The following is a 115,343-nucleotide window of genomic DNA, read 5'->3' as shown; positions in this document are numbered from 1 at the left end:
ACGGCTGATTTGGTTACCTCCCCATTCCGTGAACCAAAGATCTCTGTTTTTCCCGGGTATTATGGCATGAGGGCGAGCGTTCGGCGTCGGTATAACAAATTCTTTGACCTCTCCTTCGAACGTAATTCTACCAATTTTATTGCCCATGATTTGCACAAACCATATTGCTCCATCTGGTCCGCTCGCAATTCCAACTGGCCCGGAGTTGGGTGTTGGGATTGGATATTCTGTCACCTCACCTTTAGTGGTTATTCTGCCAATCCTATTGTTCTGATTCTGTGTAAACCATAATGCCCCGTCTGATCCCAGAGTAATAAAAGAGGGAAATGATTTGGAGTTAGGCAATTCAAACTCGGTGATTTCCCCTGACTTTGTTATTCTTCCAATCCTACCATTATTCATTTCTGTAAACCATATTGCTCCATCTGGGCCTTCCGTTATGCCAAAAGGTGCAGCGTTCTTTGTAGGGAGTACATATTCTTCAAAAAGACCGTTCATCGACATTTTACCGATCTTACTTGAGTTATATTCCGTAAACCATAAGTCACCGGTCTGGTCCGAGATAATTGACATAGCTCCTGCATTTGCTGTCGGAATGGGAAAAGAATTTATTTCACCAGTAGCATTTATTCTACCAATTCGATTCCCTTTCTGTTCCGTAAACCACAATGCTCCGTCTTTTCCTACGGTTATTCCATATGGTCCTGAATCTATTTCATTGACCACATATTCTTGTATCGTGATCCTCATATCATTTCCTCCCATTGAAAATTTTGAGTCTTGTTTTTCGGTATAATTTAGTTTAAAAAAGGACATTCCTGGTATTACAGTGGATGCCCTTTTTGCTAAATTATAAGATATTTTGTTAGAATTCAAAGTCTAGAATCATTTTACTGGTTTGACCTGTAAACTTATAATTATAGGACCCTTTCAGGCTTTCTAATTCACCAGTAGCTTTGATGATTGTTGCAGGGGAATCTAGATTTCCTTTATCAAATATCCCTTGCTCTATAGCTATAAATGTCCCTCGTTTTCCCTTATAAATTCCTTCGAAATGTAAAAATCCAGAAATTTTAGCAGTAGCCAAGTGACCATCATCTATAGTTGATTCTAAATAATATAATAAATATTCAACAAAAGCTTTTCCTTTTAATTCACCGTCAATATCATATTCGACATGGGCAATATTAATAGGGAAATCTTTTCTAGTGTCATTGACTGGCTTTTCATCCCATTTACTTACTGTAAATGTTACTTCCATACGCGTAAACCTCCCTTCATCATTAGATGAGTAATCTACCTCCAGTATATCACCTAAAAAGTACCATCAATAATTATATCTCATAGGAGTGTTTCTAAAGTAACGGATGCTGTTGGTAAGACCCTTATATGGAGTTTTTGTTGTCGTTTGCTTGTTAAGAAAAGCACAGGAACTTGCAAGTATACTTGTAATAACTCTATTGTTAGTTATCAATGGATGGATATAAAGTGGGAGGCGTCTAAATTTGTAATTGTAAATAAAGAGGCTCGAGAAGAGGCCCCTAATTTTTTTGTGGTGTTTTTAATAGTCATAGTAAACGAATCTATATTAGCCAAATCCTAACTTCTACGATTGATTTCCTTATGATAGAAAGCTATCGGAGGGGAATTCATAATTTTCCTTATTCTGTTAAAGGGCCAAATGGTGAAGTGACTCAAGTTCAACCTAAATGTATGATTATGTTAAATTTTATAAGGGATATTATAAAGGGCTGTACGTAAATTAACGCACAGGTTAGATTAAGGTCCTTGCTGTTCAGATCGTAGTTAAAACCTATTTACTCGTTTTTTAACCAGGAACCTGCTAATTTAAAATTTTTAATGAGAAAGCCAATAAAATATCTACAAAAAATAAAAAAATTTAAAAACCTATTATACAAGCTTATACATCAATAAAAAAAACGAATATATTGCCATTGAACAGTTTTAAAAATCTAAAGTGATTTCAAAAGGAGATTAGATAATATGAGCGAACAATGTCCAATTAATGTACCATGTCAGGTAGAAGGACAAACTCAAACACCATTAAGTGATGCAGCTGCAACACCAATTCTTACTCCAGGAACACCGATTGTAAAAATACCAGTTGTATTAGCAGAAAGAACAATTCAAATTGTTGTAGAATCTGATATTTCATTAGATCCTCCAGCAGTTGAAATTAAACGTATCTTAAAAAACGTATTTTTAACACAATGTAAGTTAGTTCCTGTAGCATTTACTCCAGTACCAGGTACAAATTACCGCCGAGTTACAAGAGCAAAATTATTTGTACAAGGATATATTCGTAAAAATATTGAATATGCAAATGATGAGTGTAATGGAGTGCTATATGATCGTATTGCAAATGTTCCATTTTCTGGTTTTGCAGATTTAACAGCAGCAGATTTTCTATCACAAGCTATAGTAGCTTCTTCTTCAGATACTACATCTCACTTTATTAATCCTAAAAATGGTGATTTACCACGTTTAGACAAATACTTCTTCGAAAATACAGTGTTTTATAATGAACAACCATATTGTGAATTAGTAAGCGCTCAATTTTTTGAATTAGACTTTTCACCTTGTCCAACAGACCTAAACGAACCATTTGATACTCTTCGTGAAAAAATTGTACTAGATCTTACTTTAAAAGTTTTACAAGTACAACAAGTACAAGTATAAAACAAAGAAGCACTCATTTTGAGTGCTTCTTTGTTTTATACATTTGTAAGTAAGAAAACTTCTTATTTTTCAAAACCAACCTATTTAAAAAGAACACCAATGCCCGTTTTGGTGTTCTTAAAAGGAAAACTATAAAATGAAATAAGTGAGCGAAACCTATTCCAATACTACAATATATGCTTGTCTAACATTTATAGTGCTAAAAATTAAATATCATCACTAATAATAAACAAAAAGCTCGCTTCTTATCTTTTTTCAAATAAAAAGCAAAATTCTCTTTACCATTAGATTTTAATTTTTTTACCAAACAGACGATTCCAAAACGACTTCTTCTGTTCTGAAGCTGCTATGTCCTTATGATAAAAATTATAGAATTATTACTGCCACATTTAAAATGATGCCTAGATTCTTCGAAAAAAGGAGATCTTTATGCAAAGTACTTAATCCACTCCCTAAGTTTTTAGATGCCTCAAATCCCAATAAGTTTAAGCTATATTTTGTCCTCCCTCTGTTCTAAGCAATTCTTCATTTTCTATATAGTGTTTTCGTTGCAACAGATAATTTGTGTGATGTTAATTTAAAATGAATATCATATATATTTAAAATTTCAAACTTGCCCAAGAGCCTAATTTTGTTTTAACTCCAAATATTTTTAGCCGGTTTCCTACTCAATTCTTATGTTGATGTTCAACATTTATCCAAAGAGTTTTATTTTGAACATATACTTTGAACTACCCCCACTTTTACTTCGTTTAGAAGTGAAAGTGGAGGATTCCTAAGTAAAGAGTTCTATCGAACTCTAATTTATTAGGCTATCTCCGCAGTTCTTGCGGTTAGAAGTCTTATTGCTTCATTCTTTAGATTAATACTTGCGTTAATATCCCTATCATGATGTGTACGACAAGAAGGGCAGTCCCATTTACGTAGGTTTAGATTTTTAACGTCTTTGTTTTGATATCCACAACAGGAACATAATTGGCTTGAAGCAAATGTTTTCGATACGACAATGACTTGTTTGCCGTACCATTTTGCTTTATATTCTAACATGATTCGAAACTGTGACCATGATACCTCACTAATGGCTTTTGCTAACTTATGATTCTTTAACATATTCGATATTTGCAAATCTTCTATACCGATAACATCGTGGTTTTTGATGATTTCAGTTGAGACTTTGTCCAAGTAATCTTTTCTAGCGTTTGTTATGTATTCATGAATTCTAGCAACCTTTACTCGTTGTTTATTCCAGCGAGAAGACCCTTTCGTTCTTCTAGAAAGAACACGCTGTGCTTTCGCCAACTTCTCTTCTAATGATCGAAAAAACTTCGGATTTTTATAGATTGTTCCATCTGACAAAATGGCGAAATCTTTTAGTCCTACATCCATTCCAATGTAAGAATGTGTTTTCGGAAGTTCTTGCACTTCTGTTTCCACTAACAATGACACAAAGTATCTGCCAGAAGGATTCCGTCTAACTGTAGCATTTAAAATACGCCCATTTACTTCACGACTTTTGGCAAATCGAATAAGACCCAGTTTCGGCAATTTCATTTTATTTCCTACAACGGCAATGTTTTCATTTGTTTGCTTTGTGGTGTAAGATTGTACAGTGTTTTTCTTAGATTTAAAACGCGGGGGACTGTTTTGTTTTTTTGAAAAAACGTGTATAAGCATCCGCAAGGTTGCGAACAGACGACTGAATCGCAATACTATCTACTTCTTTTAACCAAACAAACTCTTTCTTCATGGCAGGAAGTTTGGCAGAGCATGTACTATATGTCAAACCTTTACCTGTTTCTTTGTATGCATTATCCCATAGAGCTAGGAAATGATTGAATACAAAACGAGAACAACCAATCGTTTTATTGATTAGAGTTGCTTGTGCTTGATTTGGATAGATACGAAATTTATATGCTTTATTGATCATCATTCATTTCACCTCCATTTTGACATGTGTTTATCATACAACAAACATACATTCGATAGATAGTGAAGTGATCATGACAAATTGTCCAGTAACACTTTACATATGTCGAACCATTTAGATGACTTCATGCCATCCTTTGTTCGAAGCCAATTCATCCCCCACCCACTCACTGGGCTGTGGCCCTTCACGTTCCTTGAGGAAGGAGTTTTCTTGGTTAAAATGATAAGATTCACTCTAGCTACATAACTTAAATTGATAGTTCCTGAGACACTAGTACTTGTTCTATTAAGAATAACACTTCTCTGTCCTGCTACTTTCATTTCTATCTGGCATTCATGAACTATCCAGTTTACAGGTATACCTTGTATATTTGTACTTCCAGAATCAATATAGTTACCTTTTCCACCAGTAACAGCACAATCTTGTGTGCCAGTAGTAGAGCCGTCTCCCGTTCCTGTATTAGAATCCGATAATACTTGCAAACCGCTTAATTCTTCAGGTAAATAACTTAAATCCCCATAATTAACACCTGTTCTGTCACTTATAATATTTTTTAACTCTACTCGATTAGTCTGAGTATCATATGTGCCAACAATAGCTGTAATAGTCCCTAAAAAAGAATTAAAAAAACTCCTTTTGTACTATCAATAATATTGCGTTATGTTAACCCTCTAAGAATAAATATTCATAGAATTTTTTTGTGAATTTAATATAGGTTAGTAAACAAGCATGTTTCCTATTAAAACATAGAATAATATAACCCTTGTTCGATAGGAGGTATAAAAATGAATTGGAATAATGATTGCTGTAAGCATAAACATCATAACCATTGTTGTGAGCATAAGCATCGTAATGATTGCTGTAAGCATCAGCATCATAATCATCGTTGTGAGCATAAACATCATAATCATTGTTGTGAGCATAAGCATCATAATCATCGTTGTGAGCATAAACATCATAACCATTGTTGTGAGCATAAGCATCATAATCATCGTTGTGAACATAAACAACATAATCATTTTTGTAAATGTGTTATTTGTTGTCATCGCAACCATTGGTAAAAAAGTTCATGATTTTTAGTTTTTAAAAAAGTGCAATAGATATTGCACTTTTTTAAAATAAATATACAGGTGATTTATACCTTTTCTTATTTCCTTCAAGTTGAATATCACGTAATGCTTTTGTAAAGATTTGTTGTGTAGTCCTACAAATATCATCCTTTGGTGAATTACATAATATGTTTGAATTAACAAACCAGGTACGAGATGAACAAGTCCTTTAAAAAATAAAGAAAAGAAACTCTAAAGAATGCTTTTCTCCAATTTAATCGGCAGATTACCACACCTAAGGCTTTGAAACACCCCTTGCTTTTGGGAAAGAGTGCTGGCTTGGGGACTAGTCCCCAAGAACTTCGCTTTATAAAAAATTTAGTGTAAAAGAAGATCTCGAACGGATGCACTGGCGGTTCGGATCGTATAATTGCTTGTCCAAGTCGATAACCATTACCTTACTTTTGGTCTGTCGGCTTGGCGATAAAAGTAAACAGAACTTTTAGCCATATATATAAGAATGAAAAAAGCAAAGTGCAGGGGTTTATATGATATAGGGTGTTCTCTTTTGTTGGCATCCCAAAAATGGAAAACTAATAAAAAAAAGGATGTTAATATAAAATGATATCTAAAACAAATAAATTGGTAACATATGCTTTTCATCATCGTCAGCTACAAAACTTTTAAGTGATTTTTTATAGATTTTTTGAGTTGCTTTATCTACTCCATCTTTTGAAGAACAGCACATAATATTTGGATTTACAAACCATGTATGAGTTGTACCAATACGACGATCTTCGGTATTTGTTCTAGTTTCTGCAACTGCTAATCATCCTTTTTTTTATTAAACCGTTCATTAACTTTGAAACTTTTCCCCTAGTTCTATTTAACTTTTTAGCAAGGTAACTAGGCGTTGCACTATCAGAGTCAAATTCATCTTCTTTACTTACTCTTTCAACCAAAATAATTATTTTAAATCCTACATAAGGTATTGAATCCATTTAAAAATGCATTTTCAGCAGATAATAAGTTATGTTAGAAAGAACAGTAATTGCATAGTTAGTCTCTGACATGAGCTAATTTCATATTGGGGTAGCACCACACATCCATCAACTTAAGCATTTTATCGTTTTGGGGTATTTGCTTTTTTTAGCTTGATAGCGATGTGGCGGGACCCCTAACATAACTTATGTAAACTAGATTTTTGGGAAATACACTGTCATATCAACGTTTGTGGTACTTTCGGAAACTTCCGTTTACAATACCTTTTATACATCGTTGATTTTACGCTATTTCCACCTTAAAACCCTCGTTAATTCCTGCATAAACTTCACTTTGTTAACTATCAGTATATTTGTTCAGTTTTCATGTGGAAATCTATCCTCTTCGTTGTATATAGAAGTGTAAGGCAAATAACGAGAGGGCGAAAAATTATGAAACTAAAACTCACAACACCAAACGGATTTAAATCAGAATTTAACATTTCACCGTATTTTATTATTTCTATTGGGATATTAGTTATCCAACTCCACCAAGCAGGGCTCATTTGAGCCTTGTTTATTTTCGTTCGTTGTGTTCTATTCGTAAATGGCCAACCTTTTTTAGTTGTCTCAGTTGCTGGACTCGAAATTGCTAGATTAGAGATTTCTCTTCAAGTAGCATTGACTTTAATAGCGTTAGGGATTCCAATTTGTTCTTAATTAATCGATTTCGATTCCAAAAGAGGGCTTCGGCTCTCTTTTTTTATTTATCCTTATCTTTCCTTAGCAAATAAGACCAGAAAATTCTTGAACAAAAAAAAGAGCGCTTTTCTTCAAAGCACTCTTCCAAAGGGATTTACCAATCCCGACGGTCATCAAAATCGCGGTCACGATCATGGTTACGTCTGCGACGACATTCATCACAATCGCAGTCACGGTCACGGTTACGTCTACAACGACGGTCATCAAAATCTCTATGTCTGCGTCTACCGAACATTAAATCATCCCAAAATCTATCACAATCTCTGAAGTTCTCGAAACGACAATCATCTCTCATGAATATAAGTCCCCCCCTCATTTTAATAGGATTCATCATATTCTATGTTTAAAAGTAGAAAACAGCTTGTTTACTAGTCTATCTTCTCTACTTATTTTCATTAACAACAAATAAGACACTAAACCGATCACGGCAGCGCCTAAAACGCTTAATCCTATATACATGTTATAACCTCATCAGATGTCCATTTTGTTCAAATTTAAAAGAGCACCCTTGCCGTGGATGCTCTTAATGTGATAAGGGGTTTCCTATGAGTATTGAATGAGACACGAAGAACTTGTCCCATAATTCAATATATGCTCGTCCATCTCAAAAGGTGCAAATAAAAAGACACCTAAGTAAGGTGCCTTTTCGGAATACAAGGAGCAACTCAATGTACATATCAACATTTACCTGAACAGTACTATTCTATGCTTGAAATTACCCAATATGCATGAATGTAAAATAAAAAAGAGCTCTATCCCTATTTATAGAGCTCTTTAAGCGAGTAATGGCATATTTATGTTGACCTGATATTGTATGCCGAGAACCTCCTTATGTGCAAACGAAAGAGAGCACTCCCCCAACTTAAGTGCTCTCTCGTAAAACTTATGGGGTAACTAGTTGGTAAACCGTTCTGTATTATTATATGGATCTTAACCCCAATTATACCTAAGACAAAGTTTAAATATGTTTAATATGTAATTTCTATATAACAAAGAAAAAGCGCCCGTTTTGGATGCTCTTTTCTAATCTTCTTCTATCATATTTCTGCAATGGTCACAAAGATTGTCATCTAAAGCGTACAACATCTCTGACCAGGGGATTGGAATAAGACATATCTCGCATTCCTCTACATAATTATCTTTTAACAATCCGTATTTTATAAAAGTATCAATTTGGTCTTTACTTAAATTATTCCCTGCAACTATTGCTTTTGCAATACCAATAACTGCTTTGCCCTCTAATCGTTCGTACTTCAGTAAACTTTCTACAAAGTCCTCAAATTCTGGGTCTTTACTTCGAATTACAAATTCTAGTTTTTCTGTAGTAGATTTCATTCTCATCACCCTTTCCCTTCAATGATACATTAAAAGGAATTTCATTTCTATTTCTACCCCAAAAACAAAAAGCCATCGCCGAAGTGACAGCTCTAAAAGGTGATAGGAGAAACATTCACGAAAGGGGAATTTCGAAATGAATCAATTTAAGGCTGATTACTCTCAACCTTCTCCAAATCACCGCATCATATAATTTTCTAGCTATTCTTAACTACGCGCTTTACGTTCGGTGACTGGGAGAAGAATAAGAATCTTCTCGTTTATCCTCCGTGGAGCCGGCTACTTAATGTCATTTTCACCAATTTCGTTTATACAACGTGTATAAAGGTTTAATCTATAAGACGCATAATTTCTTCCGGCGCCTTATTTGAACCAACAGACAAGGAGGACAGAGGGGAATCTGTCTATATTGGCTCAAACAAAGAGCGGAAGCTCCTTGCCCTCGTTTTGGTCATTAATAAAGATCATGAGTAATTACTAATGAGCAATCGAAGTAATGTAATGATAAAGATCTAATTTATTCTTATTTCTTTTTAGAAACGCGATGTTCATTCAATCATGAACAACCACCCCATTCCCATTTTCGAGAGACGACATTAACAAAGAATAGAAAGGCATTATGTTCACCATCAGCCCAGAGGACGCATTCTGAGCTGAATACTAAACATAATATAGAAACAGTATGACGAATGCGAGTAATTTGCACCCGCCACACTGGAATATGGGGAAGCGATAACGTTTCTGTGATTGATGGGCTAGGGCTAATAAATAGCGTGATTGCTACTATACCAGTTGGGGTTGTTCCATCTGGTATAGGAATCAATCCTTAAATAAAATATAAAACAATAAGATTGATAATTGAGGTTACTTCCGCATTTGAAAACTATGTAAATATTATGAGAAAATACTCTATCCCTTAGGAGAGTCTTTTTTGTTGTTATAAAAATCGTTTAATCAGGTATGACTCGCAACATTAGCTATACAGCTAGATAGCGTGCTTACAATAATCGATTGCATTCTGATTCCATATTTACCTTTGATAGTATAATATTTTCGTTGAGGGGATATTTCAAAATATTAGCTTGATGGTCATGGATTATACCAAAAATTAGGCCAATATCTCATTTAAAAAATTACATTTAGCATTTTTTAAGGAAAACATTAATAAAAATAAACTAAATGAGATGATTTTATGGGAGAGAAAAAGCTACATTTAGGTTGTGGACGGACCATTCTCGAAAACTGGATAAACCTCAATATAGTCAAACAAGATGGAGTAGATGTTGTCGCTAATTTAGATGATTGTAAAAATAAGCGTTTACCCTTTGAAAATGATAGTATTGATGAATTTTTAGCTGAACATTTATTAGAACATATACAATATCCTTTATTTTTAATGGCAGAGTTACATCGTATTGCTAAACCAAATGCAAAAGCAGTTTTTAAAGTGCCTTATGGATCAAGTGATAGTGCATTTGAAGACCCGACGCATGTGAGACAATATTTTTTACATTCCTTTGATTATTTTAGCCAACCTTGTTATTGGCGTGCAGATTATGGATATAGAGGCGATTGGTTAACCGAAAAAATTATAATCATTGTGGATACAAACAAATATCAAGGGAAAACTGGGACAGAGATATTAGATGATGTGAATACGTACCGGAGTATTGTTTTTGAAATGATAGTTGAACTACGAGCTATAAAACCAGTTCGAGAACCACAACGTGAACTACATACAGCCCCACCTATTGAGATTCGTTTAGGTACTACGGTATAGGTAAAAACCTAAATTCAAATAGAACAAAGATATTTATAACAGAGGTGTTCAGATGATTACAATTAGTTTATGTATGATTGTAAAAAATGAAGAAAAAACACTTAATAGATGTTTAGAATCAGTTAAAGGTATCCCCGATGAAATTATTATTGTAGATACAGGCTCAACAGATCAAACGAAACAAATAGCTAGTAAGTGGACTCAACAAATTTTAGATTTCAAATGGGTGAATGATTTCTCGGCAGCTCGAAATTATTCCTTTCATCAAGCTTCAATGGACTACATTTTATGGTTAGATGCGGATGATATACTTTTACCAGAAGAACGTCAAAAGCTACTTGCTTTAAAACAATCACTCACTCAAAATATTGATGCAGTTTCCATGATTTATCATGCAGAAATTGATAAATTTAATAATGTTTTAACCAGCATTCGCCGCAATAGATTAGTTAAAACAAGTAAAAATTTTCAATGGTACGGCGTTGTTCATGAAGAACTGAGTATTTATGATCAATATAATGTGCTCGAAAGCGACATCATAGTCACCCATAAAAAAAATTATACCAATAATGAATCAGATCGAAATCTCAAACTATATGAACAATTTTTGAAAAAGAATAAAGGTAAAATGACAGTTCACGATATATTTCATTATGCCAGAGAATTACATAAACATAAAAAATATAAACAAGCCATTGAATTTTATAACAAGTTCTTAGACTACAAAGAAATCCAATTAGAACACAGGCTTTTTGTTATGCATAAATTAGCTAGTTGTTATTATCTAATCGGAAATTTTAAAAAAGAAAAAGAAATCACATTTCAGTCTTTAGAATACGATGTTCCTCAACCGGAATTCAGCTGTCGCCTAGGCGAATTCTTTCTTAAGAATAACCAGTTTTCTCAAGCTGCCTATTGGTATAAACAAGCTATAGAAGCACCTTTAGCTAATTCCGTTCATTTCATTGAACAACAACCCTTTAAAAGTTGGTTACCGCATAAACAATTAGCGTTTTGTTACTTTCAGCTAAAAGACTATAAACAGACTTATCATCATAATAAAATGGTTCTTAGTTTCTTACCAACTGATGAGGAGACCCTTAATAATATTAAAGTAATCGAGGAGTTAATGATGATTGATTAGCAATCATAGGATGTTTGATCATCTTTGAACTACTCACCACTTAACGCCCTAACGGACTGTTTGAAGTGGGAGATTCCTAAGTACTCATTTTTATGGAAACTTTTACAAAATCTTTCTCTATAAAATTGAAAGCAAAGGGAGATTTGTATATTTGGCATTCCTTTTGGTTTTTAAAATTGGCTTCACGTGCCAAAACATTAGCAAGGATTTTTTCTTCGAGGATGCTAAATTGATACTCCTCTTTAATGTCTTTTGATTCTATAAGGCCTTGAAAGGGAACGTCACCTTGGATTCTATAGTTTGGAATTACCTTGTTATAAGCTAATGCTGTATAAGTAACAGTCTTACGGATAAATCCCGAAATAGTGACTACTTCTGAACACACCTTTTCAATCGTAGTAAATATCTGTCTATCAACTTTAATGGTTCCTTTTTTTGCAGGAGGAACTAACTGGATTTTATGCTCTATAAATTGTCTAAAGCACAATGTTTTTGATTTGGGGGATTTTGGCTGTTTTTTCGGTTTTAGAGTTTCAGGAAAGCATGAAGATATTCTTGTTACTTCAGGAAGGCCTGATAAATTAATATGTGGAAAATAAGGCGTGCTTGTTATAATGAAATTTTTCTTGTAATGTAAATTCATATACGTTTCCTCACCTTTCCAATGGAATATAGTGTAAAATATGTCCTCCTCATCATATATGCTTCTTTTTGACAAGGAATTTTTCAAAATGGGCTCATGTCATATATCGATAGGATTTTTTAGTAATAGGGGTGGCACCCCATCGCCATCAAGCTAAAATTTTAAAGTACCCCCATAATGAAAATTTTTTTCATTATTAACTACTGATAACGAGAAATATGTGAAATATGCCCTTTTTATAATAACTATAAGGTAGGATTTTTATTTTTAGGTATATTATATGGACTGGAGTTGAAAGTCAGTTTTTTGTTTCTCAACCAATTACACAGAATTTTCTTTTACTTCGTTTGTCATTTTCAATGAATCTTGATAAAATATGAATTACATATCGAAACACCCTTGTTGGATACCTGCGCCTCTCTGTGCAGGTATTTTTAATACTGCAGCCATGCAATTTCTACAACAAGTGTTAGCCTAACTTCTTAACAAAAAGTTTTCTTCAACTAAGCTACTCTCTCTCCATACACTTATATTTTCAAGCGTATTCGTATCCTAGATTCAACTGTATTTCAACTTCCTGATGTATTTTCGCCTGTTTATCCAGGTGTAGGTGGATGCAGCTATACAGCGGGGGAAGTTCGGCTTGAGTATGATCCTATTAAGTGGACAATCCCTACATATTCATACAGATTCAGGTAAACAACATGATCCAACTCTATATTAAATCTAGTATCTTTTCTTCCTTCTATTCTTTTTAATGTATTCATAAATTTTATCCATGACAAACACTTCATGTTCTATCCAAATAGCTTCGGCTTCTTCTAATGTAACTACTCTCACTAGTTTTTCAATTGCTGTATCTTTAACTAAAAATGTAGCTACAGCACCTGTAGATTTTGAATAGTTACTGATAACTAAATTTATAATGTTATTAATCTCTAATACTCTATTATTATGAGGCTTATTCTCGATTTGACTACTTTGGTTTATTATTTCTTTATCAGATATTTCTTTTAATCGGGAATTTAGAGTGAATTCTACATAACCTATTGGAGAATCAATATCTGAACGAAATCGTATATCCTCAATTATTTCTAATACAATTTCTTTATGAGATTCCCATTTTTTTAAAACTTTAGGAAACACTTTTTCTTTACAGCGTTCTTCAAATCTTTTAATTTTTTGTTCAAATGTGTTGGGCTGTTGAAATTTATCTAAGTTCTTTTCAAAATGAACTAAATTGTTATCATTCTTTTTTTGGCCACGGATAATAAATTTAATTTTTTGTACTTTCCTGCCTAATTTAATTTCTTCAAATTCAAAAGAAATATCTGTTTTTTGGTCTAATTCTTTTTGAGAAGGTTTTAACACACGTTGCTTAAAATTTGCATAGTTGGGGTATATATCCATTGCGTCTAAGTAATACCTTAAATTTTCGAGACTAATTGTACGTTCCTTTAAATCTTCATATTGTTTAAGTAGTTCATAAATACGTATAGCGTATGTGCTTTTTAATTTCACAACATTAGCTAATCTATAGCTTGTAAACTTGCTGCTTAATTCTAATAGAAATGGCTTTAATAACGGATCGAAACGCATATCAATTGTTCCTTTATTTCTGTTGTAAATTGCTGAAGAAAGCCAAGATACCTGTATCAGCTCTTCACCCGTCCGAATTTCAATTACTTTTGATAATAATTCCTTTGTAATTTTACTTAACTCCGAATATTTAGTAGATCCATTAAGACCAAGTAGATCATGAAAATGTTTGATGGGGAATGTGTAAGTTTTAAAATCCCGATCATTGGGTTCAATATTACTAGCCAAACAAAGTAATATTTTTTGTTCTACTAAATTTAAACGTGAATTTGCTTCAATTAAAGTATTTGATTTTGAAACAATATTATTTTCTTTAATCTGCAAATCTTGATTTTCAGACATATCTACATACGTCCCTTCTTTCTTACCTCTACTGTTCCATTAACTATAACAAATATATTCCCTTTGTTATAGTTAATTTTTTATCGATTCAGAAAATTATATTTTCACGATTAAAGTTGAGAAGTCCTTTGTTTTATATAAAATTATTCCGAAAATCATTTAAGTAGTAAAAATTATTTTGAAAATATTTAGAGTTGTAAAGTATATAAACAAATTTGTTATCTTTAGAATCATTTTTGTTATAGTTAAAGCTAAAATTATTATCTTTAGAACTATTTTTGCTAGAGTTAAGCAACCAAATTTGTTACCTTTAGAACTATTTTTGCTAGAGTTAAGCAACCAAATTTGTTACCTTTAGAACTATTTTTGCTAGAGTTAAGCAACCAAATTTGTTACCTTTAGAACTATTTTTGCTAGAGTTAAGCAACCAAATTTGTTACCTTTAGAACTATTTTTGCTAGAGTTAAGCAACCAAATTTGTTACCTTTAGAACTATTTTTGCTAGAGTTAAGCAACCAAATTTGTTACCTTTAAAACCAAATTTATTATGATTAAAACCAAGTTTGTTACCTTTAGAACTATTTTTGCTAGAGTTAAGCAACCAAATTTGTTACCTTTAAAACCAAATTTATTATGATTAAAACCAAGTTTGTTACCTTTAAAACCATCTTTGTTAGAGTAAAGCAACCAAACTTGTTATCTTTAAAACCATTTTTGTTATAGTTAAAACCAAGTTTGTTATCTTTAGAACCACTTTTGTTATAATTAAGAGTCATAATCCCTTATATATCAAGACATTTCATGCTCTTAAAACATATAAACATGTAAAACATATAAAACAATTAATATATAAAACAAACAAAACATACAGTGTTGAATGCATATACTTATTATCATTTTTCAAATAAAATTCCCACGTCATAAAACCAAATTTGTTATATTTAGTTTAAATGGACATGTAAACGTCAATTAATTGCAAAACTCTTTGGGGATACTTAAGTATAAATTAAGGTATATACCTGGTTAAGAAGTCATACAATAAAAAAAGCCCTAAAAAAGGGCCTTATGAGTTTTGTAAGAAAGGAATGTCTTCGAATATAATATATGTTTGTTTCAATAGAAAGTGAAAAAATACATAAAAGCTTCATTTTGTAGAGAAGAGAGGTAGCTTAATCGGGATGGGGTGTATCGTTGACGGTGTTCGTTGTGTGAAGATGCTGTTTTATGAAGATAAAGACTCAGTATCATGAATTTCTTCGGGAAAGAACTCAACAGCTAAAGAATAATAGCGAGAATAACCTGAATTGAAACTCATATGAAAAAAGTCGCGGGCTCTAATTCTAACGGATTAACAAATGGGGCTCTCGAATGACTGAGCGCTCGAAATCCACTTTTGTTGTAAAAAGATATATATAATAAATGATATTTTCTGCTGATTATGGGTGTGAATGTATATTAGGTTGATGGTAGTGTCGGCAAGATCCCGTTTCTTAATGAAACAATGATCCTGCTCCGTAATGTTATTTAGTTATTTTACTTGTCTGATTGAGATGCCTATGGGTATCTTTTTTTTTGCAATCGGTTAGGTTGAATTCTGTTCTACTACGATAACACGAGGCTTTGAAACATGAAACGACCGCAAGGCTTTTTGAAAAAGCACTTTGCAGCCATATGATTTCTTGTCTTGTTTAAATAAAAGCCGATTGTATTCTCTTCTGACTCAAAGGTACGATATAAATATATTTAATTACCCTTAACTTTTACATATGTTTCATCAAATCTTCAGGAATCGTTTGTTGACCTCAAGTGTATATTGGCTGAATCCTTTTCTACAAATTAATTCTTACCTGTTTTGTTTTGTCCATATATGAGATTAAGAAGCTGCATATATTCATCTTCTTGCCCAATATCAAATCGTTTCCCATCAATCATTTTTCCATATACTTTTTTAGTCATAATTAAAGAATGAATCGCATCTGTTAATTGGTATTCCCCCCCAACACCAGGTTGAATATTTTTTAATAAAGGAAAGATATCAGGTGTGAAAACATATCTACCAATAACTGCAAGATTAGATGGAGGATTTACTTTTGGCTTTTCTATAATATTTGTAATATTCATGTAATTATCCTTTACAATATTCCCTTCAATAATACCATACTTCTCTATGCACTCATCTGGTACCGTATGAATGCCTATTACACTATTTTTCGTCTCTTTATAAATACTAATTAACTGATTTAAAGCAGTTTCTTTATCCGAAATTACAATATCATCTGGCAAGAGTACAGCAAAAGGTTCATTACCAATAAATGTTTCACCTAATTTTATCGCCTCACCAAGTCCTCTCGCATATGGCTGCCTTATATAATGGATTTGAACATTAGGAATAGCAAGCCCTTTTAACAGATGGGCTTTTTTTTCTTTTTCTAAAAAAGCCTCCAATTCTAATGAATAATCAAAGTAATCAACTATTAAATCCTTTCTGCTAGAAAGTACAATTAATATTTGCTCAATACCTGACTTTACAGCCTCTTCCACAATATAATGAATCGCAGGTTTATTACCTATTGGAAACATTTCTTTTGGAATTACCTTTGTAATTGGAAGGCTCCTTGTGCCGTAACCAGCGGCTGGAATGATTGCTTTTTTAATCACTAATCTCTCGCTCCCTCGAGTGTTTACAATATTAATATTCAGTAACCCCCTTACCCGCGCATGACGATTCCAAAAGAGGCTTTTACCTTCTGATTGCTTTCATTGCTTATATGAATAGGCCCTTTCATTTGTCACCAATCCATCTTGTCCATCAATATACTGTAACAACTAGTACAATAGTACTAAGTTTAGAGAGGTGATTATGATATGGATATATGTATTATAGGCTCTGGTTATGTGGGAATCACATCAGCAGCAGTATTAGCAGATTTAGGTCATGATGTTATATGTGTAGATAAGGATCAAGAAAAAATTCAATCTCTCCAAAAGGGGGAATGCCCCATTTATGAACCAGATTTAAAGGAGCTTATTCACAAAAATAGAAACCGATTACAATTCAGTTGTGATATCGATAATGCTATTCGACAATCACCCGTTATTTTTATCGCTGTAGGAACCCCTTCTACATCAAGTGGAAAGACGGATTTAAAATATATCTACTCCGTCATTGATCTATTAGTTCCAGCTATAACATCGTATAAAACTATTATTACGAAAAGTACAGTTCCACCAGGTACAAATCAACAATTATATGAAACACTTATTAAACGTGGGGTTTCATCGGCCTTATTCAATATTGTTTCCAATCCTGAATTTCTTCGCGAAGGCTCTGCTGTTCACGATATGCTCCTTCCAGATAGAACTATTATAGGTATCCAAAAAGGTGACACAAAGTCGTTAAAAATTATGCAAGATATATATAAAGGGATTAGCGCTCCTTTCCTTTGTACAGGTTTAAATGAAGCAGAGATGATTAAATATACATCTAATGTATTTTTGGCTACCAAAATATCTTTTATAAATGAAATTTCTCGAATTTGTGATGCATATAACATTGATATTGTTGAAGTGGCAAAAGGAATTGGCTATGACTTTCGAATTAACCCTCATTTTCTTCAGGCGGGAATGGGGTATGGAGGATCATGCTTCCCAAAAGATTTACATTCACTCATCTATACAGCAAATGATAGGCACGTAGCAGTTCCTATTTTACAAGCTGTACAATCCATTAACTCCACACAGATAGATCTCTATGTTGAAAAAATTAAAAAAGCTATCAAAGAACCCTCTTCAAAAAAAATAACGGTTTTAGGAATTGCCTTTAAGCCAAATACTGATGATATTCGTAGCTCCCTTGCCGTAATACTTCTTGAAAAATTAATCCCTCATGGCTATGATCTACATGCTTATGACCCCAAAGCTTTTCTTCCTTCACATTTAAAAAGACAAGTTACACAGCATGATAACCTAGAATCTTCAATTAAAAATTCTGATTGCATTATTATCGCCACGGAATGGAATGAATTTAAAACACTTAATTGGAAACAAGTCAAACAAGTTATGAAGGGATGCACAATCGTGGATGGACGCAATTGCATTGAAAAAGATGAAATAGAAAAATACGGATTACAATATATTGGAGTGGGTCGGTCATGAAAATACTTGTAACAGGGGCCGCTGGTTTCATTGGCTCACATTTGTGTCAAGCGTTACTTAAAAATAGTGCATATCATGTAGTTGGAATTGATCATTTCATCGGTCCTACTCCAGCCACTTTAAAGACAGATAATATACAATCTCTCGAATTGAATTCACGTTTTCAATTCATACGAGAAGACATTCTAAATACAGATTTATCAAAACTATTACAAGATATAGATGTTGTTTACCATCTAGCTGCTATTCCTGGTGTGAGAACGAGCTGGGGAAAAGATTTTCAGCCTTATGTTACAAATAATATAATGGTTACACAGCAGTTACTTGAAGCCTGTAAACACATAAAATTAGATAAATTTATTCATATATCAACATCTTCTGTTTATGGTGAAAAATCTGGCGCAGTTTCTGAAGATTTATTACCTACCCCTCTATCTCCATACGGTGTTACCAAATTAAGTGGTGAGCACTTATGTCATGTTTATCACAAAAATTTTCACATACCAATTGTTATTTTAAGATATTTCACAGTTTATGGGCCAAGGCAGCGTCCTGATATGGCATTTCATAGATTAATTAAACAACTGCTAGAAGATAAACCTCTCACAATATTTGGTGATGGAACACAAACACGTGATTTTACCTATATTGATGACTGTATACGAGGAACGATGGCCGCTTTAGAGACAAAAAAAAATATAATAGGTGAAGTTATCAATATCGGTGGAAAAGAACAAGCATCCATTTTAGACATCATTTCTATGTTAGAAAAAATATTAGGTAAATCAGCAACCAAAAACTTTCTAAAATCAGTTCCTGGGGAACCGAAGCAAACATGGGCAGATATATCTAAGGCTAGTACATTACTGCAATATTCTCCAATAGTTTCTCTATCCGACGGACTGGAAGCAGAATATCATTATATAAAACAACTATACAAAGGGGATTAGTTTATGAAAATTGCATATATATGTACAGAAAAATTACCATCTCCAGCGATTAAAGGTGGAGCAATTCAAATGATGATTGATGGGGTGTCCCCCTATATAAGTCAAGAGTATGAACTTACTATTTTCTCTATTTCAGATCCAAGTCTTCCAAATCAAAAAACACAAGATAATGTCAATTATGTGTATTTTCCTCAAAAAGAATATGAGCAGCATGTTATAAGAACACTCCAAACCAATACCTTTGATATTATACATGTCTTTAATCGTCCTAAAAATATACCTCTATATAAACAAGCTTCTCCACACAGTAAATTTGTATTAGGTCTTCATAACGATATGTTTGCTGAACATAAACTATCTATTTGTGAAGGCAATCTTATTATTGAAATGGTTACCGCCATTGTGACTGTTAGTAACTATATTAAACAAACTGTGATTGAGAGATTTCCACAAGCTGAAGATAAGATTTCCATTGTCTATTCTGGTGTTAATTTAAAACACTCTCCTTCCATCTGGACACCAACAGGACAAAAGATAAGAAATGAATTTCGTACAAAATATGCTATCCAAGATAAAAAAGTGATTCTATTTGTTGGCCGATTATGCAAAAATAAAGGTCCAGACTTACTCATTCACGCTATGAAGAAAATTATTCAAACACATAAAGATACGGTGCTTGTAATTGTTGGTGGTAAATGGTTTAGTGATAACCGAGTAAATAAATATATTAGAGGATTATATAAAATAGCTAAACCAATTAAAGAACACGTAATTTTCACTAAATTTATTCCTGCAGATCAAATTCATAATATATTTCTAATGGGGGATATATTTATATGTAGCTCACAATGGAACGAACCATTGGCACGTGTTCATTATGAAGCAATGGCTGCTGGAATCCCAATTATTACAACAAACCGTGGGGGAAATGCTGAAGTTATAACAGATGAATATAACGGCTGCCTAGTAGAACAATATAATAACCCAATGGAGTTTGCCAGACTTGTCCATGCTTTGTTATCTCAACGAGAATTTACACAATGGATTGCTGAAAACGGAAGAAAAATTGTAGAAGAAAACTTTACATTTAAGCATACAGCAAAAAAACTAGATCAGGTATATAAACAAGTAGCAGAATCTACTAATCAACCTGCTAGAAATCTAATACGCCCTCTCAAAATTCTAATTGTTTGAACTGCCCAGCATTTAATGTTCTGATGGGCTATTTGAATTGAGGGATTCCTAAGTACAGAAACTTAACGGTTTCTAACTAATTAAGCTATTCCTGTAGTTCCTAAGGATAAGAGGTGGAGCGTTTTGTTGCTAAGATTTTGTCCTATATTAACATCTTGATCGTAATATGTGTGCTAAAAGAAGGCAAATCCTACTCACAAAGATTTGGATTTTTAACGTTTTTATTTTGATCAAAACAATTCGGACATAACTGACTAGAAATAAATATTACTGATACAACTACAATTTGCTTCCCGTTCCATTTTGTTTTTTATTGAGTAAACTCGGCAGAGCAAGAATGATACGTTAATCTTTTCCCCATTTCTTTATAAGTATGATTCCGCATAGCGAGGAAACGATTAAATGCAAAACGGTTATAAACAATGGTTCTCGCAATTCAGACTTTGTTTTTTGATTCGGATAAATGCGAAATTTGTAAACCTTATTGATTAATATGGATTGCACCTCGTCTTTGTGTATGGTTCCTGTATTATACAAAAAAGATAGGCTAATGCCTGCCGATATTCAACTCCTACCTAAATTTGGTGCTTCACATCTTTATATTTTTGAGGAAGGAGCCTTCTATCGAAAAAATAAATACGTGTATTTGATTTTAACTACCCCCACTTAACGACCCTGCGGTCTGTTTGAAGTAGGAGATTCCTGCGAACACCGATGTATTCACCAGTTATCTTAGCAGGCTCTGTCCGCAGTTCCTACGGTGAGAACATAAGTATCTTGCACGTTGACTCACCACGCTTCCTACTTTAGCTTGGTTTTCGCAACTTCGGCAAGCGTGGGGTGATTGAACGTTGAAAATTTAACGGTTGCAACGATTTTTCTGCAACCAACCTCATATCTTCAGTTTTCAAAGAGCAATCTGTACAAGTATATGGTAACAAACATTTTGTCTTACGCCAACCGACATGCATCTCCTACCTATTTGCTGGTGCTATCGCACCTTCACGCAAATTAAGGAAGGAGTCTTCTGTCGGAAAATGATAAAGGCTGCCTAGTATGTATATGTTGAAGAACAAAAAACGCTTGGAGAACCAAGCGTATTTTAGTGCTAATTATTTTACGCGTCTTCTTCTTCACCATCGTCTTCATCGTCTTCGTCTTCATCGTCTTCGTATTCATCTTCATCTTCATCGTCTTCATCTTCATTGTCTTCGTCATCATCGTCTTCATCTTCATCTTCATCGTCTTCATCTTCATCGTCTTCTTCTTCTTCATCTTCATCTTCTTCTTCTTCTTCTTCTTCTTCTTCTTCTTCTTCTTCTTCTTCTTCTTCTTCATCGTCTTCATCTTCATCGTCTTCTTCTTCATCTTCATCGTCTTCATCGTCATCTTCATCTTCATCGTCTTCTTCTTCATTGTCTTCGTCTTCGTCATCATCGTCTTCTTCTTCTTCATCTTCATCGTCTTCATCTTCTTCGTCTTCATCGTCTTCTTCTTCTTCTTCTTCTTCTTCTTCTTCTTCTTCTTCTTCTTCTTCTTCTTCTTCTTCTTCTTCTTCTTCGTCATCATCGTCTTCGTCTTCGTCTTCTTCTTCATCTTCATCTTCTTCGTCTTCATCTTCTTCGTCGTCTTCGTCCTCTTCTTCTTCGTCCTCTTCTTCTTCGTCCTCTTCTTCTTCGTCCTCTTCTTCTTCCTCGTCTGTAAAGATAACTTCTGTTTCATCATCATATTCAATTTCAACCTCTACACCATTATGTGTACCAGATTGAATTATTTCAGCTAGAGCTTTTAGAACTTCCTGTAAATCATCATCTGAATTAACACTAAAGCCATTCTCAACATCTAGTTTTATTTTTGCTCTTTTCACATCAGCCATTTACCTAACTCCTTCAATATAGATTTATATATACTATGTCGAAAGAATATGAAAAGATTAATATATTTGCGGAAATTTCATTATTCATTTTCCTTAGCGTTCTTTACTAATTTTGCTATCCATGGGCTTTTTAATGGATGATCGGGAGTAATAATTTTGACTTTTACTTTCGGCTTTTCTATTTGAGTTGGAACGACCTCATTTTGTTCCGGGTTTTGTTCTTTTAGTTCTATTGCATTTTGAATCTCTTCATCTTTTACTTCATCAATTATTGTAGTTTTTTGTGGGGATTTCTCTTCTAGTTCTATTGTATTTTTCTTCTTCGTCGTCTTCTTTTTCTTCTTCTTCTTCGTCTTCCTCGTCTTCTGAATCTCTTCATCTTTTACTTCATCAATTATTGTAGTTTTTTGTGGGGAGTTCTCTTCTAAATCTAGCAATCCGATTTTGGGTAACTCCTCTAATTCTATTTCCTTAATAATCGCTAAATTCTCTAGCACAGAAGATTCATTTAGTACAATATTTTTTTGCTGCTCATACTCTGACAATTCCCATCCCATTGGCCCTGGTGGAGAAAATACAAATTTCTCTAAATCTAAAATAGGGATTACTATCTCTTCTTGTTCTGAATTCATCTTATTTCCCTCCGCTATTGCTCTTGATTTCGTGGTAAATATCAGAGAAATTTTGTAAAAATTCTTCTTTAGAGTCTTCAAGTGCAATGATATTTTGCAATGCCCAAATATACTTTTCATCAGACCAAGAACGCTTTTGTCCTAAATAGTATTTATGTGCAATTGCACAGAATAAGTGAGGAAACGATAAATCAGTCCAAAGAACACGATATTGTTTTTCTGATAAGGAATTTTCTGAATCATATGCACTCAACATATGAATTGCTAAATTAGTATCCCAAACTGACATTTTTTTCATCACTTTATTTAAAAAGATACGTAGGTCCCTCACGGGTAAATCACTTGTAATAGAATGTAGTTCTTTCATAAACATAGCATCATCTATTTCTGCAAATCTTGCTAAAGTAAAATCTTGCTGACAAAAACTGTTAGATGCAATAACTTCTTTTGTCCATTGGTCAAAATATGGATCATTTATTTCTTGTAATGCTCTCTGACCACGTGCTAACATTTTATCGACGTACTCTAAAAACATAGTTGAAAATACATCATCTGGAAAGGAGAGTGCAATCCTTTTGTTTCCTTCTAATTCTTGTAATTTCCATCTGTATAATTTATGCCATTTTCCTAATCGACCCCGAATTTTACTTTCTTGTATCGGAATATATCCTTCGGATGCTTGATGAAATTTACCTGCATATATTAGTACCTTCTCTAATTGTTCTTTATTATAATAAATAACTTCTTTCCCTTGATGCTTATCATATAGTACATACGCATACTCACCAGATCCAATACAAAATCCCCCTCTTTTTGTGTTATGAATTTTTGTAATTGGCAATCCATTTTGAAGGAGATGTAAATGTGCTCCAGCAATAAAAAGCATCCTTTTGGGGTGCATATGTGCTTGTTTTAATATTTTTAATCCTTCTTCTGTTTCAACTTCCCAAATTGTTCTCCCACTTCTGCTTGACTGTAAAATGATATTACTTACTTCAAATGGATAAAAGCTAAGGACCTTTTTTAAATGTTCACTCTCTAATCCAGTTGTTTCTTCCAACTTTCATCACCCTCCTCTTAAATTTTATAAAACTTCCCCATACACTTTCATTAAATCCATAGCGACTCGGTTCCAATTAAATTCTTTTTCGACCTTCGCACGTCCATATTTCCCTATCTGTTTTCTTTTATTTTCGTTATTTAATAGATTAATTATCTTTTCTGCATATGCATCAGGATTCTCAAAGTCATTGACAATATATCCATTTTTTCCTTCTTCAATAACTTCAGGGTTACCGCCTCGATTACTTGTGATAATTGGTAAACCCGCTGCCATTGCTTCGTAATGCACCCTAGCAAGAGGCTCTTGCCACTGTGAAGAGCAAACAAAAATATCTGACATAGCATAAAGTGTTGAAATATCCTTTGGCTTAACAAATTTAATAAAGACTACATGTTCTGGAAACATTGCACCTAAGGTATATAAATGTTTTACATAATTATTTACATTGTTATCTCCAAACCATTTTGAACCAATAAAAACCATTACAATGTCTGGATTTTTCTCAATTATTTTCGGAAGAGCTTGTAGCAAAATATGAGGACCTTTTACTTTGCTCAAGCGTCCAACAAACAAAACTATTTTTTTATTTTGTAAATTCAACTGTTTTTGCACATGACTTTTAACTTTTGTACCATTCGCGGTCCACGAAGGATAATATTCATTTACATCTACACCAGAATATACTGTTCTTGTCTTTGCTTTTGCAGTTTGAAAGCGCGAGGTAATTGTTTTTCCTATATAATCACTAACTGTTACAATTTTGGAAACAGCTGCAATACATGCTTCGCCCTCTTTATCACTTATCTTTTCATATGCAAACATTTCATTATGCACACTTAATACGAATTTGGTCTGTGGTGCCGCCTCACGTAAAATTGTAATCCAATTGGGACGATTACATAGATGAACCACATCATATTTTTCCTGTTTCAAATGTTTAATAATATAAGGCAGATACTCCTCTTCTGGAAAACGTATATACCTTACACCTTGATTTTTTTCTTCTGATTTTAAATTAGGATCTGTTATAGAAATAACTGTCACATTTTTTCCATTTGAAGCAATAATGGAAGCAACAGAATCTATATAAATTTGAATAGCTCCACCTCGTACAGCTGGTACGGGTAGCTTTTCAGTGGATATTATAGCAATTTTCATTAAATCGCCTCCCTGTTTCATAAAATACAACTTTCTTCATATGTTACGAAGAAACCCTTATGTTTGTGAGTTATCAAGCATTTTTTCATCTTTTATAATTAAATTTGGTAAATAGTACTTTTTCTTCTTAAAGGCAAATGGCTAGAGCAAAAATGGTCATGCACCATACAGTAATAAGAGAGTATAAAAGGATGGTGGTATATGTGGAGAATCATAATGAAGAAGCGGTGTATACATTATCGCCCGAAGAGGAGCAAAAATTAGTAGCATTGGCAGAGACAATGATTCAACATTGGGACATTCAAGCGACTACAATCGAATTAATACAAGGTGGACAACTAGCCTTAGTATGGAAAATTCATACTACAGATGGACCATTTTGCTTAAAGAGAATTCATCGCCCTGAAAAAAAGGCTTTATTTTCCATTCACGCTCAAGATTATCTTGCCAAAAAAGGCATGCGTGTTCCGAGCATAATTCCAAGCAAAGTGAATCAGTTATATACAAAAAACGGTCCATTTTTATTTGTTGTTTATGAGTGGATTGAGGGAAGACCGTTTGAGCTTACAATGCAAGAAGACCTTGAAATGATTATGAAAGGGTTAGCAGATTTTCATGTAGCTTCTATTGGCTACAAACCGCCACCAGGCATACCTATCTTCACAAAACTGGGACGTTGGCCCAATCATTACATTAAAAGATTTCAGCAGATGGAGATTTGGAAAAATTTATCCGCAACTATGCCGGATGACCCATTTTCACAATTGTATTTGGCTGAAATTGATGCTTTCATTTTAGAAGCAAAACATACACACCAAAGACTATTGGAATCTGAATATACAAAATGGACTGATGAATTACAAACATTCCCCAATTTATGTCATCAAGATTATGGAACAGGAAATTCCTTATTAGATCCAAGCAATCAAATTTGGGTAATTGATTTAGATACAGTTTCTTACGATCTCCCTATTCGAGACTTGCGTAAAATGATTATTCCCCTACTAGATACAACTGGTGTTTGGAATGCAGACCAATTTCAAATTATGATTAACGCATATGAGTCAGTTTCCCCTTTAACAGCAGAGCAGAAGAAAATTATGTTTATTGATATGTTATTTCCATACGAATTGTATGATGTGATTCGTGAAAAATACGTCAGAAAATCACCATTACTTGCTAACGAACTTGCTGAAGCTATGGAATATGAAAGGATAAAGTCAAAAGCTTTAAATATATTAATAGAGGAATTTTAATACGCAATACAAACAGTTCTGGTGCAAAGGTTACTGTTATCTTTTTCCGACAGAAGACTCCTTCCCTAAAAATGTGAAGATGTGAAACACCAATTTTAGGTGGAAGATGAATGTCGGTAGGCATAAGTCTACGTTTTTTCGTTTTTACTAGAATCAAGAATAAGAAGCCTTAATTGTGAGAAACATTGGTTGCAGTCGTTTTGTATTTAATCGTTTTCTTGCTATGTGGAATCATACTTATAAAGAAGCGGGGAAAGGATTAACGTATCATTTTTTCTCTGACGAGCTTACTCAATTAAAAAAGAAAATGGTACGGGAAGCAAGATGTAGTTATATCAAAAACGTTTATTTCTAGTCAGCTATGTTCGAATTGCATTTACCAAAATAAAGACGTTAAACATCTTAATCTTCGTGAATGTGATTGCCCTTCTTGCAGTACACATAACGATAGGGATGTTAACGCAGGACTAAATCTTAGAAACGGAGCTATCCCTCTACAGGGATAGCTTAATTGATTAGAACCGTTAGGAGGTTAAGTGGCGATTAGTTCGGCAAAGTTATGTTACGAGGATCATTTAATAGAGGCATAGAACTTACACGGACTGTTCAATTCCAAATTATGATACACTTCCAAACAAAATATGTACAAGCCGACTTTATTTTTGGTAGAGTAGCTATTCCTGATTATGAAATGGTCTTATCCCCGTCAAGTAGACAGCTTTAAAAAAAGACTAAGCAGCCATTGAGATTCGATATTCAATCGGAGCTCGATGATTGAGTCGTTTTTGGAATCGTTTGTAGTTATAATGATAGATGTATGTTTCAATTGCTTGAATCAATTCTTCTTTTGTTTGATAATAATTGAGATAAAACATTTCAGATTTAAAATGAGAAAAGAATGATTCAATACAAGCATTGTCATGGCAGTTTCCTTTGCGAGAGTGGCTGCCGATGGCACCTAGCTGTTGAAGCGTACGATGATAAGCATGAGATCTGTATTGGAATCCTTGATCCGAGTGGATGATGGTTCCATACACATCTCTTTTTTTTGTTGCTAAATCAAGTGTATCGAGAACAAGTTGTAGATCATTGCGATGTGAGAGTTTCCAGGCAACAATTTCATTATTGTAAATGTCTTGGACGACCGATAAATAGAGAAAATTATCTTTGAATGGCAAGTAAGTGATGTCTGTGACAAATACCTCATTTTGTTTGCGATTTTGGAATTGGCGTTCTACTACATTTGGGAAAATCTTTGAGGATTTCCCTTTAAAAAAGCGACGCTTTTTACGGATGATCGATTGAATTTGAAGCTCTTGCATAAGTCTACATACTTTTTTGTGATTCACTAAAAAGCCCTCTTCTCGTAAGGCAATTGTCATACGAGGATAGCCATATTCCTTGTGTTTTATGTGAATCGCTTGAATTTGTTCACGCAGTGTATCATCCTTTGAAAAACGTAATTTTCTTTGCGTACGTGTTGAACGCCATTTATAGATTTAACTGAGCAATGACGACAAGCCAGATTACTTTATATCGAGAACGTAGTTCTTCAATAATCTCGTACTTCGTCGTTTGAGCAAGGACACCTCCTACAGATTTGGATACTGCTTTTTTAAGTACGCCACCTGTGCCTTGTAGTATTCCATACTATCGAATCTCGTACGAGGACGACCTTTCAAGGGGTTTTTGAGGCCCTTATTACCACTACTTTTTCCCCGTGAGTCTGAAATACCGCCTGTTTCTTGATATTTCCTAACCCACTCTATTAATTGCGTTCTACTTTTAAGTCCATATTTCTTCGCTATAGCTGATTGACTACCCTCACCATTTAAAAAACTTTCTACAGCTTGTATCTTTAATTCATTTGAATAAGTTTGAAATGTAGACCCTTTTTTAGCCATAATAAAATCCCCTCCAAGTAGAAGTGTAACATCCATGTTTGTTCATGGTCTTTTTACACTGTCTACCTTAAGGGGATAATATCACTTTTTACTTTGGCATGTCTTTTTCATTTACTCATATTTGAATTATTTGCAACATCAATACTATGAAGTTCATCACCGCGTGAACAATATAAGAAACTAATAATTGATTTGAACGTCTATATACGAAGGCTAATACAACCCCAATACAGAAATACCCAAATATAAATGGGAAATCAAAATGCATTATTGCAAAGAACAATGCACTGATTACGATACTCCCTGTTTCTTTAAACTTCTTCATTAAAATATTCATGGTTGCATATCGAAATACCAGTTCCTCTACTAATGGGGCAAGAATTACAATTGATACAATCGCAATTGGTGATATCACTGCAGCTGCGACTGTACTAGATGTATTTTCTGATTGCGTAGACAACTGGAATAAACTTTTATCTAAAAAGCTACCAATCATCTGTGCAAGAAAAACGAATACGATTCCAGCAAGAATCCACCCCCATGTGGCTTTCGATAATTTGATTGATAGCCTAGGTTCTTTAATCCATTCTTTCTTATATACAAGAAATATGATTCCTAGTGTAAGCAGAAACCCTATTAACTCCCAATGTACAAGGATCTCTTGAATCGCTTGTTGCTGATTCCCCTGAATATCATACCAACCTGTCTTAGCCAGTAATTGTACTCCTATAATTCCTACAAATTGAGTCATAACAAAGTAAATGAAAATGACATAACCCGATTTATGTATATTACTATTATTCATATCATCCTTCACCTTTTTCTCTTAATGCAATCCATAATCCTCTTATACTCAAATAACGCTTTGGTTTAGTTTTCTTCTATAGGTTGCATTGCTTCTAATTGAACTGACATAACTACATAATGTTGCTCATTACATTTTTTGCAAAAACCATGATAATGTTCATCGTTAACGTTCCCTTTCGCACGTACCTCTGTACGGTTAAAAGAATCACAATGTTTGCAATACCATTTCACTATTATTGTTTCAATCATTTCAATCTCTCCTTTTTTAACAAAATTCAAACTTGATGACATTCTACTAAATAACAACTTTGTTCTATTTAACACCTTTACCAAAGCATTTAGTACAAGGTGCTTTCTCTCTAAACTCATATATTTTGAATCCTCGTATTGAACATGTTTTTTCAAATTTCATTCCAGTTCCGTTGCATTTTTTACATTTTCGAGTCTTCAATTTAACCCCTCCTTTTTTTACAAACTTCAAATTGTATATTATTAAAATCTAATCATTATATAAAAATTAAATGATTTATAAATTATAATATTCTTTTCCTACCAATCTCACGCTGCTTGCAGGTGCTTTAAACCTATTTCTAACGCACCCGTTCCACCAAACCCTTGATTAAATAAAAGCGGGACATCATACTTCTTTGCGTATTCCTTTGCTACATCAATAGATACATGGCCACATGCACCTTTCTGCACGACAATGACATCACATTTTTTAATGACACTACGAAAAGTCTTCTTTACGCCACCATGATTCTTTCCGTCATGAAAAATCACCTGACAATCTCTTTTTTTCGCTAGTTTTTCTAACGTTCTACCATTTGACCCACCTAAAACTAAAATTGTACTCATTCCCATTCACTCTCCTCATTTTTCTTTTTTGTGTATGTACTTGGTGTTGTTAACAATACAAGCGTACAAACTACAATATTCATGAATATTAAACCCACTATCAATACAATTGCGAAAATAGGTAACAACAGCATAAAGATAACAGCACTTACTACCAAGCATACAAAGATGAACCCATTGCTCATGTCTTCATAACCGTCTAAACCTCGCACTATATTTAAACTATGCATCCAAACCGTGATAGCATCCCAATTCTCTACTAACAGATATCCTCCACCCAAAAACAAAGTCCATCCAAACAGTGTACCTAATAATCCTGACCCTCTTCCAACAGAATATCCCAAAACAAAGTTCGCTGCGGTTCCAATTAACATTCTCATTTTTTATTTCCTCCATATCTATTTCAAATCAGTTATATATATAGATTTCATTTAGCTATGGTTTTATTATATCGGAAAATTATGAATATTCAATAAATGTTTTTAGGGTACTCTTTATTTTTTTAGAAAGGGTTGTGTTTTTTCTTCCACAACCCTCATTTTCCTCTTAATCCACTGGTACTTCTTCTTGCCCGTGCGGAATTTGTTCAATTGGTGTTACAATTTGTGCATATTGATTTACTTGCAATTTAAATTGACGTGGTTCAAGGAAATTCACTTGTTGAATTTGAACTTCAATGTGGTACGTATCTACTTTTTTTCCGCGTTCTATTTTTGTAATACGAGCATTATAGAATTTATCTCCATGCAGGAAATATCGTTGTACAGCTTCTGTAGCAAGCATGCGCTCATTACTTGTCATATTCATCGGTTCAATACCGAATCCAGCTTTTGAAAACAAATACGGTACATCATAACTACTGGAAGATATTTTTCGTAGTAAGTCTTCTACTGTTTTTGTTTTCGCGATATATTCCTCTTCTTTTGTATCAAATCCCTTTGGCTTATCTCCAAGCATCTCTATTTCATCTTGATTTACTTGTTCTTCCTCTTGTACTTGTGATTTCATCATGTAACGATGAATGGTATTATAGGTAGCTACACCTAGCACTAAAACTATGACCCCCAATACCACCACGTACTTACGAGGTATATTGGACAAAATATTGATTACTTTCTTCATCTTCTCTCATCCCTTATCAGTCTATAACATTACGGATTTGAGTCATATGTTGTCCTCTTGCCGTATAGTTTAGACCTGTAATTTGTACACCCTTATCATCACCAATATGAATCATTTTCTGGTTCCCCATATAAATTGCAACGTGTCCTGGGTTTTCATAGAAGATGAGGTCTCCTGGTTGTGCATGATTGATGTCTGGTACTTGTTTTCCTTGTCCAACTTGAGCACCTGTCCAATCTCCAAGTTGCACACCTACACTTGTTCGAAAGACATACTGCGTAAATCCTGAGCAATCTGAAGTGCCACCCGGTGGATTACGATTCCCTAATACATATCTCACTTTTCCTTGACCAAGCCATTTTTTTGCTTCTGCTAATACTTTTTGTCGTTTGTCATTCATCATAATAGGTGAACCACCAGATGATAGTCCTGGATCATCATTTTTCTTAAAGAATTTCATTGGATCCGTTGGTTGGTCGTTAATACGAATTTGGAAATCTAAATGAACAGCATAGCCCGCCATATTCAGGAAACCAGTATTTTTGTCATAGTTAGAGCCACCCATCTCTCCAATGATTTGTCCTTTCGTCACCAAGGTTCCTGGTGCAACTGATATTTTACTCAAATGTAAGTAACGGGATACAATACCGTTTCCATGGTCTACATAGACACCTAGACCACCACCATTTACATTTCCTGTTTGGGCCGTTACAATACCTGCTTCCATTGACCATACGGGGTCTCCCGCTTTTCCAGCAGTCATGGCCCCAATATCAACAGCATTATGTTGCTTTCCACCACGAACCGCATCAAATGTATCTGTAATACGACCTGATTTCGTTGGCCATTTCCAACCTTTATCAGACACCCATTCTCCATCTCCAGACGCTACACATCCTAAATCTTTGTAAAATTTCAAAACTTTAGTAACGTACGTGTAGAGTAAGCACCCAGCGCCTTTCCACGTTTCTGTGATAGGTTTCCAAATGCTCCTCTCCGAACCGGACTTACATGTCTCCATGTATCCGGCTCTCCATCTGTCATCTGCATTTTATATCTCGCCTTTGTGTCTTTTTAAATGACACTCTTTACAAAGAGCGATTGTTTTACGATTTCTCGCTATCATTTGTTGTTCGAGATATGATTTATTCGACTTTTCCCGAAGGTTTTTCAACCTTTTAACGTGATGCATGTGTATGGTTGTATTGCTTCGTCCACATGATTCGCACGTTTCCGCTTTTATTCGGTCTGAGAGCCTTGTTGTACTCATTGTGTATCTAGTATTTTGCACAACATCTGTTAGCTCTTTAGAAATTCCGTTTATTCTCGGAAAATTGCGCTCGATAAAGTGGATTTGTTTTATTCCTCTTTTTGTTTCATATTCCACTGTAAAGCGTCCATTTTTCATATACTTTTTCCGAATATGTTTGGTACGCTTTTTATATTTCGTAGCGAATGTTTTCAACATCGAATAAAACATGAAGTAAGCGAACCTATGCATATGATTACTCACGTTCTCGGCTAGTCGATAATAGTTATACAATCCACGTATTTCACTGTTATACTGGGAAACAATCTCTAAGTCTTCATTTCGTTGAAAGTAATTTCTTGGTTTAGGCTTCCAAGTGCCGTTGGCACTCATTTGGATGGCTTGGTATTTTTGCAACTTATTTACCCATGCTTTATGTGGCATTTTTAATTGGACTTTGCCATTTAACACTCTTATTTTTCTACCTAATTTATCCGTACGAATTGCTTGGCTTTTGAATATCTTGATTTCATATCCAAGAAACTGGGCTTGTTTATTTGATGCATTTGTTATTAACGTTTTTTCCATGGACAGTTCCAATTTCAACTTATCTTTTAGAAATTTTGCTATTTCTTCTTTTACGTATTGGGCATCCTCTTTTGAACCGATGATTCCTATCAAGAAGTCATCTGCATATCTTACATAAGTAAGTCTTCTATATTCATTGTCCATTTGATCGCTGTAAGGCATTTGTGTTAGTTTTTTCTTCAGTACCTTCACTTCTTGCTTCCAGTTTTCGATACTATCAGAGTCTTCTTGTTCATTGGTATTATCAATTTTCTTCTCAAGCCTACGCATTTTACTTCGTACGTTTTCATATTCAGGATTTTTCTTTCGTCTCTTTCCTTGATTGAAGCTATTCTTAAAAGATTCCATATATACGTCCAATTCATTAAGGTAAATATTTGAGAGTATCGGGCTTATAATACCACCTTGTGGAGCTCCACTATATGTGTTGTGAAACTTCCACTCGTCTAAATACCCCGCACGTAAGAACTTCCAAATGAGTTCTATGAAATTTTCATCGGAAATTTTTCTTCGCAGAATCCCCATTAAAGTATGATGTTCAATGTTATCAAAGAAACCCCGAATGTCTCCTTCTATGAACCATTTACTTCCTGTAAAAGTACGCTTTATTTCTAATAGAGCGCTATGACAACTTTTATTTTTCCGGTACGCGTGTGAGGAATTAGAAAAATTCGGTTCATAGATTGCTTCTAAAATCATGCGAATAACTTCTTGCACTAATTTGTCACAGAAGCTGGGTATTCCTAGAGGTCTTTTCTTACCATTTTTCTTCGGTATATAGACTCTTTTGGACGGGTAGGGTTGATAACTCTTGTTTTTCAACACTTCAATAAGCTGTTCTACTTCTTCCATAGAAAATCCATCAATAGACCTTTGGTCTACTCCCATAGTTAATGCACCATCGTTTTTACTTAAATTATTGTATGCCAGTAAAAAGAAATCTGGATTGTAAAGATTTCGATAGAGTCTTGTATATTGATACTTTTTATCGAGACTCTTCTTTCGCAGATTGCTTAATACTACTTTTGGACATTGCATAGTGCCTTTCGCACCTCCCCAATTTGGTAATAAGCTAACAGACTGCCTTCCTTCGCCTTGTACTAGGCTTTCCCTAGCTCTGACTACTATGAAGGCTCCGTTGCCATATCAGATATTCATAAGCCATACTTCTTGACTGTTGGGTCTTGAAGTTATCCTTAATAGCCATTTTGGCATTCTGACGTAGGCAATCCCCATTTAGTAGACAAGGAACTTGCACGTACGATTTCGGATACGACGTTCACACGTTTCTTCTATATAGAAGTGGGCAACAGATGACCTTATTCATGTAGGATGACATACACTATCCTCATGACATCTGTTAAATCTCGTTCGTAAGCATCTTCCGAGATTAGTTACGGTGGCCTCCCTTGTGCTATCGTTCAAGCAGTCTAGCTTTTATCCTTATTCGTACTTTATATCTTGCCGTTCAGTCGTGGCTTGATGCTTAGCCAACTTACGGCTTTCTTGGCATGCTGTTGTCCCCCTTCAGTTTCCCTCCAAGGTAAACCAAGTAATACTAGGTCATTTAAGGTTAACCTAACGGTTTGCAATCACCGTTTTTCCTTGCCCCCTTATGGGCGCACAAAATCCCCGTAACACGCTCCCACTTTGGTTCGGAAGTTATTAGGATCAGAGCAACCACCCGGATTTAAATGTGCCTTACTTCTTGAGAATTCAATGGCTGTTTCCTCTGAATAACCACCTTTTGCTAATGCATAGCTAATAAAACCACTCCCAAAATTATATGACTGTAAGGCGAGAGCGACGTCACCATTCGCTTGCCCTAGCACATCTTTAAATTCCAGTACTCCTGCTTCAATAGAAATATTCGGATCTGTAATACACCCCATTCGAGCATTTCCTTTTACACCTATACAAGATGGACTCAAGTCTCCATAATGTCCCTCTGATGATTGCATCGGGTCCTTACCTGCTCCAGCTGATTCCTGCATCATTTGAGCTGCCAGAATACCAACATATTCAGCGACACCATGTTTTTCTGCCATCTCTTTAATTTTGGGAAGATAACCTGTTACTTTTTCATTGATATTAACAGGCTCTCCACCAGGACTAACAGAACCTACGCACATGCCCCCGATAAATCCACCAGTTGGGGCTAGATGTCCATACATTCCCTCTAACATCCCTGCAGCTAATATCTCACGCGCACGATCTTTTTGACTCTCACTAAATTTTGCAAGTTCCATCGCTTTCTCTAGCCCATGAGAAGAGGTTGTCACCTTTTTACTACCACTAGCATTAATCTCATCTATTTTTTTCTTAAAATCTGTATCTCCTAAAATCTTTTTTACATCTGGTCCGGAGTAACTCTCAGATTTTGTTTTTTGCATCTCCTTTTTCTTTTTTTCACAAGGACCGTTAGGTCCTGCCTCGCATACCTCTTTTTCCGTATATTCTTCATATTGGATATCCAAAAAATAAGAAATCGCATCATGTGGATCTTTATCGGTGAGGTCATTATCATAACGCGCCATGTCAAAAGCGACAACCTCTTTCCAATCCACATTTAAAGCCATCGCTACTTCCATATACTTTTTCACTTGTTCTTCTGTTTTACTTTCATCTTTTGTAAATGGTACAAATGATGCTAAAATGACACACACCACAATAATCAGCGACATAATGATAGCTGCAGGTAATCCAACCGCGGCTAATATTGACCCTACAATTTTAAGTGTTGCCTTTTTTAGCAGTTTGGCAGCAGCTTTCGCTGCCGCCCTTCCTGCTTTTCCTGCCAATTTTGCCATTTTCCCGCGAGCTTGCATCCCTTTTTTCTTGATAAAGTGAGACGCTACATCTTTTAAGGGATTGCTTTTTTTCTGTTCATTTGGATCGTTTGGGTTCTGACTCATAGACTTGTCACACCATACTTTCCATGCTCATGATTTCGTCTTTTTCGTTGTGCTAAACGTGGGTTTGGCGCAAATGGAATCAGATTTTGCGGATCATATTCTGATAAATTCAGGTGTGTCTCTGCACGTACGGCTTCGTCTTGTGTGTGTGTAACCAAAATTTCTTCTCTTGGTTTAATGCTACTATCTTTTACTTCACAATTTCTTTCAATTCTTTGGTTTGTTTGTAAACGTGTATCTCCTTTTCCGAATGGTGAGATACGTGAAACCGTACCATCTGTTGTAGTGGCTACCATATAACTACGGTCTCTTTCTACGACCATTTGTACATTCTTATATCCACCCTGGTCTAAATCGGACATGTAGAAATTCCCATTGTCTACTTTATGATTCACAGTGATTGGCGGTTCGCTCATTACTGATTTTTGTTGTATTGGTCTTGGATTTTGATTTCCTACCAATTGATTTGGATTAGTATTAATCGAGCGATTTATACTAATTTTCCCACCACTTGAATCTTGTATATATGCTGGAGAAGCTTTCATACCATTTCGGTACTGTGTCAACTGCCCGTCTGCAATATTTAAATCTTGATATACCATTTGTCCGGAACGAATGCTACTATCTCCACTACCATAACGAGATACAACTTGTGTCTGCCCACTGGAATCTTTTGCTTCAATCCATGACTTGTTATTCGTCGTAACTAAACGTACAGCCCCTTTGGCAACAGATTGCGTTCCTGTATGGTCTGTTGTTGTTGGAACCATACTCTGAATCTCTTGAATTTCTTTTGCTTCTGTTTGAACAGCTTTGTTATAGGGATTGTGTTTACTTACCATCCTTGAAGTAGCTTGATAAGCGCCTGCACCACCGATTACACCTGCTGCATAGCTTAATCCTTTTGTAACATTGTAATGGCGTTCTGCTGCATTACTTCCCAATGAGGTATGAACAGCTGCAGCAGTACCACTTATCGCTTTTTGTACAGCATTCCCTCCTGCCTGCTGAACAGCACTTGACGCATTAAAGTATGCTTTTGAAACATTCTCTAGTGCATTTGTAGGCATAAAATGTTTGACACCTTCCATCACACTCATGCCAATCTTCGTACTTTGCTGTGTCATACGTCCCACAGCTGAAGTTGGGATAGACATTTTGCCAGCACTTTGTGCAATACTTGCTACACCTGCAGACGCATCTGCATACGAACGTTGAATTTCAGAAACGGAAAGATTTCCTGCACTCGCCATAATCGCTTGCGTTTGTGTAGCTGCATACACAGCTTTATTGATTGCACCACCTGCAGCAACACCGTGTGATCTAACTCCTTGAATAGAACTTGTAATCCCAGAGCTTACTTGTTGGCTCACTGTCCCAAGGGTTGCATGACTCTGTAAACCTTTCGTTAATTGCGAAGCAAAAGCATCCTTATTGATATACGACTGGGCATGTAGACTCTTACCACTCGCATCTTTTGCTTGCACTGGCATCGCTCCAGTTTGTACTGCTGCTTGCTGGGCTACTGCTTTAAATTCACTTCCTTTTTGGTTTAGATGTGTCTGCCAAACTTGCTCTTTTTGCGGTTGAGCCATGGTTGGAGACAAGTTTTTCATAAAGTTTGCCCTGTTCTCCCCTGCATACCCTTGTTTAAAGGATTCCGTAGAAGCTTGTACCAGGTTCCCAACATTACTTACTTGTTTTGCATTCTGGCTTCCATATCCACTTGTCAAACCATGTGTTTTCACGCCATTGACTGCCTTTTGAATGCCCGCAGTACTGGATACACCCATTGCATTTAAGTTTGGATTATTTTGTAACTGTTGTGATAACTGAGAAGCGAATGCTTCCTTATTCGCAAATTTTGTTCCATCTTTTTGCTGAACAATACCTGCTTGCTCCGAAGCTTTTTGGGCATGATTTTCGAACCCTTGTACTTTGTGGCCTAAATGCTTGTTCCATGCCGCTTCTTTTTCTTGTTGTGGTACATCTGCAGGAAATTGCTTCATGAATCCAGCCTTATGATCTGCACTATACGCCTTTTTAAATGCAGCAGTAGAAGCACCGACAAGAGCACCAACTTGTCCCATATTTTGATGGCCACTTTCTAACGTTTCTCCTTTTACTCCTTCAACTGCTTTTCCGACTTTTCCTAATGCAAGTTGAGAAGCAAAAGCATCTTTATTCACATAGGACTTATCAAACAAGTTATTTCCTTGCTTATTTGGATTGCTTTGTAATTGTTGTGATAACTGAGAAGCAAAAGCTTCCTTATTGGCATAGCTAGTCCCATCTTTTTGTTGTACAATCCCTGCTTGTTCGGCAGCTTTCTGTGCATGATTTTTAAATCCTTGGACTTCCTGACTCAAATGCTTGTTCCATGCCGCCTCTTTTTCTTGTTGTGGTACACCTGCAGAAAATTGCTTCATAAATCCAGCCTTATGATCTGCATCATACGCCTTTTTAAATGCAGCAGTGGACGCCCCAACAAGAGAGTCTACTTGTCCCATGTTTTGATGACCACCCTCTAGTGTTTCTCCCTTTACCCCTTCAACTGCTTTTCCAAGTGCAAATTGAGAAGCCAATGTATCAACAGGCATAGCCCCCGCTTTTATTGCCGCTTGTTCTGCATGATTTCTAAACCCTTGTACTTTTGAATTAAGATGGCCGTTCCATTTTTTCTCTTTTTCTTCCGCCGACATATTTTCTGGCAGTTGACTCATAAACGCGTCTTTATGATCAGCCTCATATCCCTTTTGGAATGCGTTAGTCGCAGCATTGACTAAATCTCTAGCATTTCCATATGGTGTAGCGTTTTTCTTCATATTTTGCAAATCTTGTTTACGTTGATTTTTGAAATGAGACATTTGATCGCTATTTGTTTTCGCTACTTTTTTAGCAATCTCTGCATCAGAAGCACCAGGGAATGCTTGTTTTAATCGACTAGCAACTGCAGAATCCGAATTATCTGCCTTCCAAGATTCAAAATCTTTTGTAGCTAAATCCTGTGCAATATCTTCATCCGTTAGTTCTGGATAAGATTCACTATTTAACCCATTATAAGTATCTGTACCCTTCTTCACACTTGAACCAATATGTTTTCCTAAGGCTACAGCTCCTTCGCCTACTGTAGCAGCAGATCTTCCAGTAACCGCACCAGTAAATCCGCCCGCTTTACTGCCAGCCAATGTCCCTATTGCCATTCCTTCTGGTCCAAGCCCAGCTCCTGTTGCCATACCTGCAAGTCCACCAGCCGCTTTACCAATTGAACTTCCAATTTGCCCTGCTTTTAACATGCGAGCTGCACGAGATGTTGTACCTACATCTGTCCCTAAATTCGCACCTAATACATTTTTGGGATTATCTGCATCCTCTTTTGTCTCTTCTTTATTCCCTTTATCATTAGGTTTCGCTTTCGAATTACGGTGGTCATCACGAACACCTTTAACCAGCCCAGCCACACTTGCTAAAGCACCCATTCCTAGCATTGTACCCGCTCTATTAATACCAGCGGAGGCATTTGTGCTAAGGCCAATAAAACTCTTCACAATTTCACCAACTGGGATAAACATGGCAAGCAATATTAATTTTATAATAGGATTTTTTGCATCCCCAATAAGTGTAATAACGAGCCATAGGGTAATTGCGTGAATCGCTTGAATTAATACTGCCCCCATAAATTCTCGAATCCAGTATAACGTCTGTTGTTTCTTTTGTGGAAATAACCACATTCCTACCATTACAGGACCCATTAACATTAATACGTACAGTGTCACAGCGCGCATTAAATAATAAAAATTTGCCCAAACCATTAATCCAGCTTCAATAAACAAACCAAATATAATAAACATATAATCGTTTTTATGGCCTTCCATTGAAAGCTCTGTAATAGTCTTATTGTCAGACATTCCCGACTTTAATAAAGGTACTTGTTCATCCGGCTTAAAATTACCATTATTCACTCCATTTATCGCCTCTTTAAACTCCAATGTAATCCAAGTATTTAGATCGAATATAAAATTATAAAAGAAGTCTAAATGCCAGAGGCAAATCGAGATAATCATTAAATCTTTCGCATACTCAATTAATGCTGTCCGATTATTCGGATTGATAGCTGTCGCTGAATATTTTGCTGCCGTAATCACTACACTGACGAGGACACAAAAAGCAACAAATTTAAACATGACGGGCATACCGGTATCTAGCACGTTAGTAACCGCATTCTTTGAAAATAAAAAACTTAAATTTGAATCGGCATCACTAAAAACTAGGACAGGGATAGTATCCATAAATCCGTAAATCGGACCAAGAAAAGTTTTGACTAAATTAATAATGAGTCCCCCGACCCAATCTATTATTTTCTCAAGCATAATTTCACCTTCCTTTTCAAAGGTACGCTATTACCCTGCGTATCCTTGTACTTTCTTCATATTATTTAAAAGCTCTTGTAGTACTGCTTCATTCGATTCAATGAACATCATTTCTTTATCTGATGGATCTGTTTGAATCCAAACCGAACTATCTCCTACACGGAAGATTCCTTCTCCTTTTCCTGGGTTGTTGAGAATAATATCAAGCTCCCCAGCAGTTAAGTTAAAGTTCTCTTGGATCTTTTTCTTATCGATCTTATTTTGTTCTAAGAAGAAATAAGAGAAAGTGGATTGCAAGATACCACGTGCTTTTACATTTTCTAAAATACGAACAAAGTCCTGACTTGCCCAACACATACCTGCATTTCTCTTACGAGAGCGGCGTGCTACTTTTTCTAAGAAGTTAACTGTTTGTTCATAGTCGATAAACTGCCACATCTCATCCACATATAAAACTTTTCGTTTGATAGCGTGTTCTGGACTCTTAATCCAATGCTCCCAAATATAGTTCAAAATAACGTGGAAGGCGATTGGTTTTAAAAACCCTTCCTCTAAATGACTAATGTTGAAGTTAACAACACGTGACTCATTTAACTGCGTTTCCACACCACGTCCAAAATGACTTTGCCCATCAAATAATGGTTTTGAACCATCACGTAGGAATGGACGAATTGCCGCAATTAACTCTTCTGCTTTCACATCTTCTCCATGATGTTCTACTAATACATCGTAGATTTCTTTTAACTCTGGCTCTGGCTTTCTCACTTGAGATTGAATTAATTGTCCATCCACCTTTTTCACTTCATCTGTATATAAAGATGAAGGGTGAGAAATAATACCATGTTTATCAAACACTTCGCGAATCGCATCTTCCAGCATCGTACGTTGGAATACATTTAATCCTGGTTGATCAAAATCTTGTCCGCGAATAATAATGTCAAAGAATCCTAGTATTTCATTAATTTTCTCTAAAATTGGTACGAATCTTACATACTTCACTCCATCACGTTCTATGAGTTCTTTCTTATCATATTGTTCAAGTGCTTCTAATTCTTCATCTTTATCTGTAATCTGAAGTTCTGTTACCGCGATTGCACAAGGGTTAATAATGATATTACTTTCTGGTGAAATATTTAAGTTAATACCGCCTAGACGTTTTGTAATTTTTACGAATTGTAGTGATAGGTAAGGTTTTGATACAATCTCCACCTTTTCCCCCACTTCACACCGTACGTGAGATTTTCACCTCATACGGCGTTCCATCATTTCCAACTGACTTATTAATTTATCGGTTCATTACCAGAAGCTACTCTAAGAAAGTTTAATTTCTCTATTTGCTTTTTGTTCAAATTAAAATACCGAAGGTATTTAGCAATTTTATCTTTATTTGTTATATGAGTAAGCCTGTGAATGAAAATATCTAATATCACTAGATTAGAATACTTATCTGTCCCACCATGAGATATTGGCTTCACATGATGACAGTGAACGCGGTCAATTCCAATCGGCTCATTCGTGATATAACATTTACCGTATTGCGCTATATATTTTGAGATACGGTTATCATTGTACTCAATACTCCTATGTTTAGAGTAGTTATTCATCACTTGTGTAAGAACATCCTTAGGTATAGCTTTGAGACTGCTATGTACTTTATTTCGGCCTGCAATAGTATAGTTGCAGATGCTTTGACTAAAGTTCCATGGATTCTTATGATGTACTCCTCTAATCGGTAATAGGGGTGTATCCTGTATTGAATATATTTTGCTATTAGGTCTTATACCTTTTGTCTTTTTCTTGAACAAAGCACTAGTTTGATTAAACTTTATTATCGTCGCATTCATTTTGAGTCTGGTTTTAATAGACTTTAAGAGAATGTAGTTTATATTATCTAAATCGATGTATATTGTGGTGGCATATCTATAATAATTTTGAATTCCTATAAGGGTAGTATTAAATCTTTGTACTGCTTTGGATGTTGTCTCTTGTTGTATCTCTTTAATCCTTTGTTTGAGTATTCTTGTAGTTTTTGAGATAGCTTTATCGCTCATTGATGTTTTTGCAATATAACCCCATTTAGCTTTATTTTGCTTAACAGCTTTGAGCTTGAAACCTAAGAAGTTCGAAGAAGTCTTTTTAAGATTAACCACACTTGATTTTTCTTCGTTTATCTCTAATCCTAGTCGAGATTTAAGAAAATCAGCTGTCGCATGATAAAACCGTTTTGCTTCTTGATAGGTGCGACACATGATTTTGAAATCATCTGCATATCCAACGATATACCCAGTTTTTAGTTTGGTATATTTCCTTGCGTATTGTCTGAACCCTATAGAAGTTGCCCTATGAGGCTTATAGGTTTCCCATTGACTACTTATCCACCAATCCAGTTCATTTAACACTATGTTGGATAAAAGTGGTGAGATAATACCACCTTGCGGTGTTCCTTTGTTTGGGATACCTTCACCTATAATTTCAGATTTCAATATCTTAGAAATGATACTTAGAAGAGATTTGTCTCTAATCCCGAGAGCCCACATTTGTTTTAACAATTTCCCATGTACAACGTTATCAAAGAAACCTTTGATATCAATATCAACACAGTAATGCTGTCTTCCAACATTCATTAAGCTTACCATCCTGCTAAACGCATGATGAGTGCTCCTATTTGGACGAAATCCATAACTATGAGGATGAAATTTTGCTTCACAAATTGGTTCTAGAACTTGAAGAATAGACTGTTGTACAAGTCGATCCCATATTGTCGGGATACCTAAGGGTCTTTTCTTATCAGAACCTTCTTTAGGGATAAATACTCTTCTTACTGGTTGTGGTTTATAATTCTTCAATCTTCTCCTTACTTCAAGAACTACTTGGTCATCGTTTAAATGCCATATATCTTGGATTGTAAGACCGTCAGTACCAGCTGTTTTACTTCCCTTATTGGTTTTAATGTTACGATATGCCAATCGTATATTTCTTTTAGAACCGATAATTTCAATTAATTTGTAAAAGTTGTTACCGTTAAGACTGTTTGAATACAATTCGTCATATATCTTTTGCATGTCGTAATATTCGTTGTGTCTTAACTTGGTTTTCTTCAACATGGGCTGTAACCTCCTAGCTTATGGAGAATTACATCTCTTAGTCTTACTCGAAACCATGTATAAACCGTTAGTAACAGTCAGTCTTCGATTGACTAGTGGCTATCCCTCGGCGTTCATTACACGCTTCATCGGTACTGTGCCACCACCTTCACTGTCATAAATCTAGGTTATACTAACAGATAATCTCTCTGTAGATTTCCCTAGAAACGTGTCATAGGGATGCAAGCCCTCGGCGTTGACAGCTTACCATGTTCCGCTATTCCTATCTGTACATACACCCTTAGGTTTCTCCTATAAGCCTGCTACCTTGATATCGCCTGTAACGATATATGGATTTTCATAAAGGCGATTTTTACTAATCCACAGTAGCGACACTAGATTGTGTCTGAGAGCCTTTCGACATCCCTCCCGTTATAGACCCGTACCATCGGAGATTCGTCTGCACTAATCAAAGTTCCCTGTTGATTAAGTTGTGCATTCTAACCATAGGTGATTTATAGACTTCCGGCCTATAGGTTACATCATTCATCTCTGAACGACTTTCGAACTCCGTTAGGAGTTTACGGTAACTCTCAGCCGACTTCACCGAACTTCATACATTTGAGTTCTTGCTAACTCGCTTGCATGTCGGAGTATCAAAGGAAGCCCTTCAGGGCGTTACCCCATCATTTGACTTCTCGAAATAGCAGTTCATTGTTGAGCTATTATGTTCAACAATGCTTAAGCTTTTCACTTAAGAACATGTCGTACCTCCCTCTGGGTCGATAATCATTGCATGTGTATCTGCAAGTGACGTTTCACGAGCTAACTTCATCTTTAAAAGTAAACTTTTCCCGGAACCTGAGATCCCCGTCACACCAATGTTATAATTTGGTGGGCGATAATCTGCATTCCCGAACGAATTTAAAAATTCTATTTGCCCAGTAATTTTGTTCTTTCCTATTGGTATACCACCATTAAATCTTCCGGATCCTGACACAAACGGTGCAAATGTACATAAGGCTCGTCTATCGATATTTCGATATGTATCTTGCAAAGTGTTTGGTGCACCTAGTGGCATAACCGCTTTCAAACCACTTTTCACACGATTCCAAGTACTTGCTATCTTAAAGTGTGATGCTTGCATTTCATCCTCAAGGTACTCACATAAAACGTCTAATTCTTTCTTTGATTCTGCATACGCAACAGCCATCGTACTCACCATATAGGAGTCATTCTCATTAAATTGAATTTCATCCATTAAATTGTTTGTATCTTGAATTTTTGCATCTAAGTCTTTTTCTTGGTCAATGTTTCCTCGTGTGCGTTGGAAAGAAAGGTTTGAACGTAACATCGTTAGCTGCATATCTAACGATCGCATCGCTTTCGCTTTTGGCTCTTTATGAATATCAATCATGACATCGACTTCCCCAGCTGAAGTTAACATGTTCAACCAATTGGTTTGCATCATACGAGGGTATCCATCACGTGGAATATAAAACGGACGGAAGAAGGTATTACTTCCTAAAGACTGCTTAATCACCCCATAGTCTTCTGCATCAATTTTCATGCCTTCTGGGGCAATGACATCAAACACGGTTGTTTGATTATCTAATTGAGTGGGTACCTCTTCTTGCTCCTGCTCTTCCTCCTCTAGCTCTAATTCATCTGTTTTTTCTGCTTCTAATTTCTTTTTTTCTTTTTTCTTCTTTCCAAACAACTTCATATTTACGCCACCTCATTATTTGATTTTTCAGCTTTTTCTTCTGCTAGAACTTTCTTTATTAACTCTAGTTTTCTCTCATTTGTTTCACCTGTTGAATACAGAGAGAAGTTTTCATTTTCAATTAAATCTTGGAAACGTGCTTTCACAGCTTTACGACGATTAAACGCTACGTATAAGAGTTCTATCAATTTATCTTTCGTTAACATTTCTACATTAATTTTTGCTTTTGATAATAAATTTCGCGAAGCATTATAACGACGATATAATTCGTTAAACGCTTTATCTACAATCTTTTCTTCCAATTCTTCCTCTGTATCAGCTGTAATCGTACTAATATCCACCTTGTATGGGTAAATTAAATAACGCTTTTGCTCATATCGAGGCTGCGAACGTTGCCAGTACTCTAAGTTATCGATAACTTCTTGACCATATAGTACTGTCTCTGGTGTAAGGTCCTTCGCACCTTTCATCGTTTCTGTCATTTTTCGTACAGGATCTGTTAAATCTACAAATTTACTTTGGATATATACTTTTGTATTAAACTCTAATGTTGTTAACCATGATTCAATTTTGATATCAATTGCTTCTTGTTCCATGTTGGAAAGTAAGTAATAGTTTACTGGATGCGCTTCCGCGATTAGGACAAATGTGTCATCATGATACCGAATCATATGATTGTCAATTTCCTTAATGTCTTCTACAAAAGCGCTAAAGAAATCAACATTATCCTCATCAACTTCTGATTCAGGAGGCATATTCTTTTTATTTTTCTTTCCGCCTTTTTCAGCAATGTGTTTCTCTATCCCGCCCTGGTTTTTCCCCTTTTTTTTAGACCCAAACAGCGGTTTCCCGTTCATTTTCCGATAAAAGAAAAATCCTACAATGGCTATCGCCGCAAAATATATCATTTCTAACATTTATAAATTCTCCTTTGCCCATGTAGTTGTCTCGTATCCTTTTCTCCATTTCCCTTTTTCGGAACGGCTACGCATTTTAATAAGTAAAAACTTATCTAGATACATGTGTTGTTTTTCTTTATAAATAAACGCAAACGCTATTACACCTACTACCGTTGGTATTGCTAAAATTAAGCAAATAAAAAATGCTACCACCGCATCAATAGGTGCAAATAGCTGCCAAAAGAATGGTACATATAAATAAAGAGATGCCCCGCCACCTAATAGATAAATCAATTGGCGTTTGCTCAGCACACCTAACAGTGTTTTTTGTTCCGAAGTCATATCAACAGGAACAGTTACTTTTCTCATTCTGTTTCCTCCTTTGTATAAGAGAAGCTCTCCCCAAATAGAGGAGAGCTTGTACAAACTCTTATGTTAGATTGTTGTAACCCAAGAAGCGATGTCGTACGCTTTGATCATGATAAAGCCTCCAATTGCCGCACAAGCCAAACCAAGCATAGCTTGTGTACGGTTTTCCGGGTTTTTCCCTTGTGCACCTGATAGTTTAATACTTGCGAATACAACACAAGCAACTACCCAAATACCACCAAAACCAATCAATGTTTTTACAAGGGTATTCATGCTATTTTGAACGGTTTGGGCATTCGCACCACTACCTTTTCCAATACCACTCGTAAAACTACTTTTTGCCAGTAAGAAATCTCCTACTGATGTTGTCATAAGTTTTGCAGACAACCAATTCAACATAATTCCTGCACCTCCGGGTGTTTTGCTCGCAAAACGCAAAAAGACCCCAATACACGCACACGTCCCCTAAGGACATGGCGCATATTGAGGTCTTCTCTTATATGCGAACTGATTAATTTTTTATTTTATTGTTAAATCGTATTACATTTATATTATAGCGATACAATTTTAAAAAGACAAGACTTTCTTTACATATTTAGAAAAAATAAAAGCAAGATAGACGTTTCTTCTGCCATCTTACTTTTATTTTTTCTTATTGCCTTTGTTCGGATCGTATAATACCATTTGAATTTGGAAAATATCACTGTCCGTAATACCTAAAACATTCTTCTCTTGTTTAAATGAACGCCATGGCTCTATTTTAATGGACTTCGTAGTTTTGTCCTTTAGCGTATACACATGTATATAATATTCTTCTTCTTTCTTTTTCATAATAACTCCTATTTTACTGTTAAATTAATTAATCAAATAAGTATATAAAAATTACATAATTATTAAGTGCATTATGAAGTAATATGTGTTGATTAGGTGGAGCATAAATTTACTTTATTCCTTCTCTTTACACTCTTTAATTATAGATTCTAATGAAACGAATTCACCACTGTTTATTCGCTGCCTTGCTTCACTTACCTCTAACTTTTCAGAATCAGTTATATATTCATCTCCATCTAAAACAGATTGAAGCAAATCATATATTCTATGTAAATTACAATCACTTACCTGATCGAGCATTTGATGTAGCATTTCCCTTGTTACTTTCATATTTGTTCCTTTCTCCTTCAAAAGCATTCATTTATTTTAAATTATAGCTTACTCTAACATTTAACCAAAAATCGCACTACATAATTACCATGAAGGGGGAATTTTTATATTCAAAAAACTAGTAGTTGGAGGCATTAGCAACTGGTATTGTATTAACAGGATGGATTTGGGCAGCATCGCATGGCCATCAACCTAAGGTTTTAATATACCCTCTAAATAAAAATTTTCTTTCTCTACAGTTAGTTGCCCTGAGAAGTCAGCTCATTTGGAGCCTTTTACTTTCCTTAAGTTGATGGGTATGTGGCGGTACCCCATCACCATCAAGCTAAGAAAAGCAAATACCCCAAAACGAAAAAATTGTCATCTCCAGGAGAAAATGTACATTTTTTTGTTTTGGGGCATAATAAAATTCTTAAGTTGATGGCTGTGTGGCACTACCCCTTCTATAAAGATAACCAAGATTTAGAAATCATATTTTTAGTAGAAAATAGCTATTCTAAATAGTGAATTCATAATTATAAGGAGGAATTTAATTATGACAGTAATTACTAAGCTTAAGCAAACTATTTCTGGATTAAAAAGTGCTCAAGCATGTTTAGAAGGATTTGTTCTTGATACTGACAATCAGCAAGCAAAACAACTGTATCAAAATGCAGCTCAGCAAGCGCAGACAATTATTGATTCTTTAGAACCACGTGTTCAGGAGGTTCAACAAGATGAGCCTCAGTATAATCAATAAAACGCAGTAATCTTCAGATTTTTTGCAGAGGTCTTATCATAGTTAGATTTATATATCTGGGGTTCTGTCGTATGCCCATCAAGTTAAGAAATTGGTTGTTCCTCAAAACGAAAAAATCGAGCTAAATTCTCATAAATAACTGTAAAATAATAAAATTTTCGTTTTGGGGACACTTCAAAATACTAGCTTGATGGATATGGGTCACCATATCAAAAAAAGAAAATTGTACGTTTAGACACAATTTGGACACATTTTTGGATAATCCCCTGTACGTTAAGTGGTGGCAACCGAGATATGGTAAAATGGTTAATCAAAAAGTAGAGGATTTAAAATATGAGAAGTGTGCCATTAAAGGAAAGTGTATACGATGAATAGCGCCAATATAAAATTGAACCCTCAACTGATGAGAAAATGATAGTTCTAACCTTCAACCCTTGCCAATTTCCTCTTTCCACTTTTTAATTTCTTATTAAATAATTTGATAATAACTCCATAAACTAAACCTACTTGTATCTCATAGGAGTGTATTATTCGTGAAAAAAAATTGGATAGTCCACATTCTTTTAATCGTTTCTTTTTGTTACACACAAATACCCATATATGCTTTTACAGATAGTCGTAAGGAGTATGAAAAAACAGGGAAGGTAATTTGGGAAGTAAATACAAAGGAAAAAATAGTTGCAATAACATTTGATGATGGGCCTCATCTTGTTTTTACCCCTCAAATACTTGATATTCTAGCTAAATACAATGCGAAAGCAACCTTTTTCGTAGCAGGTAATAAAGTTAAAAGATTTCCTGCAATTTTAAAAAGGCAAGTAAAAGAAGGACACGAAATTGCTAATCATACTTATAATCATATTTATGATAAAAATATTACCGCTGCTAAATTAACTGCAGAATTAGATCAAACGGATGAAATTATCAAGCAAATTACTGGCTATAAACCAACTCTCTATCGTCCAGTCGGAGGCCTTCACAATGATTTAATTATTAATACAGCTATAAAAAATGGGAAGCTTATTATTCTATGGTCATGGCATCAGGATCCTCAAGATTGGAGAAATCCAGCAGCTAGCAAAATTTCTAAATATATAACCAAAGGTGTTAAACCTGGTAATATCATTTTACTCCATGATTGGAATGGTAGTGAATTTTCTCAGACATCTCAGACAGTTAAGGCATTAGAAAGTATCATGAGGTATTTAAACAACAATGATTATAAATGTGTAACGGTATCTGAAATGCTCTATCGTTCCATAAAAATAATTCCCTCCCCTTTTGATCCTTTTTATCAGTGAATCTAGGCTTATTTACTATCTATTTTTTAAAAATCTATCTTATTTACGGAAATTTATGAAAATTGTCTAGAGGATAATATTTTTAGTAACGCTACATACTAAAGATCATAATGAAAAAAGAGCTTGCTCTTATAGATAAAAACTGAATGAAGAATTGAAAAGTAATTTATTCCTTAATAAATTACAATTTTAAAAAAGGAGAGACGATGTGTCTCTCCTTTTTATCCATGCATATTTAAAGTTAGCGATTAATGTTCATTTTAAAAAATGCTTTAGACTAAATATCGTTGGTCTAATTAGATTTCTCAATTCTTATTTTTCTAATTTAATTAAATAAAGATGTAGACTGCTTGCTAAAGTTCATTTCTTAAAGAGAGTTTTTATTAAAATAAAGTATTAGACTAAATAGTTGCTATTTCACAATTACGACCGATAATGAAATATACGGCATAAATTCAGTTCCTACTAGAAGGACTAATATTCATCATAAGCATTCACAAACATTAAAATTCATCACATGATATAGAGATAGGTGTTCTAAACGAAACCTATTCGAAGCGCTAAGTTTTTTAGGGAAAATAGCGAATTATTGCTATAATTAAATTTATAATATATTTTAGGGAGGAACTCAATTTGAAGAAAACATTAATTGTTGGAGCATTATGCTTATCACTCGCTTCTTTAGCTGCATGTGATAATAACAATGAGGGATCATCGACTGTAGCGAACAAAAATGAGATTGTTATACACATACCTAAAGAAAAGTCTAGAAACCTAGAACGATTTGAAACATTTTCTCAAAATGTTAAAGATAGGAAAAATGACGAAATAAAAATTAAAAATTATTTATATGACGATGAAGCAAAAGTACCAGCGCTAAACACTGTAACTTATAAAGACGAAAAATTCACTTTTACTCATAAATACAATTCTAACTACAGCAAAGATGTATGCAATAAGCTGGTTACTCCTCAAGAAACACATGGTCTGGTATATATGCTAAGAGATTGCTCCCAGTCAGAAGATGGTATTATACTTCATAAAACAGCGAAGGATGGTGAAGGAGTGAACTCCATAGAAAATAAATCTGTTGAATTTATTGAAGTTGAGGGGGATAAGACCTACATATTCGTAAAGCAATTTGATGTTGGAGCATTCGTACACGCTATTGAAACTACAAACTTTGATACACCTTCAAATGCATCTAGTACACAAAAGCCAAATTTCAAAGTAAATGTTCACTTTTTAAGTGGAACAACTCAAACATACTATTTGTGGATTGACAAAGAGAAATCACAAGGAATGATTGTGGATTCAGAACAAACAAACCAAGGACATGAAATCGATAAAATATTTGTAGATGACATCATAAAAGCGTTAAATTAAAACGACATATTTTAATGCGCCTCGTTAAGATGCACTTTTTAGATGATTACATGAACTCCATTACTACGTTAAAAATTGACCGCCATCACAGGTGGTTTTCTTATACTCTGCTATCCTTCCAACTCCGCCAATCATCTCGTCCAACACATTCTCCTTCAGGTACAGAAAGCATATTTTCAGTCTACAACTATTTTTTAATAGTCTAATACTTTTTTCTATAGTCTAAAACATTTTTTTAATCAAACAATTAACTCCACCGCCAAGTTGTTGTTCAGCCATTACTACTAGAAGTTTTGTGATTTCATCACCAACAGAACCGTTTGCACGAGCTGTTGCATCTGCACCAAGCTGTACACCAAATTCTTGGGCGATTTCATATTTCATTTGATCAAGAGCTTGTTCAGCGCCATGTACTAATACTTGCATGAATGTTGGTACTTACGACCTGTTGGTTAATCTATATATCAAGCAACTAATCCTTGTGCGTGATATTTACTTCTTCCTCTTTAGGAATAGATTAAAAACCTACGTTGATAGCTATGTCGCTATACCTATATTTTAAGCTAATATTAATAAAAGAGGCATATTCTAAACATGAAAACAGGACAAGCTATATTGCTTGTCCCATAAGGAGCAATTCATGAGGATTTTTAAAATGTACAAATGACTCATATTGGTAAAATGAATCATTGATAGTTTGTGTAAAATCAATGTAATTATACAAAAAAAAGCAAGTAATTTCATTAATTCCCTGCTATTACAGCACTTGTATACTGAAGGGGAATTCCATTACTGTTAACCTATAAAGGATATGTACAAAACTTTCATTCATTATATAAAAAGTTAATGATTTGGCAGACAATACTTTAGATTGTCTGCCTGTGGGTTTCATGAGCTTGATTGGAAAACTAATTGTTTTCCAAGAGTGAAGCCGCTGGTTCAACCGGCTTAGAAATAGTTTGTGTAAAAATTATAAAAATATGTAAAAAAAGAAAAATTATCATTCACAAATAAAGCAGAGCACTATATAAAAGTGCCCTGCTTTAAATAAGCGCTGTAAGTATAAACATTCTATAAGATAATATGTTTGATTGATTGTAATGTGAAAACATAAGACAAAATCTTTTTAATGTTAATAATAACTAACAAAAAGAAATTGGAGTTTGCTTATTGTTATATAAGATACGTAAAATTGGTTGTTTTTTGGCTTGTTTGAAATGCTTTTAATGAAATTGTTGTCCCTGTTGACCATCTATTTGTTGCCCTTGTTGGCCACCCATTTGTTGCCCTTGTTGGTTACCCATTTGTTGTCCTTGTTGGTTACCCATTTGTTGTCCTTGTTGGTTACCCATTTGTTGTCCTTGTTGGTTACCCATTTGTTGTCCTTGTTGGTTACCCATTTGTTTAATTTGTTGCTGAGCTTGAGATATAGCTTGATTGATTTGATTTAATGTTTGATTTGATTGAAGGTGCTGTAAGCCTTGATTTAAAGTTTGGATGGCTTGTTGAATAGTTTGTTGTAATTGCTGATCAGCTTGTTGCATTTGTTGTTGAGACTGTTGACTAAATTGTTGCAGTTGTTGCATCAATTGATTGGCCTGTTGAAGACCTTGCTGATTTTGCTGTCCTTGTTGTTGCTGTCCTTGTTGTTGCTGTCCTTGTGAAGAAGATTGGGACACCTGAGATAAAGCTTGTTGTAAATGTTGCACTTGGTGTTGAATTGCACTTAATTCTTGAGAAATTTCTGTATCCGCTGCCTTACGTGCTACAGCTTCAATTTTCTTTTCTGTTTTTTTGTCCATTTAAAAATCCTCCTTTTGTACCCACATTGTAAGTAGGAACATTTTTATCATGTACAAATTTTTTTTTTCAATACCTAAAAGTGTAATATTAATATAGAGTATTTTCTACTCAGATTTGACTGCCAATACCATTGATCTACTTCTATCGAAATTCCCAATGACTGTTGTTTTAACAAAGGGGAATACCAGCTTTCTGATAACCAATGAAAAATTAATATTCTCTATAAATGAGAGGCTAATTTGCTTCTGTATATTCTTTCATTACTTTATAAAACGTATTTTTCTTTAGTTCTAACATTTCCATAAACATAACAGCAGTTATTTCTCCACTTTTCCATTTTGAATGAGTTTCTTCTATTTGAAACGCTTATTTAGTCCTTCTGGACTCATAAGAGTTCCTGTAACAGCATGAAGTTGACTACACAGTCGAACTAAGGAATCACTCGCGACACGTTGACTAATCCAAACACAGATAATAGCTAAATCATGACCTGAAAATTTACGCTTTCGTTGTACAAAAGTTAGTTCTCTAGCAAGATTCTCTAAAAATGAGGGAGTAAGATGTTGATGTAACTCTTCAGCAAATAATTGTAGTTCACCTTGAATCGAAAGATTCATAACAAACGCCATCCTTTCTGTATATTTCTACAAAAAGAATAGCGTTTTTGAGGTCGAATTAATATGAGGTTATATTGGTTTAATAATATCCTATAAATAAATTCTCTTGTAGAGTTTAATTTTTGGGAACGGTATTATAATTTATAAGGATTATTTTTTGTTGAATTTTCCAATTCATTTTCGAGGGAAAGCTTAAGACTTTTCTTTTTCTTTTCAATGGATGTGATCTTATGAAAAGTTAACAAAGATAACATAGAGAATAATTTATAATATATCTCTGTAGATCCGTTCTTATTGTTTGAAATAATTTGCTCCATAGTATAGAATCTCCTTTTTTAATACAGTCCTGTTTCTAATTTCAATAATTGGTTATTATTGTACCAATTTTAATTGAAAGCTTCTACATTACTAATTATTAATTCTTGAAAATTTACATTCTAATTCTATATTTACCTTTGACAGTACATTTTTTTTCATTTTGGGGATACTTCAAAATGTTAAGTTGATGGGCATGTATGGTGACCCCTAATATCCTCAAAATTAGGAAGCAAAGTATACATTTAAAATATGATAAAGTGAAACTTTAATCAGTGGGGATTTTATTCATCCCCCACTGATTATTAGCCTTCACCAATCGGGCTTTTACGGGCAGTTTACCTCCCACCTAACTCCTTTGTTTTTACAAATAATACTCAAACATTTTTGCAACCTTTTCTTTCATTTTTTCTTTTATAGATAATTGATTGACGTCAGAGGATGTTACTCGCTTTGAATTTTGTAAGTCTACATTAATGACTGGCTTTATTTTAGAAATATAGACAGGGTCATGGATATAACAGTTCATTTCTTCATTTAAATGAAACGAGCGCGAATCAAAATTCACGGTCCCAACCATCAATACGTTTTCATCAATCAAGAATGCTTTACCGTGTAACACTCCCTCTTTATAACCATATACTTCCATTCCTTGTTTTAATGCTTTTCGGATATATGGGTACGCTGCTTCTTTAACTAACAGTGCATCCGAATGAGGTGAGAACAGAATTTTGACACGAACTCCCCTCTTTCTTGCATCTACTAATGCGTTCCAAATAGTTTTGTCTTTTGGTATAAAATAAGGTGTTACTATAATGATGGACTCTTTTGCTTGTTGAAACAGCCTTGCATAATCTTGCCCAAGTTTTTCTCCGCTGTAATATGCAGTAAATCGATGCGAGGTTGTTCCCTTTTCCTTTGTCGCACTGTGTATCGGAATCGGTTTCTCTGAGTTTTTTTTCCAGTCTAAAACAAATTGTTGTTCTAGATCTTGAACTCCTTCTCCTCGTATTTGAAGGTGATAATCTCTCCAGTGACCGAGTTTTGCTTTTTCTCCTAAATACTTCTTGCCAATATTAAATCCGCCAATGTACCCAATCCTTCCATCAATAACTGAAATACGACGATGATTTCGATGATCCAAAGAAGCAGAAAGATAAGGAAAAGCAGGCTTATTGTAATACGTAAAATGCACTCCTTTTTTAACTAATAATTCTCTTTCCTTTTTCTTTAGTAAAATTCCTCCTAGCCTATCCACTGCATAGTATACTTCTACACCTTCCTGACTTTTTTGCCTCAACAAATCTAGAAACTGATGACTTACTTTATCATCAGCAATAGAGAAGAAGCTAATATGCACGTAATGTTTTGCTTTCTTTATATCTGAGAATAATTGATTGTTTAACTGTTTCCCATCTGTATACATAGTAATATCACTTTGACGAATAGGGTATTGGCTAGGCTGTTGGGCAAATCTCCCACTTTTTTCAGCTACTGTTCTGTCAATTTCATCCCAAACAAACAAAACAAAACATACGCCGATAAATACAAAGAGGAGCAATCGGAAAATTTTACCTATCTTTTTCAGCATATCTAATCTCCTTTATATATCATTGTTTTTTTCTGTTAGTTTTTGTTATCGGGACAAAATTATTCCACAGCCATCCATGAAGCTAGTCTTTACCATAGAACATGTAAGTAAATTACGTTCTTACATGGTAGATTTTCTTATGAATTTTCTATTCAAGTCAAGTTAACATAACCCCACTTATCGGTAGTATCCGAAAAAGCCAACTTCTTATCTTTTTCGGATAAGGGATCCCGCCACATGCCCATCAACCTAAGGCCTTGAAGTACCCCCTAAACGAAATATTTACTTTTCTACAATAAACTAACAAACCAAAGTTTATATACGTAAAAAGAATCGCTGTTGTTAAATAAGCGACCTGAGTACTTCTCATCATCATTCTTATGAGAAGTACAAAAAAGTTAGTATTTTACTAGCTTTTTTGTGTATACATTGTTCGTGAATAATAAAGTTGTTCAAAAATATTGATTATGTAATGGAATTTCATTCCACATCTTTTGTATTATTGTTATTCGATTAGATATACTTATAAATTTTGATAATTAATAACTAATTTATTTATAGCAAAAAGAAGTCTATGCTTTATTTATAAATTCGTTTGAATGGAGTGAACCTATGAAAGTATTTGACACACATTTACATATTATCGATCCAGAATTTCCATTGTACGAAAATCAAGGGTATATGCCAGATCCATTTACGTCTGAAGATTATTTACGCACTGTCAGCAATTTAAATGTAATTGGTGGTGCAATTGTCTCTGGTTCCTTTCAAAAGTTTGATCAAACTTACTTAGTAAATGCATTACAAACATTAGGGAAGAACTTTGTTGGTGTCACGCAGTTACCCTATGATACATCAGATGATGAAATTATTAAATTGAATGAGAAAGGTGTTAAGGCACTTCGTTTTAACGTAAATCGAGGTGGTTCAGAGGATATATCACGTTTAGACTATTTTGCTAGAAGAGTATTTGAATTAGTAAATTGGCATACGGAGCTTTATATTAATTCAAATGCCTTACCAGAGATAACAAATATATTAGAAAAACTGCCAAAAGTATCAATTGATCATTTAGGTTTATCAAAAGAAGGTCTCCCTAATTTATTAGCTTTAGTCGAAAAAGGAGTTCGAATAAAAGCTACTGGATTTGGAAGAATTGACTTTGATGCTGCTGAAGCAATGAAAGCAATTTATTCGATTAACCCTGATGCGTTAATGTTTGGAACTGATCTGCCTTCAACAAGGGCAAAGATACCATTCCGATATTCAGATATAGAGTTAATTAAAAATGAATTTGAAGAAGAAGCCATAAAAAAAATTCTTTATAAAAACGCCTTTGACTGGTATCTAAAATAAGGGTTCGACCGCATCGTCATTGAGCTAACAAAACAAAATATCCCCTAAAATGAAAAAATACGCTATTCTTTCTGTAGAATCATAGGAAAGGATGGCGTTTTTTATGTCTGTTTCTGTGTCTGATGAATTACAACTATTTGCTCAAGAGATTCAAAGTTTTTTATCTCCAAATACCTTACGGAATCTTGCTAGAGATGTTGGTTTTGTACAACGAACCAGTAAGTACCAAGCAAAAGATTTAATAGCTTTATGTGTATGGGTGAGCCAAAATGTAGCTATGACTTCTTTAACTCAATTATCTAGCTGTTTAGAAGCATCAACAGCAGTACTTATCAGTCCTGAGGGACTGAATCAACGATTTAATAAGGCGGCCGTCCAACTTTTACAACACCTACTAGCCGAACTATTAAGCAAAAAATTGGCCGCATCTATGCCGATTTCTTCTCCATACACTTCTGTTTTCAAGCGTATTCGTATTTTAGATTCAACTGCATTTCAACTCCCGGATGTATTTTCATCGGTTTATCCAGGTGCAGGAGGATGCAGCCATACAGCTGGGATAAAAATTCAACTTGAGTATGATTTGTTAAGTGGACAGTTCCTACATATTCATACAGGTCCAGGTAAACAACATGATCGCACTTACGGCTCTCTGTGTGCCCCAACTGTGACGGCGAATGATTTATGTATCCGAGATTTAGGTTATTTTCATTTAAAAGACCTTCAATATATACAAGATAAAGAGGCCTACTATATCTCTCGTATCAAGTCGAATACACGTATTTATCAAAAAAATCCTAACCCTGATTATTTTCAAGATGGAAGAATTAAGAAAGGTACAGAGTATATACAGATAGATATGGAGACGGTAATGAACTCTCTTCAACCAGGACAAACATGTGAAATAGCTGATGCTTATGTAGGTATGATTGATAAAGTGCCAGCTCGTGTAATTTTTCATCGATTAACAAAACAACAGCAACAAAAACGATTACAAGATCAAGCTGTACGAGAAAAAAAGAAAGGAATGAAGTATTCTCCTCGTAGTAAACGACTCAGTGGTATCAATGTATATATGACAAACACCCCTACAGATATTGTCCCGATGGGACAGGTACATGACAGGTATTCTTTGCGTTGGCAAATCGAAATTTTATTTAAAACGTGGAAGTCATTCTTTCAAATTCATCATTGTAAAAAGATAAAACCAGAACGATTGGAGTGCCATTTATATGGTCAGTTGATTGCCATTCTACTCTGTTCTTCTATCATGTTTCAGATGCGCCAATTGCTCCTCATGAAGAAAAAACGAGAGCTTAGTGAGTATAAAGCCATATATATGATTAAAGACTATTTTCTTCTTCTATTCCAAACTATACAAAACATACTAAGATTAGTAGTGCAGACCAAGGCATTGGTTCGCACTACTATTTTTTATATAGTAGAAGTGAAGAGGAGGTCGTGGGTGTTTTGGGATCCTGAATCCGTATACAAAACTGACCTTCTTCACTTACCTTATTTGAATCAGTTTTTAGTATGTTGGTCTTCGAGATCGTGTATAAGAAATGAGAATCGATAAGTGTAAGTTGAAGACTTCAATTCCACCTGAGGAGGCGCTATATGAAACACGTTATTGCATTTGATGTCAGTATGGGTAAAAGTTATATGGTAATTTATAATGCACAAAAACAATGCGTATTCGAAAGTGAAATCAAGCATTCTAAGCCTGATTTTAAAAAGCTACAAGAAAAGATACATAAGCTTACAGATGAAACCGGTGAATCACCTGAAATTGTGTTCGAAGCAACAGGGATCTATTCCAGACAGCTAGAACGATTTATGCAAAATAACCAGTATACATATTGTTTATTAAACCCATTAGAAGCCAAAATACAATGTGATTCCTTGCGGATTCATAAGACAGACCGAAGCGACGCACACCGATTAGCTCTCACTCATTTTACAGTTACCCGAAGGGTATCTACCGGAACTGATAATTTATTCTATCAGTTAAAATCTCTTTCTAGATTATATAGTGAACTGGATGATGAATTATCAATAATTCGCGGCCGTATGCATAAAGTAATCCAATTAACATTTCCAGAATTGGAAAGAATATTTACTAGTAAATCTGATTTGTTTTTAAATTTTGTTCAACTATTTCCCCACCCAGATTGTGTTTTAGGTCTTTCTAAAACCATTATAAAAAATCGTATTCGTGCCAATACCAATAAAAAAATATCAAATATTACGGCGGAGAAAAAAGCGATTCAGATACTTGAAATAGCGAAAATTTGCTATCCTGCTGTTTCTCAGAACGATGTTCTGTGTGACCAGCTCAAATTATACGCAAGGCGCTATCAAGAGCTTCTTCACCAAAAAGAAAGCTGTATTAGCAAGATGGTGTATGTAGCTGAGCAACGCGCAGAATACGATATCATTCGCAGTCTCCCTGGGATTGGACCGAATACTGCCGTACGCTTGATGGCTGAAATAGGAGATATTACTCGTTTTAACAATAACAAGCAACTCAATGCATTTGCTGGTATTGATATACGCCGTTTTCAATCAGGTAAAACCTTTTTTAAAGATAAAATCAATAAACGTGGAAATAAACATTTGCGGAAGCTCCTTTTCCTCATCATCCAGAACATGATTAAACAACGACGTTACGGACAAAATCATATTGTTGAGTATTACGATAAATTAAAAACGCAACCTTATAACAAGTGTCATAAAGTTGCGTCCATTGCATGTGTAAATAAATTATTGAAGCTTCTCTTCTATCTCATTACACATAATATGCACTATGATTATCGGTTAGCCGCCTAAAACCATAGTTTCATCCATCGTACCATATCTTCCCCCTAGTAAAAAATGGACACATATTAGGGGTATTTGGCTTGCATTCTAATTGGCTTAAAATCTCTGGCATTTAATCAATTATAACTCTAAAAAACATTTGACTAATCGTAAGAAAGAACACCCAAGAGCTATCAAAGGTGTTACTTCGTCTGTTCAATCTCCTACAGCAAAACGGGCGGAAATCTCATCGATATGAGAAAAAAACGGTCTTTGATATATTAGGTGTCGTTTACAATTGTACCCTGTCTGATAATCAAGCCGCTTAATTCAAAAAAGTGAAACCCGTTAGGGTTTATTTCGTATGCAAATCTTTCAATCACCTACACTTGCCCTTTAGGAAAAAGAAACAATCTCGTCTAAAATTGACTTTGCATAATCTTAGCTTGATAGCGATGTGGCGGTACCCCAATAAGAAAAACCACAGCAATCGCTGTGGTTTTGACCAAAACTATATTGTAAATGCTCATAGCATTGTATGTTGGATTTCAATTGTAAGTTCCAATGTAAACTTTTTAATATTAGTTTACATTGGAACTTACAATTGATTTTATTGGATTTATCGCGATTCATCTATCCCCTCAAAAACGACTATAAAAGTATACATTCAAAATACTATAAATAAAGAGAACAGAAAACCTATAAACAAAAAAAGCTAGATCCATGCTAGCTTTTTTACATAATTTCTATTAGCTGAAGTTATAGCTACAATATTTTTGAAAAAAATCACTTACAGTATTTTATGCTATTTGTCAGGATTGGCCGTCCTAATTTCTCTGTCTTTGAATTGGAAGGACGCACTTGAATTTGAACACCTTTCATTTCAGCTGTAATAATGTCAATTCTTCCTGCCCATGTAGGACCGCCCTCTTCAACAGAGGGATACATTTTAAAACGCCAACTAATTTCATCTGGAATAAAAGCAAATCCCTCATACATGTCATAATTGCCCAAAGTACTTGGATCAGGTAAGTGAAGAGCATGGATACTTATACTTGTTCGTGGGAAACTTAGTGTCAGCTTCACCTTATACACCAATGCTACTCCTTTTGCATTCTTATCCTCTTTATTGATGGGTTCTAATATTAAACTACATGGTAAAGCCGGTGAAGAATCTGCTTGAATTTGATTTGGACTTACAACAATTATTATAGCCAGCACTAATACCCAAATAAATTTCCGCATTGTTTCTTTCCTCCTAAATGCTTATTTGGGTTAGGTTTCCTCTCCTATTACATTCTTATTAAGTTGGATTTTTGTTGTATAACATATTCATATGAGGTTTACATAATCCCACTTATCGGTATTCAATGTATTTTAAAAAAACCCTTCAGTTTGTTTGCTGAAGGATTTTCGTATTTACATAATTATCGTTATCGGCAATCAAAAACATTCGAATTCTATTATGTTGCCTTCAAAATTTAGCTAATGACTTGTAACTTTCTTAAATAGAGGTAATACCAGTACACCCACATATAAGGGATGATATAGGAGAAAAATGTCCAAACAATATTCCAGCCGTTACCATATACGACTTTCCCACTTAAAACTAATGTCATTTCAAGAAGAGTAGTAAATAGCGATATGAAAAAGACCATCAAGTAAGGTCTTTTGGTTTTCTTTATAAAGAATATCAAGTAACTTGCCAAAATCGGATAAAGTCCTATATTGAAAGGTAAGCCAGACAAAGTTTTTTGATTAAGGAAAGGAGCAATTCTCCAAAAACCACAATAAAAGCCGAATTCATTTACAACAAAAGCAACAACACAAAAAAATGAGCCAATCAGAGGTATAATCCCTCTCTCTTTTTTGTAAAGATGAAAAATTCCAACAGCCCAAGGTAACACAAATGCAATTAGAATATTAAATAGCATTTTGACTCTACCTTCCTTTCCTTATAACCATCTTCACCTTACTCCTTATAATTTAAACTAAAAAAGTTTTCCAAACCAACGCAATATGATAATTACAATCAACTGAGTTATGATTAAATTATAAGACTGCTTAATTCTTATTTTGTTTTCAAAAATATATCCCATATACAAATCTCATTTACATAACCAATCATTATCGGTATCCAATATATTTAGGAATCTAAAAGAATCCCTTCAGAAAACCCTTAGATGTTTCACAGTTCCAAAAGGTTTTACTTATGGTTTTTTTTTATTTTCATACATCTAAAGATAAAAAGAATCCTTGATACGTCCGTAAAGTGTTTCAAAAGGTATACCTTTTGAAGTGGGGTGATTTCTATAAAAAACAATGTGTCAAAAAGTTCGAGATAACATTTTAAAGTACTTCAAAATTATATAGACCTTTTGAATCATTTGTGATTTTTTTAAAAACGATTTCTTTCAAGTTGATTTAATTCTCATAATTCACTTTAAATCAATATCTATATATGAATAAATTAGTAAAAATAATGGTAAAGGTAAATAAAGAAGAATATGTAGAGAAATAAAATTTCGTTTTGGGAATACTTCAAAATCTTAGATTGATAGGCATGATATGGTGAACCCATAAAAGAAAATAAAAAAACAGGTAATTGCATGTATGACGCAATTACCTGTTTTTATCACTTTTATCTACTATTTATTTTTTAAAATCTTACTAACCTCTTCAACACTTAATTCAGCAGCCTCTGCAACCTTCTCTATAGGTACACCTACTTTAATCATGTTTTGAATTAGTTGTATTTTGGTTTCTTTTGCAGCTTTTTCTTCTGCCGTTTCTATTTCAGATATTCTATCTTTTATTTCCTTTTCTCTTGCCTCATATATGCGTAAAAAATCCTTATCGCTACTTAGGCGCTCCCAATCCTCTATTGCCTTTTTCAAAACTGGATCTTTTTCCATTGCGATTCCCTCCAGGATTGTTGTTAATTTCTCATCTTCATGCGCAGGAAATAATAGTAACCAACGCGCTAAAGAATCTTCCCATGGATTCATTCGTTCCCCTTGCCATTCTTGAATTACTTTCGGAATTTCAAGAAAATGCAATTGCATATTTTCAGTAATAACACGCTTTGATTTTTTGTTCATAACTGCGCTAATATTATGAAAATCTTCTTCTTCAGGAAACAGAATAAAATCCACTATATTAATACAAATTGTTGGTCTTAATTCAGTATACTTCATTCCCTGATTCATTTGGGAATAATACATGCCCGCCCAATAATATAAAGACCGTTCTGTCATGTCTTTCTTATCGCGAACCTGTATCTCTATATTTATTTTTATACCATTATTGAGGGTAGCTCGCAAATCTAAAATAGACAATTTATCATCTTTTTGTTCTCTAGGAAGATGCGGATCATCTAAGTGCAACGAAGTTATTTCCTCACCAATAGATGATTGAAGTACTGCATTAAGAAACCCTATTAATATATCTTCGTTTCCTTCTACACCAAATAAACGTTTAAAAGCATAGTCAACTCGCAAATTCACTAGATTTTTTTTCGTATATGTATTCATATTCTCCTCTACCTTCCTGTTAGTTAATTTAAATCCTCTGTAAATATAGGCATAAGAAAAAAATAGAACTTACCATTCTATTTTTTGTACCCTACCTATTTGTAAATATATCAACTTAATTTATGAACCTTATAGGCTCTTAAATACAGGTTTAAAGCCCGCTTGCATAGCATCATCAAGCCCTTTTCCTTGCGCTGGATTCCATGCAGCAATTATCACATTATAGCCCTCTTTCTTTAATTCTGTTGCAAAAGCAATTAAAGCTGCCCTTACTTTCTCGTTCTCTACTAAATCTGCATCAAATGCTAAATATACATTCTCTACGCCCATATTCTTTAATACAGGCATAGCAATTCTCCAAGCATTTACACCAGGAATCGCAAGAACCGTTGTTCCTACCTCAGACAATTCTTCATTATTAAATCTTTCAGGGATTAAGTCAGCAATCAGATCCGCCTTCATCGGTCCCTCTGTAATCATCACTGATTTTGTTTGATGCAGCGTACCAGGATTCCAATGTTTCAAATGTGAACTTGGTACCGCTACATGTACGGGAAGTGGATTTTCACTACCTCCTGCACCAGTCCCTTGATTTTTGTTTGCTGAAGAGATCCACAAGTATTTTTGACCTTTATGTACCTTTACAACAACTTTTTCCCCGTTGATTAATAACTCTTTATTTTTTCCTATCTCTAGTTTTCCTTCATAGATACAATCACCATTCTTAGTTATCTTTACAACATTAGGTTGTCCGATTAATTCCGCTTGAACTCCAGTAGGTCCAGATTTCACATGAACTGAATTTTTCACTTCATCCACACGAACCTGCCATCCAACAATTTGATTATACTGGTTTCGAAAAGGAATCAATATGCCAGGGGAGCCTGCCATTAAACGAAGAGAAAGTTGCCCTTTCTTCATTTCATAAAAGCCTGGAACACCCTGCCAGCAATTTTTCTTCCCAATCTGTTTAAATAACTGCTCCCAAACGGTTGTATACGTATTATCATCTTCTAACACAATTTGTTGCTTTAAGAAAGAACGATATTGACGTACCTGTACTTGTTCTTCAGTCATTTTTCTATCTTGAAGTAAATGTGTATGATGTTTCTCCTCTAATGGTAAACATTCGATTAAATTACGATTAAATACATCTAATTCTTCGTTACTGCGCTTACTATGCCCCTTTACCACATCTACATCTGGTAATTGATATTGTTCCTTACCATTTAGATAATGGATATAGCTTGGATTACTTGAATTTTTACCGTATACCCATTTACTTTCTACACGGGTACATGCTACTTTCTCCTGCGAAACATGCAGCATACAGTTTCCAATCCCATTGCAAATCGGGCATGGAACACGATAAAATTCCCACCAACTACCTCTTGGATGTGCAGTCGTCAAACGAAACTGTCCTTTTTGTATGTTATAATTCATTATTTCCCACTCCTCGTATACTGTTTATTATATATGGAACTGCCACTTCCATTAAACTCTTTATACTTCTATTTAGATATTCTCTTTGCTCACCTAATGGATATACAAAAGAATGTGTATCACAAACTAAATAATCGCTTCTATGTTCTTGATCTAGCAAAGCCGATTCTACATATGCTTCAAATGCTCTAGCAAACATCTCATGATTTGTAGACCAATACTTTTTTGTTCGCTTCTTATCTAACTTAATTGCTGTATCAAAGTATACAGACCCTTTCGCTTGATAAGATATTTCATCAAATTTTTCCCCTGTTTTTTTATAATGGAAAGCAGCTAGCATTTGTGCAGTTCGCTCAAATTCCTTTTCAGTTTTACGTTCCATACGCGTTTTTGCTGCTCCAGACAAAGTATCAAGTTTCCTGTACAAACTTGCATGATGTGATTCTAAAATATTTGAAACATTGCCTTTAAATACATCATAACTATCGATAATACCACCATAGAAATACCAATTTCTACTGTAGGCATTTTCCACATTTATTACAGAATTTACGATACGGGAAAGCCCACACAGGACTTTAGTCCGTCTTTAAACGTGGGATGAAAGCATCGTTTTTGCATAGCAAAACATGGTATACTTTATTCATAGTCATGCAAAAGACTCTAAAACGACTGTTCTCTGAAAACAGAATACATATGAGGTTGGGGTAGCAAATTCTTCTACTCCGTAAAATGTATTAAGTCGTCATGCAAAAGACGTAAAAACATTTGAGAACCAACAATCTGTACGGTATGGTCACAGTACCGTAGCCCACGAACCTATATGGTCTGTTGTGGGAGTGGTGATGGCACACCGCAATCTTGCACGTCAGCGATACCAGAAATGGACTTCGCTTTTGGTAGCAAGAATCCCACTGACGTTAGTCAGCTGGCCCCTTTAGGGTGGGAATGTCAATCTGGCCACTTTTCCTTGTTTACAAGAATCTAGCACAGCTTGCATCCTTTCCTTGATAATAGCAGGCAAGATATTCCCGACACTCTTCCCACTTGATAGGAAAGCAAGGCTACCGTTTTGAAAATCATGACTACAATCATACAAGAAATGATCCAATGCATGGCCCCATTCATGACACAATGCTCCAACTCCATTATCACGAGTTAAATTAATTACTTTGGTAGAAGGTTCATAATGTGCTAATGCATTACCACTTCCTCTCGCACCAATCGCAAGTCCTAAGCGTCCCCCTAGCCCTATATATTCAGGTGGAATCCCCAATATACGAGCTAAATCATGCAACGCTTCAGACACATGCCCAATGTGCTCTTTTGCATACTGCTCGGTGCAATAGTGCCCAAATTGCATTCCCTTTAACCCAAACATAGAAACTACATCTTCAGGTTTGGCTGCAATTTCTACTTCTGGTCCTTTTCTTTGCAATGTATCAGGAAGTTTTCTAGACCAAGCAGTTGTCGATTTCTTACGAGTTGTAACCTTTTTCGCAAGCAAATCATCCCATGTTAATTCTCGTGATACACGAAGATACGTAGAATTGATACTTTTAGAATTTGTACAAAGTGATATGAATTTCTTTCCCAATATTAATAACTCCATACCATCTGCCTCAACAAACTCATCAAAATATTCTTCTACCATTCTTTTAAAAGTGTATGTAACACTTTTATCCTTTTTAAATGCAGACCAAGCATTACTCATTTCCATTCCATAAGAAACAGCGAGATCTATCCACTGTTGTGAAGTATGTACCGACTGTATATCACTCCAGATTCTTCTACATGCTTGAACATACAGTTTCCTTGCAGTCGGTGTATCTACAATTGGCTTCTTATTTATCCTGCCCACTAGTAGTTGCTTTAACTTTGCAACATGTGGCGGGATATCATTTGCTTTTTCTTGTTCAAAATCAAATGGAATCAGTGTATTTCGATCTAATGCATTTAGCGCCTCTGTCGCAGATTCTTTTTCAATTTCTGCTAAAATTTCTAAGGAAAAAGATACTAAAAATGATTCTTTTAAGGCTCGTAACTCTTTCTTAGCCCCCACTAATTTCTCACCGACATCATAACTGTATCGATTGCGAACTTGTTTATCTGTTCTCACATCTTGTACCATTACGTTTTCTCCTACCTCTAAATCAAACATTTCAAATAAATTCATACTCTAATCCTCCTCAATAAAATAAAAAGACAGAAATTCATAGTAATTTTTCACTACGGATTTCTGTCATTCCCTCTGTCTGTATACTTCCATTTGGTTCTGTGAATCACTCATTACGAAACACTCACACCTGTAAGGGAGAATAAATCCTCTTTTGTAGGATTCAGTGCTTGTAACCAACTATCTACCTGTAGGAAGTTTACTTTTTTTAATTGTTCACCTTTCTCCGCACGCTTTGTCACTTCCAAGCCTCCATGATGATGAACAAGAATTGTAAGATCATCTTTCTTGAAAATACAATCTACATCTGAAGGCTTTACATGATGGCCACGTAGAATCGGCTTCCACTTCTTAAGTGAATACCCTTCTACATCTAAAAAACCACGGATTGCAGTGAAGCGAAAACTCGTCCCTCTAAAACATCTTTCCAATAAAAAAAGGAAATCTCGTATACATCCATTAAAATGAACATGATACAAATAGATTTCCCCTGCTTGTTTTGCCTCTTGTTGCGACAAATTTGATGGTTTAATAGAAAGCTGATAACAATCTCGTTCCCAAAACGCCCCTTCTTTTGTAACTCTCATTCGTAATGCACGCAAACTCGGTATAAAGTCATCTGGATGTGCAGAACAAAATAATGATACTTCATAACTCATTTTCATAATGAAATCCCCCTAAATAATAATTTTTGCCCAATGTGATAATGGGGTTTACCAATCAAACAGACTTGAAAACAACACAAAAAGGGCTTCTTCAAGTCGATTAATAATGTGCATAGCAAAATAAGCTATATATACACTAATCGGCTCAAAGAAGCCCTTTCACAATTGAAACAAGACACAACTTGCTTCTACAACTCAACCACAACACATAAGGTGTGGGAATAAACGGAATCAATTAAACAATAACTATATTTTCATATTAATGAATTCATAGCAAAATTTCAACAATTTTATGTTTCATTAAGGTATTTCGCTCATTTCTTTTGAATTTTTTTCAAATACTGTATAATAAAAGTATCCTACACGAGATATTGAGTCGTATCTCATTCGTCATTCAAAAAAGGCCTGTATATAAAAATTGATATTATCCCCTTTAGGTAGACAGTGTTAAAAAGACCATGTATAAACATGGATGTTACACTATTACTTGGAGGGGATTTTTCATGGCAAAAAAAGGTACAACATTTAATACATACTCGGAAGAAGTAAAGTTATCAGCTGTTCAAAGTTATTTAAACGGAGAAGGAAGCTACGATATGATAACGGAGAAATATCAGATTAAAAGCTCTACACAACTTAAAAATTGGGTAAAAAAATATAAAGAATGTGGTGAAATTACAGATGCTCGTGGGAAAAATAGTGGAATGAAAGGGATACCAAACCCTTTAAAAGGCAAACGTGTTCATTTCAACACCATTGAAGAGGAACGTGACTACTATAAGGCTCAGGTTGAATATTTAAAAAAGCAGTATCCAAATCTGTAAATGGGGGCGTACCAAAATATAAAGAGAGATATCGTATCATTGAATCATTAAAGAGAAAATATCCAGTTCTATGGCTTACTAAATTTGCGGGTGTACATCGTTCAAGTTACTATAAGTGGATTCATACAAAAAGCATAAAAAACATGCGACTAGAGTCCGATCAACGATTAAAAAAGGTAATACAATCTATTCACGTAAAGCACAAGGAATATGGTTATCCACGTATGAAAATCGCTTTACAAGAAAAAGGTTATTTTATAAATCACAAAAAGGTATATCGCTTAATGAGTGAGCTCAACATTCAGTCTATTATTCGGAAGAAGCGTCGCTTCTTTAAAGGGAACTATTCCAATGTTTTTCCGAATGTTTTAAACCGTGAATTTAAAAATCGTCAACAAAATGAAGCACTTGTTACAGATATTACGTACCTACGATTCCAAGAGGGATTTCGGTATCTTTCTGTTGTCCAAGATATTTATAATAACGAAGTTGTTTCTTGGAAAATATCCAAGCGCAATGATAATGAACTTGTATTAGATACAATTGAAATGTTGGCACAAAAAAGAGATGTGCGTGGAACCATTCTCCATTCAGATCAGGGATTCCAGTACACATCTCATGCCTACAACAAACGACTTTTAGATTTAGGTATCATTGGCAGCCACTCTCGCAAAGGAAACTGCCATGATAATGCCTGTATCGAGTCATTTTTCTCCCATTTTAAATCGGAGATGTTGTATTTGAATCATTTTAAAACAGAAGAAGATTTAATACAAGCAATTGAAGAATATATTTACTTTTATAACTATAAACGGTTCCAAAAACGACTCAACCATCGAGCTCCGATAGAATATCGAATCTCGATGGCTGCTTAGTCTTTTTAATACTGTCTACTTGACAGGGATAAGACCAAAATAAGGCCTTTTTTATTTATGTAAAAAATATAAATAAAAAGAGCTCGATGTAGCTTTGAAATAAAGTCTTTCCGCAGTCAACGAAAGTACGGTCTAGATGCAGAGTACTGATAAAAAGTGAAGTAAACAACAAATTTCTAACAGAATTTGTTGTAATTTAACTTGAGTTTCATTTATGTTAAACTTTCATATTTTTTATAAATTAATTAGGATATAGTTCACTTAACATAGCATGTGGGTTCTTATTCCAAAATCTATCTAATGGGGTTCTTAACCCTTGATTAATTACCCACCTTCTACTAAATATCCTTATTAGTTCTTCATTAGTTAATTTTTCTTTTTCCTCTATCGTCCATTTCAATGCTTCTAATGCCTTCTCCCTTGTCCAAAATCCACGAGGGGCCCTATTTAATTCCCATTCTTTAAACTTCCCTGGGTACAACTCGTGTAGCATGGCATATGGACTATTTTTCCAAAATCTATCTAATGGGGTTCTTAACCCTTGATTAATTATCCATCTTCTACTATAGACCTTTATAAGCTCTTCATTTGTTAACTTTTCTTTTTCCTCTATCGTCCATTTTAATGCCCCCAGTGCCTTTTTCTTTGTCCAGTAGTTTTTAGGTGTCTTCTGGAATTCCCACTCTTTGAAACATCCAGGATATAACTCATTTATCATACTAAATGGACTATCATTCCAATATCTCGCCAATGGGGTCCTTAAGCCTATTTCTGAAAACCAAATTACACTAATTTTTTTTCTTATCTCCTCATTATTCATTTGTTTTCTTTCCTCTATCGTCCATTTCAATGCTTCCAACGCTTTTTTTCTTGTCCATAAACGACTAGGAGTTTTTTTAAAATCCCATTCCTTAAAATGGTCTGGATATAATTCATTTATCATTATGTAAGGACTATTTCCCCAAAAAATTTGGCAAGGCGAACTCAAATTATGATTAAATAACCACTGAATATTATAAACCTCCAATAATTTATTATCTGTTAACCTTTCTTTTTCTTCTATCGTCCATTTTAATGCTTCCAATGCCTTTTCCTTTGTCCAATAGTTTCTAGGTGTCATTTGAAATTCCCATTCTTTAAAACAATTCGGATAAACATCATTTATCATTGCATATGGGCTATCATGATATTTAACGCTAAGTACACCACCTAATTTATATTTAATAATTAATTGGGATTTCCAACTCTTAAGAATTGTTTTTTTATCCCTCTTTAAAACTTTTTCTATAAAATACTTAATTACACGTTTTGCTAGATTATTATCATGATCATCACTCCATGTACTTTTTGGAAATTGCTTTCTTTTACCTTCTAAAATTTCTTGATATATTTGTTCAATGCTATACATATTATTTACTCCTTTTGTTTTGCAAACAAAAAATCCATAAAATCACATACATTGTTATTAGATTCTTTAATCAGTTTCTATGATGATTTCCAAAAAGCACAAATAGAGCCTATCATCCTTATTCCTGAGGAAGAAATTTATATTATGGCGGATTCATCAGCTGTTCAACTTAATATAATGAGTCCTGCTAAACCATTAAAAGAAGAAGAGCTTCCTTTTCTATTTGATCGCTTCTATAAAGTGGATCAAACAAGGAGAAAAAAGGTACAGGTTTAGGTCTGTTTATTGCGAAAAGTCTAATCACAAAGATGGATGGTAATTTATCAGCAGAATTAATTGGTGATCAATTAAAGATGAAGTGTGAATGGAAAAAAGGAACAATAATTACCAAAAATACATTTATATAGATGTGTTTTCTCCTGGTTCTTTTTTTGTAAATTCATATAAGGCAAATGTACCTAAAATAACAAGTATGCCTTCAGGAGCATCTATTAGTATAGTTTTCCATGTGCCTGAGATTACTAGTTCATTACCTGTATAAGATGTAAAATATGCCTTAATATAACCTATAGTAAATTGCACAACACATAAACAAACATATAACCATAAGCCAAATCGAATCATTTTCTTATTTTTAAACATAAAACACCCCTTCTAATTAGATAAAAATATAAACCTTATTATCTTCATTCGAATTAAAAACCTTATATCACTATATTCGATTTTATTGTAATAAGATTCTAAGTAAAGGGAATATGCAAAAATGCATATTCCCTTTACTTAGATTATACCTTTGCTTATCTACATTATTTTAATGCAATCCATTCATAGCTTTCAAATTCTTTAGGCTTCTTATCATACTTCAAACGTCCAGTTGTGCAAAATGAAGCCATTATCCATTGAATGGGATTCATCTTTGCGTAAGGATCGATACAATCCTCTATTTTTTTCAATTGATAGCCTGTACTATTTTTCTGCCAAATTGTATATAAACGAAAATGTGTTGTCGTAACAAGCCTAGCTTTTGTTGTAACTTGCCATTTTGCAATTTTTGTTAAATCTTCTTTTACTTTTCTTTCATAATCTTGTTTTACTACTTTATAACTCTTCTCTTTATTGATTAATCCATTAGAGAATTCAAAAGGCATTTGATGAACCTCATAAACTATTCCTTCTTCCTCCCCTAAAATATTCGATTCCACTAGAAATATATTTTTTAGTTTTAACTGTTCCGTTAATTCTTTTCCGCTTCGATAAAATGGCTTTTTCATCTTCTGCAACAAGATTACCTGAACAATTAATCCAATTAGTAATGGATAAGCTAGTACAAACACCATGTTAATAAACATGTTTACAAGAAGTACTCCAACTAGTGCAAATATCGTAAAATAAATATACGTTTCTCTTTGATGAATGATTCTACTGTTCAAGCCAAGATACCTCCGTTTTGATAGATATTGAGTGCAATATAAACCATTGCCCCTAATAAGATAGAACAAGCCCCTGGAAAGCTCTGAATGAGCTGTATTTCTTTCTTAGGTAGTTTTGCACCAAATATAGAAGCGGCATGCTCTAATTGGTCTTTAATAGCTCCTTTAAACCCTAAAATATTAATTAATCGATACACACTGGCAATCCAAAAGAATAGTAAATGGAAAGCTGTTAATGTAATAGCCGTAAGCATAGCCGATTCTTCTACTAAATTGCTAACATATAAAGCTACCACCACAAGCATTTTCGTATCACCGGGTGAAGAAAATTTAAACGTCTCTAACAATAAACCACATACTAAGGCCATGACTAGTACAATCATAATCTCCTTCCCTGTTCGTATTCCAGTAAAATAGGTGATTCCTATACCCATAATTAAGAATAGTAGATGCCACATATTTTTCGTTTTTCTATATTTCAAATCAGTAAATACATTCAGGATCATATATCCTATCAGTATTCCCATTACATATATGCCCATATTTTTCTCTCCTTATTTCATTTATCATTTTAGCCAAGAAGACTCCTTCCTCAAGGAGCGTGAAGGGTCACAGCCCCAGTGAGTAGGTGGGAGATGAATTGGCTTCGAACAAGGGATGGCAGGAAGCCATCTAACATACATAAAGTGTTACTTCACTAGTTATCGAATGTACGTTTGGTGTATAATAGTCATATACCGAAATGGAGGTGAATCAAATGATGATTAATAAAGCCTTTAAGTTTCGTATCTATCCAAATCAAGCACAAGCAATTCTAATCAACAAAACGATTGGTTGTTCTCGCTTTGTATTCAATCATTTCCTTTCTCTATGGGATCACGCATACAAAGAGACAGGAAAAGGCTTGACCTATGGTACATGCTCTGCCAAACTTCCTGCCATGAAGAAAGAGTTTGTTTGGCTAAAAGAAGTGGATAGTATTGCGATTCAGTCGTCTGTTCGCAACCTTGCGGATGCTTATACACGCTTTTTCCAAAAACAAAACAGCGCCCCGCGCTTTAAATCTAAGAAGAACAACGTACAATCTTATACCACAAAACAAACAAATGAAAACATTGCTGTTGTAGGAAACAAGATAAAGTTGCCGAAACTAGGCCTTGTTCGATTTGCCAAAAGTCGCGAAGTAAAGGGACGTATTGTAAATGCTACAGTTAGACGGAACCCTTCTGGCAGATACTTTGTGTCATTGTTAGTTGAAACAGAAGTACAAGAACTTCCGAAAACACATTCTTACATCGGAATGGATGTGGGACTAAAAGATTTCGCCATTTTGTCAGATGGAACAACCTATCAAAATCCGAAGTTTTTTCGGTCATTAGAAGAGAAATTGGCGAAAGCACAGCGTGTTCTTTCTAGAAGAACGAAAGGATCTTGTCGCTGGAATAAACAGCGAGTAAAGGTAGCTAGAATTCATGAATACATGGCAAATGCTAGAAAAGATTACTTGGACAAAATCTCAACTGAAATCATTAAAAACCACGATGTTATCGGTATAGAGGATTTGCAAGTATCAAAAATGTTAAAGAATCATAAGTTAGCAAAAGCAATTAGTGAAGTATCATGGTCGCAATTTCGATCCATGTTAGAATACAAAGCAAAATGGTACGGCAAACAAGTCATTGTTGTATCGAAAACATTTGCTTCTAGCCAACTATGTTCCTGTTGTGGATACCAAAACAAAGACGTTAAAAATCTGAATCTACGTAAATGGGACTGCCCTTCTTGTCGTACACACCATGATAGGGATATTAACGCAAGTATCAATCTAAAGAATGAAGCGATAAGGCTTCTAACCGCAAGGACTGCGGGGATAGCCTAATAAATTAGAGTTCGATAGAACTCTTTACTTAGGAATCCCTCACTTCTAAACGAAGTGAAAGTGGGGGTAGTTCAAAGAAGGAGCCACATGATACGTGACTCCCCTTATATACAACTTTAAAGCTTATTTTTTATTCCATGAATCTACATCTGCATTGCTTGATGCTTTTGTGAATCGAGCTAGAATTGTGTCATATCCACCTTGGATTGCTTTCCATACAAACGGTCCAATGACTAGTACAATAATTACCGCTAACGCGATTAACATACCGTTTTCTGATGATAGCTGTGAATCCTCATTTTTTAACCAACTTTTCATTTTCGTTAACATTTCATTTTGCTCCTTTATATATCAATTTTAGGAATCTACTAAGATAAAAATTTACCTAATTTAAATTTTATTTCTTGTTCCAAGAATCTACATCTGCATTGCTTGATGCTTTTGTGAATCGTGCCAGAATCGTATCATAACCACCTTGGATTGCTTTCCATACAAATGGTCCAATGACTAGTACAATAATTACCGCTAACGCGATTAACATACCGTTTTCTGATGACAACTGTGAATCTTCGTTTTTTAACCAATTTTTCGTTTTTACTAACATTTTATTTTTGCCCCTTTATATATCGATTTTAGGAAACTACTAGGATAAGAGTTTACCTAATTAAAATTTTATTACTTGTTCCAAGAATCCACATTTGCATTGCTTGATGCTTTTGTGAATCGAGATAGAATTGTTTCATAACCACCTTGGATTGCTTTCCATACAAACGGTCCAATGACTAGTACAATAATTACCGCTAAAGCGATTAGCATACCGTTTTCTGATGATAATTGTGAGTCTTCATTTTTTAACCAATTCTTCATTTTCGCTAACATGTGTTTTGCTCCTTTACCTATTCCATTTGGGATAATGTCTTTTTATAAACTTGCAAATCCTTGTGATAAGGATTGAATAACAATGACCATCGGATAAATAACGATACAGCCAATGACTGCAACGTTAAATTTATTCATTTCCATTGGTTTATTTTGAATCAAACGGTTGTAGTTCTCATGTTTTAACTCACGCATCATTTTAATTTGTGCGTCCATAATCCGAAGACTTTGTACCTTGTCCGTTTTTTGCGCCTGTTGCAGTGCGATGGTAAAGGTATTTACTTCTGGACTATTTAAAGATGCGGCAAAGTTTCTAAACGGTTGATCTGAGCCCGCGTACATTTCTAATTCCGCTGTAAGAGTAGATACATAGGAACGAAGGTGCCTTCCTGCATATATCTCTGCTTTTTTAACTGCTTCTAGTGTTGTATGTGTTTTTAACAACTGTAGTAATGGAATTAGGTACTCTGGTAATTCAAACTTCCTTGCTTCTATTGCCTGTTTAATCTTTCTTTTTAATAGGTAATCCGGATAGAAATAAAGCAGTGGTGAAATCAGAACACCTACTTTAAATAAGTAGTAATCATGGAACACGGTACAAATTAAGAAAACAGATGTGAAAATGACAGGATACGCAACCTTCATTTTCAAATATTCTTCTGGTTTCGTATCCAAGCCAGCTTCCTCTAATTTTTTCTGAATCTGCTCTTTCTTTTCTTCTGTCAGATACTTATGTGATAACGATTGAAAAGGAGCAAGCATCATTTGATTCAAATTCTTCTTTTCAATACGCTTCGCATTTTCTACATAATGAGTAAGTACACTCTCACTGTCTTTTTTACTTTGTAGAAAGGTGGAGAATACCCAGTACATGACAACAAATATGACTAAACCTAAAAACGCAGCCATCTTATTCCCCCCTTTCTGTCGGGTTATAATTTGCAATTTTTTCTACACGTGTTGCTAGGAAAAATACAATAAACATATTTACTGTTAATGCAATTTTCCCCATCATAGAACCTGCCAAAAATCCATATGCCTCTTTTGACATCAACATAATGACAATCGGCATTGCGATGACTATTAAGCAGTTCTGAACAAAAGCACGTTGCGCTTGGGACAAACTAGAACGCAATCTTGCCAGATATAGCTTTTGTTTTTCGAAATCTTCTGCAATATCTAGCAACACTTGCACAGAATTTGCTCCACCTTCTCGGCTACATACTTCCAACATTTCGTGGAAGAATACCAATTCTCTGAAATTAAAGGTTTCATTAAACCCTTTAAATGCACGGTGCATCGTTGTTCCCCCTTCTAATAAAAGAGAAACTTTTTCTATTTCTTCTTGAATACTGTCATGCATCATCGGTTTCACCTGAAGTAACACTCGTTTTGCGTTATTACTAATTTGAAGCGCATTCGCTGTAGCCTTCATATAGATAGATAGACGGTCTATGACAACCAAGTAGTAACGTTTTTTTCTTCGATAGAGAAGAAATCTCGGAACTAAAAACCCACATAAAGCGGAAATCAGTGTAAAAGAATCTCTTCCAAAGGAAAAGTAGAATACTGCCGCAATACTCATCCCTGAAAGTACCGTATATACCCAATACATACTTTTCGTCAGTTTCCACTCGTACTTTTGGGCTTCTAGGATAACGGATTGTGGAAGATACATTCGTATTCCTTTGATATTCCGTAATTCTAAGCGTCTTTCTTCTTTCTCATTTTCTTGTACAAATTGGGAAAGGGCAGAACCCTTAGATTTTGTAAATAGTAAAACTAACAATAGTACACTCATGAATATGAGGAATATACATCCATAAGCTAACAAACTATGCATATTGCACCTCCTTATGTGTAAGGAATGGTGCATAAAGAGCTGGATTTACAGTAGAAGAACGGAATTTCTTCTCCATTTCAGCTGACATTTTTGCTGTAATGATATGATCTCCATGAATCTTTCCTACTTTCTCATTCATTTCATCATATTCCTCACCTGTCGGAATAAATTGAGAAAGCTGATTGAACTGTATATCATCTTTATAATCCAATAATTCAATCATCTCTGTAATATAGCGATTCCCATCATCTTTCTTTTCTAAAAAGACAATCACATCAAACGTCTGTGAAATTAATTCATATAAATACTTAGCGTCAATGTTCGCACCACTTTGCAGGCACATGAGCATTAAACGTCTTACTGCTTCTCTCGCACTCCTTGCATGGACTGAAGTAAAGCCAGGGTGTCCTGTTTGGAAGAAATTTAGCATTTTTAATGCTTCTTTCCCCCTTGATTCCCCTACAATTAATCTCTTTGGCCCTTGACGTAATGCATTCGTTAACAATCTATCAAAATCAATTGCATTCTCTTCTACTTCCGATGCCCTACACTGCATCGGAACAAAATGATGTTCTGGAAAGATACGATGCAAATATAATTCAGGATTATCTTCTACTACGAGAGTACGTTCTTTCTTCTTCCCTTTCGGAATATGAGAAGCAAGATATTTCATAAACTCTGACTTCCCTGTGCCTGTTGCTCCCGCCACTAAAATATTCATTTTTGCTTTCACGGCTGCGGCCAAAAAGTCCAACATCTCTCTCGATGCTTGATTTGTAGATAACATCCGCTCTTCAGAGGCTCGAAGGTAATCCGCATTCTTACGAATTGTTATCGTTGTACCCAGTCCACCAAGCTCATCTAACGCAATATTGATACGTATATACGGAAATACACAATCTACATATGGCTTTGCTGTATTTAATGATTCTGAAGTACTGTTTACCATCTTGTAGGCTAAGGCTTTCACTTCTTCTTCCGTTTCAAATCGGTAAGGAAATGTACATTCTCCCTCCCCAATTCTTTCGTAAATAATCTCTTTTGTACCATTTATATAAATATCGGTTACATCTGGATCTTTTTTCAAAGGCTCTATAATACCAAATCCAACAATATCGTCACACACCATATTCAGTAATTGTTCAGAAGGTACATCTGAAATGACGACTTGATTACTTAATAAAAAGCTTTTGATGATTTGCTCTACAGCTGCTCTCTTCTCTTTATTCATAAAAGATTCGCTTAAGATATCACGATGTTCTTTTACTAAAAATGCACGAATTTCATCGGTTATATCTTTAATTTGTTGAGCTGTAGTTGTTCCTAACCTTTTAGCCGATTTGGAACGAATCATATAACCGAAGTGATATAAATCAACTCGATTTCGCTTTAAGGCGACTTGTTTTCCCTGTAAATAGCCCCACATACTACTTGCCTCCCCTTTTAACTTCGTAAACCAAAGAAACCCTTTTTCATAGAGGATGTATGCTGGAATGGAATATCAAATCCAGCTGCTTCCATAATGTGATGGACCTTTTCATTAATTTGTGGAGAACCAAATTGCATCCCCCATTCATAACTCGTACGATCTCTATCATACGAAATTGCCACCGCAATTTTTTGAGAAGAAAGCTTTTCAATATCCTCTACATAATTCTCATCCGCCATATTTAATACATGAATCATGCGAGGTAATGTTAGCTTAGCTTCTTCTATCAGCTTTAATTCCTGCTTGATTGCTAACGCACCACGAGGGTTTCCATTTAGCACATGAACAACAAGATCTGATTGGTATAAGATTGGGTAACTCAGCACCTCGGATAATTCAGTTGGTACCGATAGAATGATGTAATCGTATTCTGTCTCTACAAGTGATTCGATAAATGTTGTTACAAACAATTCTTTGTTTTGAATCTCAGGGAATTGAGCTGGGTTATAACCTGATGGAAATACTAGAAAATCCATCTTATCGTGCAATTTTTGTATCAGCTTTGGATTCAATTTTTTCTCTAGTAAATCTTGCTTTGTGCAAATGTACTGCAAGAGATTGTATTCATTTTCTTTCCTTACAAGCTCTAATATATTTTTGCTGTCATGGCTAAGACCTGTTCCAACTGCAAAACTCGGCCTTACTTGGTCTGCTTCTACATACAGCACCTTTTTCCCTAAATGAGCTAACTCATTTGCCATCGCAATACTTAACGTGCTTTTCCCTACATTTTCGTTTGTCGCATAAAAAGCAACCATTCTGACTTGCCGCTCCATCTTAATACCCCCTTTCTTATTTGGATTCGTTCAGATACTGTGCAACATATTCTTTTACATTTTTAGAAATTGGATTGGTTGAATGTTTCTCTACATAGTCTAAAATGTTCTTCTGATCAGATATTTGCGAGAACCCTTCCGCTGGTTGTAATTCCTTCCCTGTTTGTTCTACCTTTTGTCCGACTGCAACAGGAATCACATCTCCAAGCATTTTCGCACGATTTAAGTATTGGAGTTGTTCTGGTGAAACAGCTAATGTATATAAACGAGTTACCTTCGGTTTTTGTTTCCCCTCTTGTTCCTCTTTTGATTCTTTCTTTTCTAACACGAATGCATCTTCCGTATTACTATCTTTTGCAGCCGTAACACGTACGCGTTGGAAAAGACCACCGAATACAACCTTCTCATTGTCTCCTTCTTTCACAACCTGTTTGAAATACAAGTCCACGTATGTGTTAGGAATAATACTATTCCCGGAACTTGTTTCAAGATCAACGAGTAATGGGAAGGCAACTTCTCCATTTTTTAAGTTTAATATTGCAGAGTCTGGTAACTCTTCTTTCTTTACTACTTTATTTTTGAAGAGATAGCTATTTTCTGTGATGGGTTGTCCATCATTTGTCCATTTTCCTACGACCTCTTTCTTACTCACGCGTAATGCATTGGGTGGAATGGAATCACCAGGTAATGTGCGTTCAACTAGCATATCCTCTTTAATCTCTGTATGAGCGGGTATATCCTTTGCGGCTACGACAATCTTTGTTGGTTTTACTGCATTCTCCACTGCAAAATGATTGTATCCATAGATACCAGCGACTGTTGCAGCGGCAAGACCAACCGCAGCAATCTGCTTCTTTTGAAACTTAGATGGCTTCAATGTTTGTGTTCCTCCTTATGTAGCCTTTAAACGCAAAAAAAGGACACACCTATGGCATAAAGCGCCTTAGGTGTGTCCTTTTAGCTAATCTAAAGTCTATATGAAAATGTTGGATTTGTTTTCTTTAATATTACAATTTCAATATTATGATATATACGGTTTTATGTCAATCATTTCTAAAAAATATCTGTTTTTTCTATTTCAAAGTACATTTTCTACAAAATAAAAAACCTTTAAAACGTTGTCATATCAACGTTTTAAAGCTCCCTCCCTAAAACATGAAATAAAAGTTCCTTCAGAAGATTTGAAGGAACTTTTGTTTAAATAAATTTATCAATGATTATCAATAGTTATCTCGTTGTAATAGACCTCACTAACCGAATAATGAAAAAATGATTAAACCCGCAGGACCACTTAAATTTCCTGCATTAAACTCTCCGATACGTACTGGAGCTATCGGATTCAAAATATTATAAATTTCTACCGTGTCATCTCCATTATTTGCCACATAAAGAGTGGTTCCTGTAATAGCTAAACCAGCAGGATTATCTAAATTCCCACCATTAAACTCTCCAACACGTACTGGAGCTATCGGATTCAAAACATCATAAATTTCTACCGTATTATCATCAAAATTTGTTACATAAAGAGTGGTTCCTGTAATTTCTAATCCAGCAGGACCACTTAAATTCCCTGCATTAAACTCTCCGATACGTACTGGAATTATCGGATTAGAAATATTATAAATTTCTACCGTGTTATCTCCATTATTTGCTACATAAAGAGTGGTTCCCGTAATAGCTAATTCAACAGGTGCACTTAAATTGCCACCATTAAACTCCCCTACACGCACTGGAACTGTCGGATTCAAAATATTATAAATTTATACTGTGTTATCTCCATTATTTGCTACATAAAGAGTGGTTCCTGTAATAACCACTCCTATAGGTTCACTTAAATCGCCACCATTAAACTCTCCAATACGTATTGGAGCTGTCGGATTGGAAAGATTATAAATTTCTACCGTGTCATCTCCATTATTTGTTACATAAAGAGTGGTTCCTGTAATAGCTAATCCAGCAGGATTATCTAAATTCCCACCATTAAATTCTCCAATACGTACTGGAAATATCGGATTGAAAATATCATAAATTTCTACCGTATTATCATTGAAATTTGCTACATAAAGAAATTTAAGACTCACAGTTGGTCCTGGTCCAGTTGGGCCTGTTATTCCCGTTGGACCGGTTGGGCCTGTTATTCCCGTTGCTCCCGTTGGACCGGTTGGGCCTGTTATTCCCGTTGCTCCCGTTGGGCCGGTTGGGCCTGTTATTCCCGTTACTCCCGTTGGACCGGTTGGGCCTGTTATTCCCGTTACTCCCGTTGGACCGGTTGGGCCTGTTATTCCCGTTACTCCCGTTACTCCCGTTGGACCGGTTGGGCCTGTTATTCCCGTTACTCCCGTTGGACCGGTTGGGCCCGTTACTCCCGTTGGACCGGTTGGGCCCGTTACTCCCGTTGGACCGGTTGGGCCTGTTATTCCCGTTACTCCCGTTGGGCCGGTTGGTACAGTAATTGGTGGAATCGGTGGCAATGTAGGACCTACCAAGTTAGGATCAAATAAACTTGCAGATAGATTTACATTAGATTTTAATCCGTGCCATTTATTTTTCCTCTCCATATATTTCCCCCCCTAAACATACACATCCCCCACGTAATGCAAATTTTAGACAAAGTATTATTTTCTCTACAAAGTTATGATATATAGAAGATGTACTATTCCCTTCAAAGATTTTTCACTCAAATGAATGTATATCTGATGATTTACCTGCCAAGTTAATTATTAGGAAGGCTCAATACATATTGAGTTATGAGAAGACCTTCAATGAATTCCATGTACATTTCAGCTAGTCGATATCTATCAATTAGCTCTACATTTAATTCTTTCGCATACCGTTTGGCGTTTTTCGAAAAACCACCGATTGAAACGATATATCCATATTTTTTAATATTACTTTGTACAAGCGCAATTGCTTTGTAAGACATATCACTGCACATATACTTCACTTAGCCAAGGTATAAATCACCATTTAATCGATGTTCAAAATCCACACCATAATCTCCAGATGCTGTCGTTACAACAGTTGTACCGCCGTGCTATTGTTCAATCACATCTGCAACAAATTCTTCAAATTCTAATGGTGTTTGGCGAATAAAAACAGACGGAAATGTACCCATAGATACCCGCTACCGTTATTGCTGCTAGACCTACCGCAGCAATCTGCTTCTTTTGAAACTTAGATGGCTTCAATGTTTGTGTTCCTCCTTATGTAGCCTTTAAACGCAAAAAAAGGACACACCTATGGCATAATGCGCCTTAGGTGTGTCCTTTTAGCTAATCTAAAGTCTATATGAAAATGTTGTATTTGTTTTCTTTAATATTAAAATTTCAACATTATGATATATACGGTTTTATGTCCATCATTTCTAAAAAAAAATCTATTTTTTCTATTCCAACGTACGAATCCCAAAAAACAAATAACCTTTAAAAACGTTGTCATATCAAGGTTTTCAAGCTATTAACTACCCATTAAATATGATATAATAGATGTAACGTAACTGAATATTTCAGGGTGGTCGGTTGCTATCCTTTCTCTATCTTTTTAAAGAGAAAGGAGGTGACTATATGGATATCCTTTTCGCTATAGCAATTGAAATTGTAAAAGTTATTGCTAGAGAAGTCGCTGTATTTTTTGCAAAACGAGTAGGTAAATTCCTATCTAAGTCTTGGAAACAAATACTAAAAAAGCGACGAAAAACGAAAAGAACCACCCACAATGCCTGCAAGCGTGTGAAGGGCGGTTCTAAGAAAAAATAAACTTTTTTAGCAACCAGCCACCTTGCGGTAGCAGTTACATAAGGCGAGATGTTGAAGCATCTCGTCTTTATTAGTTTATGCAAAAACTATCTTTGTAATACTTCTACACATATTATAACATCAACTATGGTCCATGTCATGTCTCTTCATCCACTATAGTGGACGAAATAAATAAAATTACTTTTAAAACGAAATCAATTTTGTTCCTGTTTCAAAATACTTTGCAGGAGCATAGCTTTTCCCATTCCGATTCTGAAATTCACTTCCAATGCACAGAGATACAATCATTGCGACAACCCCGATGAAAATTGCACGTCTCACACGTTTTTTTTTCTTTTTATCCACTTTAAATTCCCCTTTCTATGAAAAAAGGCACATCCCAATTAAGGGATGTGCCTTTGGTTAGTCCATTCAGCTACTAGTTTAAGATGGATTTCTTTTGTCGATTCATCTAATTATACTATATTTTATTTTTATTTCCCATTTTTCATGTAATACCAATCCGTCAGTTTATGAAGTAATTCTTCTTTACCTACCCAATTCCAACCTACTCCACTACCACCTGGGAATGGATCATCTGGGAAAACTCTTCTTTTAATAAAATCATCATACGCAACACCTTTAATTTCTACTTGCTCTGTTAGACATAGACTCATTTCATTAATACCTGCTGGAGCTGTTTCTACATTGAAAGTATATACCTCATCTTTCGTCTTCATTGGTGTATACCATTTTTTTTCCCCATCAATGATCTTTTCTTGTCCATCCCAATATAAAGACTTAGTTGGTCTTTTACTATCAAATACATGTCCAGTTTTCTCCGATAGATACATATTCTTTGGAGAAAAACTTGATGTAGAACCTGTATTTGTCTTAGGTTCTAAATCTTGTTTAGATTTTAATCCTTCATCTGCGAACGGATATTGTGCTGTTGCTGCTGTAAATACACCAGGGTAATTTGCATTCCATTGATTTTTATATGTTCCATTTATTTGGTATGAAAATCCATAGCCACTATGGAGCTTAGAAGGTGATAGATTATCAATACTTCCACTTAATGTTTCATAGAACATTTCTCCGACTGTATCCTCTTTTGACACACGTTCACTTACTGTTTCTACCACACCTTTTACACTAGTTACACCGCACATCCCTTTCTCATGAGATGGTGCATAGATAGCTGTTTTAATAGGATTATTTTTGTATGTGGTTTCTTCTATATCTATACGATTACCAGCAGGGTTAATTTCCGCTTGAATTGTTCCTTTCCCCTTATGTTGCCAGTCTAGGGTCAATGTTTTCTTTTCTCCCTCTGTTAATTTCACTCTTTGTGATACTACTTGTTGTCCATTATGTTTTAATACAACTACCGTTTCAGGGTTGGCATATTTCTCTTCTAATGTATCTAACTTTTTAATTTTATTCTTCTCTTTTTCTAGTTTCTGTCTTGCTTTATCTAACCTACCCGCAGCGTTGTCCAGTCTATTTTCTTCCCAAGAGCAATCCCTATCATAATAGTGATCATTACCTTCCGCATCTACTTCATGGATAGGATTACGACGGCAATAACTTAGACTAGATTGAGCGCTATCTCTATCAGATTCAGAGCTATTTACTTCCTGCTTAGATTTATTAATATTGTTGTTTACCTTCCCTCTATATTGATCACGTTCCGGCTTAAAATTATCACGTGATACATCTACTCTGGTTTTAATATTCTTTCCTTCGCTTGCTGTTTCTCCTTCAATTCGGTCAGCCGAAAAATCAATTTTATATTTATAATCTTCTTCATCACCCGGATCTGGGTTAGGTGTAACCTCTGTACCACAGTTACCATCCACATTAAAGTTTACGGTCTTCTCATTTGAATCCCTTTGAACAGCATCAGTAATCTTTAGCTTTGCAGTATAACGACCACACATTTGCGGCTGCCAGCTTACATCTTCTTTAGTAAATCGTCCTGCATCGCCTTCATTTGGTTTCTGGTTATCTTTCTGCGGATTCGAACGTAAGTAATTCTCCTGATGATGCACTGTTTCTCCATCTTTTGTAATGTCTAGCACCCATTTCACACGATTTCGTTCACCAGCAGCTGCTTGATAAGGATTTACTGTTGTCCCATTCGGATCTCTATCGTTGTATCCTTTTCCTTTACTTACATATTCGAAACCGTTAAATGTAAATTTAACAGGTACATCTTTTTTACTACTAGACGCTTTAAAATCTTTTATTTCAGGCTTACTGGTACGGACATACCACAAGTTATACTTATTCACACCTTCTACACCACCAGATCCCGCATAACCACCCGAAAGATATGCTATATCACGAATCCAATAAAAATCTCCATAAGATTCATCTGAAGATCTATTTTTAATCCTATGTGGAATAATATTTTTTAAAACAAATTCAGAGTTACCCCAATATTTAGTTGCTATTATACCGTTTGTAACTCTCTCCATTTCGGTTACCATACGATCTCCCACTGGAACTGAACTATTAATATAGCCATCATTTGAAATACGAACATAAGGTTCTGACTGTTCTTCATTTTGAATCAGGTTGTCCCTTGGATTTCCCCAATTAAAAGAACCATTATACACAGCTGGAAAATGTAAATCAGCTCTGTATAATAAATCTACTGATTTATATCCACTTCCAGGCCTAAGTAGTTTCCCACTCAATTGTAATTCGGGTGATTTTAAAGACGTAGTTTCATTCCCATCATAAAATGGTATGTCACTATTTCCTGCACTTACTACTGATGGAAACGCCAGCATCAAAGAAGTACAAGTTAACAATATTCTTTTTCTCAGTTTCATAAAACCCCTCCTTTAAACATAAAAAAGGACACACCTGTACCTTGGTAGGTACGTAAGGTGTGTCCTTTACGTAAATAAATCATCGATATTGATTAATTATTATATTGTATATTTAAATATATCAAATATAAATTTAAATTACAATAAATTTATACACGTACTTGAATGTACATCATATGGTCAGCTGTAGAATGCCCTACACGGATTTTATATTTTCCTTGTTCATAGTTATTGATTGCTTGAGCATCTACTGTTTCTTGAATTTCTTTATCTAGGACTAAATCAGAATTTAACAACGTAGTCCATTTTTTAACTAATTCAATAGTTGCTTCGTTATTATCTAGGAAGATAATTTTAAAATCATTCTCATTAATTGCATCAATGTAGATTTGTGCACCTATTGTACCTGCTGGTAGGTACATATTTTTATCAATTAGTCTAATCGTTCCATCTAAATCTGCATATTTAAGGTTAGTACCATATTTACTATTCACACTCTTAATAAGATTTTGCGCTTCTTTAGAAATAGATTTTTGAGCAATTAGGTTATTCATAGCGATTGGATTATAATTAACATCTTCTGTAGTTAAACTTTTGTCTAAATTCGTTGGTAAATTAGTTTCTGGTTTCGTTTCTGGTTTTGGATCTGGTTTTGTATCTGGCTTCACTTCTGGTTTTTCTTCTGGTTTTGTCTCAGGTTTTGGGTCTGGTTTTTCTTCTGGTTTTGTTTCAGGTTTCGGGTCTGGCTTCACTTCTGGTTTTTCTTCTGGTTTTGTTTCAGGTTTCGGGTCTGGCTTCACTTCTGGTTTTTCTTCTGGTTTTGTCTCAGGTTTTGGGTCTGGCTTCACTTCTGGTTTTTCTTCTGGTTTCGTTTCAGGTTTCGGGTCTGGCTTCACTTCTGGTTTTTCTTCTGGTTTCGTTTCAGGTTTTGTTTCTTTTTCGATTACATTAATAGAGTTATATAGGAACTGACTGTATTGTTCACGAGTTACGTGCATTTGTGGAGAATACTTATTACTTCCTGTACCAGCTGTAACACCATTTTCCTCTATTGCATTAATTGCATTATATGCCCAAGAGTTTTTATCAACGTCTGTGAATGATGTTTTTGTAGTTGCTTTAAACTTAAATGCATTTGTAAGTACCTGTGCCATTTGTTCACGAGTTAAAATATCATCCGGACCATATTTCCCTTCACCATAACCACTTACAAGACCTGCTTTAGCAAGTGCTAAGATTTCTTTTTCGAACATGTGTCCTTTAATATCAGTAAATGGATTTTTGAAACTAGCATCTGCATCCGCTGGTTTTACATATGCATAAATCATACGAGCAACTTGTCCACGAGTTACATTGTCACCAAAACCAAACTGTCCATTTCCGTATCCTGCTACTACTTTACGGTTTGCTAAATCATAGATTGCTTTCGTAGACCAGTGATTAGCTGGAACATCATTGAATTTTAATGAATCTGTATTATCAGCAGCTTTAGCAGTAAATGCTCCCGTCCCTAAAAGTGATGTTCCCATAATTGTTAGTGCTGTTGCTGTTTTTAAAAATTTGTTAGCCATTGTTTGTTCCTCCAAATATATTAGTTTTTTTATAGATTCTTTTATTGTACCTAATTTGAACATAAAATCCAGATAATTTAACATATAAATTATATGATATCGTTTTTTTATAACCGCTGTTCTATGTGGGAAATATTACCATATACAAATAGGCTTGTAAAGTATTTTTATATACTTATTTTTAAATATATTTTTCTAGCAAAAAAACTATACTTTTCAGCATAGTCTTTTATAGTAAGAATCTTATAGATTTCAATTTCATTATTTAAAATATACTTGTCCCATTCCATCCTTACTTGCCCATATCGGAGCCTTTACACCTTCTACTCCAATTAGCTTAAATATGAAGAAATGGTGTTCTGCATTCACCTTGAAAGAGAGTGGATGACCATGCTCTATGCGACCTTTCGTATACTCATACTTCCAGCCATCCATCTTTTCTTCTTTCATTCTTTTCTCTATTCCAGGGATTAAATCAACCCTTTTCCCATTGTTATCATATTGAAATCCACCCTTATTCTCTGCACTTTCTACCATATCAGAAGCAAAGTTATGTGCTTTCACCAACTGAATCCCATACAATACACCTTCAGGTAGAAGACTAATTAATAATAAAGAAAGTGTAAGGAATAGAGCTGTAGTTACTGTATTTTGCATTCTTTATACACCTACTCTTTTTCTATTATTTTACATTCCCACCAATTTGTTTTTCTTTTGCATTCGCATCATAGACGATAATACTTCTTGCTTTACTCTTTATCGTTTCTTTTTTTTCATCAAATTGCTTAAAATAACTAGCAGCTTCTGCATCACCTTCAACAGCGATCATTGCTGGTTTTTCCTGTACAACATGAACAGAAAAGTCACGTTTTGAAGCAGGATCTTTAAAATCTGCATTACTGTTATATGCTTTTTCAAATTCTTTTTCTGCTACTTCTCGGTCAACTGCTATCTCTTCCTCTGCACGGAGAGTACCTACTTTTACAGCCTTAGATAGAGCTATCTCGCCCCCTCTTTCTAAAGACGATTTATTATCAGTATGCGTTGTATCCCCAATCACCATATCCGTAACAAAGAAAAGGCATCCAACAAATAATAGCAACGTACTTGCAGCTACAATAAATTTTTGCATTTTTTATCATCCCTTCTTAATTTTCGGTCTTTCGGAAACGAAATCCACTTAATATAGATCTTTTCTTCTGGTTCAGCAATTCGTTTGGTAGTAATAACTCTGCTATCTTCTTCATTATTCCTTCTAACTCTCTATAATAGTTACGACTTGATAGTAACGTACTACTATTCAACTGTGCTTCAAATATATCCTCAATCCCATAAGGTGGTATAGCTGCTAATAACTTCTGTCCTAAACATTCTTTCACTACCTCGTGTTTTAACAATGATGATGAAAATTTATTCCCAATTACTTTTGTTTTCTCTAATGCTAAGTAGGAAACTAACTTTCTTTCTTTTTGCGTAAGAGGGTGTGCTATCTTTAACATTTGATGAAGATCTGGCTCCGCTACAAAGAATATGTAATCAGCCATTTCGCATATCTCATGGTATAAATCTTTGTCCCAATCATTCCCTGCATCAATAATAGAAATAGGTGCTTCTTGGTTCCCCAATAAGACCTTAATAAAATGGTCAAAGTCCTGCTCTGTTTCATTTTTTAATTCTTGGTCTACAATAGGATTCTTTACGATAAAGTTTATTTTTCCTTGCTTCCACTTTGGAATCGATAATATATCGGATTCCTTCTGTAACATCTCTTTATAGCGCTGTAACATGAACTCGCTGCGATAATTTTCTGGTGCTTCTGTGTAGCCCTTTAATAGTGGATACGTATATCCCTCATCGTATAGATTCTCTATATAGTTCACATCAATCTGTAGTTCATTCAAATAGGCAGCTAGGAGATGTGAAACAAAAGTAGCTCCACTTCTCCTATTCATACTGGCCACAACAATTGTTTTCCTTGGAATTGCTATACCAATCTGCTTCTCATATACAGGTTCAAACGATAATTTATATTGCTTTTTAATTATTGGTGCTTTTACAGTTTCCTCTTGTACAGACTTACGTTTTTGTTTGTTTTTAAATATTTTTGACTTAGAGGAAGGTTCATCATTGCTTCCTTCCTCTAAGTCACTTGGCACTTCCTCTTCTTCCTCAGCAGGAATGTCCGGTAATTTCGTTTGTTGCGGTGCCTGACTTGCTCCAACAATCTCGGCTACATTCTTAATATCCGACTCCTGTAGCAACTGCGGGATGACTTTATTATCAATATCAATTCTACGAGAGTTGAAAATGTCATAGATACCTAGATAAATCAGTTTCGCCAAAAACTCATCATCATTTTCACGTTCTGTAAAAACTACAATACGAATATCTCGATTAAAACGTATATCCCTTAACTTCTGTAAGATAATCAATTCACGTTTATCTTCCTGTCCCGCATCAATATTTAATCGCTTATCATTAATACATAGAATATTGGGTTGTTCAGTATCTAGAATTTCATCTAGATATTTTATGTGCATCACATCACTATCAGCCACTTCAAATCCCGCGCCAACAAAATCTTCTCGTAAATATGCCGTATATACAGTATCACTGATGGCTAATACAATTTTTTTGACCATGGTAGACCTCCTTCAACTTTTAGCGTTGGATTAAAATCATGTTTTCAATTGGAATTTGCGCCTGTTGATGAATCTTCCCAAAAATCTCATTCAGAATATACTCCACTTCAACTTGTTCCAATGGTCGTGGTGCCTCAAAATCAGAATTAAGTTTTATTCGTATTTCCAGTCGATCCTGAATTTCATTTAATGGTGTATCGAGATAAAGAATTCTGTAGTATAAAACACCATCTTCAATGCTTTTTTGAATCATATCTCTTGTTTGATGAATAAATGTTACCTCTGCAAGCTCAACGAAAGGATTGTCTATCGTTACTCCGCTATTCCAAGTTAGATTCCAAATCTCACAATGTTCTTCCGCATGCACAACAACTCCATTTACTGAAGGCGTAATTGCAAAAAGACGATCTACAGGAACTTTTGTTAAAGTAGTGGTATCCCCATTTACTAGTTCAAATCCTTTTTCCAATCGTTCGTGTTCAAACGCACATTCAGCGCCAGCAAATGCAATTTCGCAAAATACTTGTTCTAGTAATGGACGAATCCCCTCAAATGTTCGTATTGCAAATACACTAAATTCCTGTGTTTCATCTGTTCGAATGATTTCATATAATTCAAACTCAGATGCATTTACTAAAGCAAAAGGAATATCTTTAATAAGATTCGAATCAGTATATAGCTCCTCTGGAATGTGGGTTTCAGGATGATGTACAAACTCAAGGCATAGTTGATATCCTTTTAAAAATGCATTCTTGGCTGCTGCTGGGAATAGAGTTTCAAAGCGCTTTACATTGTTCTTAAATTTCTTTTCTTCAACTTCGCTATTAAACTCCCTTTCTTGTAGGATATTAGCTTTGTTACCTAACAATAAAAAGTAATGATTAATGATACGACTAATACTTTCTTCAAACGTTGAATTATCCTCACAATACTTTGCAAATCTCTCTTTACTCATGCTTACAATTTCATTCATAGTTCTGATTTCTCCCTTTCAAATGTTATTAATACATAAAAAAAGACACACCGATGGCAGGTTATGTGCCTTCGGTGTGTCCGTTTAGCTAAAGAATGAATCTATTAATTTGTATATTTCTCTTAGTAAATTGTTGTTCATGTATAAGAATACATCTGTGAATTTTAAAAGTCAACAGTTTCAGAAAATCCTAATGATAATATATTCACTTATATTTTTCTGATTTTTTATGTATCTAATCTAAAGAAAACAATATTTCAAATAAAAATATATACAAGTATTTTATATAAATAATACAAGGATCATATATAACTAAACTCAATTATTAAATATAAAGAGAAAATACAAGTGCTTATGAATCCTTATATACCATACGTTCTTTTATAATAAACCTAATTACATATCGTAATATCCCCATTACATACAAGTAATGAATCATAAAAAACACAAATTAAGAAGCTAAATATCATATTACTAAGAATTCACAGGTTTTAATATATAGTATTAAGATAATCACAAGTATTGAATCGAATTATAAACAAAATGAATCGTATCCAAAAGCAGCATAAACTGTTTATATATTTACGTAAAAGCGCCGATAAAGACATTTCCTTAACAAAAAAACATGTCCTCAAATTAAAGAACATGCCAAATAACCCTTGCTTTTATGTGATTTTTTAACAAGGGCTGCTGCTTACTATATTTTTTAAGATTTTATGAAGTCTGGATAGGCACCATTTTGATTATAATAATTCATCATTACATCGTGTCTTTCTTCTACAGACAAGCTTTTTTTCGTAAAATCAGTCCAGGATTCTCTAAATTGTACTCGCATAAATGCAGGAATAGAGAATATTTCTTGCTCTTTCGTATAATTTTCAACCTGATCTAATGCATAAGTCATTGCGGTAATCAGTAATACGTTTTGTTTTTCCTTTGTTGGCATGTATGCAGCAATGTCCACAATTTCCTGTTTAAATGCAATCATCATATTTTCACGATCTTTCTTTCGTAATGATTGTCCCATATATTTTAAACGAGATACTGCTTCCTTTCTGCATTTCGCTACTGGCCTATGTAAATCTTTTTTATCATTCTCAATTACGCAGTTTGAAGAAAACACCACATTGAACTTTTCAATGATGACTTGTTTCACCTGTTTTCTAACACGCGCTATGCGAGAGTCGCTAGACTTCTTTTCCTTAGAATCAATTGCTGTAAATTGCACAATTGGTTTTAAAATTTCTATGTATTGTCGTACCTTCTTTGCATTACGATTCAATTTATCCTTTAAAAAACCCATTTTTCTTGTAATCTCGAACTCTTGAATCTGGTGCTTATAATGCTCCATACCAATTTTTCTCGAAAAAGTATTTATTAATTCTAATAGGAACATAATCCCTCTGTTATCACGAGCCTTTACAAGACTACTAAGTATAGTTGTTTGAATAAGATGAAATGGAATTCGGAAATATGATAGTGATATATCTGTAGTTTTTGTAGTTTCTGCAGCAGTATGGTTATACAAGGCATAATCTACAACCTCATATACAGTACGATTTCCAACAGGTGTCTCTTTTACGAGCTTACGCTCCAAGCAAACTTGAAACCCCGTATAAATTGTTGTGTAGGGAATCCCACTGTTCTTAGCAAGATCCATGATTTGAAATTCACGTGGTAGCATTCCTATATCATTACATTCAAAGTGAAGCAAGATATAAGTAGCTAAAGCTGAAGATGGTAATTCTTTTCGTTCATTTTCTAGTTTTACGATGTTCAATAATCCATCGAAAAACTTAACCCCATGTACTTTAAAGTTCTGTTGGGAAAAAGTCATTTGCGTATTCATAGTTTTCTTTTACTCCCCTCCCAAAAAACACAAAAAAGACACACCACTGGCAGGTAATGCGCCTTCGGTGTGTCCGTTTAGCAAATTTTTTATTTATCTATTTGTATATAATTCTTAAACAATTGATATTCATGTATAAGATTATCTTTATAAAATTAAAATGTCAATACATTTTCTCATTTAAGTTTTATAAGAAATAAAACCTATAATTGGTTTAATTAGAAGTTGTACCGTAGATATCTTCTTACTGTTAATAATATGCGTTTGACTTCCTATCATTTCCATTTGAACAGACTTTCCCCATAACAACCACACTTTTTTTAGCGTAACACTATCAGTATATCCAAGTTTAGGAGATTACTTGCAAAAACCTTGCAACCTTTATATACAGCCGGATTTTCAAAACTACTTAGTACATAATTAACTCACATATTAATGTTATGTAAACAATTAAAGCTCATTCCAGAGAACGCATTCACATTAACATATCAACTGACATTAACATGTAATCAAATTCCCACTGTTAAATGTTGATTTCATATCAACATTTAACAGTGGGACAAGTATACACACACATTCATTTGACAGCATTAGCAACCTTATAAGAAACCCTTCTAAATGACTAGAATTATAAATACCTATAGAACCTGCCCAGGCTTGCACCAGAGTTAAAAGCTAACAAAATATAATAAAACTTATAAACCAATACATACTTCAGTGTATTAATAACCTCTATAACAAATCTCAATTATTTTTTTGATATATTTCACCTAAATAAACACTACTTCGATGGAGCTTCAAAATTCACTCTTAACTCTGTGAAACTAAACCCTTTACAAGTAGTCCTTTTAGTTGATACAAAATTAACAATAAGTATAGCATCGTATTCAAATATCAATCTCTTGTTAATAGCATTATAGTTTCCTGTTAATGATAATGATATAGATATTCTTAAAAGTATCACTCAATAACCGGTCAACATGTTAATTTCATTCTCTTTATTCACTTTGTTATTTGCACACATAATTAATCAATTAACACCGAAAAGGTATTGATCGACTTATTTAGATGATCAAAAGGAAACATTAGTATATTTAACCTTCATATCAAAGCGTTCTATAAAATCCATCACTATATATTTATTTTATTTTCATATTAATCAAAGCGATTATTGAACATTCTATGTTGAAAGTGTCCCTTTATGGAAGACCACCATAGATACAGCAGGTGCCTATGGTTATTTTAGTTGATAAGACATTAACATTGATGGGAGGCTATTCTTATGTAACTTATTTCATATCAATGTCACATTCTATGTTAATGTCAATAGAAACCCAAGATTCGCCCCTGGATCGAATGATTTTCACCTTTATTAATAAACAAGATGTTTTATGTTAGATAAATAACGTCTTTAAGCTGTTTAAAAGCTACTAGTATTAAATTAACTATGCAAATCCAACCAAGTATCCTATACCATATTAAAATACTCGTACATTTCACATTAATGGCAGCGTAGAGTGGGAATTAACTCTTACAGTTTATTTATCTTGATTCTGATCCTATATCGCTAAGTACATTTAAATTCACCAAATAATACTAATGTAGTAGTATTATTACCTTTTTTCTAGTTTTTATACATTATAATTTAAATTCCTTAGTTTAGTATGCTTGTTTTTCCATAGTATACTTTAATTATATCCTTATAACTTATTTACAAAACACCTATATTTCCTTATCATTAATATTAAGTGACACGATTTGTTAATCTCATGGCAACTATCATTAATCTTACTAACATAAAAGATAGGTATTTCCATCGATAGAACATTACCATTTAGACACTTAGAGTTAACAGTAATATCAACAAATTAAGCGTATTCCGTGTTAACAGTTAATGTTTTGTTAACACACATTCGGTTACATGTTAATTTTATATTTCATGTCAATTACTGAATAGGTAGGGATTTGCATGATTATTATCGAAATAATGCCTAACATGTCAATTTCAGTTCACATGTTAATTACAAATCGGGTGTTTATGAGTGATTTTTAAGGAGGTAGTTACAGTGATTGACCAAAAAAACGAATCACAAGACCATCAAACTAATGATGATGACATATTAAATGATACTGTTTTTGAAAAAGCATGGCGAATAACTGAATTTTCTAAACTGGTCGGACGTCATCATAATACTGTTTATAATTGGTTCAACATTCTAGAGGAAAAAGGGCTTCACGAAACTTTAAGAACCCAAAACACAAACGAAAAACTCTATAATACATTAGATCTTGAAATTGCTCTATTTATAAAACAAAAAAGAGATGAAAAATGGTCTTTAGATGCCATTATTGACCTTTTACCACACCAGTTTGATTTAAGACCAGTTTCACCAGAGAATCAAACAAATGAAGTATCTACCGAATTAAACCTTCAAGCCGCTGCAGAAATTATCGAAAAAATGGTAACTAAGCAGTTAGAAGAAAAAATAAAACATATTGAATCTCATTATGAAGAAAGGGTTAAAAATATACTAAAACAGTTACCACAACCAGAAGATGTAGAAACCATAAAATTACGCCAACGCCAAGATAGACTGGATAATTTCATTATTGAGCATAGAGCACGTCAGGAATTAAGAAAACAAGCAGAAAGCCTGTGGAATAGTAAACCTGAAGAAGAGCGTACTAGAAAAGTAGGATGGTTTAAAAAAGAGGAAGATTTGGGTAGAAAACAACTCTTCATTGAGCAGTACATACAGGATAATATTATTGATTATATAAAATCTCTTATGAATACTGTGGAATAACAAAAAAGTCTGGATCTTTATCCAGACTTTTTTGTTATTTTGTAGTACCGAACATCTTATCTGGATCTAGAAAATCCGCTAATTCATCATCTTCATTTGCTCCAGTATCTTTATTTTCTTCATCACTACCCATATCAATAAAATCTCCAAATGCAAAGCCTAAGTCGTCATCATCATCTACATTCTCTATTGTACTAATTTGAGACTTTGTGTAATGAATTTGGCTTTGTCTTTCTTTAAACTCATTAAATTCTTCAACTAAACCTTTAGATAACCTTGATGGTAATGCATCAGTTTTATAGAACGTATATACACTTCCTAAGAAATCATTCTTACTTACTAAATACCCGTTAAAAACGGTACCATTTATAGGTAGATTATTTGAAACTTCTACCTTAGCATCATCCATAAAGGAATCATCAATGTTTTTTTGCTCATCTAAGATAGCCAGCATGCCAAAATGATGTACTCTTGACGCTTCAACAGAACCATCGTTATTTTTCTTCATCAACTCAATTGGAGGATGGAATGAGCTTCCTCTTAATGACTCTTGGAACATCTCTATAATTGCATGGCTATTTTCTATCTGGTTCATATTGCGTGAAACCTTATTAATAACTAAACAGCCCGTTTTCTCAAGTAAAATACGTTTAAAGTCTTGAGAATCAAGTATTACAGATGTACCAGATCCATTGGCAGCAGTATTTAACTCATGAATAATCTCACTAATGCGTTGATTTGCATAGTCTCGTGAATTGGCAATACCTTTTTTCTCATTTTCATTTAATTCCTTAAATTCATCATAAAAGTGCTGGTTATCAGCAAATACTACAAATGCTACACCTTTTGATTTATCATTTGCTAATTTCCAAATCTCCTGTGAAAATTTATTTACTTGTCGTAATACATCTGGCCCATCTGCTCGGACAGGAAGTGTTACAACAATCCCCATTTTTATAAAGTCTTTGCGCTCAATAGCATTTTCAAAGGCGATTCTCGTAAACTTCGCTTGATTTGCTTTTATTTCAGCCATTGGGTATTGCTGTGCAACTTTTTGTAATTCTTGTCTAATTACTGGCTTATTATGAAAAGCCGAAAACTCTTCAATGGCCTTAATGATTGTAGAAGTTCCTGTTCCTCCACCAAGTCCTGCAAAAAACAAAACAAGTTCATCAGATGGTCTTACACGTTCAGTTATAAATTCTTTTAATTTTTCTTTTGCGTCATCATTTGAATCAAGAACCTTTACCGCACGCTCAGGGTTTTTACCTAAACCACCTAATTTAAGTGAAACTTGATTGCTTTTTGGTACATTTTTTAGTTCGGCTAGATCCCCATCATTACTATTTAGCGCTAAGCAGTTATATACTGCTGTTCCGTCTGTATGTTTATATTCCGCAAATTTATCTACCATTCTAGTACCAGCTTGACCAAAACCAATCATCGTCATTTTAACTGCTACTTCATTCTTCAAGAAGTTTTTTGCCATTATTTTATCTCTCCTTATTCACTTTTTTTTCTTTTCCCTAATTCAATAAGTACTTGTTGTCCTCTATAAGTTGAGATTAAAAATTTATATGGGTGCATAGTCTTTTCATAAATTAAAGACATTGATGATAATGTACTCACACTTATTTCAGCTGAACGCCTTGATATATTTGTACGTTCAACTTCTAATGAATAAGATTTTCCTTTTGTTTTCTTTACTCTCCTGTCAATAACTACATTTTCCACTATTTCATTAATGGATATGCCCCTCATATATTTGGTCTCTTGAAATTGTTTGTTTACTACGTTTCCTATGTATAGAAATACACTGTATAGTATCTCGTCTTGTTCAAGAATATCAGCAAACATGTTTACTACTTCATCTGCAAACTTGATTGTTTGATATTTTTCACTTAAAACCTCGTTCAAGTTGTCCCCCCCTTAAAGCATTGGTTAATTATTCCTAGAAACATAGTACATCATTATACGTCGTATATCAAGTCATTCTATATAAAACTTATATATAGAACTTATAAGTCTTGTAATAGAAGCAATCCGTATTTTACATAGGTTCTTATATACGATGTATATATAAAGCGTATATATGATATATCAATCTTACACTTCATGTAATTCACATTTTAACAAGGATTGATTTACTATCATGACTACATGAAATGAACATATCAAAAAATAGCTCTATTTTATTAACATAAAACTTATAAATTATCAATCCAAAACCTTGTGCATTTTATATATACACTTTGTATATACAGCGTACATTAAACACTATATATATCAATAAATTTCATTCTTATATATATCAATTTCACATCAACACTACATAGTAAGCGGTACATGTAAGTTGTATGTATAAGACTTATATGTACCACTTATATAATAATGAGGGAAAAGTTCTGTATTTTAATAATTAACATTGCACTCATCTATTTATATTGATTAAAAGATTCCATTAAGTTTCTATAAAAATTCATACTTCATTTTTCCTTCATTAACACTTTGCTTTTACAAGATTCATCTCTTGTTAGAAAAGGGATTGTTAATGCATTTCTTCACTTAACTCTGTTATTAATTCGCATAACTGTGTATGCAGTAAAAACAAGGGTGCTGCATGTGAATCCAATTTCTTATCAATTTCTTATCAATTTCAGTCATTCCTAAAAATCTATTAGGGAAGATTGTTAATTTCATATCCACAAAATTACTTGATTATTTCGTTAAACACTTTGTAGTTTAAAATGATTGAGAAGTTTACTTCGATCGTTCTGACATTTTCACTCCATTATTTTCATATGAACAAAAGACGGTATCTCAAAATTTATTATGTAGTTTTATGGTTTAGTGAATGGGGAGTCTATGAAATCTATATTAAAGTAAAGAGCCCATGGACGTATTTATACTGTGCCGTTGATTCAGAAAGAAATAACATTAATTTTCATCTAAGTAAATTGATGATTCAACACAAAAGGAAAAGCCTAAAAAAAGTTGAATCTCGCACTGAACCAGTAGTAGAAGTAGACACTCAATCACAAAAAAGAAATTAATAATCTAATAACGAGGAAAGAAAATCACTCTTTGTTATCAAAATCCTTTTTATAATTCTTGAATAATTTCAATCCATCAAAATCTTAATATTCCTATCTACGTCTTGTTAGGGCGGCATAACATCACTTTATTAGTGATTTTTCTTTTGAATGCTTGTTAGGTATCTAGCAGTACCCCGTCCTAACAAGCAGAACAATCTCGTAAATCCCATTAAATCAATAATTTTCTACAGATTTATAAAGCAAGTTATCATCCCAACTTTGGAGTACAAGAGTAGGTATCTCTAGAAGGCAAATCCTCTCATTCATTTTTTCTTGTTTTACAACCAATATTTAGATGTACTAGTATATATAAAATGATACTTATTTAGTTTTAGTTTAATTTAAGATACGAGGTGTATATAGTGTTTAAAAAAGTGTATAAATATAAACGGCCAGGTACCCAAAAATATTTTCATCTAAAAGAAGCAGACATATTTGTTTTTACAGTTTTATATTACAAAAGAGCCCTTACAACACGTCAAATCACTACGTTATATAGTGCATTTGAGGGGAGGGAATGTTCAGAAGCAAGCGTATTTACAAAACTCGACCGATACTCCCAATATGGTGCTATCCTAACTAAAAAAATAGATAAAAGGGATGACAGTATAACAAAACGCGCTTTATTTTCCTTGAAAGAGAAAATAATTGAATTCTTAAAAGAGATAGGGAAGCTCCCACCTGGCGCTTCAAAAAAAAGATATTCACGTATAAATTCACTTCACACTTTATGTTCACGTGAGGTTCTTGTTCGTACTCTACTAGCTACTACAGAGAAGACACAAAACAATGAGATATTATATAAATTAGATATCCGCTCTTATTACCTGAAGAAAAATATGAAAATTGAGGATGGCCAGTTACCGGTGATACCTGATGAACACATTTCATATCAAGATAAAAATATCTATATTGAAATGGATATGTGTAAAGAAACCAATTCTACCTTAGTTGAAAAAGTAGGGAAGTATGTAGAATATGCTCAAAAAACGAAGGACAATGTTTCAGTTATTTTTGTCATGTACGACAAATCAATGTTCCTTGCAGAAGAAGCAGAACCACCATACGTACGTATGAAGAATCTATTATTTTCTATGAGGGAGTATCACGAACTTTTAATGACAATACCTAATCTAAATATGTACGTCTGCTCACTTAAAGATGCTGGAGACCTTATTTCAGATATCATTCTTGGAAAAGATGACAACCAAAATTTCGAACAAGATATTCTTGTGCCTTTATCTCAACGTACAGTAGGAGATGCTAAGTGGCGTTATGCATTTGTTGAGAACGTACAAACATTTAAGGAACCAATAGATGGCGGTCTACGTCGAACTTATAGGAGAGACAAAGACGTTATACAAGATTTCTTCTTTATTTTTGGGAACGAAAATGATTACCGAATGATCGCTAGATTAGATGACGTCGTGTTTTCAAGAAGAGAAGGGGATGACGGTGTTCCACTTGTAGTTATCTATCCTAAACGTGAAAAGCCCAGAGATATTCTTCTGATGGACACTTATGAAAATGTACGACTGCTATCAATCCAAAATGAAAGTATCCATATAGACATGGATGAACAGATAATGGTACGTACTGCAAATAACGTTCATCCGAAAAGACGTAAACTTGTTGAGTTATATTAATCTATTATTTTTTATATAACACTATATAATTTTATTGATTTTCATTATTTAAGGTGGTAGAATAACGTTTGAACATATAATTAAAACTACAATCAAATCAGAACATATGAATTAAGGCAAGCGACACACGCTGTTTTTACAGTGGGTGTCGCTTGCCTTTTTTTATTTGGAGAAAGGTGGAAAATGAAAATGAATTTGCAATTTACAACTGCATCAACAGCCAATGGGGGAGTGCTTTCTGTGAGAGAGGCATTAGCAAATCCAGAACTAGTACTTGAACATATTACGGAAGAAGGTGCGGAGTTCAGCGTTTCACTACAAGATATTCAAATACCTGGTAAGCCTAATTATTATTGGTACGACGTATTGATTGAAACTGCAGCTGCTAAGAAAATAGAAGTGAATATTGCTGTACTTTCTCAAGAAGAATATGACAAGCTTTGTGAAAAAGCTAGTATCGACCTGTATTTAAAACAGACTGAAGATGCAGCGAAGTTCTTTCTAGAAAAATCAAAAGAGCGATTTAATCCAGAGTTACAAGATCGTTTTACATTCCGCCATAAAGCTCAGCTGTTTCTGTAAGGAATAGGTGAGCCTTTATGGATATGTTTAAGCAAAGGTTACCTTTATTTACAACTATTACACTAATTAGCGCATTTATTATTTCTTTTGGAGTCGGTTTAATAAACTATATAAAGTTACTATACTATGCATTTGAACCACCGTCTTATCCTATAGAAATTACATATGTACCACTTATCTTAATGTTCTTCTCTTTATTTCTAGGAGAATTTAGTTTTCGTTTCTACAGCCGTATTCCAGCTTTACATGTGAAAAATGGGAAGCTTTTCATTCTAATTGCTTCACACATCGCAGTTGATATCCAATTCTTATGGTTTGCAACTGCTCCTATTCACGCAAAAGTTATCCCTTATCTCATGGATAAAGCAACGCATGTTAATTTTGGTGAATATCAGGCAGTAGGACATGTATTAACGGGGAATTTCCACACATTAACCATGATATTTGTGTTTTTACCGACTGTATTTATGATCTTGTTTACTCTTTGGTATAGCGGGCATATTGTTCGTTACCGAGAAGAAATTTTAAAATGGGTACAAAAATATGAATACAAAAACCACAAGTTACAAAAATGGTTTAATAGTCAAGAACAACAAATATATCCTGATGTAGAAATTGGTCCTCATATTGAGCATAAAGAAATGGTTCGTATTAAAGGGAAAGATCGAACACTAAACGGAATCATTATTGGTCCGATTGGCTCTGGTAAAACATCTAGTTTAATCATTCCAATGATTAATCAAGATTTACACTGGATGGTACGTTTCATTAATAAGTTCGAAAATGCTTATAAAAAAAATGATTATGATACGGAAGAAGTAAAAGGGACCTTTTTAAATGGCGTTACTGTAATTGAACCTAGTAATGATTTATGTCAGAAAGTATACAAATTAGTTCAAGCACACAAAATTCCAGAAAGCTCTGTTTACTATATTGATCCAACTAATCCAGATACAAAAAACATAAACATTCTGCGTGGGCCAGTTGATAAGGTAGCAGAAGTGTTCGCGATGGTTATTCAAGGTTTATCTGAATCAAACAATGCATTCTTTGAGCAAGCACAGCGTAACCACCTTAAGCAACATATCTATTTATTAAAGCTGCACAACCCGCAAAAAGATGTAACCTTCGATGACTTGATAGAGATGTATGATGATGTAGAACGTGTCCATCGTATGCATAAACTGTTAAAAGTACAGGTGGAAAAGTTATACGATTTTGTTCAAACTGGCGCTGCTTCCCGGGATCAGAACAACGAATATAAAATTATAAAAGGGATAGACGAGTGGTTTGATAATACCATTCGAGAAAAGACAGATTCTCAAGGTGAACCAGCGGTTTATAAAAAAGGAAAATACCGCGGACACCCCATGCATTATGATAGAGAAGAAGAATATGTAAAAGGATTACGTAACATCTTAAAAGACCTTGCTTCAAACGTACTGATACGACGTGTTTTATTTGGAAAATCCGATTTTGATTTCGATGTCCACCTAGAACAAGGTGGTATTTTACTAGTGAACACGGCAAAAGGGGAATTAGCCGACCTTTCTAACGTATTAGGAAAATTTGTCTTACTTAGTATGCAGAATGCTGTATTCCGTAGAGAACCAAACTTATCACCGTACCATCATATTATTGTCGATGAATTTCCAGATTACGTTGTGCGCCCGTTTAAAGAATTCCCTGCACAATCTCGTAAATATAAAGTAATCCTGACAATTGCAAGTCAAACTCTATCTCAATTAGCTCTAGATTTCACAGAGCAGTACATGTTTACCTTGCTGGGTTCATTCCGTAACAAAATGATATTTGGGGATGTAACACCATATGATGCAAAGATTTTTTCTGACATGTTTGGCGAAAAAGAGGAATTTAAAGAATCTGAATCCGAACAAGGTATTTCTCCTATGCAAGAGAATCCCGTTAGTCGTTTAGGATCAACCTATCAAAAAACAAAAGAAGTGGTTATGTCGCCAGGGGATATTATGGCACAAGGTGCATTTATTTGCGCTGCTCGTATCGTACAAGATAATCATGTGCAGCCTGTACAACAAATCACAAGTAACTTTGTACCTAAAGAAGAGTTTGCTAGAGCGATTATTCAAGTAGACGAAAGACTAGGGCAATATTGGGAAAATGAGCGTCTCCTTCTAATCAAGGAGTCTATTAATAAAGCAAATCCAATGAAGCACGTAGATGCAAAGAATATGGAGAAAATAGAACCACTACCACCTATACAGAATGATACGATGGAGCAGAACAATTCCCTAGAAACAGACAGTGAGCAACAACATATTGTATCATTGGATGATTATAAGGATCATAAATCTGAACATGAAACAAAATTAGTCGAAGATATAGCTGTATCAAATACATTCATTGCTAGTGAACAACAGAAAAACCACAATGAGGAAGCTGAAAATGAAGCTGCTCTATATGAAGAGATTAAAAACTTCGTAATTGAAGCACAGCAAGTCTCGCCATCCCTTCTGCAAAGAAAATTTAGGATTGGCTATATGAAGACAGCACGATTAATTGAAAAGTTAGAACAAAATCTAGTTGTAAGTTCCTATACAGGAAAAGAACCTCGTAAAGTTCTAATTTCAAAAGATAGTCGTGTTCCATTACCGATTGAGAAGTCTGATATAAACTCTCCCGTTTTATTCGAAACAAATACCGGTGAGAGTATTCAGCAAGAATCAGCCATGCCAAGCGAAGACAAGGAAGCCGCGCAAGAGGAAACAAGCTTCTTTAAAGATGTCCTGTATGATGATGTGGTAGCTTTTGTGAAGGAATCCAGGACTGCCTCCATATTTGCACTGCAAGATAAATTTAATATAGGTTATACACGTGCAGCACGCTTACTAGATGCTTTACAACGTAATGGAGTCTTGCAGGATATAGAGACAGAACAAAAGTTGGAATTTGTGACACCTGCAATACAAGATACAGTAACAGAAGAAACAATTGAGGAAGTAATTAAAATGAATTCTGCCGATATAGAAGATCATCATGAAATACATATGGATGTATCAGAGCTTAACAAGGATTTATCCATTTCTATATTGGAACAAGATTGGAACTCAGATGCTTCAATTGAGACGGAGCTTTCAGTTAGAACCGAACCATTCCAAGAAGAGTCACAAGAAGAAGTAACTACAATTGAAATAGAGAAGGAATCAGAAATAAATATAGAGGAAGATCCAACACCAGTAATAGAAACAGCAGCCCTTACTGAAGAAAATAAACTTGAAGCAGATGTAGCAAAAGTTTATGAATCAATTAGTACTACTGTCTATAAAAACTTAGAAAAAAATAGGCTAGGGAATCCTAAAAATAATGAAGAGCAACGAGAGTATAGCCCTATGACCTATAAAGAACGTCAAGAACTTCTAAAAACTCAACAGAAAAATAAGTATAGTGATACGCAGCCACTGCCATATAGAAATGAACAACCTAAGAAGAATACATCTAACGTGATGAGCAAGGATTTAAACGATATATTTGATTAATATTTCCTTTCAATTAGAACGATACTTTGAAATTAATTAGAGATTTGCCAGAAAACATTTGAAGTTGAACCAAATAACACTTGCATAAATTTCCGAATACCATTATATTTTAATTAATAACTATATAAATAAACTATAACTTACGTGAAGGACACACCTTACGTACCATTCCAACGGTACAGGTGTGTCCTTTTTTACGTTCTAGGAGGAAAAATAGGATGACAGTAGAGAAAGAAACAACACACATTGTAGAAGAACTAGGAATGGCTTTTGAACAAGAACTCACGGCAGGAGACACACCAGTAGAAACAAACTTCAATCAATTTGAACGAGTACGTGAGCATGAATTAGAAGAGTTAGCTCGTATGAAACGCGAACGTATTATAGGTAAAGGCTTAATTACAGTCGTCTCTGAAAAGTTGTTCCCAACTAAAAATGGTAAATCAGAACGCATACCCGTACTTACGATGCAAATTGGTACCCATACAACTGCATACTGCCCAATTACAGAGGCAGGGATAACAATTCCTAAAAATCCTCAATGGCTAGTTGGTAGAACTAAACCTGTTATCATTGAGCATTTCCAAAAGACAGAGGAAGGGAATTTTGCCGTTGTATCAATCACAGCAGGAGAGCTCGCATTACAAAAAAGATTATATGATGAAGTAACCTCACAAGGTGGGAATAAAGTATACACAGGAACAGTTTCAGGTCATATTCCAACTGCACAAACCGTCCTGGTTGAAGTCCATGGTGTAACTATAGGCGTAAGGTACTCACATTGGTCATATTCATTTGTTCGTCCGGAGGATATTATTATAGGTGATGTTGTAGAGCTTATTATCGATAAAGTAGTAGAAAAGAACGGTCGATATGAATTTAGAGGGAATAAAAAGAAACTAGAAACAGATCCAATTGAAAAACTACTAGAGCTAAAAAAACGACGTGACCGTTTCGTAGGTAAAATTGTAGGTGTTGATGCGATTGCTGGTATCTTTGTAGAAGTTGCACCAGGTATTCAATTCAAAGGATTAAAAAGCCGCAATCTTGCCAATCCAACTGAACACGATGCAACTAACCAAACCATTGTTACATGCGAGCTGCTTAATATTGATCCGAAAAATAGAAAAGGAACTGTACGTATCTTGAATTATCCGCAGGGACAAAGTAAAAAATCTAATTCGCCAATTTACCAATTTTAATGAATGACGATGCGTACAATAGAGAATCAAATGTCTTCATATTTCCCTTCAATTCCACATTTTACAAGTGAGGATGCACAGGGACTTCAGGTATATCGAATACATAGTCTGGATAAAACCTATGTATTCCATTCCTATGACGAATTAGTTACGTTTAAGCAGCGTTTAACAGAAGAACAGCAGGTAATACTAACTTTTATTGGTATTCATACATCTGTTCGTTTTAATCATTTATTATATCTATTCAAGGATAAGTTTTCGCGTAAGAGAATTAATGATGCACTTCAAGTACTACTTTACTATCGTCTCATTGAAAAATGGCAAGTAGAGATTTTTGATATGGAAATTCTTGAGGAGGCATATACGTTATCCGATAATGGGTTTAAAATCTTAAAGTACTGGCAAGGAAATATGTTTTACTTTGCTCCAGAGCGCCTTGATAATCACGGCAAATACGTTCACCTACGTTATTGGCATGATATAGACTTACTTTGCCATTTACGCTATGCTCCGTCCTTTGTGGGGCATATTATGCATCCATCTATAAGTAAAGGGGTTTTTACCCCTCCTTTAAGTTTTGTAGTAAGCGGTGGAGAAGATCGTAAGTTTAATTTTGTTGTATACTCCACCTTATTATCAGATACAAAGGATCGATTAAAACGGATTATTGCTAGATGGAAGACTTTTGTAGAGTCAGGGAAAGATGTTATTATGCAAGACCTGGGGAATAACCCTACAATCTTAGTTATTTATGTTTCTACTGAAAAACAGGCAAAACAAATTAATAATGATTTACTACTTGATTTAATTCCTGGTAAAGTATTGCTATGTATAGGAGAAACCTTACATTCTCAAGGATTAAAACACGCTTTTTATCAGCCTCTTGCAGAAGGGGAGATGAAGCAATTAAATACAAAGTTATTCAAAACAAATTAAGCCACCCTTGCAAGCTATTGCTTTCTTTTAAAGGGTGGCTTGTTTACTTTTACAAATAGAGATGATTTGCGTGTTTTATCATTTGAAATCATCAAAAACCACGATGTTATCGGTATCGAAGATTTGCAAGTATCGAATATGCTAAAGAATCATAAGTTAGCAAAAGCAATTAGTGAGGTATCATGGTCACAGTTTCGAACCATGTTGGAATATAAAGCAAAATGGTACGGCAAACAAGTCATTATCGTATCGAAAACATTTGTTTCAAGCCAATTATGTTCTTGTTGTGGATATCAAAACAAAGACGTTAAAAATCTAAACCTACGTAAATGGGACTGCCCTTCTTGTAGTACACATCATGATAGAGATATTAACGCAAGTATCAATCTAAAGAATGAAGCAATAAAGCTTCTAACCGCAAGGACTGCGGGGATAGCCTAATTAGAGTTCGATAGAACTCTTTACTTAGGAATCCTCCATTTCTAAACGAAGTGAAAGTGGGGGTAGTTCAATGCTTTGTATTCGCTGCTTAAACTCTTTCGGTAAACAGTTATTTTCTTTTTTAAACAACTTATAAAACTGTGACATGTTTGCAATTCCAACTTCGCATCCGACATCTGTAATACTAAGGTCACTTGTTATTAATAAACTTTCAGCTTGTTTGATGCGCTTATAATTCACATAATCTAAAAAGGAAATACCCATAATTCTTTTAAAGTATTTGATGAAATAATGATAGCTTAAATTTATTAATGCACATGCTTTGGTTACGGTTATCTTTTCTCCTAAATGATCTTCTACATAATCAAGTACTGGTTTTAAACGAGCAATGTCGTCTTGTTCACTATAATTTAATATGTTATGTGTGTCGTTTCTTACTAGTAATAAAAGTAATTTCTTAATGGCAGCACTAATTGCGATTTCATATCCGTTCATTTTCATTTTTGATTCTGTAAAGATTTCGGTAATAAGAACATAAGCCTCATGTTTCACCACTTCATTTTGTTCAAAAATATAGTTTAACTCATTTAAGGATTTTGTTTGTTCTGAAAAGCAATGTAAATATTGTATAATGCTTCGGTCAAAGTGTTGTTTTAAATTTACTTGAAACACAACGTAGTGTAACGAACCTGCAGAAGGTTTATGTGACCGATGCAACTCAGATTTCCCAAAAATAAAAACATCTCCAGGGCCAAGAACAATATACTTATCTTTATTTTGTATACCTAAATATCCTTCTATAATTACTAGAAACTCAATCTCTTCATGATAATGCCAAGGGGCACTCTCAATTTGATTATTATAAGAGGTTTCCATAACAATGTCCCATACCTTTAAAAATAGTAATGGATTTTGATAAATAACCTTTTCTTCAATTGCTTCAGCAAGCTTATTACAAATTCCTTCTGACATAGACGTTTACACCTCCTTATTAGCAATATAACACCTTTATCAAAATGCGATAAGTAAGTTGCCTTATTTCTTATAGAAAAAGGCAACTTTTGATAAAAACATAACGATATATAGCATATTTTTTCAGTGAAAAAATTTCTATAATAATTTCAAATCAAGCAAAAGGAGGATATGATAGTGAATATTTTAAAAGTAGGTGTTATTGGCTGCGGAAGCATCGCGCAGTATCGTCATTTACCAGAATACGAAGCAAACCCATATGTACAGATTGTGGCTGTTTGTGACAGTAATAAAAAGCGCGCAAAAGAAGTTGCCAATAAGTATGGTGTAAATATGTACACTGACTATAACGAGCTTATCAATTGTGAAGAGTTAGATGCAGTGAGTGTATGTACACCAAATGATCTACATGCATCAATTTCTATCGTTGCTTTACAATCAGGTATCCATGTACTATGTGAAAAGCCAATGGCGACGTCAAAAAAAGATGCGAAAATGATGATTGAAGCTGCTGAAAAAAGCGGTAAAAAGTTAATGATTGGTCATAACCAGCGATTTGTTACTTCTCACCAAAAGGCAAAACAATTGATTGAAAATGGAGAAATCGGAAAAATATATAGCTTCCGTACAGCATTTGGTCATAGTGGTCCTGAAAATTGGAGTGTAGATGGAAAAGAGAGCTGGTTCTTTAAAAAAGATGAAGCGTTTCTTGGTGCAATGGGTGATTTAGGTGTACATAAAGCGGATTTAATTCGGTATATTCTTAATGAAGAAATTACAGAAGTTGGTGCCTTTGTTGAGAAGAGCGCAAAAACATTTTCGAATGTAGATGATTGTGCTGTATGTATGTTGAAAAGCGAAAGTGGCATTATCGGAACACTTGCAGCAAGTTGGTCTTACGTTAGCAAAGAAGATAATTCAACAATTATTTATGGTGAAAAGGCCACTCTTCGACTAGAAGATGATCCGACTTACTCACTCATTCTTCAATATAAAAATGGTGAAGTTGTAAAATATGAGCTTGATAAAATTCAATCGAATGCTGCAGTTTGTCAAAGTAATTCACATGTAATTGAGCAGTTTGTAGAGTCTATCCTTTCTGATAAAGAGCCGTTAATTAATGGTGTAGAAGGAATGAAATCGTTAGAAGTCATTTTAGCAGCCATACAATCAAGTGAAACAAAACAAATTGTTACAATTCCATTATGAGAAAAGGTGAAGACATGAAGAAACTACGCATTGGAATAATAGGGGCCGGAGGAATTGCACAAGGTCGTCATATCCCTGCATTTGTAAAGTTACATGAATATTGTACGATTACGGCTATACATGATAGAAACATAGAACACGCAAAACAAATCGCTGAAACATATAACATTCCTTATGTATTTGAAACGTATGAAGAAGTTTTTAAAGAAGTTGATGCTGTTTGTATTTGTACACCTAATAAGTTTCATGCTGAGATTTCTATCGCAGCATTACAAGCAAGGAAACATGTATTATGCGAAAAACCGATGGCTTTAACAGCGGCAGAATGCGAAAAAATGATAGAATCTGCAAAAAACAACGGTAAAAAACTTGCTATCGCTTATCATTATCGTTACATGAAAGAGTCGCAAGTTGCAAAACAAATGATGATAGGTGAGATTGGCACACCTCTTGTTGTTCGTGTAAAAGCACTCCGTCGCCGAAAAGTACCAGGCTGGGGCGTTTTCACAAATAAAGAATTACAAGGCGGAGGAAGTTTAATAGATTACGGTTGTCATCTTCTTGATTTAGCACTTTGGTTAATTGGAAATCCAAAACAAACAGAAGTCATTGGTAGTGTCTATAATGCCGTTAGTAAGCAACCAAATCAAGTAAATATGTGGGGAGAATATGATTATAAAACGTTTCAAGTTGATGATCATGTTACCGCATATATAAAGTTTGAAAATGGGGCATCATTGTTATTTGAAACTTCTTGGGCAGCAAATATTAAAAATGATGAAGAACATGTGAGTATTTCCGGAGTAAACGGTGGAATAAATGTTTTTCCAATTGAATTATATACAATAAAACATAATATGATATTAAATAGTGAACCAGTTTGGATAGCAAATAACGGCGATCCTGGAATTTTGCAAGCAGAAAACTTTGTAAAAGCTTGCTTATACGATGAAGAATTAATTGTAAAGCCTGAGGAATCGCTGCAAGTATCGCAAATTATTGATGCAATTTACGAAAGTAGTAACACACATGAAGAAGGGACGGGAAGATAAATGAAATTAGGAGTATTTACAACACTTTTCTCTCACATGGAATTTGAAGAAATGCTAGATTATGTACAAGCAGCCGGTTTGCATGCAGTAGAAATTGGTACAGGTTGTTATCCTGGAGGTTCGCACTGTAACTTAGATGTATTATTAGAAAGTGAACAAGCCAGAAGCGTATATATAGAACATGTACAAAAAAGAGACTTAATCATTAGCGCTTTTAGTTGTCACGGAAATCCATTATCCCCAGATACTGCTTTTGCAACAGAATCTCATGAAACATTGTTAAAAACCATTCAACTAGCTTCACTACTAGACGTACCTGTTGTGAATTGTTTTTCAGGCGTAGCAGGTGACCATGAAGGCGCAAAATACCCGAATTGGCCTGTTGCACCATGGCCAAATGAATACAATGATATTTTAAAATGGCAATGGGAAGAAAAGCTCATTCCTTATTGGAAACAAGTTGGTGAATTTGCAAAAGAACATGGTGTAAAAATTGGTTTAGAACTTCACGGTGGTTTCTTAGTACATACGCCATATACATTACTAAAACTACGTGAAGAAACATGTAACGCGATAGGTGCTAACTTAGACCCTAGTCATTTATGGTGGCAAGGAATTGACCCTGTCGCCGCTATTAAGTTATTAATGAAAGAAAATGCAATTTATCACTTTCATGCAAAAGACACTTACATCGATCAAGATAATGTAAATATGTATGGTTTAACAGACATGCAGCCCTACGGTAAAGTGAAAACAAGAGCTTGGACGTTCCGTTCTGTTGGTTGTGGCCATAGCTTAGAAGAATGGTCGCAAATGATGAGTGCACTTCGTACATATGGATATGATTATGTTGTAAGTATTGAACACGAAGATCCACTCATGTCTATTCAAGAAGGATTTAAACGTGCCACAAAAAATCTTCAATCTATTTTAATTGAGGAAAATCCTTCACAGATGTGGTGGGTGTAACTTTGTTTAAAAAGAAAGGAGTAACATTTTTTCAGAGAAGCCATTCGTAAAAGAATATGAGCTTCTCTTTTTTTAAAGAAATGTTTAAAAAAGGACGTAATATTCCAAAAAAACTTAAGAAAACTAATTATCCTGTATCTACCTCTATACAAAGTGCGGATTTTACGAAATAATATTCTTTGACACCTTCTCTAAAAATAACAATATATATAAATATAGTTATTTTATTGAAGGAATACATAAGAAAGGAGCACTACATTGCTACGTATACAAAGAGGGTTCATGTACGATCCAGATGATAATAAGGTAATTGTTAATGAAATTTTCTATGATGCTACATCTGAACAAAAGCTAGGAAGCAAAATGGGTGTGTTCGATGCAGTTAAACTACCTACTGCTATTTTTCAAAAAGTTCAAGAAAATGAAAGTATGTCCTACATGGAAAGTATAGAAGTAGAAGAGGGAAACCTAAAAGAAATACTTTGTTATTTAGAGAAGAATCAAAAGCCAGACAAACTCTATTTTGAACTGCAGTACATGAAGTAACACAAAGAACTGAAAATAAGAGGGGATTTATAGCAGGGGAAACAGGGGCATTATTAAACAATACATATAACAGCTGCATATAAAATTCCTTCTTAGCTTCATTCAATTAAAAACAATTGAATATAATATAAAAATAGCTTAATATAAACGTATATTTATTGTTTATTTGATTCCGTTTATTCCCACACCTTACGTGTTGTGGTTGAGTTGTAGAAACAAGTTGTGTTCTTGTTTCAATTGTGAAAGGGCTTCTTTGAGCCGATTAGTGTATATATAGCTTATTTTGCTATGCACATTTTAATCGACTTAAAGAAGCCCTTTTTGTGTTGTCTTCGAGTTCGGAATCACTTATACATAGACCCTCAGGGCTAAAAATTTGCTAAATGATAAAGCACATATTTTGTGCTTTTTTTGTTTAATTTAGAGGAGAGATAATATGGAATTTTACAGAGTATGGCATAAGAAAAAAAATATGAGAGTGATTTATGCTCGTAGTTCTTATGAAGCCACAGGGTTTTATTTATTAGAAACGTATCATGATTGCGATTGTGTAGAGGATCTAAACGTTCAAAAGTTAAGCACTTCAGAAAAACTTAAAGTCATGCATAACGGATTTGAAACGTTTAGAACACTACAAGAAATATGTAGTGAGAGAAAATTTGCAAGCGCCCCTTGTACTGTAGTAGAGATACTACAATAAAAGAGGATGAAAAAGTCAGGTATTTAGGTATTACAACTAAAAAATAATGTAAAGAAATAGCACATGATTTGTGCTTTTTTCATTTGGAAAAGGGGATATTAAGGATAATAGAAAAAATTCTTGCACACTTAGGTGTACAATTTGCTTATAAAGTAGAATCGCAGGAATTCTATTTCTATTATGGAGAAAAACACTTACCAGGTCTTTATCGCCTCTTATTATTGTTAAAGATTTTTGAATTTGACGGTAAAGAAAGATATTAAGTGCTAATTTATAGTAAAGTAGAGAAAGAATGGAATTTAAAAGATAAGCACTAGGGAATTTATATATATGAAAGGTACTTGTTGCAATGCTAAAAGCACGAGAAATTAGAATGTAAAACTTGAGAGGAGTTATATAAAATGATTACAGTTAACCGAGGATACATGTATGATCCGGAAGATAATGAAGTCTTAATTACTGAGATTTATTATGAAGCTGCTACAGATACTAAATTAGGAAGTAAAATGGATAGTTTATCCTATACAGTCGTTCCTAATGAAATTAAAGAAAAAATTGAAGCTGCTGCTTCATTATCCTATATGGAGAGCATTGAGATGTCACAGCAATTAGCTACTGTATATCAAAATGAAATTAACATGTATGGAAAACCGGAAAAATTGTACTTTGAGTACACAAACCTGTAAGAGTAGAGAAGACATTGAACGATTTGGTTCAATGTCTTTTTTTTTGAATAAAACCGCAGAGGAGCATAAATGATAAATTATGTAAATGAAATAGAAACGAGTCTTTGGACAATTTGTGTAGGGGATATTTTTAGTAATGGTCGTATGCCGTATCACTTAAAAGTTGTGAAAATTGAAGTTGAAGATATGGCTAAGCCAGATGATGCAAGGATATATAGCGTACCCGTTCATCCTAAGAATCATAGAAGACGTATAAAGGTAATGGATGTATCAGAGGATATTTCTTATAGAGCATGGTATTACAATGATTTTTGGAGTAAGTAATATACTTGCTATGAAAGAGTGCTACTGTGAATTTGGAATAGAGTACTATGTTTTAAAAAGATGCGATACTATATCCTGATGTTAATTTTTATAGTAAAAAGTACGTGACCTCACTTATCAAGTCACGTACTTTAATTATATACTCTCTTTTGTTATTTTGATAAACTGCATTAAAATTGCAGTACCTGTGAAATTCAGTACAATACTTGTTCCAAGTGAAACTCCCCATAGTACACTTGGTAACGATACTGTTAATGATAACAGTAAGAATACAATACCTACTGAAACAAAAGTAAATCCCAAAAACATTTTGTTCAATCTAAACACCTCCATTGTAATTATAGTTTAGCAGTATTTACCTTACAGTTTCAAATAACATTTTAATATACAAACATTCAAACACAAGGCCTCATTACGAGAAAATGCGAGTTGTTCGTAAACTCTTGCTTGCATCAAAAATAAATATAGTATAATATACAGATATATTTATTGTTTAATTGATTCCGTTTATTCCCACACCTTATGCGTTGTGGTTGAGTTGTAGAAGCAAGTTGCGTCTTGTTTCATTTTTGAAAGGGCTTCTTTGAGCCGATTAGTGTATTTAGCTTATTTTGCTATACACATTTTTAATCGACTTGAAGAAGCCCTTTTTGTGTTGTCTTCAAGTTTGGAGTTATTGTATAGCCCACACTTTAGGCGATTATTTTATTACTTAGGGGGGAACATCATGAATACAATCATGGAAAAATCACAAAATAATGCTCATTTACATAGCATCATTGAAGAAATTAAAGAACTAGCCAATCCATTATGGATCAGTTCTGTAGCAATGCTGCAAGCGCACAATCAAAACTTCAATACGAAAGCTACGACATTTAAGGATATTACTGTTTCTGATTTAAGGGATTTGAAAGTAAGCTTAAGTCTCATTTATGCAGCAAGGAATATCAGTCGTGCAAGTAAAGAAGAGTTGCATCAGCGCTTATCCATTCTATCAGGAAAAAATATTACTTCCTATGAAGAGTGGCTGCTTCATGAAAACAGAGGAATTATATGTGAAATGATTGATGAATTTCGAAAGAAAGAGTGGATACACCGAGATTCGAAATAACAATTAATACAGGAGGATTATTATGACGAATATAATGGAAAGTTTACAAGCCGAATTTCCATTCGAACAATTAGGATGGAAAATTACACATGCATTCGAAAGCCAAGGGCGTTTTTTCGCGTATGTAGCTCCATTTGTCGACGCTCGCGCCATTCAGGACCGATTTGATGAAGTCTTTGGTATCGATAAATGGCAAGTGTCTTATGAAAAATGGGGTGAGAACGCAACGAAGTGTACCATCTCAGTGTTTTTGAATGAACGCTGGATATCAAAAGAGGATGGAAGTGAAGAGTCTGACTACAGTTCTGTAAAAGGCGGCTTTTCGAATAGTTTAAAAAGAGCTGCTGTACTTTGGGGCGTAGGAAGATATATCTACAATATAAAACCTTGTAAAGTAGAACTTACTACACGTAGTAATGGTCCAAATAGTATCTATGTTTCTTATCAAAAGAAAGGATATTATTTCACACCGCCTACTATGCTACAACTAAAGAATAAACAAGGAAGTTCACAGAAGGAACAATCAAACAGCCAAGCAAACCTAGAATTTTTAATTCAAGAAATGCAAAAGCTAGCCAAACCATTAGGAATCACATCTAAGGATATTCTGCGTGCTTATAATTATAATCATAATGCACAAGCAAAAACATTCGAGGATACAACGACTGGTGGATTAGAGGACATTATAACTCGTTTACGGTTGGTTCATGAGGCGATAGATATTAGTCATGGGAATGAGGAACAGCTTAATCGCTGGTTATCTACCTATATACCTGGCGATATCACGTCTTTTAGAGAATGGTTACTTCATAATCATGCAGAAGCCATTCATCAACTTATAGAACAGTTAAAAAAACAACAAAGCGCGTAAAGCTTTGTTTTATAGCAGGGAAACCAATGAACAGGATATGAGGTCTGTTCTTTTTTTATTACATTTTTGGAGGGAAACATTATGAAGTGCGAGACGTTCTCATGTAAGTAATGCATTAGCATAAGCGACAATGAGAACTGCTTCTTAATTGTAGCAACAACTAATACAACTAAGAGCAGGATAACTGTTCAGACGAGTGGTAGGAATGATGGAGTAACGCCCTGAAACTACCCCAGTAAGATTCCCAACTGCATACACTCGGCAGAGTGTGATGTTGGAAGCAGGGTAAAACATGCAATCACTATCCGTAGTACCCGATTGGGCAACCGAAATCCATTCGG

The 115,343-nt window shown here is 34.5% G+C and carries 98 protein-coding genes and 16 pseudogenes (1 of these 114 running past the window's edge); 39 read left to right on the top strand and 75 right to left on the bottom strand.

The window, feature by feature from the left end:
- Positions 1-750, bottom strand: partial view of a Vgb family protein gene (locus MKX77_RS28400; protein WP_341308473.1) — the 5' portion only. The gene continues 141 nt to the left of window position 1, outside the view; 750 of the gene's 891 nt are visible here — the first part of the coding sequence; it begins with the start codon at positions 748-750; the stop codon falls past the left edge of the window.
- A gap of 115 nt (positions 751-865) precedes the next feature.
- Positions 866-1,261: a DUF3224 domain-containing protein gene (locus MKX77_RS28395; protein WP_002141295.1), complete on the bottom strand. Its 396-nt coding sequence runs from the start codon at positions 1,259-1,261 to the stop codon at positions 866-868.
- A gap of 743 nt (positions 1,262-2,004) precedes the next feature.
- Here MKX77_RS28395 and MKX77_RS28390 point away from each other — a divergent pair.
- The gene (locus MKX77_RS28390) at positions 2,005-2,700 is read left to right on the top strand and encodes a CsxC family protein (protein WP_098498436.1); all 696 of its coding nucleotides are present in this window, start codon (positions 2,005-2,007) and stop codon (positions 2,698-2,700) included.
- 807 nt (positions 2,701-3,507) lie between these two features.
- Here the strand turns inward: MKX77_RS28390 and tnpB (MKX77_RS28385) are convergent.
- The 4 genes and pseudogenes from tnpB (MKX77_RS28385) to MKX77_RS28370 form a co-directional block, all read right to left on the bottom strand.
- Positions 3,508-4,630: pseudogene (gene tnpB / locus MKX77_RS28385) on the bottom strand (IS200/IS605 family element RNA-guided endonuclease TnpB).
- A gap of 68 nt (positions 4,631-4,698) precedes the next feature.
- Entirely contained in the window at positions 4,699-5,109 is a 411-nt protein-coding gene (locus tag MKX77_RS28380; RefSeq protein WP_341308472.1) for a hypothetical protein, read from the bottom strand.
- A gap of 234 nt (positions 5,110-5,343) precedes the next feature.
- Entirely contained in the window at positions 5,344-5,682 is a 339-nt protein-coding gene (locus MKX77_RS28375) for a hypothetical protein (protein WP_098541491.1), read from the bottom strand.
- A gap of 58 nt (positions 5,683-5,740) precedes the next feature.
- Positions 5,741-5,905: pseudogene (locus MKX77_RS28370) on the bottom strand (MarR family transcriptional regulator); the annotation flags it as partial.
- A gap of 1,330 nt (positions 5,906-7,235) precedes the next feature.
- Here MKX77_RS28370 and MKX77_RS28365 point away from each other — a divergent pair.
- Positions 7,236-7,376, top strand: coding sequence for a DUF3956 family protein (locus MKX77_RS28365; protein ID WP_341308565.1), 141 nt, complete (start codon positions 7,236-7,238; stop codon positions 7,374-7,376).
- Positions 7,377-7,512: 136 nt separating this feature from the next.
- On the opposite strand, the gene MKX77_RS28360 is transcribed toward MKX77_RS28365, so the two are convergent.
- Positions 7,513-7,713, bottom strand: a complete 201-nt coding sequence (locus MKX77_RS28360) for a hypothetical protein (RefSeq protein WP_341308471.1) — start codon at positions 7,711-7,713, stop codon at positions 7,513-7,515.
- 728 nt (positions 7,714-8,441) lie between these two features.
- Entirely contained in the window at positions 8,442-8,753 is a 312-nt protein-coding gene (locus MKX77_RS28355) for a hypothetical protein (RefSeq protein WP_341308470.1), read from the bottom strand.
- 1,192 nt (positions 8,754-9,945) lie between these two features.
- Between MKX77_RS28355 and MKX77_RS28350 the strand changes: the two genes are divergently transcribed.
- A complete protein-coding gene (locus MKX77_RS28350; protein ID WP_341308469.1) occupies positions 9,946-10,533 on the top strand; it encodes a class I SAM-dependent methyltransferase in 588 nt (195 codons plus the stop codon).
- Positions 10,534-10,585: 52 nt separating this feature from the next.
- On the top strand, positions 10,586-11,677 hold the full coding sequence (locus tag MKX77_RS28345; RefSeq protein WP_341308468.1) for a tetratricopeptide repeat-containing glycosyltransferase family 2 protein: 1,092 nt from the start codon (positions 10,586-10,588) through the stop codon (positions 11,675-11,677).
- 76 nt (positions 11,678-11,753) lie between these two features.
- Here MKX77_RS28345 and MKX77_RS28340 read toward each other — a convergent pair whose 3' ends face one another.
- Positions 11,754-12,320 carry a hypothetical protein gene (locus tag MKX77_RS28340; protein WP_341308467.1) on the bottom strand — a complete coding sequence of 189 codons (567 nt, stop codon included), beginning with the start codon at positions 12,318-12,320 and terminating at the stop codon, positions 11,754-11,756.
- Between the two features lie 433 nt (positions 12,321-12,753).
- Here MKX77_RS28340 and MKX77_RS28335 point away from each other — a divergent pair.
- Positions 12,754-13,035 (top strand): annotated as a pseudogene (locus tag MKX77_RS28335) (IS4 family transposase); the annotation flags it as partial.
- An 11-nt stretch (positions 13,036-13,046) separates the two neighbouring features.
- On the opposite strand, the gene MKX77_RS28330 reads toward MKX77_RS28335, so the two are convergent.
- The 3 genes and pseudogenes from MKX77_RS28330 to MKX77_RS28320 all read right to left on the bottom strand — a co-directional run bounded on the left by MKX77_RS28330 (position 13,047) and on the right by MKX77_RS28320 (position 16,919).
- Positions 13,047-14,261: a replication initiation protein gene (locus MKX77_RS28330; RefSeq protein WP_341308466.1), complete on the bottom strand. Its 1,215-nt coding sequence runs from the start codon at positions 14,259-14,261 to the stop codon at positions 13,047-13,049.
- A gap of 1,531 nt (positions 14,262-15,792) precedes the next feature.
- Positions 15,793-16,070, bottom strand: a pseudogene (locus MKX77_RS28325) (DDE-type integrase/transposase/recombinase); the annotation flags it as partial.
- Positions 16,071-16,097: 27 nt separating this feature from the next.
- Positions 16,098-16,919 (bottom strand): UTP--glucose-1-phosphate uridylyltransferase, encoded by an 822-nt coding sequence (locus MKX77_RS28320; RefSeq protein ID WP_341308465.1) that lies wholly within the window; start codon positions 16,917-16,919, stop codon positions 16,098-16,100.
- Positions 16,920-17,126: 207 nt separating this feature from the next.
- On the opposite strand from MKX77_RS28320, the gene MKX77_RS28315 reads away from it, so the two are divergent.
- From MKX77_RS28315 to MKX77_RS28305, 3 genes are read left to right on the top strand one after another with little or no spacing between them, the layout of a single operon-like run.
- A complete protein-coding gene (locus tag MKX77_RS28315) occupies positions 17,127-18,416 on the top strand; it encodes a UDP-glucose dehydrogenase family protein (RefSeq protein ID WP_341308464.1) in 1,290 nt (429 codons plus the stop codon).
- Positions 18,413-19,366 carry an NAD-dependent epimerase/dehydratase family protein gene (locus MKX77_RS28310; RefSeq protein WP_341308463.1) on the top strand — a complete coding sequence of 318 codons (954 nt, stop codon included), beginning with the start codon at positions 18,413-18,415 and terminating at the stop codon, positions 19,364-19,366. Before MKX77_RS28315 ends, MKX77_RS28310 begins: the two co-directional genes overlap by 4 nt.
- Before the next feature lie 3 nt (positions 19,367-19,369).
- Positions 19,370-20,560, top strand: a complete 1,191-nt coding sequence (locus MKX77_RS28305) for a glycosyltransferase family 4 protein (RefSeq protein WP_012260008.1) — start codon at positions 19,370-19,372, stop codon at positions 20,558-20,560.
- Positions 20,561-20,870: 310 nt separating this feature from the next.
- On the opposite strand, the gene MKX77_RS28300 is transcribed toward MKX77_RS28305, so the two are convergent.
- The 5 genes from MKX77_RS28300 to MKX77_RS28280 form a co-directional block, all read right to left on the bottom strand.
- Positions 20,871-20,984, bottom strand: coding sequence for a helix-turn-helix domain-containing protein (locus tag MKX77_RS28300; RefSeq protein ID WP_229183388.1), 114 nt, complete (start codon positions 20,982-20,984; stop codon positions 20,871-20,873).
- A 693-nt stretch (positions 20,985-21,677) separates the two neighbouring features.
- Entirely contained in the window at positions 21,678-22,436 is a 759-nt protein-coding gene (locus tag MKX77_RS28295; RefSeq protein WP_341308462.1) for an AAA family ATPase, read from the bottom strand.
- A gap of 80 nt (positions 22,437-22,516) precedes the next feature.
- Positions 22,517-23,068: a hypothetical protein gene (locus MKX77_RS28290; protein ID WP_341308461.1), complete on the bottom strand. Its 552-nt coding sequence runs from the start codon at positions 23,066-23,068 to the stop codon at positions 22,517-22,519.
- A 1-nt stretch (position 23,069) separates the two neighbouring features.
- Positions 23,070-24,128 carry a spore coat putative kinase CotS gene (gene cotS / locus MKX77_RS28285; RefSeq protein ID WP_012260011.1) on the bottom strand — a complete coding sequence of 353 codons (1,059 nt, stop codon included), beginning with the start codon at positions 24,126-24,128 and terminating at the stop codon, positions 23,070-23,072.
- A gap of 24 nt (positions 24,129-24,152) precedes the next feature.
- The gene (locus tag MKX77_RS28280; protein WP_341308460.1) at positions 24,153-25,289 is read right to left on the bottom strand and encodes a glycosyltransferase family 4 protein; all 1,137 of its coding nucleotides are present in this window, start codon (positions 25,287-25,289) and stop codon (positions 24,153-24,155) included.
- A 152-nt stretch (positions 25,290-25,441) separates the two neighbouring features.
- Between MKX77_RS28280 and MKX77_RS28275 the strand changes: the two genes are divergently transcribed.
- The 3 genes and pseudogenes from MKX77_RS28275 to MKX77_RS28265 form a co-directional block, all read left to right on the top strand.
- Positions 25,442-26,545: a CotS family spore coat protein gene (locus MKX77_RS28275; RefSeq protein ID WP_341308564.1), complete on the top strand. Its 1,104-nt coding sequence runs from the start codon at positions 25,442-25,444 to the stop codon at positions 26,543-26,545.
- 175 nt (positions 26,546-26,720) lie between these two features.
- Entirely contained in the window at positions 26,721-26,900 is a 180-nt protein-coding gene (locus tag MKX77_RS30785) for a helix-turn-helix domain-containing protein (protein WP_445819129.1), read from the top strand.
- Positions 26,845-27,051, top strand: a pseudogene (locus MKX77_RS28265) (zinc ribbon domain-containing protein); the annotation flags it as partial. The gene MKX77_RS30785 and the pseudogene MKX77_RS28265, both read left to right, overlap by 56 nt.
- A gap of 225 nt (positions 27,052-27,276) precedes the next feature.
- Here MKX77_RS28265 and MKX77_RS28260 read toward each other — a convergent pair.
- From MKX77_RS28260 to MKX77_RS28175, 18 genes and pseudogenes are all read right to left on the bottom strand, one after another.
- Positions 27,277-28,449: pseudogene (locus MKX77_RS28260) on the bottom strand (IS3 family transposase).
- Positions 28,450-28,564: 115 nt separating this feature from the next.
- Positions 28,565-29,254, bottom strand: coding sequence for a CPBP family intramembrane glutamic endopeptidase (locus MKX77_RS28255; RefSeq protein ID WP_341308459.1), 690 nt, complete (start codon positions 29,252-29,254; stop codon positions 28,565-28,567).
- A gap of 65 nt (positions 29,255-29,319) precedes the next feature.
- Positions 29,320-29,505 (bottom strand): hypothetical protein, encoded by a 186-nt coding sequence (locus tag MKX77_RS28250; RefSeq protein WP_098900610.1) that lies wholly within the window; start codon positions 29,503-29,505, stop codon positions 29,320-29,322.
- 309 nt (positions 29,506-29,814) lie between these two features.
- Positions 29,815-30,120 carry a DUF2325 domain-containing protein gene (locus MKX77_RS28245; RefSeq protein WP_001996254.1) on the bottom strand — a complete coding sequence of 102 codons (306 nt, stop codon included), beginning with the start codon at positions 30,118-30,120 and terminating at the stop codon, positions 29,815-29,817.
- Positions 30,111-30,494, bottom strand: coding sequence for a hypothetical protein (locus MKX77_RS28240; protein WP_341308458.1), 384 nt, complete (start codon positions 30,492-30,494; stop codon positions 30,111-30,113). Before MKX77_RS28240 ends, MKX77_RS28245 begins: the two co-directional genes overlap by 10 nt.
- Before the next feature lie 166 nt (positions 30,495-30,660).
- The gene (locus MKX77_RS28235; RefSeq protein WP_341308457.1) at positions 30,661-31,236 is read right to left on the bottom strand and encodes a hypothetical protein; all 576 of its coding nucleotides are present in this window, start codon (positions 31,234-31,236) and stop codon (positions 30,661-30,663) included.
- Between the two features lie 16 nt (positions 31,237-31,252).
- A pseudogene (locus MKX77_RS28230) lies at positions 31,253-32,176 on the bottom strand (NlpC/P60 family protein); the annotation flags it as partial.
- A gap of 111 nt (positions 32,177-32,287) precedes the next feature.
- A complete protein-coding gene (locus MKX77_RS28225) occupies positions 32,288-34,111 on the bottom strand; it encodes a reverse transcriptase domain-containing protein (protein ID WP_341306235.1) in 1,824 nt (607 codons plus the stop codon).
- A 587-nt stretch (positions 34,112-34,698) separates the two neighbouring features.
- Positions 34,699-35,988 (bottom strand): annotated as a pseudogene (locus MKX77_RS28220) (lysozyme family protein); the annotation flags it as partial.
- Positions 35,985-40,358, bottom strand: coding sequence for a type IV secretion system protein (locus MKX77_RS28215; RefSeq protein ID WP_341308456.1), 4,374 nt, complete (start codon positions 40,356-40,358; stop codon positions 35,985-35,987). The gene MKX77_RS28215 and the pseudogene MKX77_RS28220, both read right to left, overlap by 4 nt.
- Positions 40,359-40,388: 30 nt before the next feature.
- Positions 40,389-41,534, bottom strand: a pseudogene (locus MKX77_RS28210) (VirB4 family type IV secretion system protein); the annotation flags it as partial.
- Between the two features lie 104 nt (positions 41,535-41,638).
- Positions 41,639-43,462 carry a group II intron reverse transcriptase/maturase gene (gene ltrA, locus MKX77_RS28205; RefSeq protein ID WP_341308455.1) on the bottom strand — a complete coding sequence of 608 codons (1,824 nt, stop codon included), beginning with the start codon at positions 43,460-43,462 and terminating at the stop codon, positions 41,639-41,641.
- Between the two features lie 751 nt (positions 43,463-44,213).
- Positions 44,214-45,167: pseudogene (locus tag MKX77_RS28200) on the bottom strand (VirB4 family type IV secretion system protein); the annotation flags it as partial.
- Positions 45,168-45,169: 2 nt separating this feature from the next.
- Positions 45,170-46,084, bottom strand: a complete 915-nt coding sequence (locus MKX77_RS28195; RefSeq protein WP_341308454.1) for a hypothetical protein — start codon at positions 46,082-46,084, stop codon at positions 45,170-45,172.
- Complete coding sequence (locus tag MKX77_RS28190) at positions 46,085-46,435, bottom strand: PrgI family protein (protein ID WP_341308453.1); 351 nt, start codon at positions 46,433-46,435, stop codon at positions 46,085-46,087.
- 66 nt (positions 46,436-46,501) lie between these two features.
- Positions 46,502-46,917 (bottom strand): annotated as a pseudogene (locus MKX77_RS28185) (hypothetical protein).
- Between the two features lie 160 nt (positions 46,918-47,077).
- A complete protein-coding gene (locus MKX77_RS28180; RefSeq protein WP_341308452.1) occupies positions 47,078-47,266 on the bottom strand; it encodes a hypothetical protein in 189 nt (62 codons plus the stop codon).
- A 114-nt stretch (positions 47,267-47,380) separates the two neighbouring features.
- On the bottom strand, positions 47,381-47,596 hold the full coding sequence (locus tag MKX77_RS28175) for a hypothetical protein (RefSeq protein ID WP_341308451.1): 216 nt from the start codon (positions 47,594-47,596) through the stop codon (positions 47,381-47,383).
- A 535-nt stretch (positions 47,597-48,131) separates the two neighbouring features.
- On the opposite strand from MKX77_RS28175, the gene MKX77_RS28170 reads away from it, so the two are divergent.
- The 3 genes from MKX77_RS28170 to MKX77_RS28160 all read left to right on the top strand — a co-directional run bounded on the left by MKX77_RS28170 (position 48,132) and on the right by MKX77_RS28160 (position 51,022).
- Positions 48,132-48,335, top strand: a complete 204-nt coding sequence (locus MKX77_RS28170; RefSeq protein WP_341308450.1) for a DUF1657 domain-containing protein — start codon at positions 48,132-48,134, stop codon at positions 48,333-48,335.
- A gap of 533 nt (positions 48,336-48,868) precedes the next feature.
- A complete protein-coding gene (locus tag MKX77_RS28165) occupies positions 48,869-49,636 on the top strand; it encodes a polysaccharide deacetylase family protein (RefSeq protein WP_341308449.1) in 768 nt (255 codons plus the stop codon).
- Positions 49,637-50,269: 633 nt separating this feature from the next.
- The gene (locus MKX77_RS28160) at positions 50,270-51,022 is read left to right on the top strand and encodes a DUF4362 domain-containing protein (protein WP_341308448.1); all 753 of its coding nucleotides are present in this window, start codon (positions 50,270-50,272) and stop codon (positions 51,020-51,022) included.
- A gap of 222 nt (positions 51,023-51,244) precedes the next feature.
- Here MKX77_RS28160 and MKX77_RS28155 read toward each other — a convergent pair whose 3' ends face one another.
- From MKX77_RS28155 to MKX77_RS28130, 6 genes and pseudogenes are all read right to left on the bottom strand, one after another.
- A complete protein-coding gene (locus tag MKX77_RS28155) occupies positions 51,245-51,448 on the bottom strand; it encodes an alpha/beta-type small acid-soluble spore protein (protein ID WP_341308447.1) in 204 nt (67 codons plus the stop codon).
- 797 nt (positions 51,449-52,245) lie between these two features.
- The gene (locus MKX77_RS28150; RefSeq protein ID WP_341308446.1) at positions 52,246-52,824 is read right to left on the bottom strand and encodes a hypothetical protein; all 579 of its coding nucleotides are present in this window, start codon (positions 52,822-52,824) and stop codon (positions 52,246-52,248) included.
- 235 nt (positions 52,825-53,059) lie between these two features.
- A pseudogene (locus tag MKX77_RS28145) lies at positions 53,060-53,182 on the bottom strand (recombinase family protein); the annotation flags it as partial.
- 2 nt (positions 53,183-53,184) lie between these two features.
- Positions 53,185-53,442, bottom strand: a pseudogene (locus MKX77_RS28140) (IS4 family transposase); the annotation flags it as partial.
- Positions 53,443-53,576: 134 nt separating this feature from the next.
- Positions 53,577-53,759 (bottom strand): hypothetical protein, encoded by a 183-nt coding sequence (locus MKX77_RS28135; RefSeq protein WP_341308445.1) that lies wholly within the window; start codon positions 53,757-53,759, stop codon positions 53,577-53,579.
- A 362-nt stretch (positions 53,760-54,121) separates the two neighbouring features.
- A complete protein-coding gene (locus tag MKX77_RS28130) occupies positions 54,122-55,348 on the bottom strand; it encodes a phospholipase D-like domain-containing protein (RefSeq protein WP_341308444.1) in 1,227 nt (408 codons plus the stop codon).
- Positions 55,349-55,960: 612 nt separating this feature from the next.
- Between MKX77_RS28130 and MKX77_RS28125 the strand changes: the two genes are divergently transcribed.
- The 4 genes and pseudogenes from MKX77_RS28125 to MKX77_RS28110 all read left to right on the top strand — a co-directional run.
- Positions 55,961-56,704 (top strand): amidohydrolase family protein, encoded by a 744-nt coding sequence (locus tag MKX77_RS28125; RefSeq protein WP_341308443.1) that lies wholly within the window; start codon positions 55,961-55,963, stop codon positions 56,702-56,704.
- Positions 56,705-56,807: 103 nt separating this feature from the next.
- A complete protein-coding gene (locus MKX77_RS28120) occupies positions 56,808-58,283 on the top strand; it encodes an IS4 family transposase (protein ID WP_341308442.1) in 1,476 nt (491 codons plus the stop codon).
- Positions 58,284-58,324: 41 nt separating this feature from the next.
- Entirely contained in the window at positions 58,325-59,536 is a 1,212-nt protein-coding gene (locus MKX77_RS28115) for an IS110 family transposase (protein ID WP_002203979.1), read from the top strand.
- A gap of 140 nt (positions 59,537-59,676) precedes the next feature.
- A pseudogene (locus tag MKX77_RS28110) lies at positions 59,677-59,835 on the top strand (IS4 family transposase); the annotation flags it as partial.
- A 457-nt stretch (positions 59,836-60,292) separates the two neighbouring features.
- Here MKX77_RS28110 and MKX77_RS28105 read toward each other — a convergent pair.
- The 7 genes and pseudogenes from MKX77_RS28105 to MKX77_RS28075 all read right to left on the bottom strand — a co-directional run bounded on the left by MKX77_RS28105 (position 60,293) and on the right by MKX77_RS28075 (position 67,323).
- Positions 60,293-60,751 carry a hypothetical protein gene (locus MKX77_RS28105; protein ID WP_341308441.1) on the bottom strand — a complete coding sequence of 153 codons (459 nt, stop codon included), beginning with the start codon at positions 60,749-60,751 and terminating at the stop codon, positions 60,293-60,295.
- A 236-nt stretch (positions 60,752-60,987) separates the two neighbouring features.
- Positions 60,988-61,440 carry a CBO0543 family protein gene (locus MKX77_RS28100; protein ID WP_341308440.1) on the bottom strand — a complete coding sequence of 151 codons (453 nt, stop codon included), beginning with the start codon at positions 61,438-61,440 and terminating at the stop codon, positions 60,988-60,990.
- A 714-nt stretch (positions 61,441-62,154) separates the two neighbouring features.
- Positions 62,155-63,039 carry an Rpn family recombination-promoting nuclease/putative transposase gene (locus MKX77_RS28095; protein WP_341308439.1) on the bottom strand — a complete coding sequence of 295 codons (885 nt, stop codon included), beginning with the start codon at positions 63,037-63,039 and terminating at the stop codon, positions 62,155-62,157.
- 129 nt (positions 63,040-63,168) lie between these two features.
- On the bottom strand, positions 63,169-64,482 hold the full coding sequence (locus tag MKX77_RS28090; protein WP_341308438.1) for a DUF3854 domain-containing protein: 1,314 nt from the start codon (positions 64,480-64,482) through the stop codon (positions 63,169-63,171).
- Positions 64,472-65,026 (bottom strand): annotated as a pseudogene (locus MKX77_RS28085) (LPD1 domain-containing protein); the annotation flags it as partial. The pseudogene MKX77_RS28085 and the gene MKX77_RS28090, both read right to left, overlap by 11 nt.
- 411 nt (positions 65,027-65,437) lie before the next feature.
- Positions 65,438-66,658: pseudogene (locus MKX77_RS28080) on the bottom strand (LPD1 domain-containing protein); the annotation flags it as partial.
- 113 nt (positions 66,659-66,771) lie between these two features.
- Entirely contained in the window at positions 66,772-67,323 is a 552-nt protein-coding gene (locus MKX77_RS28075) for a hypothetical protein (RefSeq protein WP_341308437.1), read from the bottom strand.
- A gap of 503 nt (positions 67,324-67,826) precedes the next feature.
- Here MKX77_RS28075 and MKX77_RS28070 point away from each other — a divergent pair.
- Positions 67,827-69,022, top strand: a protein-coding gene (locus MKX77_RS28070; RefSeq protein ID WP_341306816.1) for an IS3 family transposase whose coding sequence is annotated in 2 segments (ribosomal slippage) — positions 67,827-68,133 and positions 68,133-69,022 — 1,197 coding nt in all. Because the reading frame shifts where the segments join, the coding sequence is not laid out codon by codon here.
- A gap of 241 nt (positions 69,023-69,263) precedes the next feature.
- On the opposite strand, the gene MKX77_RS28065 is transcribed toward MKX77_RS28070, so the two are convergent.
- A complete protein-coding gene (locus tag MKX77_RS28065; RefSeq protein ID WP_341308436.1) occupies positions 69,264-70,430 on the bottom strand; it encodes a DUF4046 domain-containing protein in 1,167 nt (388 codons plus the stop codon).
- Positions 70,431-70,574: 144 nt separating this feature from the next.
- Here MKX77_RS28065 and MKX77_RS28060 point away from each other — a divergent pair, with 144 nt between their 5' ends.
- Positions 70,575-70,706 carry a hypothetical protein gene (locus MKX77_RS28060; RefSeq protein ID WP_286676723.1) on the top strand — a complete coding sequence of 44 codons (132 nt, stop codon included), beginning with the start codon at positions 70,575-70,577 and terminating at the stop codon, positions 70,704-70,706.
- Between the two features lie 123 nt (positions 70,707-70,829).
- Here the strand turns inward: MKX77_RS28060 and MKX77_RS28055 are convergent, their stop codons facing one another.
- The 3 genes from MKX77_RS28055 to MKX77_RS28045 form a co-directional block, all read right to left on the bottom strand.
- Positions 70,830-71,072 (bottom strand): DUF3937 family protein, encoded by a 243-nt coding sequence (locus tag MKX77_RS28055; protein ID WP_341308435.1) that lies wholly within the window; start codon positions 71,070-71,072, stop codon positions 70,830-70,832.
- A gap of 164 nt (positions 71,073-71,236) precedes the next feature.
- Positions 71,237-71,860 (bottom strand): hypothetical protein, encoded by a 624-nt coding sequence (locus MKX77_RS28050; RefSeq protein WP_341308434.1) that lies wholly within the window; start codon positions 71,858-71,860, stop codon positions 71,237-71,239.
- Entirely contained in the window at positions 71,857-72,402 is a 546-nt protein-coding gene (locus tag MKX77_RS28045) for a hypothetical protein (RefSeq protein WP_341308433.1), read from the bottom strand. Before MKX77_RS28045 ends, MKX77_RS28050 begins: the two co-directional genes overlap by 4 nt.
- 215 nt (positions 72,403-72,617) lie before the next feature.
- Here MKX77_RS28045 and tnpB (MKX77_RS28040) point away from each other — a divergent pair, with 215 nt between their 5' ends.
- Positions 72,618-73,739, top strand: a complete 1,122-nt coding sequence (gene tnpB, locus MKX77_RS28040) for an IS200/IS605 family element RNA-guided endonuclease TnpB (protein WP_341308432.1) — start codon at positions 72,618-72,620, stop codon at positions 73,737-73,739.
- A 123-nt stretch (positions 73,740-73,862) separates the two neighbouring features.
- Here tnpB (MKX77_RS28040) and MKX77_RS28035 read toward each other — a convergent pair whose 3' ends face one another.
- The 11 genes from MKX77_RS28035 to MKX77_RS30780 all read right to left on the bottom strand — a co-directional run bounded on the left by MKX77_RS28035 (position 73,863) and on the right by MKX77_RS30780 (position 81,661).
- The gene (locus MKX77_RS28035) at positions 73,863-74,069 is read right to left on the bottom strand and encodes a hypothetical protein (protein WP_002069495.1); all 207 of its coding nucleotides are present in this window, start codon (positions 74,067-74,069) and stop codon (positions 73,863-73,865) included.
- Positions 74,070-74,136: 67 nt separating this feature from the next.
- The gene (locus tag MKX77_RS28030) at positions 74,137-74,343 is read right to left on the bottom strand and encodes a hypothetical protein (RefSeq protein ID WP_002069494.1); all 207 of its coding nucleotides are present in this window, start codon (positions 74,341-74,343) and stop codon (positions 74,137-74,139) included.
- A gap of 71 nt (positions 74,344-74,414) precedes the next feature.
- Positions 74,415-74,618, bottom strand: coding sequence for a hypothetical protein (locus tag MKX77_RS28025; protein ID WP_002069492.1), 204 nt, complete (start codon positions 74,616-74,618; stop codon positions 74,415-74,417).
- 42 nt (positions 74,619-74,660) lie between these two features.
- Positions 74,661-75,527 (bottom strand): hypothetical protein, encoded by an 867-nt coding sequence (locus MKX77_RS28020; protein WP_002169998.1) that lies wholly within the window; start codon positions 75,525-75,527, stop codon positions 74,661-74,663.
- A 1-nt stretch (position 75,528) separates the two neighbouring features.
- A complete protein-coding gene (locus MKX77_RS28015) occupies positions 75,529-76,461 on the bottom strand; it encodes a hypothetical protein (RefSeq protein ID WP_341308431.1) in 933 nt (310 codons plus the stop codon).
- On the bottom strand, positions 76,454-77,887 hold the full coding sequence (locus MKX77_RS28010; RefSeq protein ID WP_341308430.1) for a CpaF family protein: 1,434 nt from the start codon (positions 77,885-77,887) through the stop codon (positions 76,454-76,456). The genes MKX77_RS28015 and MKX77_RS28010 overlap by 8 nt, the downstream gene beginning before the upstream one ends.
- A gap of 17 nt (positions 77,888-77,904) precedes the next feature.
- Positions 77,905-78,726: an AAA family ATPase gene (locus MKX77_RS28005; protein ID WP_341308429.1), complete on the bottom strand. Its 822-nt coding sequence runs from the start codon at positions 78,724-78,726 to the stop codon at positions 77,905-77,907.
- 16 nt (positions 78,727-78,742) lie between these two features.
- Entirely contained in the window at positions 78,743-79,603 is an 861-nt protein-coding gene (gene cpaB, locus MKX77_RS28000) for a Flp pilus assembly protein CpaB (protein ID WP_341308428.1), read from the bottom strand.
- A 373-nt stretch (positions 79,604-79,976) separates the two neighbouring features.
- Positions 79,977-80,474 (bottom strand): LVIVD repeat-containing protein, encoded by a 498-nt coding sequence (locus MKX77_RS27995; protein WP_341308427.1) that lies wholly within the window; start codon positions 80,472-80,474, stop codon positions 79,977-79,979.
- 12 nt (positions 80,475-80,486) lie between these two features.
- Entirely contained in the window at positions 80,487-81,284 is a 798-nt protein-coding gene (locus tag MKX77_RS27990) for an exosporium leader peptide-containing protein (RefSeq protein WP_341308426.1), read from the bottom strand.
- 155 nt (positions 81,285-81,439) lie between these two features.
- Positions 81,440-81,661 carry a restriction endonuclease gene (locus MKX77_RS30780; protein WP_445819128.1) on the bottom strand — a complete coding sequence of 74 codons (222 nt, stop codon included), beginning with the start codon at positions 81,659-81,661 and terminating at the stop codon, positions 81,440-81,442.
- Positions 81,662-82,289: 628 nt separating this feature from the next.
- Here MKX77_RS30780 and MKX77_RS27980 point away from each other — a divergent pair.
- Complete coding sequence (locus tag MKX77_RS27980) at positions 82,290-82,481, top strand: hypothetical protein (protein ID WP_341308425.1); 192 nt, start codon at positions 82,290-82,292, stop codon at positions 82,479-82,481.
- Between the two features lie 183 nt (positions 82,482-82,664).
- On the opposite strand, the gene MKX77_RS27975 is transcribed toward MKX77_RS27980, so the two are convergent.
- From MKX77_RS27975 to MKX77_RS27940, 8 genes are all read right to left on the bottom strand, one after another.
- On the bottom strand, positions 82,665-82,826 hold the full coding sequence (locus MKX77_RS27975) for a hypothetical protein (RefSeq protein ID WP_341308424.1): 162 nt from the start codon (positions 82,824-82,826) through the stop codon (positions 82,665-82,667).
- A gap of 128 nt (positions 82,827-82,954) precedes the next feature.
- Positions 82,955-85,303, bottom strand: a complete 2,349-nt coding sequence (locus MKX77_RS27970) for a hypothetical protein (RefSeq protein ID WP_341308423.1) — start codon at positions 85,301-85,303, stop codon at positions 82,955-82,957.
- A 149-nt stretch (positions 85,304-85,452) separates the two neighbouring features.
- The gene (locus tag MKX77_RS27965) at positions 85,453-86,874 is read right to left on the bottom strand and encodes an S-layer homology domain-containing protein (RefSeq protein WP_341308422.1); all 1,422 of its coding nucleotides are present in this window, start codon (positions 86,872-86,874) and stop codon (positions 85,453-85,455) included.
- Between the two features lie 261 nt (positions 86,875-87,135).
- A complete protein-coding gene (locus MKX77_RS27960) occupies positions 87,136-87,531 on the bottom strand; it encodes a DUF4320 family protein (RefSeq protein WP_341308421.1) in 396 nt (131 codons plus the stop codon).
- A gap of 25 nt (positions 87,532-87,556) precedes the next feature.
- Positions 87,557-88,006 carry a hypothetical protein gene (locus MKX77_RS27955; RefSeq protein ID WP_341308420.1) on the bottom strand — a complete coding sequence of 150 codons (450 nt, stop codon included), beginning with the start codon at positions 88,004-88,006 and terminating at the stop codon, positions 87,557-87,559.
- A gap of 16 nt (positions 88,007-88,022) precedes the next feature.
- Positions 88,023-89,516, bottom strand: coding sequence for a hypothetical protein (locus MKX77_RS27950; RefSeq protein ID WP_341308419.1), 1,494 nt, complete (start codon positions 89,514-89,516; stop codon positions 88,023-88,025).
- 19 nt (positions 89,517-89,535) lie between these two features.
- Entirely contained in the window at positions 89,536-90,489 is a 954-nt protein-coding gene (locus MKX77_RS27945; protein ID WP_341308418.1) for a hypothetical protein, read from the bottom strand.
- Between the two features lie 706 nt (positions 90,490-91,195).
- On the bottom strand, positions 91,196-92,338 hold the full coding sequence (locus MKX77_RS27940) for a hypothetical protein (RefSeq protein ID WP_341308417.1): 1,143 nt from the start codon (positions 92,336-92,338) through the stop codon (positions 91,196-91,198).
- Between the two features lie 2,066 nt (positions 92,339-94,404).
- Here MKX77_RS27940 and MKX77_RS27935 point away from each other — a divergent pair.
- A complete protein-coding gene (locus MKX77_RS27935) occupies positions 94,405-95,145 on the top strand; it encodes a MerR family transcriptional regulator (protein ID WP_341308416.1) in 741 nt (246 codons plus the stop codon).
- Between the two features lie 34 nt (positions 95,146-95,179).
- Here the strand turns inward: MKX77_RS27935 and MKX77_RS27930 are convergent, their stop codons facing one another.
- Positions 95,180-96,634 (bottom strand): cell division protein FtsZ, encoded by a 1,455-nt coding sequence (locus MKX77_RS27930; protein ID WP_341308415.1) that lies wholly within the window; start codon positions 96,632-96,634, stop codon positions 95,180-95,182.
- A gap of 14 nt (positions 96,635-96,648) precedes the next feature.
- Positions 96,649-97,062, bottom strand: a complete 414-nt coding sequence (locus MKX77_RS27925; protein WP_341308414.1) for a hypothetical protein — start codon at positions 97,060-97,062, stop codon at positions 96,649-96,651.
- Between the two features lie 953 nt (positions 97,063-98,015).
- Between MKX77_RS27925 and MKX77_RS30775 the strand changes: the two genes are divergently transcribed.
- The 7 genes from MKX77_RS30775 (at position 98,016) to MKX77_RS27890 (ending at position 106,562) form a co-directional block, all read left to right on the top strand.
- Positions 98,016-98,198: a hypothetical protein gene (locus MKX77_RS30775; protein ID WP_445819133.1), complete on the top strand. Its 183-nt coding sequence runs from the start codon at positions 98,016-98,018 to the stop codon at positions 98,196-98,198.
- Positions 98,199-98,602: 404 nt separating this feature from the next.
- Positions 98,603-99,886, top strand: a complete 1,284-nt coding sequence (locus MKX77_RS27915; RefSeq protein WP_341308413.1) for a replication-relaxation family protein — start codon at positions 98,603-98,605, stop codon at positions 99,884-99,886.
- 189 nt (positions 99,887-100,075) lie between these two features.
- Positions 100,076-100,468, top strand: a complete 393-nt coding sequence (locus MKX77_RS27910; RefSeq protein WP_098778748.1) for a hypothetical protein — start codon at positions 100,076-100,078, stop codon at positions 100,466-100,468.
- Between the two features lie 17 nt (positions 100,469-100,485).
- Positions 100,486-103,983, top strand: coding sequence for a DNA translocase FtsK (locus tag MKX77_RS27905; protein WP_341308412.1), 3,498 nt, complete (start codon positions 100,486-100,488; stop codon positions 103,981-103,983).
- A 218-nt stretch (positions 103,984-104,201) separates the two neighbouring features.
- Positions 104,202-105,185, top strand: coding sequence for an RNA-binding protein (locus MKX77_RS27900; protein ID WP_341308411.1), 984 nt, complete (start codon positions 104,202-104,204; stop codon positions 105,183-105,185).
- 3 nt (positions 105,186-105,188) lie between these two features.
- On the top strand, positions 105,189-106,121 hold the full coding sequence (locus MKX77_RS27895) for a hypothetical protein (RefSeq protein ID WP_341308410.1): 933 nt from the start codon (positions 105,189-105,191) through the stop codon (positions 106,119-106,121).
- 39 nt (positions 106,122-106,160) lie between these two features.
- Positions 106,161-106,562, top strand: a complete 402-nt coding sequence (locus tag MKX77_RS27890) for an RNA-guided endonuclease TnpB family protein (RefSeq protein ID WP_341308409.1) — start codon at positions 106,161-106,163, stop codon at positions 106,560-106,562.
- 24 nt (positions 106,563-106,586) lie between these two features.
- Here the strand turns inward: MKX77_RS27890 and MKX77_RS27885 are convergent, their stop codons facing one another.
- A complete protein-coding gene (locus MKX77_RS27885) occupies positions 106,587-107,534 on the bottom strand; it encodes an AraC family transcriptional regulator (RefSeq protein ID WP_341308408.1) in 948 nt (315 codons plus the stop codon).
- A gap of 177 nt (positions 107,535-107,711) precedes the next feature.
- Between MKX77_RS27885 and MKX77_RS27880 the strand changes: the two genes are divergently transcribed.
- From MKX77_RS27880 to MKX77_RS27850, 7 genes are all read left to right on the top strand, one after another.
- Positions 107,712-108,743 (top strand): Gfo/Idh/MocA family protein, encoded by a 1,032-nt coding sequence (locus tag MKX77_RS27880; RefSeq protein WP_341308407.1) that lies wholly within the window; start codon positions 107,712-107,714, stop codon positions 108,741-108,743.
- Positions 108,744-108,757: 14 nt separating this feature from the next.
- On the top strand, positions 108,758-109,795 hold the full coding sequence (locus MKX77_RS27875) for a Gfo/Idh/MocA family protein (protein WP_445819127.1): 1,038 nt from the start codon (positions 108,758-108,760) through the stop codon (positions 109,793-109,795).
- Complete coding sequence (locus tag MKX77_RS27870) at positions 109,796-110,764, top strand: sugar phosphate isomerase/epimerase family protein (protein ID WP_341308405.1); 969 nt, start codon at positions 109,796-109,798, stop codon at positions 110,762-110,764.
- Positions 110,765-111,022: 258 nt separating this feature from the next.
- Positions 111,023-111,310 carry a hypothetical protein gene (locus tag MKX77_RS27865; protein WP_341308404.1) on the top strand — a complete coding sequence of 96 codons (288 nt, stop codon included), beginning with the start codon at positions 111,023-111,025 and terminating at the stop codon, positions 111,308-111,310.
- Positions 111,311-111,746: 436 nt separating this feature from the next.
- A complete protein-coding gene (locus tag MKX77_RS27860; protein WP_326996316.1) occupies positions 111,747-112,010 on the top strand; it encodes a hypothetical protein in 264 nt (87 codons plus the stop codon).
- 401 nt (positions 112,011-112,411) lie between these two features.
- A complete protein-coding gene (locus tag MKX77_RS27855; RefSeq protein ID WP_326996315.1) occupies positions 112,412-112,696 on the top strand; it encodes a hypothetical protein in 285 nt (94 codons plus the stop codon).
- 72 nt (positions 112,697-112,768) lie between these two features.
- Positions 112,769-113,020: a hypothetical protein gene (locus MKX77_RS27850; protein ID WP_326996373.1), complete on the top strand. Its 252-nt coding sequence runs from the start codon at positions 112,769-112,771 to the stop codon at positions 113,018-113,020.
- 135 nt (positions 113,021-113,155) lie between these two features.
- Here the strand turns inward: MKX77_RS27850 and MKX77_RS27845 are convergent, their stop codons facing one another.
- Complete coding sequence (locus MKX77_RS27845; protein ID WP_326996375.1) at positions 113,156-113,338, bottom strand: hypothetical protein; 183 nt, start codon at positions 113,336-113,338, stop codon at positions 113,156-113,158.
- Between the two features lie 409 nt (positions 113,339-113,747).
- On the opposite strand from MKX77_RS27845, the gene MKX77_RS27840 reads away from it, so the two are divergent.
- Complete coding sequence (locus MKX77_RS27840; RefSeq protein ID WP_341308403.1) at positions 113,748-114,131, top strand: hypothetical protein; 384 nt, start codon at positions 113,748-113,750, stop codon at positions 114,129-114,131.
- A gap of 22 nt (positions 114,132-114,153) precedes the next feature.
- On the top strand, positions 114,154-115,002 hold the full coding sequence (locus tag MKX77_RS27835) for a Rad52/Rad22 family DNA repair protein (protein ID WP_341308402.1): 849 nt from the start codon (positions 114,154-114,156) through the stop codon (positions 115,000-115,002).
- Positions 115,003-115,343 lie beyond the last annotated feature (341 nt).

Origin of the sequence: Bacillus sp. FSL R9-9410 (assembly GCF_038050385.1) — a bacterium.
Classification (GTDB): Bacteria; Bacillota; Bacilli; order Bacillales; family Bacillaceae_G; genus Bacillus_A; species Bacillus_A cereus_U.
This window is presented reverse-complemented; position numbering and strand designations above follow the sequence as displayed.

Bases quoted from the DNA above. Each gene is read 5' to 3' on its own strand.
- MKX77_RS28045 (WP_341308433.1), bottom strand. From the start codon at position 72,402: ATGGGCATATATGTAATGGGAATACTGATAGGATATATGATCCTGAAT.
- MKX77_RS27950 (WP_341308419.1), bottom strand. From the start codon at position 89,516: ATGGTCAAAAAAATTGTATTAGCCATCAGTGATACTGTATATACGGCA.
- MKX77_RS27905 (WP_341308412.1), top strand. From the start codon at position 100,486: ATGGATATGTTTAAGCAAAGGTTACCTTTATTTACAACTATTACACTA.
- MKX77_RS27980 (WP_341308425.1), top strand. From the start codon at position 82,290: ATGGATATCCTTTTCGCTATAGCAATTGAAATTGTAAAAGTTATTGCT.
- ltrA (WP_341308455.1), bottom strand. From the start codon at position 43,462: ATGTTGAAGAAAACCAAGTTAAGACACAACGAATATTACGACATGCAA.
- MKX77_RS28245 (WP_001996254.1), bottom strand. From the start codon at position 30,120: ATGGGAATGAGTACAATTTTAGTTTTAGGTGGGTCAAATGGTAGAACG.
- MKX77_RS28330 (WP_341308466.1), bottom strand. From the start codon at position 14,261: ATGTCTGAAAATCAAGATTTGCAGATTAAAGAAAATAATATTGTTTCA.
- MKX77_RS28105 (WP_341308441.1), bottom strand. From the start codon at position 60,751: ATGCGGAAATTTATTTGGGTATTAGTGCTGGCTATAATAATTGTTGTA.
- MKX77_RS28115 (WP_002203979.1), top strand. From the start codon at position 58,325: ATGAAACACGTTATTGCATTTGATGTCAGTATGGGTAAAAGTTATATG.
- MKX77_RS28255 (WP_341308459.1), bottom strand. From the start codon at position 29,254: ATGAATAATAGTAATATACATAAATCGGGTTATGTCATTTTCATTTAC.
- MKX77_RS28060 (WP_286676723.1), top strand. From the start codon at position 70,575: ATGGCGGATTCATCAGCTGTTCAACTTAATATAATGAGTCCTGCTAAA.
- MKX77_RS28235 (WP_341308457.1), bottom strand. From the start codon at position 31,236: ATGAAGAAAGTAATCAATATTTTGTCCAATATACCTCGTAAGTACGTG.
- MKX77_RS28035 (WP_002069495.1), bottom strand. From the start codon at position 74,069: ATGTTAACGAAAATGAAAAGTTGGTTAAAAAATGAGGATTCACAGCTA.
- MKX77_RS27930 (WP_341308415.1), bottom strand. From the start codon at position 96,634: ATGGCAAAAAACTTCTTGAAGAATGAAGTAGCAGTTAAAATGACGATG.
- MKX77_RS28390 (WP_098498436.1), top strand. From the start codon at position 2,005: ATGAGCGAACAATGTCCAATTAATGTACCATGTCAGGTAGAAGGACAA.
- MKX77_RS28310 (WP_341308463.1), top strand. From the start codon at position 18,413: ATGAAAATACTTGTAACAGGGGCCGCTGGTTTCATTGGCTCACATTTG.
- MKX77_RS27955 (WP_341308420.1), bottom strand. From the start codon at position 88,006: ATGCAAAAATTTATTGTAGCTGCAAGTACGTTGCTATTATTTGTTGGA.
- MKX77_RS28305 (WP_012260008.1), top strand. From the start codon at position 19,370: ATGAAAATTGCATATATATGTACAGAAAAATTACCATCTCCAGCGATT.
- MKX77_RS27910 (WP_098778748.1), top strand. From the start codon at position 100,076: ATGAATTTGCAATTTACAACTGCATCAACAGCCAATGGGGGAGTGCTT.
- MKX77_RS28250 (WP_098900610.1), bottom strand. From the start codon at position 29,505: ATGATTGAAACAATAATAGTGAAATGGTATTGCAAACATTGTGATTCT.
- MKX77_RS28100 (WP_341308440.1), bottom strand. From the start codon at position 61,440: ATGCTATTTAATATTCTAATTGCATTTGTGTTACCTTGGGCTGTTGGA.
- MKX77_RS27895 (WP_341308410.1), top strand. From the start codon at position 105,189: ATGACGATGCGTACAATAGAGAATCAAATGTCTTCATATTTCCCTTCA.
- MKX77_RS27965 (WP_341308422.1), bottom strand. From the start codon at position 86,874: ATGGCTAACAAATTTTTAAAAACAGCAACAGCACTAACAATTATGGGA.
- MKX77_RS28065 (WP_341308436.1), bottom strand. From the start codon at position 70,430: ATGTATAGCATTGAACAAATATATCAAGAAATTTTAGAAGGTAAAAGA.
- MKX77_RS28240 (WP_341308458.1), bottom strand. From the start codon at position 30,494: ATGAGAATGTTAATTGGAACCGCAGCGAACTTTGTTTTGGGATATTCT.
- MKX77_RS28280 (WP_341308460.1), bottom strand. From the start codon at position 25,289: ATGAAAATTGCTATAATATCCACTGAAAAGCTACCCGTACCAGCTGTA.
- MKX77_RS28355 (WP_341308470.1), bottom strand. From the start codon at position 8,753: ATGAAATCTACTACAGAAAAACTAGAATTTGTAATTCGAAGTAAAGAC.
- MKX77_RS28170 (WP_341308450.1), top strand. From the start codon at position 48,132: ATGACAGTAATTACTAAGCTTAAGCAAACTATTTCTGGATTAAAAAGT.
- MKX77_RS28180 (WP_341308452.1), bottom strand. From the start codon at position 47,266: ATGAAAAAGAAAGAAGAAGAATATTATATACATGTGTATACGCTAAAG.
- MKX77_RS27990 (WP_341308426.1), bottom strand. From the start codon at position 81,284: ATGGAGAGGAAAAATAAATGGCACGGATTAAAATCTAATGTAAATCTA.
- MKX77_RS27960 (WP_341308421.1), bottom strand. From the start codon at position 87,531: ATGCAAAATACAGTAACTACAGCTCTATTCCTTACACTTTCTTTATTA.
- MKX77_RS28090 (WP_341308438.1), bottom strand. From the start codon at position 64,482: ATGAATTATAACATACAAAAAGGACAGTTTCGTTTGACGACTGCACAT.
- MKX77_RS28350 (WP_341308469.1), top strand. From the start codon at position 9,946: ATGGGAGAGAAAAAGCTACATTTAGGTTGTGGACGGACCATTCTCGAA.
- MKX77_RS28360 (WP_341308471.1), bottom strand. From the start codon at position 7,713: ATGAGAGATGATTGTCGTTTCGAGAACTTCAGAGATTGTGATAGATTT.
- MKX77_RS28010 (WP_341308430.1), bottom strand. From the start codon at position 77,887: ATGTGGGGCTATTTACAGGGAAAACAAGTCGCCTTAAAGCGAAATCGA.
- MKX77_RS28315 (WP_341308464.1), top strand. From the start codon at position 17,127: ATGGATATATGTATTATAGGCTCTGGTTATGTGGGAATCACATCAGCA.
- MKX77_RS27940 (WP_341308417.1), bottom strand. From the start codon at position 92,338: ATGAATACGCAAATGACTTTTTCCCAACAGAACTTTAAAGTACATGGG.
- MKX77_RS28225 (WP_341306235.1), bottom strand. From the start codon at position 34,111: ATGCAATGTCCAAAAGTAGTATTAAGCAATCTGCGAAAGAAGAGTCTC.
- MKX77_RS28125 (WP_341308443.1), top strand. From the start codon at position 55,961: ATGAAAGTATTTGACACACATTTACATATTATCGATCCAGAATTTCCA.
- MKX77_RS30780 (WP_445819128.1), bottom strand. From the start codon at position 81,661: ATGTGCAGTGATATGTCTTACAAAGCAATTGCGCTTGTACAAAGTAAT.
- MKX77_RS28190 (WP_341308453.1), bottom strand. From the start codon at position 46,435: ATGAGAAAAGTAACTGTTCCTGTTGATATGACTTCGGAACAAAAAACA.
- MKX77_RS28055 (WP_341308435.1), bottom strand. From the start codon at position 71,072: ATGTTTAAAAATAAGAAAATGATTCGATTTGGCTTATGGTTATATGTT.
- MKX77_RS28155 (WP_341308447.1), bottom strand. From the start codon at position 51,448: ATGCAAGTATTAGTACATGGCGCTGAACAAGCTCTTGATCAAATGAAA.
- MKX77_RS28130 (WP_341308444.1), bottom strand. From the start codon at position 55,348: ATGCTGAAAAAGATAGGTAAAATTTTCCGATTGCTCCTCTTTGTATTT.
- MKX77_RS27860 (WP_326996316.1), top strand. From the start codon at position 111,747: ATGGAATTTTACAGAGTATGGCATAAGAAAAAAAATATGAGAGTGATT.
- MKX77_RS28030 (WP_002069494.1), bottom strand. From the start codon at position 74,343: ATGTTAGTAAAAACGAAAAATTGGTTAAAAAACGAAGATTCACAGTTG.
- MKX77_RS28295 (WP_341308462.1), bottom strand. From the start codon at position 22,436: ATGGCTGATGTGAAAAGAGCAAAAATAAAACTAGATGTTGAGAATGGC.
- MKX77_RS27885 (WP_341308408.1), bottom strand. From the start codon at position 107,534: ATGTCAGAAGGAATTTGTAATAAGCTTGCTGAAGCAATTGAAGAAAAG.
- MKX77_RS28005 (WP_341308429.1), bottom strand. From the start codon at position 78,726: ATGGAGCGGCAAGTCAGAATGGTTGCTTTTTATGCGACAAACGAAAAT.
- MKX77_RS27870 (WP_341308405.1), top strand. From the start codon at position 109,796: ATGAAATTAGGAGTATTTACAACACTTTTCTCTCACATGGAATTTGAA.
- MKX77_RS28020 (WP_002169998.1), bottom strand. From the start codon at position 75,527: ATGGCTGCGTTTTTAGGTTTAGTCATATTTGTTGTCATGTACTGGGTA.
- MKX77_RS27900 (WP_341308411.1), top strand. From the start codon at position 104,202: ATGACAGTAGAGAAAGAAACAACACACATTGTAGAAGAACTAGGAATG.
- MKX77_RS27840 (WP_341308403.1), top strand. From the start codon at position 113,748: ATGAATACAATCATGGAAAAATCACAAAATAATGCTCATTTACATAGC.
- MKX77_RS28120 (WP_341308442.1), top strand. From the start codon at position 56,808: ATGTCTGTTTCTGTGTCTGATGAATTACAACTATTTGCTCAAGAGATT.
- MKX77_RS28075 (WP_341308437.1), bottom strand. From the start codon at position 67,323: ATGAAAATGAGTTATGAAGTATCATTATTTTGTTCTGCACATCCAGAT.
- MKX77_RS28150 (WP_341308446.1), bottom strand. From the start codon at position 52,824: ATGGACAAAAAAACAGAAAAGAAAATTGAAGCTGTAGCACGTAAGGCA.
- MKX77_RS27855 (WP_326996315.1), top strand. From the start codon at position 112,412: ATGATTACAGTTAACCGAGGATACATGTATGATCCGGAAGATAATGAA.
- MKX77_RS28290 (WP_341308461.1), bottom strand. From the start codon at position 23,068: ATGAATTCAGAACAAGAAGAGATAGTAATCCCTATTTTAGATTTAGAG.
- MKX77_RS28175 (WP_341308451.1), bottom strand. From the start codon at position 47,596: ATGAAAGTAACAAGGGAAATGCTACATCAAATGCTCGATCAGGTAAGT.
- MKX77_RS27945 (WP_341308418.1), bottom strand. From the start codon at position 90,489: ATGAATGAAATTGTAAGCATGAGTAAAGAGAGATTTGCAAAGTATTGT.
- MKX77_RS28340 (WP_341308467.1), bottom strand. From the start codon at position 12,320: ATGAATTTACATTACAAGAAAAATTTCATTATAACAAGCACGCCTTAT.
- MKX77_RS27875 (WP_445819127.1), top strand. From the start codon at position 108,758: ATGAAGAAACTACGCATTGGAATAATAGGGGCCGGAGGAATTGCACAA.
- MKX77_RS28275 (WP_341308564.1), top strand. From the start codon at position 25,442: ATGGTCATGCACCATACAGTAATAAGAGAGTATAAAAGGATGGTGGTA.
- MKX77_RS28215 (WP_341308456.1), bottom strand. From the start codon at position 40,358: ATGCTTGAGAAAATAATAGATTGGGTCGGGGGACTCATTATTAATTTA.
- MKX77_RS27835 (WP_341308402.1), top strand. From the start codon at position 114,154: ATGACGAATATAATGGAAAGTTTACAAGCCGAATTTCCATTCGAACAA.
- MKX77_RS28395 (WP_002141295.1), bottom strand. From the start codon at position 1,261: ATGGAAGTAACATTTACAGTAAGTAAATGGGATGAAAAGCCAGTCAAT.
- MKX77_RS28195 (WP_341308454.1), bottom strand. From the start codon at position 46,084: ATGTTAGAAATGATATATTTTGCGGCGATAGCCATTGTAGGATTTTTC.
- MKX77_RS28015 (WP_341308431.1), bottom strand. From the start codon at position 76,461: ATGCATAGTTTGTTAGCTTATGGATGTATATTCCTCATATTCATGAGT.
- MKX77_RS28095 (WP_341308439.1), bottom strand. From the start codon at position 63,039: ATGAATACATATACGAAAAAAAATCTAGTGAATTTGCGAGTTGACTAT.
- MKX77_RS28375 (WP_098541491.1), bottom strand. From the start codon at position 5,682: ATGGTTGCGATGACAACAAATAACACATTTACAAAAATGATTATGTTG.
- MKX77_RS28345 (WP_341308468.1), top strand. From the start codon at position 10,586: ATGATTACAATTAGTTTATGTATGATTGTAAAAAATGAAGAAAAAACA.
- tnpB (WP_341308432.1), top strand. From the start codon at position 72,618: ATGATGATTAATAAAGCCTTTAAGTTTCGTATCTATCCAAATCAAGCA.
- MKX77_RS27970 (WP_341308423.1), bottom strand. From the start codon at position 85,303: ATGAAACTGAGAAAAAGAATATTGTTAACTTGTACTTCTTTGATGCTG.
- MKX77_RS28135 (WP_341308445.1), bottom strand. From the start codon at position 53,759: ATGGAGCAAATTATTTCAAACAATAAGAACGGATCTACAGAGATATAT.
- MKX77_RS28025 (WP_002069492.1), bottom strand. From the start codon at position 74,618: ATGTTAGCGAAAATGAAGAATTGGTTAAAAAATGAAGACTCACAATTA.